The sequence below is a fragment of the Pantoea rodasii genome (genome assembly GCF_002095465.1).
Lineage (GTDB): Bacteria > Pseudomonadota > Gammaproteobacteria > Enterobacterales > Enterobacteriaceae > Pantoea > Pantoea rodasii.
This window is the reverse complement of the sequence record NZ_MLFP01000012.1, coordinates 1-115,343: the sequence shown is the minus strand read 5'-3', so window position 1 is coordinate 115,343 and position 115,343 is coordinate 1. Positions and strand designations below refer to the sequence as shown.

Below are 115,343 nucleotides of genomic sequence, written 5' to 3'. Positions count from 1 at the left end.
TGGCCTCGCAATACGGTAAAGCGGTGCAGTTCCTGCAGGCGAAAAGCTTCGACAACGCGAAAAAGATCATCGCCCCTATGTTGGCAAAACAGCCGGATAACGTCTGGTTTCTCGACATCATGACGGATATCGACATCGGCCTGAATCAATCGCAGCTGGCCATCAGCATGTTGACCAATGCCAAAGGCAGCAGCACCAGCCCGGTGTTGCAGCTCAACCTCGCTAACGCCTATGTGGAAGCGAAGCAGCCTGCCAATGCCAGTCGTATTCTTAACCGCTACACCTTTGCCCATCCCGATGATGTCAACGCCTGGGATTTACTGGCGCAAGCTTCGGCGGCACAGGGATTGCGTGATGAGGAGTTGTCGGCGCGAGCCGAAGGATTAGCGCTAAACGGCCAGCTCGATCAGGCGATCACCACATTAAGCAGCGCCAGCGCACAGGTGCCGCTCGGTAGCCTGAAACAGGCACGTTACGATGCGCGCATCGACCAGTTCCGCGAACTGCAAAAGCGGTTCCGTCAGTATCAGAAAGGATAAAAATAATGGTGAGCATTTATCACAACCCGCGTTGCAGCAAGAGCCGCGAAACCCTGGCGCTGTTGCAGGAGAAAGGCATTGAGCCTGATGTGGTGCTGTATCTCGAAACACCGCCTGACGTGCAACTGCTGAAAACCCTGTTGAAAAAACTCGGCATGAGCAGTGCGCGCGATTTAATGCGTCGTAAAGAGGATCTGTATAAAGAGTTGAAGCTGGCAGATGATCAGCTCAGTGAAGCGCAGCTGTTACAGGCGATGGCGGAACATCCCAAACTGATCGAGCGTCCTATCGTGATTAACGGCGACCGCGCGCGTATTGGCCGTCCGCCAGAAGCGGTGCTGGAGATTGTTTAAAGCCCCAGCGCTTCTTTAACAAAAGGAATGGTGAGTTTGCGTTGTGCGCTGATAGAGGCGCGATCGAGTCGATCAAGGGTGTCAAACAGCGTACGCATTTCGCGGTCGAGGCGTTTCAGCAGGAAGCGCCCGACATCTTCCGGTAACTCGAAACCACGCAATCCAGCACGCAGCTGCATCGCCTGCAGCTTATCTTCATCAGACAACGGCTGTAAGCGATAAATCTGCCCCCAGTCGAGGCGGGAAGCCAGATCCGGCAGTGCAAGGTTGAGCTGACGCGGTGGACGATCGCCGGTGATCAGCAAACGCGTTTTGCCGATTTCCAGAATGCGGTTGTAGAGATCAAAGATCGCCATCTCCCACTCGGCATCTCCGGCAATGCATTCGATATTATCGATGCACACCAGCGCCAGATTCTCCATACCATCCAACACTTCCGGCACGAACCAGGTGCGCTTATCCAGCGGGACATAGCCTACGGCTTCGCCACGCGCTGACATCTCCGCGCAGGCCGCGTGCAATAAGTGGCTGCGGCCGCCGCCTTCGCGTGACCAGAAATAGAGATAGCTGCCGTGCTGCTGCGAAAGTGCGCCTTGCAGCGCCGCCAGCAAAGACGGGTTTTCCCCCGGCCAGAAACTGGCAAAGGTTTCATCATCGGGTAAATAGAGTGGCAGTGAGAGCTGTGCCGGCGTGTTCAGAAGTACCTCAACGGATGAGCAGGCAGAAAACGGCGCAAGTTTATCACGATCTTTGTCAGAGATGAACCGGGCTTCCCTGCCCGGCAAAACGCCTTAACTTTCGCGCTTTTCTTCGGCATCCAAAACCACTTCTTCTGGACGTAACAAATTGATTACGCGGAAAATCAGTGCCAGCGCCACGCCCACGATAGTCGCCAGCGCCATGCCTTTCAGTTCTGCGGCGCCGATGTGCACTTTGGCGCCGCTCACGCCGATGATCAGGATCACCGACGTCAGGATCAGGTTCTGCGCTTTGTTGTAATCCACTTTGGATTCAATCAGTACGCGAATACCGGACGCACCGATCACTCCGTACAGCAGCAGCGACACGCCGCCCATTACCGGCACCGGCACTGCCTGAATCGCGGCGGCCAGTTTACCCACGCACGAGAGCAGAATCGCGAAGATTGCCGCTCCGCCGATGACCCAAGTGCTGTACACGCGGGTGATCGCCATCACGCCGATGTTCTCGCCGTAGGTGGTGTTCGGCGTTGAGCCGAAGAAGCCCGAGATCATGGTGGACAAGCCGTTGGCAAACATTGAGCGATGCAGACCCGGATCGCGAATCAGATCTTTCTTCACGATATTCGCCGTCACCACCAGGTGACCAACGTGTTCTGCAATCACCACCAGCGCCGCAGGCAGAATGGTCAGCATGGCTACCCATTCGAAACGCGGCTTGTAGAAGGTTGGCAGTGCGAACCACGGTGCATCAGCAACGGATTGCCAGTTGACGATGCCCATAAAGGATGAGAGCGCATAACCCGCCAGCACGCCGATCAGAATCGGGATAATAGCGAGGAAACCACGGAACAGCACAGAACCGAACACCGTGACCGCCAGCGTGACCATCGAAATGATGATGGTTTGAGTGTCAGCCGAGGTGCCCTCTGCAGGCAGCAGACCGGCCATATTCGCCGCCACGCCAGCTAACTCAAGGCCAATCACCGCGACAATCGCGCCCATCGCCGCCGGTGGGAACATCACATCCAGCCAGCCGGTGCCGGCTTTTTTGACGATCAGCGCCACCACGCAGAACAGGAAGCCGCACAGGATAAAGCCGCCCAGCGCCACTTCATAACCCAGCGGCAACAACAGCAGCACCGGTGAAATAAAGGCGAAGCTCGAACCCAAATACGCCGGGATTTTACCTTTACAGATAAACAGATACAGCAGCGTACCGACGCCGTTGAACAGCAGAACGGTGGCCGGGTTGATGTGGAACAGGATCGGCACCAGCACCGTGGCGCCAAACATGGCGAACAGGTGTTGCAGGCTGAGTGGAATGGTTTGCAGCAGCGGTGGACGTTCGTCTACCCCGATCGCGCGTCTTGTCATTATCTCTCTATCCCCATTAGTCGTTATGAATGCTGTTTGTTCAGGCCGCGCCATCAAGGAGCAGCGCAATTCATTACGCAATATTCCAACACGCTAAGTGCCATGTCGGGAAAAAGAGCGCGATAAATCGCGCCGCTACCAAAGGTGCTGGTGTTTATGCGGCACTGAACTAAAGGGCATTACTTGAGTTGTGTGTTTTTGACCAAAAAAAGCCGACTCTCTGGCCGGCTGGATGCTTTATTTATTTCGTTCCGAAAATCTTGTCGCCTGCATCACCCAAGCCTGGAATGATATAGCCTTTCTCGTTCAATCCCTGATCGATTGACGCGGTGTACAGCTCCACATCCGGATGCGCTTTCTCCAGCGCCGCAATACCTTCTGGTGCCGCGACCAGCACCAGCACCTTAATGCTGTTGCAGCCGGCTTTCTTCAGCAGATCAATGGTGGCGATCATCGAACCACCGGTTGCCAGCATCGGATCCACCACCAGCGCCAGACGCTCTTCAATGTTGGACACCAGCTTCTGGAAATACGGCACTGGCTCCAGCGTCTCTTCGTCACGGTAGATACCTACCACGCTGATACGCGCGCTTGGCACGTGCTCCAGCACACCTTCCATCATGCCAAGGCCCGCACGCAGAATCGGCACTACGGTGATTTTTTTGCCTTTGATTTGATCGACGTCAACCGGGCCGTTCCAGCCTTCAATAGTGACGCGCTCAGTGGCCAGATCGGCGGTGGCTTCATAAGTCAGCAGGCTGCCGACTTCCGAGGCCAGCTCGCGGAAGCGTTTGGTGCTGATATCATGCTCACGCATCAGGCCCAGTTTATGTTTGACCAGCGGGTGTTTGACTTCCACGATCTTCATGATTGTTCTCCCGGAATTGAGTTGAGCTAAAAAAAATCGCCGGATTATACCGCCTTTTTGCCGCCGCGCCACTTGTCATTGGTCAATGGCTTAGCGAGATCCGCGTGATCATAATCATTGGCGAAAAATCAGCGCTGTGCAAAGCGGCGTGAGATGGGACTCGCAAACGTTTGCCTGCACTGGTAGAATTAGCGCGCTTAATTTTTGCCACCAACCGCAATTCGCGTGGGGATTCCGCAGTGACCGACAAAACCTCTCTCAGCTACAAAGACGCCGGTGTTGATATCGATGCTGGTAACGATCTGGTTGACCGTATTAAAGGCGTAGTAAAGAAAACTCGCCGCCCGGAAGTGATGGGTGGATTGGGTGGCTTTGGCGCGCTCTGTGCGCTGCCGCAGAAATACCGCGAGCCTGTGCTGGTCTCCGGAACCGATGGCGTCGGCACCAAGCTGCGTCTGGCGATGGATCTCAAACGTCATGACAGCATCGGTATCGATCTGGTTGCGATGTGTGTGAATGACCTGATTGTGCAAGGCGCTGAGCCGCTGTTCTTCCTCGACTACTACGCCACCGGCAAACTGGATGTGGATACCGCTTCAGCGGTGATCACCGGTATCGCCGAAGGTTGTCTGCAGTCTGGTTGTGCGCTGGTCGGCGGTGAAACCGCTGAGATGCCAGGCATGTACCACGGCGAAGACTACGACGTGGCGGGTTTCTGCGTGGGCGTGGTGGAAAAATCAGAAATCATTGACGGTACGAAAGTGCAGGACGGCGACGTGCTGATCGCACTGGGTTCAAGCGGCCCGCATTCGAACGGTTATTCTCTGGTGCGTAAGATTCTGGAAGTCAGCCAGACCAACCCAGAAACCAAACAGCTGGATGGCAAGCCACTGGCCGATCACCTGCTGGCACCGACCCGCATTTACGTGAAAAACATCCTGAGCCTGATCGAACAGGTGGATGTACACGCGATTTCTCACCTGACCGGTGGTGGCTTTTGGGAAAACATCCCACGCGTGCTGCCAGACAACACTCAGGCGGTGATTGATGAGAAGAGCTGGCAGTGGCCGTCCGTGTTCACCTGGCTGCAGCAGGCCGGTAACGTTAGCCGTCATGAAATGTACCGTACCTTTAACTGCGGCGTGGGCATGATCATCGCGCTGAGCCCGGACGATGCCGATAAAGCGGTACAGCTGATGACCGACGCCGGCGAGCAGGCGTGGAAAATCGGTGTGATTAACGCCTCTGACTCAGAAGAGCGAGTGGTCATTAATCCATGAAAAAACTGGTTGTGCTGATCTCCGGCAACGGAAGCAATCTTCAGTCCATCCTTGACGCCTGCGCAAGCGGGCGTGTCAACGGCAGCGTCGCTGCCGTTTTCAGTAATAAAGCCTCGGCGTTGGGTCTGACGCGCGCGCAGGAAGCCAGCGTGCCGGGCCATGCGCTCACCGCCAGTGACTTTGCCGACCGCGATGCCTTTGATCGCCAGCTGATGCAGGAAATCGATGCCTACGCACCGGATTTAGTGGTGCTGGCCGGTTACATGCGCATTCTTAGCCAGGCGTTTGTCGCGCATTATCACGACCGGTTGGTGAATATCCATCCGTCGCTGTTGCCGAAATATCCCGGACTGCACACCCATCGCCAGGCATTAGAAAATGGCGACGAGGAACACGGCACGTCGGTGCACTTTGTCACTGACGAACTGGATGGCGGCCCGGTGATTTTGCAGGCGCGCGTGCCGGTGTTTGCCGAAGATGATGAAGCCGAGATCGCTTCACGTGTTCAGCATCAGGAACATGCGATTTATCCGCTGGTGATCGGCTGGTTTGTCGATGGGCGCTTAGCGATGCGTGAAGGAAAAGCCTGGCTGGATGGGCAACCGTTGCCGCCGCAAGGTTACGCGCACGAATAACCAAAAGCAGGCACACACCGTAACGGCGCGATTTATCGCGCTGTTTTTTTATCTGCACGACATTACGCGCAATGAATTGCGCCGCTACAGATTGCAGAATGGATTATCCAAATCTGCCCGTAATGTAATCTTCGGTTTTGCGCGCTTTGGGCGAGGTGAAGATGCGATCGGTTTCATCAAACTCCACCAGTTGCCCGTTATGCATAAACGCCGTGTAATCTGACACGCGCGCCGCCTGCTGCATATTGTGCGTCACCAGCACCAGCGTGAAATGCTGCTTTAACGTGGTCATCAACTCTTCGATCACCAGGGTTGAGATCGGGTCGAGCGCCGACGTCGGCTCATCCAGCAGTAACACTTCCGGCTCAATAGCAATCGCGCGCGCAATCACCAAACGCTGCTGCTGCCCGCTGGAGAGCGTCAACGCATTCTGCGCCAGCTGATCTTTCACTTCACTCCACAGCGCCGCCGCACGCAGCGCACGTTCGCAGGCTTCATTTAATACTCGGCGATCGCGCACCCCTTGCAGACGCAGACCGTACACCACATTTTCATAGATCGATTTAGGGAACGGATTGGGGCGCTGGAAAACCATGCCAATACGACGACGCAAAGCCGGCAGATCCTGATTCGCCTGCATCACCGCATGCTGATCCAACAGAATCTCGCCTTCAATACGACAGCGATCTATCACATCATTCATGCGATTGAAGCAACGCAGCAGCGTCGATTTGCCGCAGCCGGAAGGGCCAATCAGCGCGGTTATGCGCTTTTTTGGGATCTGTAAATCAATGTTGTTCAGCGCCTGGCGCTCGCCATACCACAGCGAAAGCTGGTTGACGGTTAACGCAATATCGTAATCGGGCGTCATCTAAAAACCTTTCTAGTGCGTCATAATGCGGTAACGCTCGCGCAGCCGATGGCGCAGCGTCATCGCCAGCAGATTGAGCGACAGGATGATCGCCACCAGCAGCAATGCGGTAGCGTAAACCAGCGGTCGGTCAGCATCGATGTTCGGGCTCTGAAACGCCAAATCGTAAATCTGAAAACCGAGGTGCATAAATTTGCGGTCGAGGTGCAGATACGGGAACACCGCATCCACCGGCAGCTCCGGTGCCATCTTCACCACGCCCACCAGCATCAGTGGCGCGGTTTCGCCCGCCGCACGCGCCACGGCCAGAATCAGGCCGGTTAACATAGCGGGAACCGCCAGCGGCAGCACCACGCGCCACAGCGTTTCCGCCTGCGTAGCGCCGAGCGCCAATGAGCCCTGACGGAGATTATCTGGAATACGCGATAGCCCCTCTTCGGTGGCGACAATCACCACCGGCAAAGTCAGCAGCGCCAGCGTTAATGCCGCCCACAGCAAACCGGGCGTGCCAAAGGTAGGATTGGGCAGTGAGCGTGAGAAAAACAGCTGATCAATCGTGCCGCCAATCAACCAGACAAAAAAGCCTAAACCAAACACACCATACACAATCGACGGCACACCGGCGAGATTCACCACCGCAATGCGCACCAACCGGGTAAGCGCATTACGTCCGGCGTATTCATGCAGCCACACCGCCGCGACGACGCCCAGCGGCATCACGATAATCGACATCAGCAACACCATCAGCACGGTGCCAAAAATCGCCGGGAACGCCCCGCTCTCGCCGCCGCCCGATGTCGGTGAATCACTGACAAACTGCCAAATTTGATTGAAGAAGTGCTGCACTTTCTGACCAAACGACATCGCATTCGGATACCAGGTATCCACCACCTGTGCCAGCGGAATGATGTGATCCTGGCCTTGTACATCACGCAGTATCAGCGTGTCGCGCTGGCTTTCGTGTTGAAGATGCGTTAGCTGTTGCGCTAACGCGCTAAAACGCCGCTGTAGCGCCACGCTGTTGGCATCGAATTCCGATTGGTCCTGCAAGGTGAACGTACCGCGCTGTCGCTGTTCATCAACTTGTTGCTGCAGATTTTCCAGCTGGGCATTCAGTCGCGCCATTTGTACACGACGAATATGGCTCGCCTGACGTAACTGCTCGTGGACCTGCACCAGCCGTTGATGCAGCAGTGCATCACGATCGCGTGCGGTCAGCACCTCATTATCTTCTCGCAGCTCAACCAGCCAGCCGTAAGCATTGCCGCCGCTGCGCCGCTGCAAAACAATCGCATCCGCCGGACGACGGGTTTTCGCCGCGCCCTGGCTATACAGCACGCGGAAATCCGGGGCGGCAAAATCACGATTGCCGGTTTTTACCACATAGCGCCACTGCTCGCCCTGCGGCTGTTGGTGCAACGTTTCGCCCAATACCATGACCGCTGCGCCTTCTGGCGGCTGGAACAGATATTGGTCGACCGGCTGTGGCCAGAAAGCACGCATGCCCTGCCAGCCCAGCAGGCCAATCAACAAGGTAAACGCCAGCAGGCACACGGCGACCGCACCGGCGGTGAGCCAGCGCCAGCGATCGTTTTGACGCATCGCTTTCATCCCTGTCCCTCATGCTGGCTGTAGCGCTGGCGCAAGCGCTGACGAATCAGCTCCGCTACGGTGTTGATCACCAGTGTGAATATCAGTAACAACAATGCGCTGAGGAACAGAATGCGGTAATGGGCACTGCCCGCTGCGGCTTCTGGCATTTCGATGGCGATGTTGGCAGAGAGCGCGCGCAATCCGGCAAACAGGCCACCTTCACTGACTGGCGTGTTGCCAGTAGCCATCAGCACGATCATGGTTTCGCCCACCGCTCGGCCAAAGCCGATCATCAGGGCGGCAAAAATACCTGCCGATGCGCCAGGCATTACCACGCGCGTCAGGGTTTGCCACGGCGTGGCACCCAGCGCCAGTGAACCTTGTCCCAGCGCGCCCGGCACGCTGAATAACGCATCTTCCGATAGCGTGAATATCAGGGGCACCAGCGCAAACCCCATCGCCAGCGCAGCCACTAATAAGTTGCGTTGTTCGTAATGTGCCAGCCGCTCACCGATATCCGGCCACAATTGCGTCGCAGCCACAGCGTTAAGAGCGTGACAGCCAGTAATACCGGCAACAGCAAAATCACTTCAAAACCCGGACGTCGCCAGCGATTGGGCAGATACGGGCTGAGCACGCCGCACAATAGTAAAGTCACCGCCAGCACCAGGGGCAATAGCAGCACGCCGACCAGCGCGGTACTCACGTGCGGTGCCAGCCAGACGCCGGCAATTAAACCAATCACCACGCTGGGCAGCGCACCCATCATTTCAATGCCCGGCTTCACCCAGCGGCGTAATCCCGGTGACATAAACCAGGCGGTGTACATCGCTGCCGCCAGCGCCAGCGGCGTGGCAAACAGCAGCGCCAGCGAGGCGGCTTTTAGCGTGCCCATCACCATCGGTATCAGGCTGAATTTGGCCTGATAGCTGTCACCGGCAGCGGTGGATTGCCATACCCAATCCGCCTGCGGATAGTTCTCGTACCAGATTTTTTGCCACAGGTTGCGCCAGGTGAAATCCGGCCATGGGTTATCCAGCGCAAACTGCTGCCACTGCCCTGCGCGCTCCACAATCAGCGCATCGCCGCGCGGCGCCAATGCCAGCGCCTGAATACCCGGCGCCAGCTGACGGGTCAAAATCGGTCCCTGCTGTTTGCTGGCAAACAGTTTGATTTCACCGGCAGCGTTATAGGTTGCGAACACACGGCGTTGCGATTCAGGCACAACATTCATCGCGTCCTGACTGCTGTTGAAGGTATGAATTTCTTGCAGGCGCGGCCCTTTATCACCGGCAATCGAAAACCACTGATGCACGCCCTGCGCGTCCTGAATCAGCAGCGTACGACCACCCGTCAGGATATGCAGGCTTTGTGGCCGCTGATTCAGGGTTTGGGTTTCACGCAGCTGTGCGCCCTCGGGGGTAATCTGCCACACGCGCAATAGACGCCCTTCACTGGCGTACAGTAACGTACCATCGGGAGATAACAGCAGAAGGTCGGCTTGCTGCTGAGGCAGCAGAATCTGGTTAACGTTTTGCTGGTTCTCCAGCGTCATCACGCTAATGCCCGCAGGGGTTTGCGCGGCGATACGCCATTGGTGATCGCCAAGGGAAGTTAACGCCATGTTTGTGACGTCGCCTTGCGCCAGATGCAGCGGACGATCGCCAAACGGGAAAAACCATTCGCCTTGATTGTCGTGGATCAACGGTTGCATCAGCATCAATCCACCCTGCATATTAAGCAACACGCTGCTACTGTTGCTGCTTTTCACCGCCGCATCAGGATGTCCCGATAGCGGCAACGCCTGAGCGGCGGGCTGTCCGTCGAGCGGAATAAAGCGCGCTTCATTACGGCTGATGCGCCAGCCAAGCTGCCCTTCGCTGCCCATCGCCAGCACCGGGGCTTTATCCCAAAGTTGTATATTGGTGGTGGCTTGCATGCCCGGCGCGCTGAAAAGGGGTAATACCACCCAGATCAGCCAGAAGAATAGCAGCAGCATCAGCAGTAAAATGCCCACGCCGCAACCCGTCACCACGCGACGAACAAACTGATCGACAGCACGGCGACGACGGTCGCTGAAATGGACAGGGATACGATTTATGCTCATGCAGGCCAGGTTACAGGTGAAAACACGTCGCTATGTTGCCCGTAGCTGATTGATAAGACAACCTTTGACGTTGGACAAGCTTGCCATACTCTCGCCATAATGGTGATGGACACTGAGCGGAGGCGCATTTTTGCGATTTTCCCGCCGGACAATCCGTCCAGCAACAGCATCACGGAGTCAGAATGGGTCAGGAAAAGCTGTATATAGAAAAAGAAATAAGCTGGTTAAGCTTCAATGAACGTGTATTACAGGAAGCCGCGGACAAGACTAACCCGCTGATTGAGCGTATGCGCTTCCTGGGGATTTACTCCAACAATCTCGAAGAGTTCTACAAAGTGCGCTTCGCCGATCTGAAACGTCGCATTCTGATCGGTGAGGAACAGGGCACGCCAACGACACTTCGTCATATATTGAAAAAAATTCAGCTGCGGGTACAGAAATCGGATCAGGAATTCGATGCCCTGTACAACGATCTGCTGCTGGAGATGGCACGTAATCAGATCTTCCTGATTAACGAACGCCAGCTGTCGCCGAATCAGCAAGAGTGGCTGCGCTATTACTTCAAACATCAATTACGCCAGCACGTCACGCCGATTCTGATTAACCACGACACCGATCTGATTGAGTTCCTCAAAGACGATTACACCTATCTGGCGGTTGAGATTATCCGCGGCGACGATATTCGTTATGCGCTGCTGGAAATCCCGTCGGATAAGGTGCCGCGCTTCGTCAATTTACCGGCCGAATCGCCGCGTCGTCGCAAACCCATGATTCTGCTGGATAACATCCTGCGCTATTGCCTGGATGAAATCTTCAAAGGCTTCTTCGATTATGACGCGCTGAATGCCTATTCGATGAAGATGACGCGCGATGCCGAATATGACCTCGTCACTGAGATGGAATCGAGCCTGCTGGAACTGATGTCCTCCAGCCTGAAACAGCGTCTTAACGCAGAACCTGTGCGCTTCGTTTATCAGCGTGATATGCCGGACGCGATGGTGGAAATGCTGCGCCATAAGCTGGCGATTTCGAACGACGATTCGATTGTGCCGGGCGGCCGCTACCACAACTTTAAAGACTTTATTGGCTTCCCGAACGTCGGCAAAGCCAATCTGGAAAACCGTCCATTGCCGCAAATTCGCCATATCGGCTTTGACGGCTTCCGCAACGGTTTTGATGCCATCCGTAATCGCGATGTGCTGCTTTATTATCCGTACCACACCTTCGAGCACGTGCTGGAGCTGCTGCGTCAGGCGTCGTTTGACCCGAGTGTGTTGGCGATTAAGATCAACATTTATCGCGTAGCTAAGAACTCACGCATCATGGATGCGATGATTCACGCTGCTTACAACGGTAAAAAAGTCACCGTGGTGGTTGAGCTGCAGGCGCGTTTCGATGAAGAAGCCAACATTCGCTGGGCAAAACGTCTGACGGAAGCCGGTGTGCACGTAATTTTCTCTGCGCCGGGTCTGAAAATTCACGCCAAGCTGTTCCTGATTTCACGTCGTGAAAACGGTGAGATCGTGCGTTATGCGCATATTGGCACCGGTAACTTCAACGAAAAAACCGCCCGCATTTATACTGACTATTCATTGCTGACCGCCGATGCGCGCATCACCAATGAAGTGCGCCGCGTGTTCAACTTCATTGAGAACCCGTATCGCCCGGTAACATTCGAACACTTATTGGTATCGCCGCAGAACTCACGCGACATGCTGTATAAGTTGATCGATGCCGAGATTGCCCAGGCTCAGCAGAAAAAGCCGGCTGGCATTACGCTGAAAATCAATAACCTGGTGGATAACGGTTTGGTTGATCGTTTGTATGCGGCATCATCCGCTGGCGTGAAGATCAATCTGTTGGTGCGCGGCATGTGTTCTTTGATTCCTGATTTACCGGGCATCAGTGAAAATATTCGCATTACCAGCATCGTTGACCGTTATCTTGAGCACGACCGCGTCTATATTTTTGAGAACGGCGGCGAGAAAAAAGTCTATCTCTCTTCCGCAGACTGGATGACGCGTAATATCGATCACCGTATTGAGGTGGCCGTTGCGATCCTTGATCCCCGCGTGAAGCAGCGCATTCTGGATATCATTGCCATTCTGTTGAGTGATACCGTGAAAGCGCGCATCGTGGACAAAGAACTGAGTAACCGTTATGTTCCGCGCGGCAATCGCAAGAAGGTGCGCTCGCAGCTGGCGATTTACGATTACATCAAGAAACTGGAACAACCCGAATAACGCCTATGCCAATTTCCCATAAAAGTACGCCGAAACCGCAGGAATTTGCTGCCATCGATTTGGGCTCAAACAGTTTCCACATGGTGATTGCCCGTGTGGTCGATGGTGCCATGCAAGTGCTGGGGCGCTTAAAGCAGCGTGTGCATCTGGCCGACGGGTTGGATGCTCAGAACCGCTTAAGCGATGAGGCGATGGAGCGCGGCTTGAACTGCCTCGCACTGTTCGCGGAACGTTTGCAGGGGTTCAGCCCGGCAAACGTCACTATTGTTGGCACGCACACATTGCGTATTGCCACCAATGCGGAAGAGTTCCTGCAGCGCGCAGCTGAAGTGATCCCGTATCCGATTGAGGTGATTTCCGGCAACGAAGAAGCGCGTCTGATCTTTATGGGCGTGGAGCATACGCAGCCGGAAAAAGGCCGCAAGCTGGTCATCGATATCGGTGGTGGTTCAACTGAGCTGGTGATTGGTGAAGATTTTGAACCGCAGTTGGTCGAAAGCCGCCGCATGGGTTGTGTCAGCTTCGCCAATCTCTATTTCCCGAAAGGGGAAATCACACCGGAAAACTTCCGTCGTGCGCGATTGTCTGCCGCACAGAAGTTAGAAACCATGGCGTGGCAGTATCGTCTGCACGGCTGGCAGTATGCGCTGGGCGCGTCCGGTTCGATCAAAGCGGCCTGCGAAGTGTTGCTGGCAATGGGCGAGAAAGAGAAGCTGATCACCCCGGAAACGCTGGAAATGCTGGTGTCCGAAGTGTTGAAGCACAAGTCTTTCAACGCGCTAAGCCTGCCGGGTTTGTCGGAAGAACGTAAAGCGGTGTTTGTGCCGGGCCTGTCGATTCTGTGTGGTGCGTTTGATGCGTTGGCAATCCGTGAGCTGCGCCTGTCCGACGGCGCGTTGCGTGAAGGCGTGCTGTACGAGATGGAGGGCCGTTTCCGCCATCAGGACATTCGCAGCCGCACCGCTCAAAGTCTGGCCAACCATTACGTGATTGATAGCGATCAGGCGCGTCGCGTGCTGGAAACCACCGAGCAGCTTTATTTGCAGTGGCTGGATCAAAATCCCAAGCAGGCGAATCCTCAGCTTTCAGCACTGTTGAAGTGGGCTGCGCTCTTGCATGAAGTCGGGTTGACCATCAACCACAGCGGCATGCAACGTCATTCGGCTTACATTCTGCAGAACTCAAACATGCCCGGGTTTAACCAGGATCAACAGATGCTGCTGGCGACGCTGGTACGCTACCATCGTAAAGCGGTGAAGCAGGATGAGATGCCACGTTTCACCTTGTTCAAAAAGAAACAGTTCCTGCCGATGGTGTTCCTGCTACGTTTGGGCACGTTGTTAAATAATCAACGTCAGGCCACCACCAAACCGGATTCACTCAAGCTCAAAGCGGATGACAGCAACTGGACGCTGACCTTCCCGCGCGGCTTCCTGAGCCAGAACACGCTGGTGCAGTTGGATCTGGAGCGCGAGCAGGCCTATTGGAACGATGTCACCGGCTGGAAACTGACGCTGGAAGAGGAGTAACGCGGGCTGCTGGCCCGCTGTATCGCTATGACAATACGACCCGACAATTATTTTGCGGATAAGTATGGCATGACGCCCACCCACTCCGAGGTGCTGGCTGCACTGCCAAAACTGACAGTGGGTAAGGCTCTGGATCTCGGCAGTGGTCAGGGTCGTAACAGCCTGTTCCTCAATCAACATGGCTTTGACGTTACCGCCTGGGATAGCAATCCGGTCAGCCTTGAGCGCCTGAATAGCATTATCCATGAAGAGCATCTGACGAACATCCGCACCGAACTGTGCGATCTCAATCAGGTGCGATTCAACGGTGGCTATCAGTTCGTGTTTTCAACTGTGGTGATGATGTTCCTGCAACCGGAAACCATCCCGCAGTTGATTGCCGACATGCAGGCGAGCACGGTGAAGTATGGCTATAACCTGATTGTGGCAGCGATGAATACGGATGATTATCCGAATACGCAAAACTTCCCGTTTGCCTTTAAATCCGGTGAGTTGAGCGAATACTACCGCAATTGGCACATCGTGAAATACAACGAAGATATCGGTGAACTGCATCGTCGGGATGAAAACGGCGATCGCATTAAATACCGTTTCGCCACGCTGCTGGCGCAAAAAGCCAGTTATTGAAGTTATGGCCGCTTCAGGCGGCCTTAACGCTCTCTGCTCATTTTTCACACAGCGATTGACCTGAAGTTGCAACTGTGACTAAATATTGCCACCGCCCAGCCGGGCATTTACAGGAACCACCCCGCGTGAACAGCGCCATCCCTGCACGAAGACGTCCCAAAACCGGTACCATGACTCGCATTATTTTGCTGATCAGTTTCTTTATTTTGGTTGGCCGTCTGATTTTTATCATTCCCGGTGCTATTGAGCATCATCAGCAGAAAAAAGCCGCGCCTGAGCCGGTTACCACACTGAGCACCAGCGATTCGCGCTAAGGAACTTGCGGGTCATCGTTGCTTGTCGCTTCACATTGCCCGTTTGTGACAATGCTGCTAAATACGCCCTGATTACCCGCAACGCGCTACACTTTGACCTGACTTTACAGACACAAGGGACGCGTTATGTCTGCTCCGTATGCACAACAATTAACTGAAATCCGCCAGCGCATCTTGCATCTGCTCCTCAGCGAAGACGATCTCGTTGATGTGCTGCTGGATAAATCGATTGATCTCAATGCCGCAGAACTGCGGGAGATCACCGACTGGCGCCACCAGCTGGAAGAAGAGCTGCAGCTACTGCATGCTGCTGACTTAGCGGATATCCTCGAAGCACTACCCGAACAAGAGCGTCTGGCTTTATGGCGCCTTGTGCCCCCTGAGCAGCGCGGTCGCGTGCTGGTCGAAGCTTCCGAAACCGTCTGGGCCAGCCTGACGGAAGGTATGACTGATCGCGAGATTCTGCACGCTATTGAGCCGCTGGACATCGACGATCAGGTATATCTGGCGCGCTATCTGCCGCGCGATTTAACCGGACGTTTACTCACCACGCTGGAACCTAACCTGCGCGCACGCCTGCTGGAAGTGATCGAGTTGGATCGCGACCGCGTGGGGCAGGTGATGGATTTCAATATCCTTACCGTCCGCTCTGACGTGACCCTCGCCACCGTACAGCGCTTTCTGCGCAAGCGCAAAAGCATGCCGGGTGGCACCGATAAAATCTTCATCACCGACGAGCAGAATCAGTTGCTGGGTGAGTTAACACTGACCGATATCTTGCTCAACAAGCCAAAAACGCTGGTTTCAGAAGTCATGAATTCGCGCCCGACCACCTTCCAGCTCGATGACAAAGCCGAAGAAGCGGCCAGTGCGTTCGAACGTTATAACTTGATCTCCGCCGCCGTTATTGATGCTAAAGGCAAGTTGATTGGGCGTATCACCGTGGAAGACGTGATCGATCTGGTGAACGAAGAGAACGAGAGCAATATCCGTAAGATGGGTGGTATCAGCCAGGGCGAAGATGTGTTCGCGCCGGTACGCAAAGCGGTGGGTAAACGCTGGGCGTGGCTGGCGGTCAACCTGTGTACGGCATTTATCGCCTCACGCGTGATTGGCTTGTTTGAAGCCACCATTTCCCAGTTGGTGGCGCTGGCGGCACTGATGCCGATTGTGGCCGGGATTGGCGGTAATACCGGCAATCAGACCATCACCATGATTGTGCGTGCGCTGGCGCTGCATCAAGTGGAACCGGGTAACTTTTCCTTCCTGGTAGTACGTGAACTCGGCGTTGCGCTGATTAACGGCCTGTTCTGGGGTGGAATTATGGGGGCCGTCACCTGGTTGATGTACGACAACCTGCAACTCGGTGGCGTAATGATGCTAGCCATGGTGCTTAATCTGCTGCTGGCGGCGCTAATGGGTGTGCTGATTCCGTTGATCATGACCAAGATGAAACGCGATCCGGCCGTGGGCTCCAGCGTGCTGATCACTGCCATCACCGACACTGGCGGTTTCTTTATTTTCCTCGGTTTGGCGACGGTGTTTTTACTGCACCACTGAGTTCAAAGACAGTGCGCGTAACGTTGCAGCGCCTGCTGCAAGTTGAGTTGCAACGTTGCGCGCGCCAGTTCACTGATGCCTGGTGTCACGCGGGCAGAGCCTCTTAGATTTAACCACTCCACCACATCGACAAGATGCCACAGCGCGGTTTTACCATCATGAACCGGACGTGGGAACTGCGGACTGTGGGCAAGCATCAGCTTGCGCATATTCTGGCGCGACACGCCGATCAACTCGGCGATGTCCGTAAGGCCGACCAGATCCGGGGACGCTTCAATCAGTTCAGCATCGGGTAAAGCCTGAATGACTTCGGCTAAAGCATCGCGAATCGCTTGCTGTGCACTCTCCGCTTCCCGGCAGTACATCAGACTCAATTTACCTGCCACGCCGGTGCCCACCAGCGCATCAGTAGAGCCTGCAGCACCGAGTCGCTCCAGAACCCCATCGTCTGAAACAGCTTCACTCAACTGAAAACGTAACGTGAATTCAAATTCCATTTTTGATCCTTAGAAAATTTCGATTTCTTTATGAGGATGCCGCTTCATTTCTGACATTGCATGCCACCTTATACTTTGAATTTTAGGTTGTCAATTGACAACCTTCACCAATTTTCAGATGCTATGTCAGCAGTATTCAAAGTGAGAAAAAACAAGAAATGCCTTGGTATCCCATACTTATATTGTTGTTGGAAAACAGCGCACAAATTCGAGCGCGCCTGAGTTCAAGCGCATATACACTTAGCGCTATCACTTACCTGAGGGAGAAACAGCATGTTTAAAGTTGATGATTTTGTGCAGTCGAAGACCGGTGGCCCAAAGATGCAGGTCACACGGGTTGAAGGTGAGTTGCTATGGTGTGCACGCGTTGATGACGCCATTAAGCGTGAGATCGAAGTCAGGGCGGATAGCGTGAATTTGTATCACGAAGAAGGTGATTTCGGCGTGTGTTGATGCTCTTCGGTTGCGCGATAAATCGCGCCGTTACAAATCGTGCGATTTGGATCAGACAATCTCAAAACGCATCAAGCCGTAGCGGCGCAATTTATTGCGCTACAGGCACAATCACGGATTGTCCTTCTGCAAATTGTCTCGTCCAATCCCGCCAATAAAGGGTAAGCGCAACTTGAGTGGCGTGAAATCGAGCCCAAGATTCAGCCCAAGCACATTCACTTCCAGACCTTCTTCTGCGCCAACCGTCACGCCCAGCACACCTAAAATTGACACCTGCACACCGCGCCCCGACGGCGGTAATCCAATTGGATGAAGCAGTGAGCGATAATCTTTGCCTAAAGCATTGGCAGGCAAATCCAGCTTCAACGCAGGCACTTCACGTCCAATGTGCGCCATGAAGGTATTACTATTGGGCCCCGGCCACGCGTGATAGGTCGTTGGCCACGGATAGGATTTTATCGCCGCTTCAATCTGTGGAATCATCGCTTCAGCTTCCTTGCCACGATGCTCCACCAGCAAACGCGGTTTTGCGCCGTACCAGTATCCATCGGGCAGATTGGAGTTGCGTCGCACTTTGACACCGCTGCCCCAGCTGATCACTTCATAACGGTTGTACTTCGTCTCTCCCGCGCGTTTGAAAATGATCCATGGATGCACGGCGACGGCGCCCTTCCAGCCGTAGGTGGGTGCGGCATAGACCTGTACGATGGCCAGATTGGCATATTGATGCGGATCCGGCGCTATCCCGGCCGAATCTCGTCGCGCCGTCGCCCATCCACCGCGCTCACTGGTTAACTCACCGGTGCGCGTGGCCTGCGCCAGACTGGCCGCCAGTGAGAGCAGCACAATACAGAGGAAAGAGAGTAGAAAGGCTTTCAGTGGCAGCATCGACGGCATCCTGATGAGTAACAATTCACCTGCCATCATGCATTGATAGTGGTGAGTTTGTATTCACTAACTATGCGATAGGACAAATTGCACTGAAAATGTATGTCGGTTGGCAATAAAAGAATGGCGTATATCTCGCAGATGCACACACTTCTCTAACCCTTGCGTTGCATCAATGTCGCTTATAAAAGACAATTTTTGCTGGATTGAATGCTTGCGAGGACGCAATGCAACACACCGAGGTAACAGCATGACTATCATCACTCAATCTGCACCAAAGAAAAAGCAGTCAGTCACGACGATGCGATGGTAGCAGAGCTGCGAGAAAACCCTGATTACACTGAAATCTACCTGCAAACGGCATTGGAAGATATCTACGAAGAAGGTGGGATAGCTGCCTTTCTGATCGCCCTTCGCCGGGTAGTTGAAGCCCGGGGTGGCATTAGCGAAATCTCTCGCAAATCGGGGTTGTCGCGCCAGCAGTTGTACAAAACGCTCTCAGAAAAAGGAAATCCAACGCTCACTACCCTAACAGAGATTACTCGTGCGGCGGGCGTTAGGCTTATCCCTCACCTCTAAATAAAAAGCCCGCATTTAAGCGGGCTTGATAGGCAATTCAATCAGCGGAAATCACTCCCACTCAATCGTGGCCGGTGGCTTACCTGAGATATCGTAAACCACGCGTGAAATGCCGTTCACTTCGTTGATGATGCGGTTGGAGACGCGGCCGAGGAAATCGTACGGCAGGTGCGCCCAATGCGCGGTCATGAAGTCGATGGTCTCAACCGCACGCAGTGAAACAACCCAATCGTATTTACGACCGTCGCCCATTACGCCGACAGAGCGCACTGGCAGGAACACGGTGAAGGCCTGGCTGACTTTGTTGTACAGGTCAGCTTTATGCAGTTCTTCGATGAAGATTGCATCGGCACGACGCAGCAGGTCGCAATACTCTTTCTTCACTTCGCCCAGCACACGCACGCCCAAACCTGGACCTGGGAACGGGTGACGATACAGCATGTCGTATGGCAGGCCGAGTTCCAGGCCGATCTTACGCACTTCGTCTTTGAACAGCTCTTTCAGCGGCTCAACCAGACCCATCTTCATCTCTTTCGGCAAACCGCCCACATTGTGGTGCGATTTGATCACGTGCGCTTTGCCGGTGGCAGAAGCCGCAGACTCAATCACGTCAGGATAGATGGTGCCTTGCGCCAGCCACTTCACGTCTTCCAGACGCAATGCTTCCTGGTCAAACACTTCGACGAACACGCGGCCAATGATCTTACGCTTGGCTTCTGGATCGTTCTCGCCGGCCAGCGCATCGAGGAAACGGTCTTCAGCGGCCACGTGAACGATGTTGAGACCGAAGTGGTCGCCAAACATGTCCATCACCTGCTCTGCTTCGTTAAGACGCAGCAGGCCGTTATCCACGAACACACAGGTCAGGCGGTCACCGATGGCGCGGTGCAGCAGCATCGCGGTAACAGAAGAATCCACGCCACCTGACAGGCCGAGGATCACTTTGTCTTCACCCACTTGCTCACGCAGACGCTCAACGGCATCTTCGATGATCTTAGCTGGGGTCCAAAGCGCTTCACAGCCACAGATGTCGCGAATAAAACGCTCCAGCATGCGCAGGCCCTGGCGGGTATGCGTCACTTCCGGGTGGAACTGTACGCCGTAGAATTTCTTCTCTTCGTTCGCCATGATGGCAAACGGACAGGTTTCGGTGCTGGCAACGGTTTCAAAGCCAGCCGGGATAGCGGTGACTTTATCGCCGTGGCTCATCCACACGTCTAGCAACGGTTTGCCGGCGGCGCTGATGGCATCTTCGATGTCACGGACCAGCGCGCTCTGCGTCAGCACTTCAACCTGCGCATAACCAAATTCACGCTCGTTAGAGCCTTCAACTTTACCGCCCAGCTGCATCGCCATGGTCTGCATGCCGTAGCACACGCCCAACACCGGCACGCCAGCGTTAAACACGTATTCCGGTGCACGCGGGCTGTTATGCTCAGTGGTGCTCTCCGGGCCACCTGACAAAATGATGCCATTTGGGTTGAAACCACGAATCTGCTCTTCGGTGACATCCCACGCCCAGAGCTCGCAGTAGACGCCCAGCTCACGCACGCGACGTGCGACCAGCTGCGTATACTGAGAACCAAAATCGAGGATCAAAATGCGATGTTTATGAATATTTTCAGTCGTCATTGAGGCGTTTCCATTGGGATGGACTTAATAATAAAAGCGCCCGGCAGGTGCCGGGCGTTGAATCTTACGGGATTATGAACCCATACGGTAGTTAGGTGACTCTTTGGTGATGGTCACGTCGTGCACGTGGCTTTCATTGATGCCTGCGCCACTGATGCGCACGAACTCTGCTTTAGTGCGCAGATCGTCGATAGTTGGGCAACCGGTCAGGCCCATGCAAGAGCGCAGACCGCCCATTTGCTGGTGCACGATCTCTTTCAGACGGCCTTTGTACGCTACGCGACCTTCGATACCTTCTGGTACCAATTTGTCAGCGGCGTTATCGGTCTGGAAGTAACGGTCAGATGAGCCTTTAGACATCGCGCCCAGTGAACCCATACCGCGGTAAGATTTGAACGAACGGCCCTGATACAGCTCGATTTCGCCCGGAGATTCTTCAGTACCCGCCAGCATTGAACCCACCATCACAGCGGCTGCGCCTGCGGCGATGGCTTTCGCGATGTCGCCAGAGAAACGAATACCGCCATCGGCCACAACCGGGATACCGGTGCCTTCCAGCGCTTCAACTGCATCTGAAACAGCGGTGATCTGTGGAACACCAACGCCGGTCACGATACGGGTAGTACAGATTGAACCCGGACCGATACCGACTTTCACGGCGCTCACGCCCGCTTCGGCCAGTGCCAATGCACCCGCACCGGTCGCCACGTTGCCACCGATGATGTCCAGATTTGGATATTTAGCACGGGTCTCACGGATACGTTGCAGAACGCCTTCAGAGTGACCGTGTGACGAGTCAATCAGCAGCACATCAACACCAGCAGCCACCAGCGCATCAACACGCTCTTCGTTGCCCGCACCTGCGCCCACTGCAGCACCGACACGCAGACGGCCTTCAGCGTCTTTACAGGCGTTTGGTTTACGCTCTGCTTTCTGGAAATCTTTAACGGTAATCATGCCCAGCAAGTGGAAGCTATCGTCAACAACCAGCGCTTTCTCAACACGTTTTTCGTGCATTTTCTGCAGTACGATGTCGCGTGCTTCACCCTCTTTCACGGTGACCAGACGCTCTTTTGGCGTCATCACTGCGGAAACTGGCAGGCTCAGGTCAGTCACAAAACGCACGTCACGACCGGTAATGATACCGACCAGTTCGTTGTCGGTGTTCACAACCGGATAACCCGCAAAGCCGTTGCGCTCGGTCAGCTCTTTCACTGCCGCCAGTGCGGTGGTAGGCAGTACAGTTTGCGGATCGGTCACTACGCCACTTTCGTGTTTTTTCACTTTGCGAACTTCATCCGCCTGGCGCTCAATCGACATGTTTTTGTGGATAAAGCCCAGACCGCCTTCCTGTGCCAATGCAATTGCCAGACCGGCTTCGGTCACGGTGTCCATTGCAGCAGACAGCATAGGGATGTTCAGACGGATGTTTTTCGTCAGTTGGGTGCTGAGATCAGCGGTGTTTGGTAGCACAGTGGAGTGAGCTGGAACGAGCAGAACGTCGTCGAAAGTGAGGGCTTCTTTAGTGATTCTTAGCATTGCAATATCTCCACCTGGGGGCGATTAAAACAGATAAAATATTGCCGCGGCATTATACAGGCCGAAATCGATTGCCTCCAGTGTTTTTTAGGAAAAAGTCTTGATCCTCCGAGTGAGCAATGTAGTATCGGTTGATTAACCCTCTGATTTAAAATTTGATCTACATCACATGTCGCTACCGCCAACCGCCAATATTTTTACTGTCAGCCGCCTGAATACCACGGTGCGCCAACTGCTGGAAAATGAGATGGGCCTGGTGTGGCTCAGTGCTGAAATTTCGAATTTCACTCAGCCCTCTTCCGGCCACTGGTACTTCACGCTTAAAGATGATGGCGCTCAGGTTCGCTGTGCGATGTTCCGCAACAGTAACCGTCGCGTGACCTTCCGCCCACAGCATGGCCAGCAAGTTTTAGTGCGCGCCAGCATTACGCTGTATGAACCGCGCGGCGACTACCAGCTGATTATCGAAAGCATGCATCCGGCCGGTGAAGGCCTTTTGCAGCAACAGTTCGAACAGCTTAAAGCGCGACTGGCTGCCGAAGGATTATTCGATCAGCAGTTCAAACAGCCGCTGCCCGATCCGGCGCGTCAGGTGGGCGTGATTACCTCCGCGACTGGCGCCGCGCTGCATGATGTGCTGCGCGTGCTGCATCGTCGCGATCCTTCGTTGCCGGTGATTATCTATCCCACGCCAGTGCAAGGTGTCGATGCACCCGCAGCTATCGTGCGTGCCATTGAACTGGCGAACCAGCGTGATGAGTGTGACGTGCTGATTGTTGGCCGTGGCGGCGGCTCGCTGGAAGATTTATGGAGCTTCAACGACGAGCGTGTGGCACGCGCCATATTTGCCAGTCGCCTGCCAATCGTCAGCGCCGTCGGACACGAAACTGACGTCACAATTGCCGATTTTGTTGCCGATCTGCGCGCCCCTACCCCTTCTGCAGCGGCAGAACAGGTGAGCCGCAATCAGGTTGAGCTGCTGCGCCGTTTGCAGTCACAGCAGCAGCGTATGGAAATGGCGATGGATTTCTATCTGGCGGAGCAGCAGCGTCGTTTTACGCGTATTCAGCATCGCTTGCAGCAGCAGCATCCGCAGTTGCGTCTGGCGCGTCAGCAAACCACGCTGTTCCAGTTGCAGCGTCGCCTCGGTGAAGCGATGGATCAACGCCTGCGCGTGGCCAATCGCCAGCAGGATCGGGTGTTACAGCGCCTGAATAATCATCAGCCGCAGGGGCGCATTCTGCGTGCGCAGCAACAGATGCAGCAGTGGCAGTATCGATTGCAGCAGGGCATGGAGAAGCAGCTCAATCACAATCGTCAGCGCTTTGGCAATCTGGCTGCGCAACTTGAAGGCGTGAGTCCGCTCGCTACACTGGCTCGCGGGTTTAGCGTGACAACCGATACCCAAGGCCAGCTGGTGAAGAAAACTCAGCAGCTCCATAAAGGCGATCTACTGCGCACCCGTTTGGATGATGGCTGGGTGGAAAGCCAGGTGACCGCACTTGAGCCGCAGAAATCACGCAGCCGCAAAGCACGCTCCTAGCTGAAAAACTATACTTCTGGCATGTTCACTCACGGCCAGGAGTTCCTATGACCTACAGCGTTATTCCTCCGTATATTCTTCGCAACATCATTGACCACTGCTCGGGTGCGCCGCAAGAATCCGCTCGCCGCACCCTCACCCATGTTCAGCAACTGATGGCTGAACATAATCACCGGGCAACCAACACCGCCACCGCTCAGCCCGGCACCGTGTTACGTGCCATCTATGATGCCGAAAATACGCAAAATCTGCCTGGCACCTTAATTCGCGATGAAGGCCAGCCGGGCAATAGCGATATTGCGGCTGAAGAGGCCTGGAATTATCTCGGCATCACCTATGACTTCTACTGGCAGATCTTTAAGCGCAACTCACTCGATAACAAAGGCCTGAAACTCGATGGCACAGTGCATTACGGCAAGGAGTATCAGAACGCTTTCTGGAACGGTCAGCAGATGGTGTTTGGTGACGGCGATGGCGAGATCTTTAATCGCTTTACCATCGCCATTGATGTGGTCGCGCATGAACTTACCCACGGCGTGACCGAGAACGAAGCGGGACTGGTTTACTTTCAGCAATCCGGGGCGCTGAACGAATCGATGTCAGACGTATTTGGTTCGCTGGTGAAGCAGTTCCACTTACAGCAAAGCGCCGATCAGGCCGACTGGCTGATTGGTGAAGGGTTGTTAGCCGCAGGCATCAAAGGCCGTGGATTGCGATCCATGTCAGCACCGGGCACCGCTTATGACGATCCTATGCTCGGCAAAGATCCGCAGCCTGCAGATATGGATCATTATATCGACACGCGCGATGACAATGGCGGCGTGCATCTCAACTCCGGCATTCCTAATCGGGCATTTTATCTGGCGGCTAAGGCTTTGGGCGGCTTTGCCTGGGAGCTGGCAGGACAAGCCTGGTACGATACCCTCTGCGATAAAACCTTGCCGCAGGATGCGGATTTCAGCACCTTCGCTGGCTTCACGGTGCAGCACGCCGGTAAACGATTTAATCGCTCGGTGGCGGAAGCCATTCAGTCCGCCTGGCAGCAGGTAGGCGTAACGTGAATATTCAGCTGACCGATGACGCCATTATCGAACTGGCGCGTGAAGGGGGCATCGCTTTTATCCCCAGGCTGCGTGGCGAGCGCCGATTTGCGCTGGCACAACTGCCGGAACCGCAAAAGCAGCGGGTATGCAGCGTGCTGCAACAGGCGTTACCGCTCGGCGAGCCGGAAGACCAGGCTGCCACCATCGGACGTGGCGATCAGCGCTATTTTCGCATTCAGATTACCTACGCCACGCATCAGGAAGCGGGATCGATAGTGATTTTGATTCCTGAACAGGTCGCCCCAGCCGAGTTGCAGGCGCTGTGGCGAGACGGCCAGTAAAATTATCGGAGATCTCCCAAAGCAACCTCTAACTTACTGACTATAATCATTAATGTGGCTAGCTAGTTCCACGTCGAAGAAAACACCCTTAGATGAGGTCTCTGCTATGACACTAAAGAAGCAAAGAGGTGGTGCCGGGAACTTTGCAGAGGACCCGGAGCGAGCCAGGGAAGCCGGCAGTGCTGGCGGCAAAGTCAGTGGGGGCAATTTCAGAAACGATCCTGAAAGAGCCAGGGAAGCTGGAAGAAAGGGAGGACAAAAAAGCCGTCGCCCCTCTAAGCCGCAGTGAATAAGGTACCTTAAGGAATGAAGTGCGCCACGGATGGTTAATAAAAAAAAGGCCGACATCATGATGTCGGCCTTTCTTCTTACTGGGTCTTACTTGCTGTCAGGCAGCGCGTAAGCAATCACATAATCACCACGGTCTGGTGACTGACGTGCACCACCTGCAGAGATCAGGATGTACTGTTTGCCGGTTTTCGGCGAAACATAGCTGATTGGACCGCCCTGGCTGCCGACTGGCAGACGTGCTTTCCATACTTCTTTACCGGTTGAACTATCGAAGGCGCGCAGATAGTAATCCTGCGTACCCGCGATGAACACCAGGCCACCCTGAGTCGCTAAAGTACCACCCAGCGTTGGCATACCGATTGGCATCTGTGCGCGCATCTTGATACCGAATGGACCGGTATCCTGCACGGTGCCAACTGGAACCTGCCAAACGATCTGACGGGTTTTCATGTCGATAGCTGAAAGCGTACCAAACGGTGGTGCCTGGCAAGGAATACCCAGCGGTGACATGAAGCGGTTTTGTTCACTGCGTAAGGCGTGCCTTTCAGTGGAACGGCGCCCATGCCGGTGTTGATCGCTTCACCGCCGTTGCTGGCAGAAGATTTCGTGGTGTCCTGAGGAACCATCTGCACCCACAGACCCAGACGCATGTCGTTAACAAACATGTACTGGTTGTTCGGGTCAAACGAGATGCTGCCCCAGTTCATGCCACCCAGTGAACCTGGGAAGCTGAGTGACTTGTCGGTGTCCGGTACGGTGAACAGTCCATCGTAACGCATGCCTTTAAAGGCGATACGGCACACCAGCTGGTCAAACGGCGTAGCGCCCCACATGTCAGACTCAGTCATTTTCTGGTTGCCAATATTTGGCATTTCCACTGAGTGCGGCTGCGTTTGGGTGTACTGCTCTCTTGGAATATGACCCTGCGGCATTGGCTGCTCTTCAACTTTCGTCAAAGGCTTGCCGGTCAGGCGATCCAGCACCCAAATCATGCCGGTTTTCGCACCGATAACCACTGCAGGCTTGGTGGTGCCATCCTTCATTGGGAAGTCAACCAGGCTTGGCTGCATTGGCAGGTCAAAGTCCCACAGATCGTTATGCACGGTCTGATAAACCCACTTCTGCTTACCGGTAGTCGCATCCAGAGCAAGGATGGAAGCGCCATAGGTGTGATCCAGTTTGGTACGTTCTGCACCATACAGGTCAACAGATGAGCTACCCATCGGCAGGAACACGGTGTTCATCGCCGGATCGTAAGACATCGGAGCCCATGAGTTCGGGGTACTACGGGTGTAGTCTTTGCCCGGCATCAGAACCGCGTTTGGATCATCATTGCCTGGGTCAAACGCCCAACGCATCTGACCGGTGATGACGTCAAAGCCGCGCAGCACGCCGCCAGGCATATCGGTCTGGACGTTATCCGCCACACGACCGCCAACCACCACGGTGGTGCCTGCCAGTTGTGGTGCTGAAGTCAGCTGATACTGTGGATCTGGCGCCGCGCCAAGCCCTTTTTTCAGGTCTACTACACCGTGATCGCCGAAGTCTTCACAGAACTCACCGTTGTCAGCGTTGATGGCAATCAGACGCGCATCAATGGTGTTCATCAGAATACGACGCTGACAAGTGTCACCTGCCGCCAGTGCTGGCGCAGGAACCGGCGTTGAGCCCGGCTGGCTTGGCTGCTGTACTGGTTTGGTCGCATCAAAATACGCCAGACCACGGCAGCGGTTCCACACTTCTGCCTGCGCATTGATTTCGCGCTTCCAGATTTGCTTGCCGGTATCGGCTGCAACCGCAATCACGTTGTTGTGCGGGGTGCAGAGGTACAGCGTGTTGCCAACCTGCAGTGGCGTTTGCTGATCTTCCGCGCCGTTACCGGTTGGGCTGATTGGGGTATCGCCCGTGTGGAAGGTCCAGGCAACCTGCAGGTCTTTCACGTTGTCACGGGTGATCTGGTCGATCGCCGCGAAACGGTCACCTTCAGGGGTGCGGCCGTAGCTGCTCCAGTCCTGCTGTGGTTTAGATTTGTCCACCGGAATCAGCGGCAACTGTTTACCGTCAAAAGCAACGGTTGGGTGCGGCTGGAACATCTGCACGAAGGTGACCACCATGCCAACCGCGATAACCGCTGAAAGCACATAGGAAACTTTAGCCAGAGAGCTTTTGCCTTCACGCTTACGCAGCGCGGGCCAGGTAAGGAACGCCACCAGCATCAGGCCTGCAGGTACCATCAGGCGCGAAACCAACTGCCAGAAATGGAAGCCCGCATCGAACAGTGCCCAAATCAGGGTTCCGACGAAAACCAGAATAAACAGGGTTACGGCAGATGACTTACGGCGGAAAAACTGAATCGCCGACAGCAACATCACAATACCGGAAATGAGGAAGTACCAGCTGCCGCCCAGGGAAACCAGCTTGCCGCCGCCGATGGCGAAGAACAAGCCGATAGCCAGCAGGACCAGCCCGAACAATACAGACCAGATACTCAGCCCTTTGCCGGGACGAGTGGAATTTTCTGCCATAACACAATCTCTCCTGAAAAAATAACGCGCTGGTGCCAGCTGACCTTAGGCAGCCGGTGACAATGCTCCTGCCAACGAAGGGGACAGGAACCAATCCGTTACGCTTTATTTTATATCTATTGGTACGGGTGCAATGCCCGTAATTCGGCGCTTGTGAGCGAGGGCACATCACAGTTGAGAGTGATTCTCGCTTCAAGGCGGCAGGATTGTACCACCTGGTACATTAGAAAGTGAACATCCATAACGAAGGAGTTACTGCCCAATAGCATTTTTGCTACAAATTCATTCATAAGTTATTAATAAATATGACGCTGAATCAAATTGTAATTATTGATGTTAAGACGATATTACGGGGATGCTTCGGGCTGGAGCCGTGCTCTGCGGGGATACTTCAGGCAGGAGACGCGTATGCAGGACAAAAAATAAGGGCCCGTCTGGGCCCTCATGATGTTAACGCTTGTTTTTCTTAAGGTGCGACATCAGTCGCTGACGCTTACGCTGCTGAGTCGGTGTCAGCAGGTTGCGTTTGCCCGCGAACGGGTTGTCGCCTTCTTTGAACTGAATACGGATAGGCGTACCCATCACATTCAATGAACGGCGGAAGTAGTTCATCAGGTAACGCTTGTACGAATCTGGCAGATCCTTCACCTGGTTACCGTGAATCACCACGATCGGCGGGTTATAACCACCGGCGTGCGCATATTTCAGCTTCACGCGACGGCCACGCACCAGCGGTGGCTGATGGTCATCGGCCGCCATGGTCATGACGCGCGTCAGCATCGCCGTGCCAACACGTTTGGTTGAGCAGTCGTATGCTTCAGTCACCGATTCGAACAGGTTACCAACGCCGCTACCGTGCAGAGCAGAGATGAAGTGGATGCGTGCGAAGTCGATAAAGCCCAGACGGAAGTCCAGCATCTCTTTAACTTCATCACGGGCTTCCTGCGTCATGCCATCCCACTTGTTGACCACGATCACCAGTGAGCGACCGCTGTTCAGGATAAAGCCGAGCAGCGACAGATCCTGGTCGGAGATGCCTTCACGCGCATCAATCACCAGCATCACGACGTTGGCATCTTCAATCGCTTGCAGCGTTTTGATTACCGAGAATTTCTCGACGGTTTCGGTGATTTTTCCGCGCTTACGCACACCTGCGGTATCAATCAGCACGTACTCGCGCTCGTCACGTTCCATCGGAATGTAGATGCTGTCGCGCGTGGTGCCCGGCATGTCGTAAACCACAACACGATCTTCGCCAAGAATACGGTTGGTCAGCGTTGACTTACCGACGTTAGGACGGCCAACAATAGCCAGCTTGATCGGCAGCGTGGTTGGGTCGAAATCTTCTTCTTCCTCTTCCGCCAGCGCCTTCTCGCCCTCTTCTTCTTCTAACGCGGCCCAGTAAGCGGCGTTTTCTTCTTCTTCCGTCAACTCCCTCTCTGGCTCAGCAACATCCATCCACGGCAGCAATGCCGCTTCAAGCAGGTTGTTGACACCACGACCATGCGAAGCAGCAATCGGATGAATTTCACCTAAACCCAGCGCGTAAAAATCCAGCACCGCGGCATCAGGATCTAAACCGTCGGTTTTATTGGCAACCACAAAGGTGGCTTTTTCACGCGAACGCAGGTGATTGGCGATCTGCTGATCGGCCGGCATCACACCCGCTCGTGCATCCACCATAAACAGCACCACATCGGCTTCTTCAATCGCTAACAGCGACTGTTCTGCCATGCGGTTTTCAACGCCTTCCTCGGTGCCATCAATACCGCCGGTATCGATAACAATGAATTCGCGCCCTTCCACTTCGGCGCGACCATATTTGCGATCGCGAGTCAGTCCAGGAAAATCCGCAACCAGCGCATCACGTGTGCGCGTTAAGCGGTTAAATAGCGTAGATTTTCCCACATTGGGACGCCCAACCAGCGCGACCACAGGTACCATAACACTTGCCTCAGTTTTGAAAATAAATCGCCCGAATGGCGTGATTATAACGACATTTGCCAGAAGGCGTCAGGCTGAAGGCGCTAAGAATACCATGCCTGACTAAAACGAAACGGCCCCTGACGAATCAGGAGCCGTATTAGCGAGCGGGAAGCCGGTTCCCGCAGAGCCCAATCTTAACGCGTGATGGCGTAAACTTCGCCGCCTTTCGCCTGGATCAGCAGTTTGTCACCGGCAACCACCGGATCCGTCTGGAAGCCATCGCTATCCAGTTTCTGCTGCGCAACAAAGCGTCCATCCTGGGTGTTAATCCAGTGCACATAGCCTTCGCTATCACCCACCACCAGATAACCGTTAAACAGCGCAGGTGAAGTCAGGTTACGGTGCAGCAAATCGCTCTGACGCCAGATGGCCACGCCACCGTCAGCATTCAGTGCAATCACGCGGTCGTCCTGGTCTACCAGGTAAATGCGACCCGCATCAACCACCATATCTTTCACGCCGCCGATTTCGCGTTTCCACAGAATCTGGCCTGAACGCAGTTCCAGCGCCGTCAGGTTGCCGTTGTAAGCCAGCGCATAGATCACGCCGTTAACCACAACTGGCGTGGTATCCACATCGCTCAGACGATCGATTTCCGTGGCGCCGCTTGGCTGCGAGATACGCTGCTGCCAAATCAACTGCCCCTGGTTCATGATCACCGCGCTCACACGACCATTGTCGCCGCCGACAATCGCGCCACCAAAGGCCACGGTCGGCGCAGATTCACCGCGCAATGACAGCGCAGGCATATCGAGGTTAACGCTCCATTTGATCGCGCCAGTGCTCTGATCCAGCCCCTGCAACATACCGTTGCTGGTGTGCACCAGAACTAGGCCATCACTCACAACCGGACGTGACAAAGCTTCACCGGCGACTTTAGTCTGCCAGGCGATGCTGCCATCATTGTTGTTCAGCGCAAATACCTGGCCGCGTTCGCTGCCGATATAAATGCGATCGCTGGTGGCGGTAACACCGCCAGAGAGCAGTGCCGAGATGTTTTTCGAGAAGAAGCCGGTTTTCTCAGAAAGATTAACTTTCCATTTCTCTTTACCGTTGCTGGCATCCAATGCTTTTACCACACCAAAACGGTCGGCAGCATAGACGGTGCCATCCTGCCAGGCAGGATGCAGATTGGAATAGAAATCGCCAACGCCGTCACCCACAGAGGTGCTCCAGGCAGTCTGTGGCGTAAACTGGTTTTCCACTTTCGGCAGCGGAGCCATTTTTACTACATCTTCTTCGCCGCTGAACAGCGAGCAACCGCTGAGCAGAGTGACTGAAATCAGCCCTGGCAGCAGGTATTTACGTAATTCCATGTGCGCTCTCTTGACTGGCTTAACTTAAGTTATTCATCTTCATTTGCAGCATTTGCTTCAGCGCAGGAGAGGCCTGCGATTCAGCGCCTTTGCTCCAGGCATCACGTGCGCCCTGCTTGTCGCCTTTGCTCAGCAGTGCTTCGCCACGAATGTCCGCAATAATGGCTGTCCAGCCATCACCCTTAACATTGTTAAGAGTCGAAAGTGCGGCATCGGCCTGGTTTTGCTGCAGTTGAATGCGCGCCAGACGCAGGTTGATTACCGCCTGCAGGTTGGCATCTTTGGTATCTTTCAGCCCGCTCTGAAGCAGCGTAATGGCTTTGTCTAACTGATTCGCTTCAACGTACTGCTTCGCCAGATCCAGCGAGGCCAGCGCGCCGTAGGTATTGTTGTTTTCATTAGCAAAGGCAGCAACCGCTTCCAGCGTCTGCGGCTTATCAGCCTGCATCGCGGTGGTCAGTTGTTGATACTGCGCCGACGCGGCTTTATCCGCACCATCCTGATGGCTTGACCAGTAACGCCAGCCACCCAGCGCAGCGATGCCGATGATCACCCCTACAGCCAGCGCTTTGCCATTGTTGGCAAAGAACTGGCGCAGTGCGTCAACTTGTTCGTTTTCGTTGCTGTAAACTTCCACGCAATCCCTCTCCTTTAAATGGCTGTTGCAGTGCTGCGCTTACTGCAGCAGCGTGCGCAATGTCGCAGCGGCTTCGCTTTGCGCAATCGTCTGTTGATCGCCCGTGCTCAGGTTTTTAATCACCACCTGGCCAGCTTTCATTTCGTCTTCGCCCAGCACCAGCGCAATGCGTGCGCCCCACTTGTCTGCACGGCCAAACTGCTTCTTGAAGTTACCACCACCGAAGTTAGTCATCAGCTTCAGCGCCGGGTCAGCATCACGCAGTTTTTCCGCTAATTGCATCGCAGCGGACTGAACGCCCTGCCCCGAAGCGATAACATAGACATCAACAATGCGCGTCGGTTCAAATTCTGGATTAACCGCTTGCACCAGCAACACTAAACGCTCGAGACCCATCGCAAAACCGACGGCTGGCGTCGCGCGTCCCCCTAACTGTTCAACCAAACCATCATAGCGACCACCGGCACACACGGTGCCTTGCGAGCCGAGGCTGTTGGTCACCCATTCAAACACGGTGCGGTTGTAATAATCGAGGCCACGAACCAAACGTTGATTTACGCTGTAGGCGATTCCTGCGTCGTCTAACAGGCTGCACAGCCCGTTAAAGTGCGCACGCGAATCTTCATCAAGATATTCGTTCAGCGTGGGGGCATCGTTCAGCAATAGTTGAATATCGGGATTTTTGCTGTCCAGCACACGCAGCGGGTTGCTGTACATGCGGCGTTTGCAATCCTCATCCAGCTTGTCTTTGTGCTGCTCAAGGAAGGCCACCAGCGCGTCGCGGTAGTTAGCGCGAGCTTCCAGTGATCCAATAGAGTTGAGTTCAAGATTAACGTGTTCAGCAATACCTAGCGCTTTCCACCAGCGTGCCGTCATCATGATCAGCTCAGCATCAATATCTGGCCCTTGCAGACCAAATACTTCCGCACCAATCTGATGGAACTGGCGATAACGGCCTTTCTGTGGACGCTCATAGCGGAACATCGGGCCGATGTACCACAGACGCTGTTCCTGATTGTACAGCAGACCATGCTCAATACCGGCGCGTACGCAGCCTGCCGTCCCTTCCGGGCGCAGGGTCAGGCTTTCACCGTTGCGGTCGTCAAAGGTATACATCTCTTTTTCAACCACATCGGTGACTTCACCGATAGCGCGCTTAAACAGCGGTGTCTGCTCTACAATCGGCAAACGGATTTCGCTAAAGCCGTAGCTTGCCAGCACCTGCTTCAGGGTGCCTTCAATACGCTGCCAAATCGCGGTATCCGCCGGCAGGTAATCGTTCATCCCACGGATCGCTTGAATATTCTTCGCCACGTTAGAATCTCTTAATACAAAAAAACCTGTCCGGCATCATACCTTATGAGGATGAAACCGCACAGGTTCAATCACAAACTGGCACGCGCCGGGCGCGCACCTTCCCTTATTTTTCCAGTTGCTGCACGTTAATGCGGCGACTTTCATCCAGCATGCTGGCCTTGGCACGAATACGCGCTTCAAGCTGATCAATCATGTCATCGTTGTCGAGGCGGTCGCGTTGACGCACGCCATCCTCGTAGAAGCCACTCTTGCGGCTACCGCCGGTGACACCCAGTGTCGACACGGTGGCTTCACCGGGGCCATTCACCACACAGCCGATAATGGAGATATCCATTGGCGTGATGATGTCTTCGAGGCGTTCTTCCAGCGCATTCACCGTGCCGATCACGTCAAACTCCTGACGTGAACAGGTCGGGCAGGCAATGAAGTTGATGCCACGTGCGCGGATGCGCAGCGATTTCAGGATGTCATAACCGACTTTAACTTCTTCAATCGGATCGGCTGCCAGTGAGATTCGCAACGTATCGCCAATCCCTTCGGCCAGCAACAACCCAAGACCAATGGCGGATTTCACAGAACCCGCTCGCAAGCCGCCGGCTTCGGTGATGCCGAGGTGCAGGGGTTGATCGATAGCCTTCGCCAGTAAGCGATAAGATTCGACGGCAAGGAACACGTCAGACGCTTTCACACTCACTTTAAACTGATCGAAGTTGAGACGATCGAGGTGATCAACATGGCGCATAGCGGATTCGAGCAGCGCCTGCGGCGTCGGCTCTCCGTATTTTTCCTGCAGATCTTTTTCCAATGAACCGGCGTTAACACCGATACGGATGGGAATATTATAATGGCGGGCACAATCCACCACCTGGCGGATACGCTCATTGTTGCCGATGTTGCCGGGGTTGATGCGCAGGCAATCCACGCCATACTCGGCGACTTTCAGTGCAATACGGTAGTCAAAATGAATGTCCGCCACCAGCGGCACATTGACCTGTTGCTTAATCAGTTTGAACGCTTCAGCCGCATCCATCGTTGGAACGGAAACGCGCACGATATCGACACCGACGCGCTCAAGCTGGCGAATCTGGTTGACCGTGGCATCGACATCCGTGGTACGGGTGTTGGTCATTGACTGAACGGCAATGGGTGCACCATCACCAACCGGCACCTTGCCGACGTAAATCCGTGTTGATTTGCGACGGATAATGGGTGCTTCGTTATGCATATTCTCTCTCCACAATTACCCGGAAAGCGCGCTGCGCGTTATTGCGCACCCAGCGTCATACGGGCAACCTGGTTATTACGGATAAAACGACTTAAATCAACGGGCTGATTCTGATATTGCACGTCAACCGCACTCGGTGCGCCAATTTTCAGACGATACGGAGGCGTTCCAGACAGGCTGAGCTTACCGCCACTACGTTGCAATCCGCTGAACAGCTTCTTGCCGGTGGCATCGGTCACTTCCAGCCAGCAGTCAGCTTTGAAATTCATCACCACAGTATTAGGATCGCCTGCAGGCTGATTCACCGCTGCGTTTGCAGTGGGCATCTGGCCTGCAGGAATGCTGTTAGCCGGTGCCGGAGACGTGGCCGCTGGCGGCGCATTGTCTATCGGCGCCTGGCTTGGCGACACCACGGCGTTATCACTGCTTGACGCAGGCGCAGTGGTGTTGGCCGCAGCAGTATTGCTGTTGCTGCCAGCATTCGGCGCGGCAACCGCGCCCGCGCCGTTATCCACCGGCGTACCGGCGGCATTGGTATCACTGTCAGTGGCACTGTCAGTACTGTTTTCACCGAGCGGAATCGACTGACTGTTATCGCTGCTGCTGCCATTTTGGTCAGCCATCGATACCAGATCGGCCTGGGAGGCTTTATGGTTTTGCCACCACCACGCGCCGGTCAGACCGATGACGACAAAAATCACCAACCAGGTGAAGATCATCAGCCAGCCATCACGCTTTTTACGGCGCTTACCTAACGAGAAGCTCTGCATCGGCTCGATTTTTGCCGCGCGCACCGGGGCCTGTTTTGCCAGCATCGGCAACAGGTCATCTTCCGGTACATGCACCAGACGAGCATAAGAACGAATGTAACCGCGCAGGAACGTCGAAGCTAAATCAGCCGGTGATTTGTCCTCTTCAATATCTCGCACGGTAGAAAGTTTCAGGCACAGGCGTTCAGCAACATTTTGCTGAGTCAGACCCTTTTGCTCACGGGCCAGACGCAGGCGTTCACCTGTGGAATGTACTGCAGAATTCTCTTGAGTGGCTTCAGTATTCATTAGCTAAATAACGCTGGTACTGTATCGATTGTGGAAAACTTCGCGCCAACCGGTCGCCATAACGTGTAACGTCAGCAGCGTTTCCCTGTTGCGCGGCGAAACGTATTTGTAACCACTGGCTCTCTGCCGTTGCGGGCAAACGCTGATGGTACACTTCTAATAGCAGCGGGACCGCCATGCGATCCTGCTGTTTAAGCCGCCTTTCCACTTCCGTAAGCAGTTGATCACCCTGCCCCGGTGCGGCAATCAGCGCGTTGGTTAAAAACTCGCGCGCTGTGGCACTCTCTCCAGCCTGCAGGTAACAATAGCCCGAAAACAGAAATGCATCCTGACGGGCATCGATTTCCTGTGCAATCATCGCCAGCTTAAACTGTTGATGCGCTTCGTCATACTGCCTTAAACCGCAGAGAAACGCACCGTAATTGTTAGCGACATAGCCATTCGCTGGCGCTAACTGCTGGGCGCGCTGGTAGTGCCAATGTGTCTGTGCGCTATTCTGCTGCGCCTGTGCCAGCCGCGCAAGCGCCAGCGGCACACGATAATCCTGCGGTGCCACGCGCTCAGCGCGGAATAAATTGCGCTGAGCAGCGCCATACTCCTTCACCGCCAGATAGTGTAATCCCAGTTGTAACCTGATGTCCGCCGCGTTTTGCGGCGGCGGAGGGTTGACACAACCGGTTACAACAAAGCCAGTGAACAGTATCGCGGGTAATCCTTTACGCATTTCACTCTCTCCCTCAAACGTCGAGAGAAGAGCCTGCCACGCCTCACACCTGGTGAACATCACCAGGCACGGGGTTTCAGATCGCCTTCACAGAGATGGTGTCACCGGCCATTTTTTTACGCAAAGTACGCTTGGTACGGTCGATAACATCGCCCGCCAACTGACCACAAGCGGCATCGATATCATCCCCACGGGTTTTACGCACGATGGTGGTGAAGCCGTAATCCATCAATACTTTAGAGAAGCGATCGATGCGGCTGTTCGAGCTGCGGCCATACGGCGCACCCGGGAACGGGTTCCACGGGATCAGGTTGATTTTGCAAGGCGTGTCTTTCAGCAATGCCGCCAGTTCATGGGCATTGTCGGTGCTGTCATTGATGTGATCCAACATCACGTACTCAATGGTCACACGACCCTGATTGGCGTTTGATTTACCGATATAACGCTTCACCGCGGCGAGGAAGGTTTCGATATTGTACTTTTTGTTGATCGGCACAATTTCGTCACGGATGGCATCGTTTGGCGCGTGCAGAGAAATCGCCAGCGCGACGTCGATCATATCGCCTAACTTATCCAGTGCCGGTACCACACCCGAGGTTGACAGCGTCACGCGGCGTTTGGACAAACCGAAACCGAAGTCATCCAGCATGATGTCCATCGCCGGCACCACGTTGTTGAGGTTGAGCAGCGGCTCACCCATGCCCATCATTACCACGTTGGTGATCGGGCGCTGGCCGGTGACTTTGGCCGCACCGATGATTTTCGCGGCGCGCCATACCTGGCCAATAATTTCGGAAACGCGCAGGTTGCGGTTAAAGCCCTGCTGCGCGGTCGAACAGAATTTGCACTCCAGCGCACAGCCTACCTGCGAGGAGACACACAGCGTCGCACGGTCGCCTTCCGGGATATACACGGTTTCGACCAGCTGATCGCCGACGCGAATCGCCCATTTAATGGTGCCATCGCTGGAACGCATCTCCTCCGCCACTTCCGGCGCACGAATCTCAGCGCGTTCCATTAATTTGCCGCGCAGCACTTTGTTGATGTCGGTCATCTGCTCGAAATCATCGCTGCAGTAGTGGTACATCCACTTCATGACCTGATCGGCACGGAACGGCTTCTCGCCCATTTCGAGAAAGAATTCACGCATCTGCTGACGGTTAAGATCCAGCAGGTTAATTTTTTCTTTTTTTGGGGAAACAACCACGGGGGAAGCGGACGACAGCGTCACAATCTGTTCGGACATAATGTTCTCTGGCCTCGTTGTTACACGTTACGGCTCTGGTTAAGAATAGGAAAAAACAGCGCCCTCGCTGAGACGGGCTCAACAAGGGCGCATTATTGTACTACATCTGCTGCATGATGCCAGGGGAACGACTTTACAGGTGTTGAAAAGGCGTAAAGACGTTTATCCGCATCAGCAGCAACGCACTTAGCGAGTGCGTGGGCAGACTTCGTTCTCAGCGAAGAAGTAAGCGATTTCGCGTGCAGCAGATTCAGCTGAGTCAGAACCGTGGGTCGCGTTCTCAGTGAAGCTGTCAGCGTAGTCAGCACGCAGAGTGCCGGCCAGTGCGTTGTCTGGGTTAGTTGCACCCATCAGATCGCGGTGACGCTGAACGGCATTTTCGCCTTCCAGTACTGAAACAACCACTGGACCAGAAGTCATGAACTCAACCAGACCATCGAAGAATGGACGACCGTTGTGCTCAGCGTAGAAGCCTTCAGCCTGCTCTTTGGTCAGGTGCAGCATTTTCGCGCCAACGATTTTGAAGCCTGCGCTTTCAAAACGGTTGTAGATAGCACCAATCACGTTCTTAGCGACGGCATTTGGTTTAACGATTGAGAAAGTACGTTCGATTGCCATGATGACCTCTAGTTAGCATCCTGAAGAAACCGGGAGATCCCGGTAAGAAAACGCGCCGATTATAGGGACATCGTCGGGCGTTGCCTATTGCCGATTGGTGGAATTATGGAAAATAATTGATTTTTGTCGGGGCAAACACCCGTGAAATCTGCCATATGCATCGAATCAGCCACGAATAAATGAGACTGATGCCAATTGGCCGGCTTCATCCATCACCACCAGTTGATACTGGCCCGGCTCAGTTAATACCAGCGCGGCACTGTTTTTTGCCACATCCTGTTCAACCGGTTGCCCGTTAAGGAACCACCAGCGCTGCTCTCCTTTGCCGCCTTGCGCCGCAACAGGCAGCACCAACACGACCTTGCCCGGCAGAGGCTGAACGCGCTGCCCATTGATAACCCCGGTGATCAGCAACGGCGGCGCGCTGCCTTGATTCAGTGGCGGGCAGCGAGGATCCACCGGCGGCAAACGTTGTGCACGGCGCTCGGCCTTTGGCAGCCACGGTTCGAGCGGCAGTGGCCACAGCAAACGTTCATGACTCTGTGCATCCGGACAATCAGCTGCCACACGTAAGCCCTGGCTATTGAGCCAGTAACGCTGTTGCAGGCCATTGACACTCTCTTGACCGGGCGCCAATAACGTGGGGGGAACGGTGTGATTCAGCACCCAGCTCAGTCGACGCTGACGGCAATTATCATCGCCCATTGGCAACGGTTGGCCGCCGGGCCAGCAAATGCTCATGGCGCTGACGGAGGCTGGACGGGGATCGCGCGGCGCACCGTGCACCGACATCTGCCCCGCCAGCAGGTTATTGACCTGATTCATCACGGGCACCGCTGAAGCAAAACCAAACTGCCCCGCGACCGGCGTCGCATCCGGACGGCCGACCCACACGCCGATTAAGTAACGCGGCGTGATACCGATGGTCCAGGCATCGCGATAGCCGTAACTGGTGCCGGTTTTCCAGGCCAGCGGTGCAATATCTGGCACCGCGCCTGATGGCAGCGCTTCCCCCGCCAGAATCCGCCGTACAATCCAGGCCGCACCCGGGGAAAGCAGCGGCCTCTCGAGCAATGGCTGATTGGGCAACCAGCGCAACTGTGCCGCATTTCCCTGGCGAGCAAAGGCGCTGTAAGCGGCAACGATGTCATCCAGCCTGGCACCGGTACCGCCCAGCACCAGCGACAGATTGGGTTCCGCGCCCACCGGGAAGCGCAGATTCAAACCCACGTTACGTAGCCGTGCCGCCGCCGTTTTGGGTCCTAAGGCATCCAGTAACTGCACCGCCGGTAAATTCAGTGAGCGTGCCAGCGCCTCACTGGCACTGACCGGGCCATGAAAACCTGAATCGAAATTACCGGGTCGATAGTCACCAAAGCGGCGAGGCACATCCTGCAGCAACGACTCAGCGTGGATCAGCCCCTCATCCAGAGCCATCCCGTAAATAAAGGGTTTCAGCACCGATCCTGGCGATCGCACGCTGGCGATCATATCCACATGTCCAAAGCGGCTATCGTCATTAAAAGACACCGATCCAACGTAGCCACGCACTTTCATATTGCTGTGATCGACCACCAGCAGCGCGAGTGAAGTGCGCGGCGGGAGCTGAGTTTTCAACGTCGAGGCCAGATTCTCCAGCTCGCGCTGCAGCGACACATCAATCGTCGAGATAATTTTGTTATCGGGAGAGAGCGACAGCAGGCGACGCGCCAGAAGCGGTGCCATTTGCGGCACCTGGCGCGGCGGCAACCACACCGCCTCCTGTTTGATATCCGCCACATCCTGCGCAGACCACACCTGATATTCTGCCAGTCGATCCAGCACTTTATTACGTGCCGCTTCCGCGCGTTGCGGCCAGCGATCCGGACGCAGACGGCTTGGTGCCTGCGGTAACACCGCCAGCAATGCCGCCTCCCCTTTGGTGAGCTGTGATGGCGGCTTACCCAACCACATCCAGCTTGCCGCCCCGACGCCTTCGACAGTGCCACCAAAAGGGGCACGATTAAGATACAGCGTGAGAATCTCACGTTTGGATAGATGCCATTCCAGCTGCAGCGCGCGCCACACCTGCACCACTTTCCCCAGCAGGGTGCGCGGCTGCGGATCGATCAGCCGTGCTACCTGCATGGTCAGCGTGCTACCGCCTGAAACGATGCCATGGTGCAGCAGGTTTTGCCCGCTGGCCCGCACCATCGCCATCGGATTGATGCCGGGATGGTGCCAGAACCAGCGATCTTCGTAGGTTAACAACGCCTGAATATAGTCGGGCGAAACATCCTCCAGCGTTACCGGATAACGCCAGATACCTTGTTTATCAGCGAACCGCCACAGCGGCGTGCCATCTTCGGCTACCACCACGCGCGCGGGCTGCACTTCCCGCAACGGCAGCGGATCGAGCCGATCCAGTGACCACAATCCGGTGAACAGCAGCAGTAAAAAAAGCGGTAGCCAGCGCCACCGCTTTAATGCGTTGCGTATTTTCATTACCGCTTAGCGCACATTCAGTTTTTCTGGCGTTTTACCGATCGCGCGCCACTCCGGCACATACATCGATTCCACCTGCGGAGGCGGCAAACGATAGCTGCCCGGCGTCACAGCACGTGCCAGATACAGCAGCGTGCCCGGCGTATATCCATCCAGCGCCAGCGCGGCAACAAAGCGGTCGTCACGGAACTCAATGTGTTTGATGTTGGCCTGTTGCATATCCATCATGCTCTCTTTCAACGCATCAGCACTGTCGCCGAGACTGGCGCTGCTGTCACTGAGGTTCTGGTTTTCCAGTTCCAGTCCCGCCGGCAGCAGATCCACCACCAGCGCATCGCTGACGCGCTCACTCGCCGAGACTTTCAGCCGGACCACCAGCAGTTCACCACTTTTAAGGTTAGTGAGATCGGCGGGCTTACCGTCCAGCGTGAAATACTCACGCGTAATATTCAACACGTTGCTGATGGGGGCCGGTGCCGTGCGTGGATAACCCACCACATTGAGCGTGCCGTAAAGCGGCGACGCATTATCGCTCTTCACCGACAAACCCTGGCGCAGTTGGTCTTCGCTAATGCCCATATTCAGTGTCTGCTCGCTACTCAGCGGTTCACTTTTTCCCTGTAACGAGGCTTGCCAACGCTCACCTTTGTGCTGCTGCAAAGTCCTCGCGGCGAGGAACAAGGCATTATTTTCCTGCGTGGAGAACCAGCGCTGGCCATGTACCGCTTTTGCCAGGTCAATTAATAACGGTCCCTGCATATCGGGCAGCAGCTGATTTTCGGTTATCAACGCGAGGATCAGCGCACGGTCACGCACCGGGCTGCCGTAATCACCCAGCCAGCTGTTGGGCTTGCGATCCAGACCGATGCCTTGCGCCAGTGCTAACTGCGCACGCTGTTGGTCGCCCATCAGTTTTAGCGCCACGCCGAGCTGCACCAGCGCCAGACCAGACCTCGCCTGCTCGCGCTTATCGTACAAGGCACGCAACGCACCGAGCGGCGCCTGCTGCTGACGTGCCAGTACCATGCCAGCGTAGGCTTGCACACTGAAACGCAGTCCATCGGCATCACTGCTCCAGCTGGTTTCGATCTGTGCCGGGTCTTGCAGGTAGCGCAGCAAACGTTCATCGGCACGAGCGATCACGCCTTCAGGTACGCTGTAACCCGCCTCGCTGGCGCGCAGCAGGAAGTCGGTGACGTAAGCCGTCAGCCAGAACTCTTCCTGACTCTCTTTGCTCCACAAGCCAAAGCTGCCGTTGCCGCGCTGCATACCCGCCAGGCGCGCAATACCGGTGGTAATTGATGCACGTCGCGCCTCGTCGGTGCTGGTTTTGATGCCCAGCGCATCGAGTTGCGCTTTGTTGGTAAACACCGATGGCCAAATTCCGCTGGCAGTCTGTTCCAGGCAGCCATAAGGATAGGCATAAAGCTGGCTGATAAAACTGGCGATATTCAGCGGCGGGCGGTTACTGAGTGACAGCTGCCCGGCCAGGGTATCTTTTTGCAGGCCGCTAAACGCGCTCGCGACCACCTGCCAACTCTGGCCGGTTTGCATCACGTTATCGAAACTCAGGGTTTGCGCCGGATAGGCCGGACGTACACCAATGGTCCATTGACGTTCGCTGGGCGCCAGGGTTTCACCCGGCAAGCTCATACCCGAAACCTTGACCTGCACCGCGCCTTCACCGAAGGCCCCCTGCGCTTGCACCGGGATCTGCAAAGTGGTGCGCGCGCCTTGCGCCAGCTGCACGCTAGGCGGCACGTTGCCAGCCAGCGCAATCAATCCACTGGCGGTGACATCCACTTTTAACGTCTGCGGCCGATCGGTCAGGTTGGTGAGATCCAGCGCCAGCGTCGACTGGTCTCCGCTGGCCATAAAGCGCGGCGTTGCCAGTTCGCTGATGAGCGGCGCGGCCACCACCATTTTACGATCTGCCGAACCGAAGCTGTCTGCGCTCCACACCTGCGCCATCAGACGTAACTCGCCATTGAAGGCCGGAATCGGTAACGCGATCGTGCCTTCGCCATTGGCATCCAGCGTCACCGGCTGCAGCTGTTGCGCGACGATCTGCACATCCGATACCGGTTTTTTACCCCCGCGAGACAGCGCATCGGCATCTTCGCCATCGCCACCGAAACGCAGGGCTGCCAGCTTGCCACCGCCGTCAATCAACTGACCATAGACATCGTATTGATCGGCGTTGTAGCGCTTGCGACCAAAGAATGCATCCCATGGATTGGGCGTTTTATAATCGGTGATGTTCAATACACCGCTGTCCACGGCAGACAATAAGACCTGGACCTGTTTAGGCAATTCGCCACCTTCACGGCTGGCTTTGACCTTCACATTCACGGTCTGCTCAGGACGGATTTTATCGGGCGCATCAATTGCCAGGTTGAGGCGACGTGCTTCAGTGGCCATCGGCAGATGCAGCAGGCCCACCGCCCGTTTTGGTGTGGTGCCGCTGGCTTTATCGCCATCACGTACCACAATCGCGCTGAGATAGAGGTCGTGACGCTTCCAGCTCTCATTGATCGGCACATCGATGGTCGCGCCACCTACTGGCACTTCCAGCGGCTGCCACCACAATGTGCCACTGCTGGATTCCACCATCAGATAGCCCTTACCCGCCGCCGGTGATTCCACCTGCACATGCGCGGTATCGCCCGGCTGATAGGCGCTTTTATCGATTTTTAATTTGACCTGATCTGGGCGAAGCGCGCCGGTGCCGCTGGTGTTGTCTTGCCACCAGTAGCCTGCATTAAAGCGCACGCTGCTGACAATGTTCTCGCCCGCATGCACTTCCAGACGATAGGTGCCCCACTCCACCGGGAAACTGATTTTCTGGCTACCGCCTGCGGCAATAGTGATGCGCTGTTCTTCCTCCTGCAGGTCCTTTTGGTCATAACGTGACTGCCAGCCTTCGCTGTCTGAGAAGCTCCAGAAGTAGTCACGGCGTTCGTGGATCAGGCGCACATCCAGATCTTGCGCGGCCAGTTTCTCCCCTTTCGGGTTGGCATACACCACATCGAATTCCGCCAGTCCGTTTTCAGGCACGGTCGGTTCATCGCGATAACGATCGGTGCGATAGTCGTAAACCGATTCACTGTTAAACAGCGGACGGATACCCGGCAGTGCGGGGGCGGGCCAGATTGATTGGGTGGCACGACGCGTGACCGGGCGGCCACCGGTTTCCAGCAGGCTGGCTTGCAGAATGAGGTTGAGCGGCGAATGGCTTTCTGCCCAGCTGCTTTCCACCGCCAACTGCAGTTTGCCGCTCTCATCCAGCTTTTCATCGACGTCATCGAGACTGCGTTTTAACTCTTCAGTGATATCGCCAAATTGATAGCCGGGCAGCGCAGACACGGCTTCACGCGCTGGTCGCAGGAACAGCTGACCCTGCAGTTCATTGCCCGCTGCCGGTGCGCCATACAGATAGCGGCCTTCAACATCGAAGGTCACCGTGGCATCCGGTGCCAGCGGCTGTTCGCTGTTGCTCAGTGCCAGCGCCATACGCTCAGGCAGAAAATCTTCGACGTGGAACGGCCAGCTGCGTGGCTGGTTATCACCGCTATTAATGCGCAGCGTCCACTCACCGGTCATGGCTGACGCCGGTAAAGCGAATCGCTGTTGATAGATACCGTTTTCCGGCTGCCACACGAACGTTTGTGTAACTTCGCCATTCGGCTGCACCACATCGGCTTTCACCGGTTGCGGCGGCAGCGGCTTGCCATCGGCATCACGCAGTAACGCATTAATGATGACGGTTTCACCGGGGCGATAAAGATCGCGCGGACCAAACAGGAAGAACTGTTTATCGTAACCTTGTGGGCCATCAATCGGGAATTCGGCCAGATCCAGTGCCGGGCGATTAAGATCGATCAGCGAAGTTTGTCCTTTCTGCGTCGCCAGCAGCAATTTGCCTTTGGCATTGGCGGGCAAGCGCAGATGACCATTGCTGTCACTGGTGCCACTCGCCAGCTGTTGGCCTTTCTCGTCCAGCAGTTGCACGTTGACGTCATCCAGCGGCGCGCCACTTGCCAAACTTTGCGTAAACAGTTCCAGCTGCTCCGGGAAGCTGTGCAGCGATAAACCAATGTCACTGAGCGTGAACAGGGTCGCTGGTTGGGTGTAGTTATAGGTGCCGGCTTGCTTCATCACGGCCAGATAGACGCCGGGCTGTTTTAGCGCATCGACATCGCCGAGCGGTAACTGCATCTTTTCACGCGTGTTGCGTGCCGGATTGAGATCAAATCGCCCGCTGTACACCAGGTCCGCATTTTTCAGCAGATCGCGTGACTCCCAATAGGAGAGGTTATTTCCGTAATTCCACTGGGCGAGGAAGCTTGCCAGCGTGGCACTTTTCACGCGGAAGAAATCGACATCAATGTTGTTCACATTGAGTGCCAATACCGGTAATCCCTGGGTCAAACGTAATGGCAGCAACGATCCACGGCTGGCGAAACCGACCATCGGCTGGATGTCTCGCGTGGTGAGCGTTTGGCTAAAAGGGCTGGATAAAGTGCTGCCATCAGCGGCCTTGAGGCCGGCATCGACGGTCACCGTCAATTTGCGCGACGGTTCAGGATGGCGAAAACGCAGCGCCTTGCCACTCTGCGCCAGCTCCCAGCCGCCATCGACTTTACCGCTTTTCTCATCGCTGAGATGAACCAGCGCAGTGAGGTCCTGTTTGCTATCAATGGCGGTGTTGAAAGTCAGCACCAGTGCCGCTGCGCCGTCCAGTTGCAGCTCGGAGAGATCAATCACTGAGATCGTTTTCGCTGCGCTTTGCATTACAGGCGTATCCGCTGCCTGAACCGGCAGCAATGCGCTACCGAAAAGTGTCCCGCCGATCAGCACGCTGAGCAGCAGTCGATTAACACGTCTTGCCATGGTAAGTCCCTCACCAGCCCCAAAAGGTTAAAAGTATTGTGCTGCGCAATTTCACATCAACCTACTCACTTTAGCAACGATACCCTTGAGATAGCGCTCACATTCCCGGACACTGGGTCTTTCCGTTTTCTGATGATTGAGAAGAGGTTGTTGCGATGACAGCTCCCCTGTTTGTGTCCGCCGATTGGTTAAAAGAGCATTACACCGAGGAAACGTTGCAGGTATTAGATGCGCGCATGTTGCCGCCAGGTCAGGAAGCGGTACGCGATCTTCAGGCGGAATATCTGGCAGCGCATTTGCCGGATGCGCCGTTCTTCAACATCGAAGCGTTGTCCGACCACACCAGTGCCTACCCGCATATGATGCCGCGCCCGGAAACTTTTGCAGTGGCGATGCGCGAACTGGGTGTTAATCAGGACAAGCATCTGGTGGTGTATGACGAAGGTAACTTGTTCTCCGCACCGCGTGCCTGGTGGATGCTGCGCGCCTTTGGCTGCGTGAACGTGTCGATTCTGGCGGGCGGTTTGCAGGGCTGGAAAGCGGCAGGATTGGAGGTGGCATCGGGCCCGGTGAACCTGCCGGAAGGCGAATTCGAAGCCAATTACGACAGCGGATGGGTGAAACGCCTGACCGATGTGTTGCTGATTAGCCATGAAGGCGGCGCGCAAATTGTCGATGCCCGTGCGGCGAATCGCTTTAATGCCGAAGTGGATGAACCACGTCCTGGCCTGCTGCGCGGGCACATCCCTAACAGCCTGAATATGCCGTGGAACAATCTGGTGGCAAACGGCGAACTGAAACCGGCGGCTGAACTGCGCGATCTGTTTGAGAAAGCCGGCATTAAGCTGGATCAGCCGATTGTCGCCAGCTGTGGTTCGGGTGTGACGGCGGTGGTGGTGATTTTGGCGCTGACGTCGCTCGGTGTGCGTGACGTGACCCTGTATGACGGCTCATGGGGCGAATGGGGTAGCCGCGATGATTTACCGATTGAGAAATGAAGTTTAGCGAGCAGCGCAAACTTCTGAGCCTGGCAATAATAGAGAGTGACTGTCTGAGCAAACGTTTGACCCTGGCATGATGATTTGATGACTGCGCAATAAATTGCGCCGCTACCAGATCGGATCTGTAGCGGCGCGATTTATCGCGCGTATCTCAAACCGCGCAATGGCTGACAGATGCGCAATACATTGCACCGCTGCAACAGACGTTTTAAATAATCCGCTGACTGCCTTTGAAGTCGCGCAGGAAACTGCCCCAACGGCGCTCGTAAAACGGCGTGATATGCGCGGTAAAGAAATGGCTCACCCCTCTCTCTTCACTCACTACTTCGCAGATATCAATTGGTGTATCTTCTGCCAGCGTATCGGTTGCGACGCTGCCTGCCGCCTGAATAATCTCTTCAATATCGCTATCGGCTTCAATGCCGATCAGCAAGTTCGGCTCTTCCGTAGCGCTCTCACGAATGCTTGCGATGTAAGCACGGCGCACCTGCTTATACTTGGCAAACAACTGCGTCAAGGAATCAATCATTTGCGCCGGTGGTTCAGCCACTTCCGACAGCAGCAGCGCGTGTCCGCCTTCCAGCACCGTTTGCTGGCTCAGGGCGCTGCCCTCTTCACTCATTAGGTGCGCAATTTCACCCGGCGAAAACTCTTTGCCTGCGGGTAATTTTGGATTGAGGAACAGACTTTCGCCCAGGGTCATTTCAAACAATGTGCGCGTCGGCAGTCGCAGGTAAGGCTGCTCCCCTTTAATCGCTTCGCTCATGGCTTGTTCTGAGGTAAAGAACGGGATCACACTGCCGCCGCCCTCTTTCTCCCAGTGTTGCAACTCCACTGGCGATGTTGCATCAAACTGCTCGGCTGGGCTTTCACCCGGCACCCAAATATCAGACTCCAGCAGCAGTTGAAAAAATTCAGGGCGATGTGCAGGCTCAGTGGCGGCCAGCTTCAGCACCTCTTCAAGACGATTACTCATTTATCCAGTTCCAAAAAAACGGCAAACATAGGCATGATGTTTGTCACTTAAGCGCTGCTCGGTCGCCCTAAATGGCGACCTCACGGAAGCATGCATCTGAATGGCGACCCTGCACAATGCTAACGAAAGGTGCACCTAAATAGCGACCTGACGTAGGGTGCGCATTCATGCGCACCGCGTTTATTTCAGCAACAGGTTGGCGACGGTACGCACACCCAGGCCGGTTGCACCCGCGGACCACTGATCGACCGCGCTTTTGCGATAGGTCGCAGAACAGTCAATGTGAAGCCAGCCCTGCTGATACTTGCTGACGAAGTAAGAGAGGAAAGCGGCTGCGCTGCTGGCACCGGCGGCATGTGCCGGGCTGGCAATGTTGTTCAAATCAGCAAAGTTCGATGGCAGATGGCTGCGGTGGAACTCCGCCAGCGGCAGACGCCAGAAGGCTTCGTTTTCACCGGTTGCGCTACCGAGCAGGGATTCTGCCAGCACGTTGTCAAAGGTGAACAGCGCATGGTAATCGTTGCCCAAAGCGGTTTTCGCGGCGCCGGTCAGGGTTGCGGCATCGATCAGCAGTTCAGGATTTTGCTCGCTGGCATCGATCAAGCCATCGGCCAGCACCAGACGCCCTTCGGCATCGGTGTTCATCACTTCAACCGTTTTGCCGTTGCGATAACGGATAATGTCGCCAAGACGGAACGCGTTGCCGCTGACCATGTTGTCCGCGCAGCATAAGTACAGCTTCACGCGTTTGTTCAGGCCGCGTGCAATTGCCAGCGCCAGTGCACCGGTGAGTGTTGCGGCACCGCCCATATCGGACTTCATCGAGTCCATAAAGCCGCTTTGCTTCAGGCTATAACCGCCGGTATCAAAGGTGATGCCTTTGCCGACCAGACAAGCGTAAACCGGCGCATTTTCATCGCCGGTTGGGTTGAAATCGAGCGCCAACAGCACCGGCGCACGGGTTGAACCGCGGCCCACGGTGTGAATACCGGCATAACCCTGCTCGCGCAGGTCATCGCCTTTGGTGATGCGATAATTCACTGCGTCACCGCCCACTTCGCGGATCAGATCGATCGCGCCGTGCGCCAGTTGTTCCGGGCTCAGATCTTCCGCTGGCAAATTGATGGTGTCACGCACCCAGTCAACGATCTTCAGTCGGCGATCAAATTCAAGCTGATCATTTTCACTCAGTGCCGGCCACTCAACCTGGCGTTTGCCTTTCGGGCTGCGATAGCCTTGCCAGAATGCCCAGCACTTTTCCAGATCCCACTCTTCACCACTCAGTGCAACATGGCGGATGCCCTGACCGTCCAGCTTGCGCCCGGCGCGCTGGATGCTCATCAGCGCGTCTGCGCCAGTCAGGTGAACGGTCATGCCATTTTCAGTGCTGCTCAGCAGTGCTTTTTCACCCCAGCGCGCATCGGCGGCCTGGGAGCTGAGCGTAATTGTCATCGGTTGTGTTGTCATCGCGTGGCTCCGTTTGCGTTAGGTGTCACCTTGCGCCAGAACCGGCGCAAGGGAGTGCATGAATTAGCGGGACGTGGCGGGCGTTAATGCCCGTAAACGGCTCACCGCTTTGTTGACCAGCTCAATGGCGTAGTCAATTTCCTCTTCGGTGGTAAAACGCCCCAGCGAGAAGCGCAGCGAGCTGTGTGCCAGCTCCTGCTCAACGCCCATGGCGCGCAACACGTAAGAGGGTTCGAGACTGGCCGAAGTACAGGCCGAACCGGATGACAGTGCCAAATCTTTCAGCGCCATAATCAGCGATTCGCCATCAACCTGAGCAAAACTAAGATTCAAGATATTCGGCGCGCCCTGCTCCAGCGAACCGTTAATGTTCACATTATCTAAGCGGCTGATGCCGTGCCACAGGCGTGCGCGCAGGGCGGCCAGGCGCGCCATTTCACTGCTCATTTCTTCATGTGCAATGCGATAAGCTTCGCCCATCCCAACAATCTGGTGCACCGGTAAAGTGCCAGAGCGCATGCCACGTTCGTGACCGCCACCGTGCATTTGCGCGTCGATTTGTAATTTTGGCTTACGGCGCACCCATAGCGCGCCGATGCCTTTCGGACCATAGATTTTATGCGCTGAAACCGACATCAGATCCACGGGCAGTGTGGCGACATCGATCGGTAATTTACCGACGCTTTGAGTGGCATCAACATGGAAAAGAATGTCACGTGCGCGGCACAACGCACCAAACGCCGCAATATCCTGCACGACGCCGGTTTCGTTGTTCACATGCATCAGGGAAACCAGCACGGTATCGTCGCGAAGCGCCGCTTCCAGCATCGCAGGGGTGATAATGCCATCACTGCCGGGTTGCAGATAGGTGACGTCAAAACCTTCGCGCTCCAGTTGCTGGCAACTATCCAGCACCGCTTTATGCTCAGTTTGACTGGTAATGACATGCTTACCGCGCGACTGATGGAACTGGGCCGCACCTTTAATGGCGAGGTTGTCAGCTTCAGTGGCACCGGAAGTAAAAACGATTTCACGCGGATCGGCGTTGACCAGCTCAGCAATCTGATTGCGAGCGACATCAACGGCTTCTTCAGCCTGCCAGCCAAAACGGTGAGAACGGGAAGCGGGGTTACCGAAGGTGCCATCCAAAGTCAGGAACTGCATCATTTTGGTGGCAACACGCGGATCGGCAGGCGTTGTCGCTGCGTAATCCAGGTAGATCGGTAATTTCATTGCGCTAAAACTCCGTATAAAAAATCATACGTCTTTATAGCACGATTCAGCCCCGGCTGTGTGAACAGCAAGGCTGAAGGAGAGCGGATTAAGCACGCAGATTAACGTTGATGGTTTCCTGCATACGATGCTGCTGGAAGCGGCGGGTATCGGTCATATTCTGACGGTCAGCCACATCCAGGATCTCCTGGTTGTTCACCAGTTCTGCCAACGTGATGTTGTTCAGGAACTCGCTGATACGCTCACTCAGGTCACGCCACAATACGTGGGTCAGGCAACGCTCGCCGCCCTGGCACCCTTCTTTACCCTGGCACTTAGTCGCGTCAACGGATTCGTCAACGGCAGTGATCACGGCGCCAACCGCAATCGCACCAGAATCTTTGCCTAACAGATAACCACCACCCGGACCACGAACGCTGGCCACTAAACCGTGCTTACGCAGACGTGAGAATAACTGCTCCAGATAGGAGAGCGAAATGCCCTGACGCTCAGAAATGTCAGCTAGCGGCACTGGGCCCTCGTTTGAGTGCAGTGCAACGTCCAGCATAGCGGTTACGGCATAACGTCCTTTGGATGTCAGTCTCATAGCATACAACCTCGTAAGCGTCCGTCCGGGTATCGGCGGGCTATCTGATGAATTGAGGCCAGTCTGCCATTCCTGAGTAAATCGGTCAACTATTTAACCAAGTAATTTACTCAACTATTTAACCAACTGTTTTACTCAACTATTACCCTTATCACCTTTAGGCTTTTGGAACGATGCCAGCATGCCACGCAGAATGTTCAATTCATCACGTTCCGGACGCGCGCGGGTGTAAAGGCGACGCAGTTTACTCATCACCTGGCTTGGCGTCCCTTCACGGATAAAGCCGCTGTTAAGCATCATCTGTTCGATATGCTGATAAAAGCGCTCCAGATCGTCCACCAGCGGATACGGCGATGCTTCTTCCTGCGGTTGTGGATCGGCTTTTCTTGCGCCGCCAGCCACGCCATACGCACTTCGTAAGCGATGATCTGCACTGCCATCGCCAGATTCAGCGAGCTGTATTCTGGATTGGCTTGAATCGCCACGTGATAATGGCACTTCTGCAACTCTTCGTTAGTCAGGCCAACGCGCTCGCGACCAAACACCAGCGCAACCGGCGCCTGCTGGCCCTCTTCGACACTTTTGACGCCACATTCACGTGCATCGAGCATTGGCCAAGGCAGCGAACGTGAACGCGCGCTGGTCCCCACAACCAGGCTGCAGCCCGCAATCGCTTCATCCAGCGTGTCGACAATTTTTGCCTCGCCAATCACATCACTGGCACCCGCGGCGAGTGAGATGGCCTGAGAGTCAGGTTTGACCAGCGGGTTAACCAGATACAGATTAGTTAATCCCATGGTTTTCATGGCGCGAGCGACAGAGCCCATATTGCCGGTGTGCGAAGTTTCTACCAGTACGATTCGGATATTTTGCAGCATAATTAGTGGACGGTGAGAAATTGATGGCGCGTAGCCTAGCATAAAAGTAGGACATTTGCTGAACACCCTGATATACTCCGCGCCGTTTTGACCCGTTCTTTAACATCCAGCGAGAGATACCGATGCATCCGATGCTCAACATCGCCGTGCGCGCAGCGCGCAAGGCCGGAAATTTAATTGCCAAGAATTATGAAACCCCGGACGCTGTCGAAGCTAGCCAGAAAGGCAGCAACGACTTCGTTACTAATGTTGACCGTGACGCAGAACGTCTGATTATCGAAGTGATTCGCAAATCATATCCGCAGCACTCCATCATCACCGAAGAAAGCGGTGAACTGGCGGGTGATGATCAGGACATTCAATGGGTAATCGATCCGCTGGATGGCACCACCAACTTCATCAAACGTTTACCCCACTTCTCTGTCTCTATCGCCGTGCGCATCAAAGGCCGCACTGAAGTGGCTGTGGTTTACGATCCAATGCGCAATGAACTGTTCACCGCAGTACGCGGCCAGGGCGCACAGCTTAACGGTTACCGTCTGCGTGGCAGCACGGCTCGCGATCTGGATGGCACCATCCTCGCAACCGGCTTCCCGTTCAAGCTGAAACAACACGCTACCCCTTACATCAACATCGTCGGCAAACTGTTTACTCAGTGTGCAGACTTCCGTCGCACCGGTTCTGCTGCGCTGGATCTGGCTTACGTGGCTGCTGGCCGTGTGGATGGTTACTTTGAGATCGGCCTGAAGCATGGGATTTTGCTGCGGGCGAACTGCTGGTTCGTGAAGCGGGCGGCCTGGTGACTGACTTCACCGGCAACCATGGTTATATGCTGTCGGGTAATCTCGTTGCAGGTAACCCACGCGTTGTGAAAGCCATGCTGGCTTCTATGCGTGAAGAATTGAGCGAAGCGCTGAAGCGCTAAGCAGGAAAAAGGCGGATAGGATATTCCGCCTTTTTTTCACCGTTAAAACGGACGTAAACCGCTACTCATCATCGGCTGTGCACTTTGCCACAGTAACCATAACCATCCGGCCAGCACCAGCAGAATCCCACCAGCCAATCCTAATGCCGGCATAATGATTTTTGCCGAGCGCGATTCACCGTTGGCCGCACCTAACCTTTCCGCTAATCGTCGCGACCGCTGAACGACCAAGCCCATAGCGGAGACCGTGACCGCCGTGCCGATGGCCATTGCCACCGCCGAAGCCACGCCCCACATATATACGCCAATCACCTTGGAAAACAGCAGCATCATGATGGCACCAGAACACGGGCGCATGCCCATAGAGAACACCACCAGCGCCTGCGTTTTGCCGCTCACCGCGCGATCCATCTGTTCAGCGCTCGGCAGATGCGCATGACCGCATCCGCAATGTTCGTCATGCTGGTGATGCGGGCGAATGGCGTAAATCTGTATCTTCGCTGGGGTGGGACGTAATAGCGGAAGTAATGCACGCAGCGCACGCCAGCCGACCCAGATGCCCAATGCCATCACCAGCAGATAACTGCCCTTCTCCAGCCAGTAACTACCGAGATGCATTTGCCGCGATGAGGTTTGCAACACCACCAGCATCACTGTCACCAAACCAATCGCCACACCGCCTTGCAACAGTGCGGCCAGTAACGTCAGTTTCATGCTGGTTTTCAGCTTCGCGGGATGCGTCGCCAGGAAGGTGCTGATCACCACTTTGCCGTGCCCTGGACCGAGCGCGTGCAGCACGCCATACGCCAGGCTAAAGAGCATTAAAGTCACGCCCGCCTGCTGCGGCTGTTCAGCCACTTGCTGCAGCAGTTGAGTCATTTCACGATTCAGGACTTTCTGCCACAAAACGCTTTGCAGCAATATTTGCGACCAGTGTTGCCACAGGGCAAACCCTGCCACCAACATGATGGCCGCCAGTAACCACAGTGGCCATAAGCGACGCGATCGCAGGGACAGAGTCATTAATGACATGTCAGGGTCACCATCTGCGCGAACTGCTGGCCGAGATCCATGTCCTCTGGCGGCGCATCCGCTTTATCCAGCGACAGCGCATATTGTTTCAGCGAGTCGTCAGGTTTAGGCGTGTGTAAATCGATCTGGCAGTGGGCTTTGACGCTGTCGTCCATGGTTAAGGCCTGTGGGTTATCGTAATACATATCAACGAAGTAGCTTGGGTCGAAAGTCTGAATACGGTACTGCTTCGCACTCAGCGACTGGGGTTCGCCAAACGGCACGATAAATTCCAATACCGCTTTGTTGCCCTTGCGCGACAGGTTGTACTCTTTGGGCAGATTCAGGAACTTCACGCGCGTTTTGTCCTGCCACACTTCAGAAAAGTAATGCTGACCCAGAACGTTGGCCATCACCTGTGCCGCCAGCTTTTTCCATACCACATCACCGGGTTTTGCTTTGCCGGCATCGTAAAGCAGGTCGGCCGAGGTAATTTCATCCATGGTCCACACCATCTTCATGCCTGTCAGATGATCGCTTTCACTAACAAACTCGGTTTTCATATCGATAAAGCTGTGCGGATGTGACCAGGCCGCGGCGCTGAACAACAGCGTAAAAGGAATGAGCGTCATTTTCATGTGTTATAAAGTAACAATTCTCGAGTGAAGATTATACTGGTCCAGAAAAACTGTGACCCGCCTAAAAGCTCTGAGCAAAAGTCACGACAAAGTGCAGGGTTACCGCGTGGAGTTAGCTATTCTTAGCTCAAAAATGACCTGCGGATAATACGATTGATGAGTTCTGCACCTTCATCTGCACCACTCTTCAGCCGCGCCCAGCGTCGTTGCCATCTGCTATTGCTGCTGTATCTGCCTGCTCCCGCATTAACGCTTGAAAAACTCTGCCAGCTGAACGGTGTAGAGCCTGTCGTTTCCCGACAGGATATCGCGGATGTCGGTGATGAGATACAGCGCTACCATCAACTGGAGCTACACCAGATGGTAGATGGCAGCTTACGCATTCATGGCACGGAACTGGATAGACGGCTCTGCCTGCTTCATTGGTTGCGACGCGCGCTGCGCTTGTCGCAGGATTTCGTCTGCGAACATTTTGCCCCGGTGCTGCGTCAGCGTCTGAAAGTGCTCAATATTGAGAAAGCGCTGTGGGATGAGACCAATCTGCAGGCGCTGATACAGCACTGCAGTCTGCGCCTGGCGCGCAACTTCAGCCCGCGCGATCGGCTGTTCCTGCAAATTTTCATGAAGTATTCGCTGTGCCAACGACAAAATGCCATGTTCAGCCCCGCTCAACGCGTATGGCTGGCTGAAAAAGTCGAACGTGGCGCAGCGGATGATGTGATTCATCACTGGCAAAAACGCTGTCATTTAGTACCTGATGCCAGTGAGACCGACTTCTGGACGCTGTTGTTCAGCCTGATTCATGCGCCTGACGGCAATCTTATTAGCGATAGCCAGGCGCAGAAATTAATGGCGGCGGTGGAAGCGCTGATTGCCCGCTTTGAGCAACTGGCGCAGACCCGCATCAAAAATCAGCAGGAACTGAAGCTACAGCTGTTTACGCATCTGGCGCAGGCACTGGATCGCAGCCATTTTGCCATTGGCATCGATAACAGCGTAGCGCTGGATGTGGCACGGCTTTATCCCAGACTGCTGCGCACCACCGAGCGGGCCCTGCATCACTTCAGCAGTGATTTTGGTACGCAGTTTAGTGCCGAAGAAGTGAGTTTGGTCGCCGTGTTGTTCGGTGCCTGGCTGATGCAGGAGAGTGCGCTACAGGAAAAGCAGGTGCTGTTATTGACCGGTGCGGATGCGGCGATGGAGCAGTTGCTGGAACAGCAGATCCGCGAGATGACGCTGCTGCCGATCAATATCACCTATCAGGATATGCTGCATTTTCAACGTGAAGGCGCACCGCGTGACGTAGCGCTGGTGATCACGCCTTACGCCACGTCTTTACCGCTGTTTTCACCGCCGCTGATCCATGCTGAGCTGCCGCTGAGTTATCACCAGCAGCAGCGTATTCGCCAACTTTTGGAAGCCTAAGCGGCGCGCGGACGAAGAAACAGGGCCGGAAGCGCCACCAATGCCATTACCCAGAACAGATGACCTTGTAGATGGGTAAACAGTACGCCGCAGATCATCGTCATGATGGCAATACCGCCCCCCATCGCCAGCGCCGAGTAGAGCGATTGCAGGCGGATCACTTCAGCGCCCTTACGCGCGGCAATAAAGCGCATCGCCGCCAAATGGCACACAGTGAAGCTGCCGCAGTGCAGGATTTGCGCGGCGATCAACAGCGGGAGCGCGGTGCTGGAACCGAGCATCACCCAGCGCACCAAGGCACAAACGCAGGAGAGCAGCAGCAAATCGCGTGCAGTCCAGCGCCGGAATAATCGATGACTCAGAGCAAAACCACGATCTCTGCCACCACACCCAGTGACCACAAATAACCAATGACCGTGGCGGAATAGCCTGCCTCTTGCCACCAGATAGCACTGAAGCTGTAGTAAGCCGCGTGCGCACCCTGCATTAACGTTACGCACAACATAAACCGCCAGACGGCGTTTTCACGCAGCAGATCGCGCCACGCTGACCACCCGCCACTGGCACCCTGCCGTGCATCGCCTTGTGGTCGGGTTTTCGGCGGCAGCATCATACCTGACAACATCGCCAGTACGCCGGCGCTAAGTAATACCAGAATCGCCTGCGATGACCAGGCGCTGACCAGCATCCCGGTCAACGCAGAACTGATGACAAATGCCAGCGAGCCCCACAAACGCACCGGGCCATAGGCCAAACCAATTTGCTGTGTCCAGGTGGCGGCCAGCGCATCACTGAGCGGCACCAGCGGCGAGAAGAACAGATTAAAGCCCACCATCACCAGTAGCAGCCATAACCACTGGCCTCCAAACCAGAAGCCGATAGCAAACAGGCAGGTCATCAACGCCAGTAAGCGCAGAGCCAGGATAAGCTGGGATGGGTTTCTGACCTGTGAGGCAATCAATAAACTGCCGACAAAACGCGCCACCATGCCGCAGCCCAGCAGCAAGCCGATTTGTTCTGCATCCAGACCGATGCCTTTGAGCCAGACGCTCCAAAAAGGTAAGTAAATGCCGTAACAGAAGAAGTAGGTGAAGTAGCTGAGTCCCAGCCATCTGGCCGATCCGATGGTCATTTTGCCTCCCGCAGACATGTCGACTGCGCCCGCAGCCCGTTGGGCCGCTACTTTGTCAGAGGCTTGAGCAAAAGTGAAATGAAAGGTCGTGGTAAATTATTTGAATGCGACAGGCTTCGCATCTGAGGTGCGGGAAATCGCGTGCATAAAAAAGGGACGGCTTACGCCATCCCTTCAGACTTAATCAGACTTGAACTCAATCAGGCATACACAGGCAGACGAGTACAAATATCGAGGACTTTCTGCTTGGTGCGTTCAATGGTCGCTTCGTCGTTGATGTTGTCCAGCACGTCAGCAATCCAGCCAGCCAGTTCACGCACGTCAGCTTCTTTAAAGCCACGACGCGTCACTGCTGGGGTACCGATACGCACACCAGAGGTCACAAATGGGCTCTTCGGATCGTTTGGTACGCTGTTTTTGTTCACAGTGATGTTGGCACGGCCCAACGCGGCATCCGCTTCTTTACCGGTCAGGTTTTTGCTCACCAGGTCAATCAGGAACAGGTGGTTATAAGTTCCACCGGAAACGATGTTGTAGCCACGCTCCAGCAGCACTTCAACCATCGCCTTCGCGTTCTTAGCCACTTGCTGCTGGTAAGTCTTGAACTCTGGCTCCATCGCTTCTTTAAACGCTACCGCTTTACCTGCGATCACGTGCATCAGCGGGCCACCCTGACCACCCGGGAACACCGCGGAGTTCAGTTTTTGTACAGGTCTTCGTCACCGTTCTTCGCCAGAATCAGACCACCACGAGGACCCGCCAGGGTTTTGTGGGTGGTTGAAGTCACGATGTGAGCATGTGGCACCGGGTTCGGGTAGACGTCTGCTGCGATCAGACCGGCAACGTGCGCCATGTCAACGAACAGATAAGCGCCAACGCTATCCGCGATTTCACGCATTTTAGCCCAGTCACAGATGCCAGAATAAGCAGAGAAACCACCGACTATCATTTTTGGCTTATGCGTTTTTGCCAGCTCAGCCAATTCGTCGTAGTTGATTTTGCCCGTTTCATCGATGCCGTAAGGGATAACGTTATACAGTTTGCCTGACAGGTTAACCGGAGAACCGTGGGTCAAGTGACCACCGTGTGCCAGGTTCATCCCAAGGATGGTGTCGCCCGGCTGCAGCAGCGCAGTGTACACCGCGAAGTTAGCCTGGGAACCTGAGTGCGGCTGCACGTTGGCAAAGTCTGCGCCGAACAACGCTTTCGCGCGGTCAATCGCCAGCTGCTCAACGATATCAACGTATTCACATCCGCCGTAGTAGCGTTTGCCCGGATACCCTTCAGCATATTTGTTGGTGAGCTGTGAACCTTGCGCCTGCATTACGCGTGGGCTGGTGTAGTTTTCAGAAGCAATCAGTTCAATGTGCTCTTCCTGACGCACCTTTTCTTGCTCCATAGCCTGCCACAACTCGGCATCATAATCGGCAATGTTCATATCACGCTTTAACATCCGGCATCTCCTGACTAGCTAACTTTTTTAACGGCAGTTTAGGCCCCGGCAAGGGGCGAAGGCCAACAGTGTAAACGGTTTTGTCAGGTGACGGTAGCGTCAATACCCTCTTTTTACGCAAACGATTGGCATGGCGCTGGAACGGGTTTTTTACGGTTTTATGCCCGCCTGGAAATCAGGATATTTGCTCAACCGGAAGTGGAAAATTTTTCAGGTTTGTGGCCCAGCTTCCACCTTTCTTGCTTTGTCCGTAAACAAAACAGGGGATTTACAGGCAGGATGAACGATCATAAGATGCATTTAAAATACATATTTAAAGTCATCATAAGGAATTCACCATGCTTGATGCACAGACTATCGCTACCGTTAAATCCTCCTTACCCGCTATTGCTCAGCTTGGCCCGCAACTCACTGGCCATTTCTATCAGCGTTTGTTAACGCAACATCCGGAGCTGAAAAACGTTTTCAATATGAATAATCAGCGCAGCGGCAATCAGCGAGAAGCGCTGTTCAATGCCGTTGTGGCGTATGGCAGCAATTTGGAGAATCTGGCGGTGTTGTTACCGGCGGTTGAAAAGATTGCGCAGAAGCACACCAGCCTGAATATTCAGCCGGCGCAATATGCGGTGGTGGGCGAAACGCTGCTGGCGACCATCGAAGAGCTACTGAATCCCGGCGATGAGGTCTTGCAGGCGTGGGGCAAAGCGTACGGCGTGCTAGCCGATGTATTTATCCAGCGTGAAGAGGCGATTTATTGCGCTTCAGAGGAGAAAGTCGGCGGCTGGCGTGGCGCGCGTGACTTCCGTATCCGCGCCATTAACCACGAAAGCTCAGTGATCAAAAGCTTTGAGCTGGTGCCCAACGATGGCCAGCCCGTCGCGGAATTTCTGCCCGGACAATATCTGGCGGTCAGTCTGCGGCCTGAAGGTAACGAGAACATCCAGCATCGCCAATATTCGCTGACCCACTTACCCAACGGTCAATCCTATCGCATTGCGGTGAAGTGCGAGGAACACGGCAGCGTTTCCGGCTGGCTGCATGCTCATGCCAGGGTCGGCGATATTGTGCAATGTGCGGCTCCGGCGGGTGATTTCGCTCTGCAGACTGAAGCGACAGCGCCGATCACACTGATTTCTGCCGGAGTTGGGCAAACGCCGATGCTGGCGATGTTAGCCACCTTGGCCGAACAGCAACATGCGGGAGCCGTCAATTGGCTGCATGCGGCGGAATGCGGTTCACAGCATGCCTTTGCAGACGAAGTGAAAGCAGTCGGTGCGCGCCTGCCTGATTTCTCCAGCCATATCTGGTATCGCCAGCCGGAGGAGAATGACGCAGGTCGCTATGATGCGCAGGGCTTGATGGATCTGGCCAGCGTCTCCAGCCAGCTGGGCCAGAACGATCGCCAATTCTGGCTGTGCGGCCCACTGCCGTTTATGCAGTTCGTTGCACGTCAGCTGCTTGATGCCGGTGTCAGTGCCGACCGTATTCACTACGAAGTCTTTGGCCCACACAAAGTGCTATAAACACAAAAGCCTGCGCAATGCAGGCTTTTATCGGGCTGACGAGGGGGCTTAGATCGCCTCTTCGTCTTCTTCTCCGGTACGAATACGCACAACGCGCGCCACATCGAAAACGAAGATTTTGCCGTCGCCGATTTTACCGGTCTGCGCAGTTTCATGATGGTTTCTACGCAGGTATCCACAATATCATCACCCACTACCATTTCGATTTTCACTTTTGGCAGAAAATCGACCATGTACTCTGCGCCACGATACAGCTCAGTGTGGCCTTTCTGACGACCAAAGCCCTTCACTTCACTGACCGTCATCCCGGTGATGCCGACTTCAGCTAACGCTTCGCGTACATCATCGAGTTTGAATGGTTTAATAATTGCATCGATCTTTTTCATGACAGATCCTTTTTTCACTCCCTCCATGATGGACGGATACCGTTAGTATATGTGTTCCTGACGCTGCCGCAGCAAGCTACTCTTTAAATTCACTGGCGTCCAGCTCATGGCGTGATAGCAGCTTATAGAATTCAGTACGGTTACGTCCAGCCAGACGCGCGGCGTTGGTGACATTTCCCTTGGTCATTTGCAGCAGCTTGCGCAGATAGTTCAGCTCAAACTGATTACGCGCCTCCACAAACGTCGGCAGTGCGGTATTTTCGCCCGCCAGCGCCTGTTCAACCAGCGCATCGCTAATCACCGGGGAAGTGCTGAGCGCCACACACTGCTCAATCACGTTGACCAACTGACGCACGTTGCCAGGCCAGCTGGCGCCCACCAAGCGCTTCATGGCGTCGATCGAGAAGCTGCGCACAAACGGCTTATGCCGTTCAGCCGACTGGCGCAAAAGATGGTTAGCCAGCAGCGGGATGTCTTCCGCACGTTCATGCAGTGCCGGGATTTTCAGGTTCACCACGTTGAGACGATAGTAGAGATCTTCGCGGAAACTCTTCTTCTCCATCGCTTTGGGCAGATCGCGATGGGTGGCGGAGATAATACGCACATTAATATCCACATCCCGGTTACTACCGAGCGGACGTACTTTGCGCTCCTGCAGCACACGTAATAGCTTGACCTGAAGCGCCTGCGGCATATCACCAATTTCATCAAGAAACAGCGTGCCGCCCTCCGCTGCCTGGAACAGTCCTTCACGGGCACTGACCGCCCCGGTGAAAGCGCCTTTGGCATGACCAAAGAGTTCCGACTCCAGCAGTTGCTCCGGAAGCGCCCCACAGTTAATGGCGATAAACGGTTTGGTTGCACGTGGGCTGGCGGCATGAATCGCCTGGGCCAGCACCTCTTTACCGGTGCCGCTTTGGCCGTTAATCAACACGCTGACGTCTGATTGCGCCACCATATGCGATTGATCCAGCAATCGCAGCATCAGTGGATTGCGTGTCACCACCGCTTCTCGCCAGGTGTCATCACTCACCGGCGCACGCTGCGCCAGGGCTTCATCAATCGCTTTGTACAACGCATCACGATCCACCGGCTTGGTGAGAAAGCTAAAAACACCCTGCTGCGTGGCGGCAACCGCTTCGGGAATGGAACCGTGCGCGGTGAGAATGATCACCGGCAATCCGGCATGACGCTTTTGGATCTCACCAAATAACGCCAGCCCGTCCATTTCATCCATGCGCAGATCGCTGATCACCAGATCAACTTTCTCTTTCTGCAATTGCCTCAGCGCGTCTGGACCACTTTCCGCCGTGGTGACCTGGAATCCTTCGCTGCTTAAGCGCATGCCGAGCAGTTTCAGCAGGCCAGGATCGTCATCCACCAGCAATAAACGTGCGGACTGTTTCATGGTTACTGATCCTCACTTTGTGCATCACTGGCACCGTGTGACGCATCGCTGCTGTCCACCGGTTTACGCGATGACAGCTGGCGTTCGATGTCGGTTAAGCGCTCGAGCTTGCGCTGGGTATCTTCAAGAGACTGGCGCAATTTGGTCTGCTGCTGGCGCAGACTGTCCATCTCAGCGTCATTGCTCTGCTGGAGTGCCGCATAGCGGCTTCGTTCGCCGCTTAATGCCAGCAGCGCCGTCTGGTTACTGCGCCACAGCATTAACAACGGGCGCACGGTGGCCGGATAGGACGCACTGTAACCCTCGAGTGTCTCCACAAACTGGCGGCGTTCAAATGGCGTAACATTGCCATTCGACAACAGAATGCCTTGTTTGAAGGCGCGCGCCCAACCTTGTACCGGCCAGCGACGGGCCTCTGCCCGAGCTTCCGCCGGCGATAAACGCTCGCCGCAATCGATAGCCCGCTGCCAGTAAAGTGGATTATTCATCGCTGCAGGCGTTTCAATTTTCCACACATTCTGACAGTCGGTTGCCAGATAATCCGGCAGCCGCACGTCTGGTTCGGAAAGCGGAGTGCCATCGTGTAACGTACTGCTCGTTGACGGCGTCTGACAGGCGCTGAGCCCGAACGCCATTAACGCGCAGCTAAAAAGTTTAATCAGGGAGAGTTTCATTAATCAGGCATTCCCGGCACTGGTCGTCAAAATGATTCGAAAACAGACATCCGCATCCTTGCGCGTTACCAATTGCAAATCGCCCTGCATCCTGCGCAGACAATCTTTGGCGATGCTTAAACCCAGTCCGCTGCCTTTAACCGGCCCTTTGCGCTGTTGGCTGCCCTGATAAAAGGGCTCAAAGATCATCGCCTGCTCTTCAGCCGGAATCGGTGTGCCGGTGTTAGCCACCTCAATCCACACCTGGTTGCCTTTCTGCTGGCTCTGCAGCCAGATGTTACCGGATTCGCTGCCGTAGTTCACGGCGTTCGAATAGAGGTTGTCGATGACCCTTTGCAGCAGTGTCGCCTCGGCCAGGCAATGCACCACCTGCAAATCGATATGCGTTGTCATCTGACGCGCACTGGCTGGCAGTGAATGGACTTTCACCACCGAATCAATGATGTCACGCAACGCCACCGGCTCCAGCGCCAGTGGGCCATCCGCCAGCTTACGGTTGTAATCCAGCAGCTGTTCAATTAACCGCTGCAAATGGCGGCTGCTGGTATCGAGGATCGCCACCACCTCTTGCTGCTCTGCATTCAACGGCCCGGCCACCTGATCGGCCAATAACTCGGTGCCTTCGCGCAAGCTGGCAAGCGGAGTTTTCAGTTCGTGCGAGAGATGGCGCAGAAACTCATGACGCTGCGCTTCCAGCCAGCTTAGCCGCTCGCTGAGCCACACGATGCGCTGACCCAGCGAGCGAATTTCACGCGGCCCACGAAAACTCACGCTATCACCGAGCGCTTTGCCCTGTCCAAGGCGGTTAATCATGCGCTCTACGCGTTTTACCGGACCGATAATCATGCCGGTAAACAGCAACACTAACGCCAGACTGATCAGGAACAGAATCAGCGCCTGCCAGCCAAAAAACTGGCCGCGATCGGCAATTTCACGTTGCAGCTGCAGACCGCGCGAAAACACCACTTCTCGCGTCGCCTGCACCATCTGCGCGTTGGCATCAGAAAAATGTTCGAGTGCGGTAGCGGCTTTGGTGACGGGATTACCGTTGTCGCACTGCACGCTGGCGAGCTGCGGCAAGGTATCCTGCAGCGCTTTAAATGATGGGAGGTCCGGTAAACTGGCGGCGTGGCTGGTGAGCATTTGGCCATAACGCGTCCACTGTGTCTGATACAACTTTTGCAGTGAAGCATCACCCAACACGCAATATTGACGATAACTGCGTTCAAGCTCGATCGCGGTGCGCGCCATGGCTTCGCTGCGGCGCACATCGGTAAAGGTATTGCGGTTCGTATCCGCCGCCTGATCGCTCAGTGCGGAAAGGCTTTCCCAGGCTTGCCAGGCCAGCACCAGTAGCGGCAGTAGCACCAGCAAGAATGCCATTAATACCAATTGCCGCAGGGATCGGGGAAACAGACGCCATCTCTTCACTACCGCACTTCCTTAAATGTGAGCTGCTGGCATGCTAACGAAGTATCAAATAGGAAGAAAGTACAGAAAGGAAAACGGCAGCCCTTTTGGGCTGCCGTGAGAGCGACGCCGCGGCATCGCTTGCAAAATAGGTGGAGCCTAACTCAACGTTGCGTCCGATGCTTGATAACGTTGCAAAGCAAGCGATTATCGGTTGGGTGGACGGCAGGCTCCGTTTGGTGCGTCATTCGAATTTTATGAGCTCAACCGCAGTGCGGGGCAATCATAGACAGGTGAATGAGCAACGTTGTAAGTATAGCAACAATCGTGCCAGAAATGAAATAGCATGAATAATCAGAGTAATGCGAGGCGTGACGCAGTTTTTTATGAAAAAGCGGACCGGCTGGTCTGATGAAAGTGTCGCTAATTAGCAACGCGTTACTCAGCGAAAATTACAGGCTTTTATAATCAATGAGTTAAATGTCACCATTTGGAGACACTTAGAATGCGCTTTTGTCGCCGATCTCCGACACGGCATGGGTGAGACGCCGGTAACAGCAGATTCCAGGATGAACCGTCCAAAAAAAGGTCGCCCTGCGGCGACCTCTCATGCTGTTGGATAAACTTAACCCAGCTGCTTACGTGCGTTGCGGAAGATACGCATCCATGGGCTATCCTCGCCCCACTCTGCCGGATGCCACGAGTTGCTCACGGTGCGGAACACGCGTTCTGGGTGCGGCATCATGATCGTTACGCGGCCACTTTCGTTGGTGACTGCAGTGATACCGTTCGGTGAACCGTTCGGGTTCGCCGGGTAGCTCTCAGTGACTTTACCGAAGTTATCCACGAAGCGCAGTGCCACCAGGCCTTTGCTTTCCAGCTGAGCCAGGTGCGTGCCATCACGCACTTCCACAAAACCTTCACCGTGCGAAACAGCGATTGGCATGTGAGAACCGGCCATGCCGTCCAGCAACAGTGACGGGCTGGCAGCCACTTCAACGAGGCTGAAACGCGCTTCAAAGCGCTCAGACTGGTTACGGACGAAGCGCGGCCAAAGTTCGCTACCTGGAATCAACTCACGCAGGTTCGACATCATCTGGCAACCGTTACACACGCCCAGCGCCAGCGTCTGTGGACGGTGGAAGAAGTTTTCGAACTCGTCACGCACGCGGCCGTTGAACAGAATCGACTTCGCCCAACCTTCACCAGCGCCAAGAACGTCACCGTAAGAGAAGCCACCGCACGCTACCAGCGCCTGGAACTCTTCCAGACCACGGCGGCCTGCCAGCAGATCACTCATGTGCACGTCAACCGCGGTGAAGCCAGCACGATGGAAGGCAGCGGCCATCTCAACGTGGGAGTTCACGCCCTGCTCGCGCAGTACGGCAACACGTGGACGCGCGCCAGTGGCGATCATTGGGGCGGCAACGTCTTCTTCCGGCTTGAAAGTCAGATGCACATTCAGGCCAGGATCGTTGTCGTTTTTCTTCGCTTCGTGTTCCTGATCGGCACAAGCTGGGTTATCGCGCAGACGCTGCATCTGCCAGGTGGTTTCTGCCCACCAGGTACGCAGTGTGTTACGGCTTTCGCTGTACACCACGCTGTCGCCAGAACGAATCACAAAGCGATCGCCTGACAACGCCTGACCAATCACGTGAACGTTGCTGCTCAGGCCATGGTCGGCAAACACTTTCTCAACGGCTGCACGATCTGCCGCGTTAATCTGGATCACTGCACCCAGCTCTTCGGTGAACAGTGCAGCCAGCGCATCGTTGCCCAGTGCCGCGATATCCGCTTCGATACCGCAATGGCCGGTGAAGGCCATTTCTGCCAGCGTCACCAGCAATCCGCCATCGGAACGGTCATGGTAAGCCAGCAGTTTCTGCTCGGCCACCAGCGCCTGAATGGCGTTGAAGAAGCCCGCCAGTTGAGATGCATCACGCACGTCGGCTGGCTTATCGCCTAACTGACGATAAACCTGTGACAGCGCAGTTGCGCCCAGCGTGTTCGCGCCATTACCCAGATCCACCAGCAACAGCAGGTTATCCTGGTCGGCCTGCAGCTGCGGGGTCACGGTGCGACGCACATCTTCTACGCGTGCAAACGCGGTGATCACCAGCGAAAGCGGTGAGGTCATCTCACGTTCTTCGGTGCCCTGCTGCCAGCGAGTTTTCATCGACATCGAGTCTTTGCCGACCGGGATAGTAATTCCCAGCGCCGGGCACAGCTCTTCGCCAACCGCTTTGACTGCCGCATACAAACCAGCATCTTCGCCTGGGTGACCGGCTGCGGCCATCCAGTTTGCTGAGAGCTTCACGCGCTGCAGGGAACCAATCGAGGTGGCGGCCAGGTTGGTCAGCGCTTCACCGACGGCCAGACGGCCCGATGCAGCGAAGTCCAGCAAGGCCACGGGCGCGCGTTCACCCAGTGAGAAAGCTTCGCCGTGATAGCTGTCCAGGCTGGCAGTGGTCACGGCACAGTTGGCCACCGGGATCTGCCATGGGCCGACCATTTGGTCACGCGCCACCATGCCGGTGACCGAACGGTCACCGATGGTAATCAGGAAGGTTTTCTCTGCCACGGTTGGCAGATGCAGTACGCGATTAACGGCATCTGCCACGGTAATCCCGTCACGCACCAGCGCATCGCCTTTAGCTTGCTGAGTGGCAACATCACGCGTCATCTTCGGCGTTTTGCCCAACAGCACGTCCAGCGGCATATCGATAGGATTGTTATCGAAGTGACTATCCGCCAGGTTCAGATGCAGCTCTTCGGTGGCTTCACCGATCACCGCATAAGGTGCGCGCTCACGCTTGCACAGCTCGTCAAACAGCGCCAGCTGAGCCGGTGCCACTGCTAACACATAGCGTTCCTGAGATTCGTTACACCACACTTCCAGCGGGCTCATGCCTGGCTCATCGTTGAGGATGTCGCGCAGGTTGAAGTTACCGCCACGGCCGCCATCGCTCACCAGTTCTGGCATCGCGTTAGACAGACCGCCTGCACCTACATCATGGATGAACAGAATCGGGTTGGCTTCGCCCAGCTGCCAGCAACGGTCGATCACTTCCTGGCAACGGCGTTCCATTTCTGGGTTGTCACGCTGCACCGATGCGAAATCAAGGTCAGCATCAGACTGGCCAGACGCCATCGAAGAGGCTGCACCGCCGCCCAAACCGATGTTCATGGCGGGTCCGCCGAGTACGATCAGTTTCGCACCCACGACGATCTCACCTTTCTGCACATGGTCACCACGGATGTTACCAATACCGCCCGCCAGCATGATCGGCTTATGGTAACCACGCAGTTCTGAGCCATTATGGCTGTTGACGCGCTCTTCATAAGTACGGAAGTAACCGTTCAATGCTGGACGACCAAACTCGTTGTTGAACGCCGCGCCGCCCAGTGGGCCTTCGGTCATGATATCCAGCGCGGTAACGATGCGATCCGGCTTACCGAAATCCTCTTCCCACGGCTGTTCAAAACCAGGAATACGCAGGTTAGAAACTGAGAAGCCTACCAGACCGGCTTTTGGCTTCGCGCCACGTCCGGTCGCGCCTTCATCACGGATTTCACCGCCGGAACCGGTCGCAGCACCTGGCCATGGCGAAATCGCGGTCGGGTGGTTGTGGGTTTCCACTTTCATCAGGATATGCGCATCTTCCTGATGGAAGGCATATTCGCCCTTCTGCGCATCAGCGTAGAAGCGGCCAACCTCAGAACCTTCCATTACCGCAGCGTTGTCTTTATAAGCAGACAGCACGTGCTCTGGATTATGTTCGAAGGTGTTTTTAATCATTTTAAACAGCGATTTCGGCTGTTTTTCACCGTCGATGATCCAATCGGCGTTGAAGATTTTATGACGACAGTGCTCCGAGTTTGCCTGAGCAAACATATACAGCTCGATGTCGTTTGGATTGCGACCCAGCTTGGTAAACGCATCCAGCAGATAGTCGATTTCGTCATCGGCCAGCGCCAGACCCAACGTGGTGTTGGCCTGTTCCAGCGCAATGCGGCCGGCACCCAGCACATCCACGCTTTTCAGCGGCTGTGGCTCATGGTGCGCGAACAGTTGCTGCGCATCATTGAGGTCACCGAACACGGTTTCCATCATGCGGTCATGCAGCAGGCTAGCCAGCTGTTGCCACTGCGCTTCAGTCAGCTGCGGGGCCTGCACATAGAAGGCCATACCGCGTTCGAGGCGGATAACCTGCGGCAAATCGCAGTTGTGGGCAATATCAGTGGCTTTTGATGACCACGGAGAAATGGTGCCGGGACGCGGCGTCACCAGCAACAGACGCCCTTGTGGCGCGTGCTCGGCGAGAGAAGGACCGTATTTCAGCAAACGTTGCAGGCGGGCGTGCTCATCCGCACTCAGTGGTGCACTGACATCGGCAAAATGGACGTACTCGGCGTAAATATCACTCACTGGCAGGTGAGCGTCCTGAAAGCGGGTCAGCAGTTTGTTTACACGAAATGCCGACAGAGCGGGCGAACCACGCAGAATTTCCATCATCAAAGATCTCTCGTCTTTGAAGCGCCGGGCGACGCTTCATTGGGCGCAACAGGGAAAACGGGCGGTATTATAGAGAAACAGCACGGGTTACGAAACCGTTTGCGCATAAAATCTGGCACTCAGCATTTGGATGAATTTTGCACAATTCTTGCTATATAAGTTGCCCTGCTCCGCTTTGTTGCGCAAAATGCCCCTCGCTCTGGGAGTAAAAACAACACAAATACTGCCTTAAAAAGACAGAGGCCTGTGAGCCATTAAGAGACAACTATTTGAAACGCCTGAAAATAAACTATCTGTTGATCGGTCTGATCACAGTGCTGCTTGCGCTGGCACTGTGGCCTTCCATCCCCTGGTACGGGGGCGGAAAAGACGCGTTATCACAGATTAAATCACGTGGAGTGCTGCGCATCAGTACCGTCAACTCCCCGCTGACTTACTACACCATCAACAATGCACCAGCCGGTATGGATTACGAGCTGGCGAAACGCTTCGCCGATTATCTTGGCGTCAAACTCGAGGTAACGGTACGCCCGAATCTCGGTGATTTGTTTGACGATCTTGATGATGGTAAAGCCGATTTGCTGGCAGCAGGACTGATCTACAACGGTGAACGCCTCGCCCACTATCAAAGTGGACCAAGCTATTACTCGGTGTCGCAACAGCTGGTGTATCGCATCGATAAGCCTCGGCCGAAAAGCCTCGGCGATCTCAAAGGCCGCCTGATTGTGCAGTCCGGTTCGGCATATCTGTCAACTTTACGTTCCGCTAAAGCTGACAGCTATCCCGATCTCGATTGGGCGATTTCTACCGATCAGGGGCAGAAAGCGCTGCTGGAAGCCGTCGCCGATGGCAAACTCGATTACACGGTCGGCGATTCCGTCACCATCGGCCTGTTACAGCGTATTCATCCGCAGCTGGCTGTGGCGTTCGACATCACCGATGAAGAGCCGGTTACCTGGTATCTGCCGCGTAATGACGATGACAGCCTGAATGCGGCGATGCTCGACTTCTATAGCCAAATGGGTGAAGAAGGCGCGATGGCGCGGCTGGAAGAAAAATATCTCGGCCACGTTGGCACCTTTGATTACGTCGACACCCGCACTTTCCTGCGCGCGATTGATAACACGCTGCCGGATATCAAACCGCTGTTTGAGAAATACGCGGCGAGCATGGACTGGCGCCTGCTGGCAGCGATTTCTTATCAGGAGTCGCACTGGAATCCGCAAGCTACGTCGCCCACCGGCGTGCGTGGCATGATGATGTTGACGCGTAACACTGCGGACAGCCTCGACGTCAACGATCGCCTTGATCCTGAGCAGAGCATCCGGGGTGGCAGTGAATACCTGAAGCGGATGATGGAGAAGGTGCCAGAGACGATTCCAGAAGATGAACGCATCTGGTTCGCGCTCGCCGCCTATAACATGGGCTACGCGCATATGCTGGATGTGCGTAAGCTGACCTCAAAACAGGGCGGCAACCCGGACAGCTGGGCGGATGTGAAGTTACGCCTGCCGATGCTAAGCCAAAAACGTTACTACGCGCAGACCACTTATGGCTACGCGCGTGGTCATGAGGCTTACAACTACGTCGAGAATATCCGTAAGTATCAGATCAGTCTGGTGGGTTACCTGCAAGAGCAGGATAAGCGATTGGCGCAGCAGTCAGCGCTGGAAGCGGAGTTGGGCGCCGGTTACCCGGCGGTCGAACCGAAGATTGCGATGAACTAACCCTCGCGCTGCGCCTGACGCAGCGCTTTCTTTTGCTCGCGGCGCATGCGGAAGAAATCACTCAGCATCCCGGCGCACTCTTCTGCCAGCACACCGCAATCAATCTGGATCTGATGATTCATGCCCGGATGACCAATCACATCCATGAGTGAACCCGCTGCGCCTGTTTTCTCATCTTTTGCGCCATACACCAGGCGAGTAATACGGCTGTGCACCATTGCGCCGGCACACATCACGCAGGGCTCCAGCGTCACATATAAGGTGGTGTCGAGCAGGCGATAGTTTTCGAGGATTTTACCGCCCTGCCGCAGCGCCATGATTTCGGCATGGGCGGTGGGATCGCACTGGCCAATCGGTCGATTCCAGCCTTCGCCGATCACTTTGTCGCCCTGCACCAATACCGCGCCCACCGGCACTTCGCCCTGTTCCCACGCGCGACGCGCCAGCTCCAGCGCATGGCGCATCCAATATTCATCAGTTTGTGGGTTCACCGGGCAACTCCTGCGGATTGAAAAGGCGGCGCATTATAGACGGAATCGCCGCGTGATTCACTCCAGCTGTTGCAGCTCACCGCGCGGTGTCACCCGCCAGCGATGCTGGCAGAAGAACAACAGCGGGTTATCCTGTTTGCTGTCGCTGTAACCGCTGTAAAGTTGCAACGGCGTGCCAATCTTCTCTTCGAGCTGCGCCACCTTTTCATGGCCGAGACAGCGCATCGCCAGCACTCGTCCGCCATGACCTGGCTGCATCTGGCTGGCAATCAGTTGTACGCGCGGCAGGAACGCTGAATCGAAATACACCTGTTCCACCAGCGATTGCGGTGAACCGGTGATCAGCCACACGTCAGCATCATCACTGCTGAGATAATCGGTCAGTCGCTGTTGCACCACCGGAAAGGCGGTAACACGCTGACGGAACCAGATTGCGAACTCCGCTTCGCGTTGACGCAAACGCGACTCACTGTGGCCAAAGGTAATGGCCCACAGCAGCAGGCTCATCGGCCAGCGTGCGGCGCGTCCTTTAAACAGCATCCCCAAACCAATCACTGGCAACAGCGGCACCACCAACAGGACGTTGATCGGCTGACGTCGCAGCAGATAACGCATAAAAGTGCCAAACATGTCCTGCTGATGCAGCGTGCCATCAAGATCGAAAACACCACGCGGCGTTGCGTACCCTTAGTCAAACTCCACTCCTTATCTTTCCTTTCTACGGCTTGCTCTACAGTGTAGCCAGCTTCGTCGCCGGGGGCGAAAGCGGTCATTTTTAATTCCAATCGCCACAATGCCAGCTGAATAGTTTATTCTTTGTGTCGGCGTGCTGTCATCTAAACCTGACGGTGCGAAAAGAGACTAAGCTCAAGCGGGATTAGATGGATTAAGGATCGAACATGAGTTCATTGCTGCGAATTCGCCAGCTCTACCCTCGACTGGCGCTAAATGAGCGTCGGCTGGCGGATTTTTGCTGTCGCAGCCGGATCGGGCACGGCATCTGAGTTCACAAAACTGGCTGAGGAATCGGGCGTCAGCCAGTCGAGCGTGGTGAAGTTTGCCCAGAAATTGGGCTATAAGGGATTTCCTGCGCTGAAACTGGCACTTAGCGAATCACTGGCGGATCGCGACGCCATCACTGTTCACAACCATATTCTCAGCGACGACCCGCTGAAAGTGGTCGGCGAGAAGTTGCTGACCGAGAAAATTTCCGCCATCCGCGCCACGCTGGATATCAACAGCGAAGAGAAACTGCTGCAGACGCTGCAATTGCTTAAAAATGCCAATCGGATTCTGCTGGTCGGGATCGGTGCGTCGGGTTTGGTGGCAAAAGACTTCTCATGGAAGCTGATGAAGATTGGCATTAACGCCGTGGCCGAGCAGGATATGCATGCTCTGCTGGCCAGCGTGCAAGCGATGGCGCCGGGCGATGTGCTGCTGGCCATCTCTTATACCGGCGAGCGCCGCGAAATCAATCTGGCAGCGCAGGAAGCCGCGCAGCTTGGCGTCGATGTACTGTCGTTTACTGGATTTACGCCTAACTCACTGCAGCAATGCTCAACGATATGCTTGTACACCGTTGCAGAGGAGCAGAGTACGCGCAGTGCGGCCATCTCTTCGACCAGCGCACAACTGGCGTTGACTGATCTGCTGTTTATGGCACTGGTGCAACACGATCCAGAACGCGCATCGAGCCACATTCGTCATAGCGAAGAATTGGTGAGAAAGCTGGTCTAAGCGCGCAAAAAAGGCCGTTATCCGGCCTTTTTATTGAGCTGCGTAGGATCGTGACGACAAGCCTGGCGGCTGGCGTGTTGCAGGTTATGCAGACACTCATCGCATAAAGAGGCATCGTCCGAGAGCCAACGAGCCAGCCACCCTCGCGCAACTCCGCAATGAATACATTGCTGCTTTATAAACATTTCTTTCAACGAGTTAATTTTTTTCATAATGCTTACGACAAGCGTATTTGCGGATAATTTCCGCACAAAATGATAACTCGGAATATTCCTAATTCCTACCTCAGCGATGATGAATTTTGCTTCAGTATGCTGAATCAATCCTTTGTTTGATCCAGCGCAACTAACCCTGCGCATCCCGACGTGGGTTTTATGCTATGGTGCGCGCCTTCATTACCACGCTAGCGGCAATCATGGCTTTACTTATTACGGCGAAATGCATCAATTGCGATATGTGCGAACCTGAGTGCCCGAACCAGGCCATCCGTTTAGGTGAGGCGATCTATGAGATTGATGTCGACCGCTGCACCGAGTGCGTGGGTCATTATGATGTGCCGACCTGCCAGAGCGTCTGCCCGATTGATAACACCATAATCTCTGACCCACAGCACCCGGAAACCCGTGAAGCGCTGTGGGAGAAGTTCGTGGTGCTGCATCCTTAATCTTCGATGATCACCGTGGCGCAGGCATAGTGACGCTCATCGGCCAGCGTGACATGCACATGTTTTACGCCCAGCTGGCTGGCAATCACTTTTGCCTGTTCGAAGAAGCGTAAGCCCGGTTTGCCGAGCGCATCGTTGTACACTTCGAATTGATTGAACGCCAGGCCACCGCGAATGCCGGTGCCGAAGGCTTTGGCCGCCGCTTCTTTCACCGCAAAACGTTTGGCAAGAAAGCGCACCGGTTGCTGGTGCGCCTGATATTGCTGCCACTCGGCTTCGCTCAATACGCGTCGAGCCAGACGATCGCCAGAGCGTTCAATCACGCCAGCAATACGTTCGATTTCAACGATGTCACTGCCGAGTCCGAGAATCGCCATTAACGACGCGCTTCCCGCATCAGCTGCTTCATCTCTGACACCGCATCCGCCAAACCACTGAACAGCGCGCGGCCAATAATGGCGTGACCAATGTTCAGTTCATGCATTTCTGGCAATGCCGCAATGGGTTGCACATTGTGGTACGTCAGACCGTGGCCGGCGTTAACCTTTAAGCCCAGGCTGGCCGCGAAGGTGGCCGCTTTGCGAATACGCGACAATTCGGCTTCACGCTCCAGCCCTTCCGGTGCTTCCGCATAGGCGCCAGTGTGGATCTCAATGTAGGGCGCGCCGCTGGCAACGGCCGCTTCAATCTGGCGGTGATCGGCATCAATAAACAGTGACACTAAAATGCCCGCGTCATTTAACAGCGCAACGGCAGCGTTGATTTTGTCCTGCTGACCCGCCACATCCAACCCACCTTCAGTGGTCACTTCCTGACGCTTTTCCGGCACCAGACACACAAAATGCGGCTTGATGTCGCAGGCAATGTCGATCATCTCATCGGTCACCGCCATCTCCAGATTCATACGCGTCTGGATGGTGTCGCGCAGAATACGCACATCGCGATCGGTGATATGGCGACGATCTTCGCGCAGGTGCACAGTGATGCCATCCGCGCCCGCCTGTTCTGAAACAAACGCCGCCTGGACTGGATCGGGATAATTCGTGCCACGTGCGTTACGTACGGTGGCGATGTGGTCAATGTTGACCCCTAACAGCAACTCAGCCATGACAATCCTTAAATAGGTTCAGTGTTTTTGCAGTGTACCGTGCTGAGAATATCAGGCGGTACGACCAGCGCTAGTCGTTTGCCACATCGGGCTTCTTTTTTGGCACAAACTGGCGAAACAGTTCCTGACTCTTCAGCGGTTTGCCGCCCAGATAAGGCTTAAGCGCCATGCGCGTGAAGCGTTTAGCCGCACGCAGGCTGTCGGCATCGGGAAACTCGCGTTCCCACAGTGCACGCAACTGGCGACCGGTAAAACTGCGTTGATTGACCACCAGACTGGCGATAAAGCCCTTCTCTTCACGGTAGCTGTAAGTCATGCCGTCATCGATCTCTTCGCCACTGCCTGCGCAGTGCAGAAAATCTACGCCGTAACCCAAATGGCCCAGCAGCGCCAGTTCAAAACGACGCAGCGCCGGTTCAGGCGTGCCGCTGCCTGCGGCCAGCATCTGGATGCAATTCAGATAATCAAAGAAGAGATCGGAGAAAGGAATTTCCTGCTCAAGCACGCGAGACAGCAGTTCGTTAACGTACAGCCCGCAGTAGAGCGTGATGCCACCGAGCGGGAGTGCCAGCGACACCGCTTCGGCACTGCGCAGCGTTTTCACTTCGCCACGTCCCCCCCAGCGCACCAGCAGCGGTGTGAAGGGTTGTAGTGCGCCTTTAAGATGCGAACGGCGCGAGCGCGCGCCTTTGGCCAGGACGCGGACGCGCCCTTCGCTTTCGCTGAACAGATCGAGGAGGAGGCTGGTTTCGCTGTAAGGGCGACTATGCAGCACAAAGGCGCGTTGCCAGCCTTCCATCAATTATTCGTCTGTGTAACCCAGGCTGCGCAGCGCACGTTCATCGTCCGCCCAACCCGATTTCACTTTAACCCACAGTTCAAGATGCACTTTGGCTTCAAACATCTCTTCCATGTCTCTGCGCGCTTCGATTCCGATGGTTTTAATCTTGGCGCCTTTGTTGCCAATCACCATCTTCTTCTGCCCTTCGCGCTCGACCAGGATCAGGCCGTTAATGTCATAACCACCGCGATCGTTAGAGACGAACTGTTCGATTTCCACGGTCACAGAGTACGGCAGTTCCGCACCGAGGAAGCGCATCAGTTTTTCACGAATGATCTCAGACGCCATAAAGCGCTGGGAACGATCGGTGATGTAATCTTCCGGGAAGTGGTGGTCAGATTTTGGCAGGCATTTACGCGCGATAGCAGCAATGGCATCGACGTTCTTACCGTTTTCTGCAGAGATCGGCACGATCTCAAGGAAGTTCATCTGCTGGCTCAGGAACTGCAGGTGCGGCAGCAGAATGCTTTTATCCTGGATGTTGTCGACTTTGTTGATCGCCAACACCACTGGCACAGTGCCGTCACGCAGCTTGTTCAGCACCATTTCGTCGTCTGGCGTCCAGCGCGTGCCTTCCACGACAAAATCACCAGCTCTACATCACCAATTGAGCTGCTGGCAGCACGGTTCATCAGGCGGTTAATCGCCCGTTTTTCTTCCATGTGCAGCCCTGGGGTATCCACGTAGATCGCCTGATAAGCGCCTTCGGTGTGAATGCCCATGATGCGGTGACGCGTGGTTTGCGGTTTACGCGAGGTGATCGACACTTTCTGCCCCAATAATTGGTTCAGTAAGGTGGATTTGCCGACGTTTGGTCGGCCGACAATCGCGATAAAGCCGCTGTGTGTTTCGATTTCGCTCATTCGAGTCCTGACTTGGGCAGCGTCGCTGTCGACGCTGCGATATGACTATTTATTTATTCGAGACCAAGCTTGATTAACGCCTGTTCGGCGGCGGCTTGCTCTGCTTTACGGCGGCTGGAACCTACGCCCACCACCGGATCTGCCATGCCACTCACCTGACAGTGAATGGTGAATTCCTGATCGTGCGCTTCGCCATGGACCTGCACCACCAGATAGGATGGCAGCGGCAGATGACGTCCTTGCAGATACTCCTGCAGTCGCGTTTTCGGATCTTTTTGTTTATCGCCAGGGCTGATCTCATCGAGGCGATTTTGGTACCAATCGAGAATCAGCTTCTCAACCGTTTGAATATTGCTGTCGAGGAAGATACCGCCAATCAGCGCTTCTACCGTATCGGCGAGAATCGATTCACGACGGAAACCGCCGCTCTTCAGCTCGCCCGGTCCCAGACGTAAACATTCGCCGAGTTCAAACTCCCGCGCCATCTCTGCCAGGGTGTTGCCCCGCACCAACGTGGCGCGCATGCGGCTCATGTCACCTTCATCCACACGCGGGAAGCGGTGATAAAGCGCATTGGCAATCACATAGCTGAGAATGGAATCGCCAAGAAATTCAAGACGTTCATTGTGTTTACTGCTGGCACTGCGGTGAGTCAATGCTTGCTGCAGTAGTTCCGGATGAGTAAAAGTGTAGCCCAGTTTGCGCTGCAGCTTGTTAATAAGGATGGGGTTCATGCGATTCCAGTTATTCTGTGCGTCTGTAACTCTGCATACGAAACAGGGCTGAACTTCCAACACGTTCTGTTTAGTGTGCAGTGGCCCCCCGAGAGAAGCCAACCGTGTTGCCCACCGCAGTGGGCACTGTTATTAGTGGATTCCGCCGATGCGACTCAAGCGCACGCCCGTTGGCCACTGTCCTTCTTGTTTATCAAAGCTCATCCAGATAGCCACCGCTTTACCGACAAGATTCTTCTCAGGCACAAAGCCCCAGTAGCGGCTGTCGGCGCTGTTATCGCGGTTATCACCCATCATGAAATATTGGCCTTCCGGCACAATCCATGTGGATTGGGGCTGACCCGGCTGCTGATAATACATGCTTGCCTGGCTTTGCGCTTCGTTTACCAGAAGAATATCGTGCGTAACGGTACCCAGGGTCTCTTTACGAGCGCCGAGACGCAGACCGCCCTTCATGGTTTCACCCTGCGGAGCCTGGAAGAAGCCGTTACCGGTTTCATTGCCGTCAAATCCACTGAAGGTCTGAATAAAGCTGCTTGGCTCAATATTGGTGTAGGTGACGGGCAACGCAGTGTCGCATTTGCCGGTACCGCAGCCTGGATTGATGGTCAGCGTTTTACTGTACGGATCAAACACCACTTTATCGCCCGGTAATCCGATGACGCGTTTAATGTAATCAACGCTCGGATCCTTAGGATATTTAAACACCGCCACATCACCGCGCTGCGGATGACCGGTTGGGATCAACGTGGTTTGGGTGATCGGATCTTTGATGCCGTACGCAAACTTCTCCACCAGGATGAAATCACCAATCAGCAGCGTTGGCATCATTGAGCCTGATGGAATCTGGAATGGCTCAAAAATAAACGAGCGTACAATCAGTACCACCGCCAGCACCGGGAAAACCGATGCGGCCGTTTCTACCCAACCTGGCTGAGCCGCCACTTTGGCCAGCGTTTTGCCGTCCAATGCGTTACCCGCCTGCGCTTGTGCAGCTGCCTGCTTAGCACGACGCGCCGGAGCCCATTTGAAGCGATCGATACACCAGATAACACCGGTTATCAGGGTGGCGATCACCAGAATCAGGGCAAACATGTTAGCCATTAAAGTTCCTTATTTGCTGTCTTTACCGACATGCAGAATGGCGAGGAAGGCTTCCTGCGGCAGCTCAACGTTGCCGACCTGCTTCATTCGCTTCTTACCGTCTTTCTGCTTCTGCAACAGTTTTTTCTTACGGCTAACGTCGCCGCCATAGCATTTTGCAATGACGTTTTTACGCAGCTGCTTGACCGTTGAGCGAGCGATAATGTGGTTGCCGATTGCCGCCTGAATCGCGATATCGAACTGCTGACGCGGGATCAGTTCTTTCATCTTCTCCACGAGGTCGCGGCCACGATACTGCGAGTTTTCACGGTGGGTAATCAGCGCCAGCGCATCAACACGTTCTGAGTTAATCATCACGTCGACACGCACCATGTCAGAGGTTTGGAAACGTTTGAAGTTATAATCCAGCGATGCATAGCCGCGAGACGTCGATTTTAAACGGTCGAAGAAGTCGAGCACCACTTCTGCCATCGGAATTTCATAAGTCAGCGCAACCTGCTTGCCGTGGTAAACCATGTTGGTCTGCACACCGCGTTTTTCGATACACAGGGTAATCACGTTACCGAGGTACTCTTGCGGCAACAGCATGTGACACTCGGCGATCGGCTCGCGCAGCTCTTCAATGTTGTTGAGTGGCGGCAGCTTAGAAGGGCTGTCTACATACACCGTTTCGCCATTGGTTGTGACCACTTCATAGACTACTGTCGGCGCGGTGGTGATCAGTTCGAGATCGTATTCACGCTCCAGACGCTCCTGAATGATCTCCATGTGCAGCAGACCCAGGAAGCCAATGCGGAAGCCGAAGCCCAGCGCGGTTGAGCTTTCTGGTTCATAGAACAGTGACGCATCGTTGAGGCTCAATTTGCCCAGCGCATCACGGAACGCTTCATAATCATCAGAGCTGATTGGGAACAAACCGGCGTAAACCTGTGGCTTCACTTTCTTAAAGCCGGGCAGTACTTTGTCAGCCGGGTTGCGCTGCAGCGTCAGGGTGTCACCTACTGGCGCGCCCATGATGTCTTTAATCGCACAGACCAGCCAGCCTACTTCACCGCAATTCAGTTCAGTACGATCGAGCTGTTTCGGCGTGAAGATGCCCAGGCGGTCAGCGTTGTAGGTCTGACCGGTGCTCATGACTTTAACTTTGTCGCCTTTGCGCAGCGTGCCGTTTTTAATACGGATCAGCGACACCACGCCAAGGTAGTTATCGAACCATGAGTCGATGATCAATGCTTGCAGCGGACCTTCTGGATCCCCGACTGGCGGCGGAATATCACGCACCAGACGCTCCAGTACTTCAGGAACGCCGACGCCGGTTTTGGCGGAGCAGCGTACCGCGTCGGTTGCATCGATACCCACGATGTCTTCAATTTCTTCCGCCACGCGCTCTGGATCGGCCGCAGGCAGGTCGATTTTGTTCAGTACCGGTACCACTTCCAGATCCATTTCCATCGCGGTGTAGCAGTTCGCCAGCGTCTGAGCTTCAACGCCCTGGCCTGCATCGACCACCAGTAATGCTCCTTCACATGCCGCCAGTGAGCGGGAAACTTCGTACGAGAAGTCAACGTGGCCGGGAGTATCGATAAAATTGAGCTGGTAAGTTTCACCGTCTAGCGCTTTGTAATCGAGCGTCACGCTCTGCGCTTTAATTGTAATGCCGCGCTCGCGCTCCAGATCCATGGAGTCCAGAACCTGCGCCGCCATCTCACGATCGCTAAGGCCACCACAAATCTGAATCAAACGGTCAGAGAGCGTTGATTTACCGTGGTCAATGTGTGCGATGACAGAGAAATTTCGTATGTGCTTCATTTATATGAATATCTTCACGTAAAAAATCAGTGGAAAACTTGAGCACAGACACATTCAGGAAAGCATGCTTCCCCTGGAACCCTGTCAGCCTCATTAATGACGACGCATATTACACTGTTAACGCCGCGCGTTAAAGAATGGAACTGTGGGGAATCGCAACTGATTTCAGCGGTTAAGCCAAAATGAAAAGGCCGCGCAAGACGCGGCCCCGACAGGGATCAAACTTCGTTTTCCACACGCAAGGCGTCGGGCGGTAATGCCACGCTGAGAATGACCGGCTGGAAGGCCTCACGTTGGCCAAATAAGCCGGAAACCCCTTTAGCCACAATAAAACCACCGATACCGCCTAACAGCGCACCGCAAGCGGCAGCCAGGTCGCTGTGGAACAACATTTGAAACGTTCCCGACAATAAAAATAGGCCAAACAGCGGCGTCATGTAAACCAGCAGCGCCGAACCTAACAGGCTGCTTTCACGGATACCCAATTCAATGCGCTGACCGGGCTGTAAAGGCTCCGGGCTGGCAATGGTCATCACATGGGCGTTCTTAGGGCCCAGTTGATTGAGTGCGTGGCTGCCGCAGCCTTTACGGGCTGAACAACTGTTACAGGAAGTTTTCGCTTCCGAGTGCAGCGTGGCAATACCTTCTTTCCACGCCACCACGGTGGCCCATTCTTTCATCATTTTTGTGCACCTGAATCTATGCTGTCCGCGATACGTTTGGCCGTAGCAGGCGGTAATTCCCCCACCACGGTGATTTCACGATTATCGCGCACTTCTGTCTGCACCGTACGACGTCCAGTGCGCAATGACTGCGGCACACTGCTTTTATCGGCAGGCGTGATATTGATGGCGAAACTAAACAGGCCATCGCTATACAGACGAGATTCCACAGTTTTGTTCATGGCCGGCATGTCGCGGCGGCTTTGCGAAATCAGCGTCATCCCCGCGGGTAGCCAGCCTGGCTGCCAACTGAGCTGCACTTTATCACCCGCTGGCAGTGACAAGGTCGGCGGCAGATTGGCTTTTTCCAGCCCCTGCATCAGGTTACGCACGCCTTCATCCACCGCAAAGCTGATCACACGAAACTGCTCTAGCGTTTCACCATCACGATCGAGCAAATCAATACGCAGCGGCAGTTTGGTATCCACATCCAGCCACACGACATAGCTGTAACGAGTACCGTCGCGTGACACGATGCGTACCACTTCGCACATTTGATCGGCCATGCGCGAGCGCCCGACTGGAATAAAATCGTAGGCATCGCCAAGACGGGAAAAATCAGCAAACATCAATCCAGGCAACGCATCAATAATGTGATTGCCCGGCAGTGAGAAGGGATCAAGCCCCGGCTCAAAATAGCTGATGTCATTGCCGCGCTGAATCACTTCACGGCGCGGCCCGTCCATCTGCAACAGCTGGGCGAAAATGCGATTATCGATGACTGCGTGACGATAGCGTAGTGATTCAATGCCCAGACGCGAGACATTGATGTAGGCGAATTCGTAGTTGAGGTTCTGGCTTGCCTGCTCCATCTGCTGCAACAACGCCCCGGAAGCAGATGTCTGCGCCGGGGCGGTGGAGGACCAAAGCAGGCTGCCTGCCAGCAGGCTAACGGCACACCAAAGTTGCTTCATTACTGCTGTTGAGTTCCTAACGACTGATTTCCTGGGACGTTAGCTTGCGCCTGCTGTGGGTCGTTCTTTTCATCGAACTGAACCTGATCGGCATGCAGACGGCGTTGTAATTCGTAATCCTGCAACATGGCATTCACACGACGACGCTGCTCCTGCACCTGCTGATTCGAACTGTTGGTATCGAATGCATCAGACGGCACACCAAGGCTGACAGGAGAAGCTTTACCCATCATCGGCAGCGTGTTGAACGCAGGGGAATCAGAGGTTTCTGTCGCACTACCGCCCGGTTGCGTATTGTAGTGCTGAACACCCACAATCACCGCCAGCGATACACAGGCAGCCACACCGATCTGCGCCAGTTGTGCAGTCCAGGTGCCACCACGACGCCAGAACGGCATTTTCTCCCAGCGTGATGGCTCAGGCTGCGCTTCAGGAATCAGCGGAGTCACTTTGCGCAATGGCTCATTTTCAATGGCCGCTGCAACGCGTGCGGAGATATCAAAATGCAGCACTTCACCGACATCACCTCGTAAGGTGTCGCGGATTAGATGGTAGCTCTCCCAGCTTTTTTGAAGATCTGCATCCTTCGACAACGACCCCAACAGCTCATTATCGAGAGTTTCACCATCCATTAAAGCGGAAAGTTTTTCTTTCTGCATGCTTTGGTACCCTTCCAGTAGCCGTTATCACTGACGTTGGATAAGCGGTTGAACTTTATTATCAATGGCCTCTCGGGCGCGGAAGATACGAGAACGAACGGTACCTACCGGGCAGTCCATGATGGCGGCAATCTCTTCGTAACTTAAGCCATCCAATTCCCTAAGGGTAATGGCCATACGCAGATCTTCGGGAAGCGCCTCAATGGTCCGAAAAACAATTTGTTTCAGTTCCTCTGACAACATTAAGTTCTCAGGGTTCGAAATTTCTTTTAATGCACCCGCACTTTCGAAATTTTCGGCATCAATCGCATCGACATCGCTGGATGGCGGACGACGCCCCTGAGCCACTAAATAGTTTTTAGCTGTATTCACCGCAATGCGGTACAGCCATGTGTAAAAGGCGCTATCGCCACGGAAGGATTCCAATGCGCGATACGCTTTGATAAAGGATTCCTGAACCACATCAGGCACATCGCCTGAAGGGACATAGCGTGAAACCAGGCTCGCCACTTTATGCTGGTATCGAATAACCAGTAAATTAAATGACTTTTGATCTCCCTTCTGAACCCGCTCAACGAGAACCTGATCCGTTAACTGCTCGCTCATCCGAGGTAATGTCTCCCCAAATCTCTTTTAATGCGTAAGTGAACTGCCAGCACATCTCATTGTTGTGAGCAAGCATGCGCTTAGAGTCATATGTTGGCCTGAAGTTCACTACGACCAGATAATTTCCGTATCGGAACCACGACATCATTGTTGTTGATTGTCTTTCAGTGTAGCGACTTGCTACGCCGTTGGTGTCTTTTGCGGCACCGATAATCGCTGGCAGAGTACCCTATGACGCCCTAATTTTCACCTTTATTACCTGAATTTTCAGAGAGTTTGGTATAAAAAACACAATGTGCTCATTTTAAGACATAACTCACTGAAATCGCGTTAATATCTCGCTTATCTGGATAATTTTCCGGCGTAAACTGTTCAAAATACTTCACAGGACAGGCTTCCAGGCTTATGCTCAGGAGACCTTTTGTTTAGTAAATTAAACACCATGACGTCGATTCCTGATTATCAGTGTGATGTGTTAATTGTGGGCAGCGGTGCTGCGGGCCTCTCTTTGGCGCTGCGTCTGGCGCCCTATTACCAGGTAACGGTGTTGAGTAAAGCACAGGTTAACGAAGGTTCGACGCTGTATGCCCAGGGCGGAATCGCCGCGGTGTTTGATGAAACAGACAGCATTGAATCTCACGTTGAAGACACCTTAATTGCCGGTGCCGGCTTGTGTGAACGCGAAACCGTGAGCTTCATCGCCAGTAATGCGCGCCATTGCGTGCAGTGGTTGATCGATAATGGCGTGGCTTTTGACAAAGAATCACAGGACAACGGCGAAGCGCGTTACCATTTGACGCGTGAAGGCGGGCATAGCCATCGTCGAATTCTGCACAGCGCCGATGCCACGGGACGCGCCGTAGAAACCACGCTGGTGAGCCAGGCGCTGAGCCATCCCAACATCCGCATTATTGAACGCACCAATGCGGTGGATTTAATCATGTCAGATAAACTGGGCCTGCCGGGGAAACGTCGTGTGGTGGGCGCATGGATCTGGAACCGTAACCGCGAACAGGTGGAAACCTGCCGCGCGCGCGCCGTGGTGCTGGCCACTGGCGGCGCTGCGAAGGTCTATCAATACACCACTAACCCGGATGTGGCCTCCGGTGACGGTATTGCCATGGCGTGGCGTGCTGGTTGTCGCGTAGCCAATCTGGAATTCAACCAGTTCCACCCCACCTGCTTATTCCATCCACAGGCACAGAACTTCTTACTGACAGAAGCCCTGCGCGGTGAAGGTGCCTGGCTGCTGCGCCCGGATGGTACGCGCTTTATGCCCGATTTCGACGAGCGCGCCGAATTAGCGCCTCGCGATATCGTGGCTCGCGCCATCGATCATGAAATGAAACGTCTCGGTGTCGATTGCATGTATCTGGATATCAGCCACCAGCCAGAAAGCTTTGTGCGTGCGCACTTCCCGATGATCTACGAAAAATTGCTGACCTTTGGCCTGGACCTGACCAAACAGCCGATTCCAATCGTCCCCGCCGCGCACTATACCTGCGGTGGCGTGATGGTTGATCAGCAAGGCCGCACTGATGTCGATGGGCTGTATGCGATTGGCGAAGTCAGTTACACCGGCCTGCACGGCGCCAATCGTATGGCATCGAATTCTTTGCTGGAGTGTCTGGTGTATGGCTGGTCAGCGGCTGAAGACATGATTCGCCGCTTGCCGGATGTAGCCGCCGTCGATCAGCTTCCGGCCTGGGATGAAAGCCGCGTGGATGACGCCGATGAGCGCGTAGTGATTCAGCATAACTGGCATGAATTACGGTTGTTCATGTGGGATTACATGGGGATTGTGCGCACCACTAAACGGCTGGAGCGCGCACTGCGCCGCATAAATCTGCTGCAGCAGGAGATCGATGAGTATTACGCGCATTTCCGTCTCTCCAACAACCTGCTGGAGTTACGCAACCTGGTGCAAGTGGCGGAGCTGATGGTGCGCTGTGCGCTGGAGCGCAAAGAGAGCCGCGGGTTGCACTATACGCCTGATTACCCCGATCAACTCCCTGACGCCTTACCAACGCAATTGCAGCCTGACAATTACCGGAACAGATAGAAATCGCTGACCAGACTCAGCCAGTCAGCTGAGTAACTTTTGTCTTCATCGCGAATCGCGAGTCGCTCTAACAGGGTTTCGCCAGCCGTGGGTGAAAAACCTAATACCAGCCGATTCGGCGGGCGTTGGGCATAGGCCGCCACATCGTAGCGATAACGTAAGTGCCAGCCTTCAGCCAGCGCCAGAGGAATCAAGCTTTCGCCCGCATCCTCTGGCAGCACCACACAAAAAATCCCCTCTTCTTCGATCAGTTGTGCCGCGCAACGCAACAGTGTGGGATGGTCAAGCGAGGTGGTGCTGCGCGCGTTATCGCGCTCGGTGCTGCCTGAGGCGGTACCCGGCGCAAAAAGGGCGGATTACTCACGATCAGCGAATAACGTTTTTCACATTGATCGCTCCAGCTAACGATATCCTGATGATGAATAGTGATACGATCGGCCCAGGGAGATGCCTGCGCATTTTCCTGCGCCTGACTGGCTGCACTGGCCTCCAACTCAACGGCATCCAGTAAAACCTGATGAGAAGTGCGCTGTGCCAGCATCAGCGCAATCAATCCGCTGCCGCAGCCAATATCGAGGATTCGACGTGCGCCCGCCACCGGCGCCCAGGCGCCAAGTAATACGCCATCGGTGCCGACTTTCATGGCACAGCGGTCATGCGCCACGAAAAATTGCTTAAAGGTGAAACCATCTTTTCTTAACATCGCCCGCGTTTGCGGAGGGTCTTGAGACATTCTTCACTACCATTGAATTGTTTACTCCAGGGAGTGTAACGTGGTCGGGATGGGAATTCACCTTCACCTGCTGTACACAAACAGATGAAGATTATGTCTGATCTGTCTATAATCAGCGCCCCAAACTGAGGTAGACCATGACCGTAACCACATTCTCCGAACTCGAACTTGACGAAAGCCTGCTGCAAGCGCTGCAGGAAAAAGGCTTCACGCGCCCCACTGCCATTCAGGCTGAGACCATTCCTGCCGCGCTGGAAGGCCGTGACGTTCTGGGTTCGGCGCCAACCGGAACGGGGAAAACCGCTGCTTTTCTGCTGCCCGCTTTACAGCATCTGCTCGACTTCCCGCGCAAAAATCGGGCCCGCCACGTATTCTGATCTTAACGCCAACCCGCGAACTGGCGATGCAGGTTGCCGATCATGCCCGTGAGTTGGCAAAACACACGCACCTGGATATCGCCACCATCACTGGTGGCGTGGCGTACATGAACCACGCCGAAGTGTTCAGCGAAAACCAGGACATCGTGGTGGCCACTACCGGTCGCCTGCTGCAATACATCAAAGAAGAAAACTTTGACTGCCGCGCAGTTGAAACGCTGATTCTGGATGAAGCAGACCGTATGGTCGATATGGGCTTCGCGCAGGACATCGAAACCATCGCTGCGGAAACTCGCTGGCGTAAACAAACATTGCTGTTCTCCGCCACGCTCGAAGGCGAAAACATCAAAGATTTTGCCGAGCGCCTGCTTAACGATCCGGTTTCAATTGAAGCCGATCCCAGCAAGAGCGAACGCAAAAAGATCCAACAATGGTTCTACCGCGCTGACAACCTTGAGCACAAGACCAAGCTGCTGGTGCATTTGTTGAAGCAACCTGACGCCAAGCGTGTGATTGTGTTTGTGCGTAAGCGTGAACGTCTGCATGAACTGGTGACGTGGTTGCATGTAGCCGGTATCCGCACCAGCTATCTTGAAGGTGAAATGGTGCAGGTTAACCGCAACGAAGCGATTAAGCGCATCAACGAAAACCGCGTTAACGTAATGATTGCGACTGATGTGGCGGCACGTGGCATCGACATTGATGATGTCACCCATGTGATTAACTATGACCTGCCGCTTACTGCCGATATCTACTTGCACCGCATCGGCCGTACCGCACGCGCAGGCCGTAAGGGCACGGCGATCTCGCTGGTTGAAGCACATGACCATGTGCTGCTGGGTAAAATCACCCGTTATATCAACGAGCCAATCAAAGCGCGTATGATTGATGAGTTGCGTCCAGAATCGCGTGCGCCGAGTGCTAAAGTCACGGGTAAACCGTCGAAAAAGGCCCTTGCGAAGCGTCAAGAGCGCAAAGAGAAAGAAGCTGAAAAACCACGCGTCAAACAGCGTCATCGCGACACTAAAAATGTCGGTAAGCGCCGTAAGGCAAGCGGCAGCAGCACGCCAGAGAGCAGTGCAGAATAAATCATCACGCCGTCAATAAAACGCCTCTTTTGAGGCGTTTTTTTTAACTTTAGCCTGTCAAAATAGCGCTTCGGTTAAAGGTTTGATGGCAAGGGCCCATGCCGCTATCCCTTTCAGAATTGATAGCAACAAAAAAGCCGCGCCGATGGGCATCGACGCGGCCTGTATTGCTGTGTGACTTTTCGTCAGCCGATCAATTACAGACTTTCAGTGAAAGTACGCGTAATCACATCACGCTGCTGTTCAGGCGTCAGTGCATTGAAGCGCACCGCATAACCTGAAACACGAATGGTCAGCTGAGGATATTTTTCCGGATGCTGAACCGCATCTTCTAAGGTTTCGCGACGCAGCACGTTGACGTTAAGGTGCTGACCACCCTCAATACGCACCTCAGGTTTCTGCTCCAGTGGGATTTCGCGGTAAGCAATATCGCCCAGATCGCTGATGGCAACGATCTGATCTTCCGTGAAATCGCCTTTTGCACACAGGCAACGGGCTTCTGCTTTCTCATCATCCAGCAACCAGAATGAGTTCAGCAGGTGTGGGTTATTCGCCTGAGTAATTTGAATACCGGTAATCATAGTGACCTCCAGGGCTTTAATGCGCGATGTCTCATCACGCGGTGTATCCATTGATCTGACACATTGATATATCACCGTGGGTTTGCTGTCGTTTTGACCTGCATCAATTTTGCTGACCAGCAAAATGCTAAGTAGGGCTAACAAATTGATTTACAACCATTACGCATAAAAACTTTTTCTGCATTTTTTTCAAATTATTTTTACCCTTCTGCTGTCGCGTGCGACACGTTAAGCTAGGCGCAAAAATTTGCAGGGAGTTAAAGATGGCTGAGAAGCTGACCTGGCACGACGTGCTGGCTGAAGAGAAAGAAAAACCTTACTTCATCGAGACCTTAAAGGCGGTCGCCAATGAACGTGCTGCAGGTATCACCGTGTATCCGCCGCAGAAAGACGTGTTCAACGCCTTCCGTCTGACTGAACTGGGCGATATTAAGGTGGTGATTCTGGGTCAGGATCCTTATCACGGCCCTAATCAGGCTCACGGCCTGGCGTTCTCCGTGCTTCCCGGCGTGGCCATCCCTCCTTCACTGCTGAATATGTACAAGGAATTAGAGAAGGATATCGCGGGCTTTACACGTCCACAGCACGGCTTTCTCGAAAGCTGGGCCACACAAGGTGTGATGCTGTTAAACACGGTGTTGACGGTCGAAGCCAGCAAAGCGCATTCCCACGCGCGATTCGGCTGGGAAACGTTTACTGACAATGTGATCAGCACCATCAATCAACATCGTGAAGGCGTGATTTTCCTGCTCTGGGGATCACATGCCCAGAAGAAAGGCAGCATTATCGATACGCAACGTCACCATGTATTAAAAGCGCCGCACCCTTCTCCGCTTTCGGCACACCGGGGATTTTTCGGCAGCAAACACTTTTCACAGGCAAATGCGCTGTTGAGCCAGTCTGGCCAGGCACCCATCGATTGGATGCCAGTCCTGCCTTAAAAATGACAACGGCCGCAATCAGCGGCCGTTGTGGTATTCAGCAGAGTGATTAGCCTTTGGCTTTGGTCACTGCCACCATCGCAGGACGCAGCAGGCGCCCATTGAGGGTGTAACCGCGCTGCATGACCATCAGAACGTGATTCGGCGCCATGTCTTCTGATTCAATCATCGACATCGCCTGATGCACATCCGGATTGAACGGCACATTGGTTTCACCCACCACTTCAACACCGTACTTACGCACTGCACCCAGCAGGGATTTCAGTGTCAGTTCGATGCCTTCAATCATTGAGGCCAACTCAGCGTTGCCTTTGTCAGTCACTTCCAGCGCGCGCTCGAGGCTATCGATCACTGGCAGCAACTCGTTGGCAAATTTTTCTAGCGCAAATTTGTGCGCCTTTTCTACATCCATTTCGGCACGGCGACGAATGTTCTCAATCTCCGCCTGAGCGCGCAGCTGTGCTTCACGCACGCCACCTTGCGACTGGGCTAATTCCGCTTCCAGTTGCGCGATACGCTCATCACGCGGATCCACCTCAGTTGCCGTCTCGGCGTCCACGTGCTGCTGATCCTGTTGAATTTCGTCTGAGACTTGCTCGTTAGGGGTGTTCTGTTCTTTACTACTCATGAATTTCTCCGCGTTTTGCACATTCATCTCGCTGGTTGGCTTATTATGGGGATCAGTTTGACGGTTTCAAGTGAACCCATCACATTGCCTGGCCGTTTTGGCTTATGAGGAACCCCTGCTAAATGAACAAACACTTTAACTGCATTGGGATTGTCGGTCATCCGCGCCATCCTACTGCGTTAACCACCCATGAAATGCTCTGGCGCTGGCTGACAGCAAAAGGCTATGAGGTGATCGTCGAGCAGCAAATTGCGCGCGAACTGAAGTTGAAAGACGTGGAAACCGGCAGCCTGGCGGAGATTGGTCAACGCGCCGATTTAGCCGTCGTGGTGGGCGGTGACGGCAATATGTTGGGCGCTGCGCGCGTGCTGGCGCGTTATGACATCAAAGTGATTGGTATTAACCGCGGTAACCTTGGTTTTCTTACCGATCTCGACCCGGATAATGCACAGCAACAGCTGGATGATGTCCTGCAGGGCGAATACTTTGTGGAAAGCCGCTTCTTGCTGGAAGCGCAAGTGTGCAAAGAGGCGTGCTCACCGCGTATTGGCAGTGCCATCAATGAAGTGGTGCTGCATCCCGGAAAAGTGGCGCATATGATTGAATTCGAGGTGTATATCGATGAAGTCTTTGCCTTTTCGCAGCGCTCGGATGGACTGATTATTTCCACGCCAACCGGTTCCACGGCTTATTCACTTTCTGCAGGCGGCCCGATTCTTACGCCATCGCTGGATGCGATAGCGCTGGTGCCTATGTTCCCGCACACGCTTTCCGCGCGCCCGCTGGTGATCAACAGCAACAGTACCATTCGTCTGCGGTTTTCCTCCCTGCGTAGCGATTTGGAGATCAGCTGCGACAGCCAAATCGCGTTGCCGATTCAGGAAGGTGAAGATGTGCTGATTCGCCGAAGCGCGCATCACCTCAACCTGATACATCCAAAAAATTATAATTATTTTAATACTTTAAGCTCAAAACTCGGCTGGTCAAAAAATTGTTCTGAAAATCACCACGCGCCACTTTACTGTATAAAAAACCAGTTTATACTGTATGAAAAACCATATCTGTTTTTACATACAGGTGATTTCATGCTGGCACAACTGACCATCAGTAACTTTGCTATCGTTCGTGAACTGGAGATCGACTTTCATCGTGGTATGACGGCGATCACGGGGGAAACCGGGGCAGGCAAATCCATCGCGATTGATGCGCTGGGTCTGTGCCTCGGCGGCCGCGCTGAAGCAGATATGGTGCGTCAGGGTGCCAGTCGTGCGGACATCTGCGCGCGCTTTCAGCTCAAAGCCTCACCGTCGGCGCAGCGCTGGCTGACGGAAAATCAGCTTGATGAAGGTAATGAATGCCTGCTGCGCCGCGTGATCAGTGCCGATGGCCGTTCACGCGGCTTTATCAACGGCACGTCAGTACCGCTGTCACAGCTTCGTGAGCTTGGCCAGTTGCTGATTCAAATCCACGGCCAGCATGCGCATCAACTTCTGTTGAAGTCGGATCATCAAAAACACCTGCTGGATGCTTACGCTGCGCATGATGATCTGCTTGCTGATATGCGCCAGCATTATCAGCGCTGGCATCAAAGCTGCCGTGCACTGGCGCAGCATCAACAGCTGTCACAGGAACGCGAAGCGCGGCGTGAACTGCTGCAATATCAGCTGAAAGAACTTAACGAATTTGCCCCACAGCCGGGCGAATTTGAGCAGATTGATGAAGAGTACAAGCGTCTTGCTAACAGCGGCCAACTGCTCTCAACCAGTCAGCAAGCCCTGCAAATTCTCGCCGATAGCGATGACACCAACCTGCAAAGTCTGCTGTATAGCGCCCGGAATATGCTGGGTGAGTTAGTGACGCTGGATGACAAAGTCAGCGGTGTATTCAATCTGCTGGAAGAAGCCGCCATTCAACTGAGCGAAGCCAGCGATGAATTGCGTCATTACTGCGAACGTTTGGATCTTGATCCCAATCGCCTGCATGAACTGGAACAGCGCCTGTCACGTCAGATAACGCTCGCGCGTAAGCACCACGTTGCGCCCGAGATATTGCCGGTGCTGTATCAGCAATTGCTGGATGAAGCAGAGCAGTTGTCGCAGCAAGAGAGCGATCAGGAAACGCTACAAAGCGAAGTCGGTGCACATCATCAGGCGGCATTGGCCTGCGCGGAAAAACTGCATCAACTGCGTGAACATGCCGCTCAGGAGCTGAGCCAACTGATCACCCAAAGCATGCGTACCCTTTCGATGCCGCACGGTCAGTTTGCCATTGAGCTGGAGTTCAAAGCCGACCAACTGACAACAGATGGCGCCACCCGCATCGATTTCCGGGTGACCACTAACCCAGGACAGCCGTTGCAACCCTTAGGCAAAGTGGCCTCGGGCGGTGAACTGTCGCGTATTGCGTTAGCGATTCAGGTAATCACCGCGCAAAAAATGGAAACACCGGCGATGATCTTCGATGAAGTCGATGTCGGTATCAGCGGCCCAACGGCTGCGGTGGTGGGTAAGATGCTGCGTCAGCTTGGTGAATCTACGCAGGTGATGTGTGTTACGCACTTGCCACAAGTGGCGGGCTGCGGACATCAGCACTTCTACGTCAGCAAAGAGACCGATGGCGAGATGACTGAAACTCATATGCAACCGCTAGATAAACGTGCTCGTCTGCAAGAATTAGCGCGTCTGCTGGGTGGCAGCGAGGTCACTCGTAACACGCTGGCCAATGCAAAAGAACTTTTAGCAGCCTGATTCCGCACTTTTTTCTGGCCTGGTGGTCATATGCTTGCTCTGTAGAGGTTTCCAATAGGTCAAAGGTTTATTATCATCGGCAGTCATATCGCCATAATAAAGCCTGCCGTATGCAGAGTTCAGAATTTGATGGCAACAAAACAGCCTGACAAAAGGCGTTTGGCCCCAGAAAAGGAATGTATAGATGCGCTGTAAAATGCTGACTGCCGCGGCAGTGGTAATGTTGATGATGACCGCCGGATGCTCCACCCTTGAGCGCGTGGTGTACCGTCCGGATATCAATCAGGGTAATTACCTGGTCGCCAACGATGTTTCAAAGATTCACACCGGCATGACGCAGCAGCAGGTTGCCTACACGCTCGGCACACCGATGATGCACGATCCGTTTGGCAGCAATGTCTGGTATTACGTGTTCCGCCAGGAACCAGGTCACGAAGGTGTGAAGCAACAAACCCTGACGCTGACCTTTGATAGCAACGGTACGCTGACTAATATTGATAACAAGCCGAAACTCACTGGCAAAGAAGGCTAAGTAAGCGGCAACAAAAAAGGCGCCTAAGCGCCTTTTTTGTCTTTGCGATTTCGCTATTTATTGGTCGCCGAACGCTCCGCACGCTGACGGCGCAAATCTTTAGGATCCGCAATCAAAGGACGATAAATCTCCACGCGATCGCCATCCTGAACTGCATCCCCCAGCTTTACCGGCCGGCTAAAAATGCCCACCTTGTTACTGGCCAAATCAATCTCTTTGCGCAGCGTTAATAAGCCCGAAGCTTTGATAGCCTGCTCAACGGTCGCCCCTTCTTCCAGCGTGACCGCGCGCAGATATTGTTTGTCTGGCAGCGCATAAACTACCTCAACGTTGATATCAGGCACGGTAAACCTCTTTCGCACGCTGACTGAACGCTTGCACCATGCTGTTGGCCAACTCTTTAAAAATGCGACCGAAAGCCATTTCCACCAACATATTGGTGAATTCGAAGTCGAGGCTTAGTTCAACTTTACAGGCATCATCCCCCAATGAGGTGAAGTGCCATCCACCGGTCAGCTTTCGGAATGGACCATCAACCAGCTGCATTAAAATGCTCTGATTGCTGATCAAGGTATTGCGCGTTGTAAAGGTTTTACTGATGCCCGCTTTCGAGACATCTACCGCAGCCGTCATTTGATTTCCGCTGTTATCCAACACGCGACTGCCCGTGCAGCCAGGGAGAAATTGAGGATAAGCGTCCACATCATTCACGAGCTGGTACATCTGCTCAGCGCTATAGGGGACCAACGCCGAACGGCTAATCTGGGCCATAATGGTTCCTGTTCATCACAAAACCGTTGAATAATACCATTTTCGGACACCAAACAAAATTCACGGGTTTGCCAGCTGTGCTAAAATAGAGTGTTTTTTACCGCCCCCAGGACAGGGGGATGCGCCCACAGACTGAGTGATGTAGACTACGCCGCACTATGACAAAGAAAAAAGCTCACAAACCCGGTTCAGCCACCATTGCCCTCAATAAACGCGCTCGCCACGAATACTTCATTGAGGAAGAATTCGAAGCGGGAATGTCGCTACAGGGATGGGAAGTTAAATCACTCCGCGCAGGTAAAGCCAACATCAGCGACAGCTATATCATGCTGCGTGACGGTGAAGCCTATCTGTTCGGCTCAACCTTCCAACCGCTGGCCGTCGCCTCTTCGCACGTGGTGTGCGATCCTACTCGCAGCCGTAAGTTGTTGCTAAAACAGCGTGAACTCGATTCGCTTTACGGCCGTGTTAACCGTGAAGGTTTCACGGTGGTTGCACTGTCGATGTACTGGAAAAACGCCTGGGCCAAGCTGAAAATCGGCGTGGCGCGCGGTAAGAAAGAACACGACAAGCGTAACGATGTGAAAGATCGCGAATGGCAAATGGATAAAGCACGTATTATGAAGAATTCAAAGCGTTAAGCACTGGATTCATCCGTCATTATTCTGTAGTATTAGAAGTTCTTGGGGCTGATTCTGGACTCGACGGGATTGTGAAGCCTTAGGTGCATGTCGAGGGGCGGTTTGCCTCGTAAAAAGCCGCAAAAAAATAGTCGCAAACGACGAAAACTACGCTTTAGCAGCTTAATAACCTGCCAAGAGCCTTCTCTCCCTAGCTTCCGCTCTTAAGACGGGGATCAAGAGAAGTCAAACCCAAAAGAGATCGTGTGGATGCCTTGCCTGGGGTTGAAGCACTAAATCTAATCAGGCTAGTTTGTCAGTGGCGTGTCTGTCCGCAGCTGGCCGGCGAATGTAAAGACTGACTAAACATGTAGTACCGACGGTGTAATAATTTCGGACGCGGGTTCAACTCCCGCCAGCTCCACCAAAATCCTTCGAAGATGATTCCAGAGTCATCCGTAGAAGTCCTGAAAGCCCGCTCGGCATAAGCCCTGCGGGCTTTTTTGTGTCTGTAACCTTACGAGACGATCCGCCTGAATCCGGCGATAATTGGTATACGAATTGGTATACGCTAGAATGTATGCCAATTCCGTATACCAATTCATGCAGGAAATGTAGACATGGCAAGGACCACACGCCCTTTAACCAATACAGAAGTGCTGCGCGCTAAAGCAGTTGATAAAGACATTACCCTGCATGATGGCGAAGGGCTTTTTTTAGTCATAAAAACCAGTGGCAAAAAACTTTGGCGCTTTCGCTATCAACGTCCTGCCACTAAGCAAAGGACGATGATTGGTCTTGGAGCCTTCCCCGCCCTTTCACTTGCTAATGCTCGCAACTTGAGAGCAGATTATCTTGCACTATTAGCCAATGGAATCGATCCGCAGGTTCAAGCGGAGGTTACAGAGGAACAGCAAAAATCGCGCTGGATAGCATTTTCTCAACAGTGACTGCTAACTGGTTTCAGCTTAAAAGCAAAAGCGTCACACCTGACTATGCAAAAGATATTTGGCGCTCGTTGGAAAAGGACGTGTTTCCAGCGGTTGGTGAAATCCCTATTCAACAAATCAAAGCTAGAACGTTAGTTGAGGCACTTGAACCGATCAAAGCACGAGGAGCACTTGAGACCGTTCGCCGCTTAGTACAGCGTATAAACGAAATAATGATTTACGCAGTCAACACCGGTTTGATTGACGCAAATCCAGCATCAGGCGTTGGAATGGCTTTTGAAAAACCAAAAAAACAAAACATGCCGACGTTAAGACCTGAAGAACTGCCAAGTTTAATGAGATCTTTGATTATGTCGAACTTGTCATTAACAACTCGGTGCTTGATAGAATGGCAACTCTTGACTCTTGTCCGGCCTTCAGAGGCTTCCGGAACAAAGTGGTCAGAGATAGACACAGATAAAAAGCTTTGGACGATCCCAGCAGAACGGATGAAGGCAAAGAGAGAGCACATTATTCCTTTATCGTCTCAAGCTTTGGAGATTCTTGAAGTGATGAATTCTATAAGTGCGCATCGCGAACACGTATTCCCAAGTAGAAATGATCCAAAACAATCCATGAATAGCCAGACCGCTAATGCTGCTTTAAAACGAATAGGATATGGCGGAAAACTTGTTGCACATGGGCTGCGTTCGATTGCCAGTACAGCCTTAAATGAAGCTGGTTTCAATCCTGATGTTATTGAAGCAGCTCTTGCACATAGTGATAAAAATGAAGTTCGAAGAGCATATAATCGTTCAACTTATCTTGATCAACGCATAGGATTGATGAAGTGGTGGGGGGAGTTTACGGTTAACACTGACAAAGCTATTCGCATAGCCTAATAATTTCGCATAAGAGTGAGAAGGAGTCTTGAATGCCAAATAATTACCCTCAATATGTTGAAGATGTCAGTGATGACATAAAGACATGCCTTGAAGGAATGGGATGCCAACCTATACTTTTTGTAGGTTCAGGATTAACAAAACGTTATCTTTCAGGGCCAAATTGGGAAGAGTTACTCCAACAGCTATCTGCTGAGTGCCCGAATATAGATAAAAGATTCGCTTACTACAAACAAAAATATCCTGAGTTAATTGATATTGGAAGCGTTTTTTCTGATTCGTATAATGAATGGGCTTGGGGAGCTGGAGAGAAAGAGTTTCCTCCTGAATTATTTGAAGCAGGGAACGATCCTAGCATTTATTTCAAACATAAGGTCTCAGCCCTCTTTGACTCGTTACTTAAAGAAAGGCCTATTTCCGATAGTGACGAGATTGAACTCTTGAGACAAATACATCCACACTCAATTATCACAACAAACTACGATAAGCTACTAGAATCCATATACACCGATTTCACACCTATTATTGGCCAAAAAATCCTTTATGCTAACCACGGTAGCGTGGGTGAAATACTCAAAATTCATGGTTGCTGTTCCGATCCAGAAAGTATAATTATCAACCGCAACGACTATGATGACTTCATAAAAAAGAAAAAGTATCTTAGCGCAAAGCTTCTTACATTCTTTGCCGAGCACCCTCTTCTATTTATCGGTTACAGCGCTGAAGATGTAAACATTAAAAACATACTCTCTGATATTGATGAGTTACTATCTGAAAATGGCGATGTGATACCAAACATTTATATATTAGAGTGGGTTGAAAAACAAAGCGAAAATGAATATCCACGCAGAGAAAGACTAATCCAAGTTTCTGCTAACAAAAGCATAAGAATAAAAAGCATTGTTGCTAATGATTTCTCTTGGGTATTTTCGGCTTTTGGTGCTAACAGAGCCCTTGATAATATAAATCCAAAACTCTTACGTGCATTGTTAGCACGCACTTATGACCTCGTTAGAACTGACATCCCTAGAAATCCTGTTCAAGTTGATTACCGTGTACTTTCTAACATCAGTGAGTCTGAAGGTGAGCTTGCTAAACTTTACGGAATTGCGACATCTTCAGATGGAATGGCATTTAATGCGAGCTATCCTTTCACGCTCACAACTCTCGGCCAAGCTCTCGGCTACAAGGGATGGCACGACGCTAATAAGCTTCTTGAAACAGTAAAAAAAATAACTGGAATAGACATTAAAACCTTTGATAACAAATATCATTACGCAATAATGAATGGCGAGGAAATACAATCTCACAGATATTCAAATTATCTCAGAGAGTTGCTTGAAAAAGTGAGAGATGGAGATGAATTCGAATTGGGTATAAAAACACCATAATAGCCACTTGCCATCATATGGCTGCCAAACTGGCGGCCATATTTTTTATTATTGATTATGTTCCTAGTATTCATTTTCGCAAAGTACCATTACCCAGTTGCGCGCGCTCGTCCCCCCGCCACGCCTGCCCGCTTTATGTAGCAGTTTTCATGCGGCTGCATGAGTCCCTTCAGGCCGCGCCACTGCTGGCCTGAATTGCATAAACTCAGCTGCATTTATTCATGCGTTTTCATGCAGCATAGGCATGCACTCAAGCGCTTCAGGCTGGCCAGAGAAAAGGGATGTAAAAAACCGGCACGATGACCGGTTAAGTGTGGCTGATAAAACTCAGCCGGGGGCGTTCTGGCGGTTCGAAAGTCTGCTGGCTGATCCATAACGGTTAAGCGTCTGCCGTTGAGGCGGTGATTCTTTCCCAGGGACGTCTTCAGCTGCCTTCTGCGGTTTCATGATAATGGTGTCCAGGCTCTCCAGCGTTGTGAACGTGCAGGAGCAGTCGATATTACGACACTGATACCACGTCTTTTTTAACGTACCTGTCTGATATTCGCTGGTACGCGTGTGTGCGGTCATGCTGCATTCAGGGCATTTCATTGCCATCACGTTTTATCCTTCTGTTTAGCGCCAGTCCCCGTCCAGGCTGGAGTGAACGGTTTATAAAGCCGTTATCGTTAGCTTTCTTTGTAAGGGGAGAGCCAATGGCGGCTCCGGTGAATGCATTGTGCCGTTGCTGGCACAGGCGAGCTATTGGATGACGTTGTGTGGTGGCCCAGACAAAATGACCTTCATCTGGCTGGCCGGATTGGGGCTGACTTCTGACTCAGCTTTTAAATTTATATATATCCTTCACCATTCTTCACCTTAATAAAAAAGAGAGTAAATACAGTATATTAAAGGGTGAACAATTAATATTTATCCCTTCACCCGGTGTTCACCATGCTTCACCTGGCTTTTTATGCATATAAACTTTATCGAGTGTTTATTTCGATTGGTTTAACCATAATTAATCATTGAAAACGATTTGCATAATTCATCTCAGCACTATTGGTCTATATTGCCCTATATTGACCTGTGCAAAAAAACAGGCGGCTAATTTTTGCGCGCTTGTGCCAGCCGCAGCACCCCTTCGCCTTGTTGCTTTGGCAGTAAATATGCTGAAAATAAAGAGCTACCCGACTCCGGACGTATCTGTCCGTATCACCACGGACTCAATAAGAGGTAGCTCATGCACACCGTATTATCCGCAAACTCCTCCGCTCCTGCGGCCCCGGCTTTACCGTCAAACCCGGCGCTGAACGACCGCTTCCTGCGACTGCCGGAAGTCATGCACGTCTGCGGCCTGTCACGCTCCACCATTTATGACCTTATCAGCCGCGGCACCTTTCCTGCGCAGGTGTCGCTTGGCGGCAAGAACGTGGCCTGGCTCGCCAGCGAAATCAGCATCTGGATGAGCGATCGCATTGCAGCACGCGGTCAGGAGCGTAACGCATGAGGTTTTTGAACCGTGCCGGTAAATCACGCCAACCCTCTGCCGCGCACGCAATGCCGCTGGTGCATATGGCTGGCGCCGGGATGGATAGGCCGCTACAGCCGCAGTGTTTCGGTGCAACAAAGCAATCCTTCAGCCTGCTAAGCACAGGCATCCCGTCCTCCGGTATCCGGACTGTTTCCCGTGGTGACATTTCTCCCGCCAGCTGCTGAGGTTGCCTGATGTCATTTTTAACTGCCGCCTCCGGCTTGCGCACCGGGGCCATTCCCTGGTACAGTAAATCCGCTGTCGCAAAATCGGCAGCCGGGCGTGGAAACCCGTGTAAAACTATGGCGACACCAGACGCGCCATGCGTCTTTTTTTGTGTCTGTGCCTGATGCACCCATTTTTCGGGCAACGGTTCTGTATCCGTTGCGCCGTCTGCGTAATGGTGGCTCAGGCGGGGCAGCCTTCGGGCTGGCCGGTTCCCATAGTTACCGGTATTTCCACCCCCGTCTGGGCTACCACCCTTGAGCGTGGAAACTCTGGTGGTAGCTGTAAAAAGCTAACTATGGAGTTTGCCCTTATGGCTACGGTCCTTAATTCCCCTTACCCTCAGTTTGTATTCGTCTTTGCCGCCGTCCGTCGCTGCGAGCGCCAGCAGCATATTCATATGCTCCGCACCGTTGCCGCCGACGAGCGCGCCGCCCGACTATCGCTTTCCCGTGACTACGTCCTGTCCTTTGCCGCCCGCCTGCCGGTCCGGGAGATGCGCGCATGACTCACGCCACGATTTCTCACGCCGACCTGGTACGCCTTGAGCACCTGCGTAATGTCGGGCGCTTCGTCAGCGACATGACCGCCTTTCAGGAGTGTCACGAACTGCCGCAGCCCGCTCAGCGCGCGCAGCTGGCTTCGCTGGTCTTTCTCATCACCGAGCAGCTGGATGACGTGGTGACGCGCTGCCAGAACAACTGGATGAACGCGGAGGCTGAATCATGAAAGACCGCACCCTTTCGCCTGAACTGCGCGCCGCGCTTTCACGCCGCGCCGTCGCCTGCGCCTGGCTGGCAATCTGCCGTGAACAGCAGCGCTACCCTGGCCTGACGCTGGCGCGCCTGGAGCTCGTTATCGAAGCCGAGCTGGAGGGCTTTTACCTGCGCCAGCACGGACGCCTGCGCGGTCAGGAAATTGCCTGCGCGCTGCTGGATGACCTGCTGGCTGTTGGGCCGCTGAAGTCGGCCCCCGCGCCTGAGCTTTCTCGGCCAGGTGATGATGGATGAACTCTGCGGGCGCATGACAGACGCGCCGGTGCTGCACTGAGGGAGAACAGAACGATGAAAATGACCGTAACAGAGGCGGCCACCGCGGCGCGGGGCCACTGGCCCCGCATTCTGCCCGCGCTGGGCGTGAAGGTAATTAAAACCGCCACATGCCGTGCCCGGTCTGTCAGGGAACGGACCGCTTTCGCTTCGACGATAAGGACGGGCGCGGCACGTGGATTTGTAATCAGTGCGGAGCCGGTGACGGCATGGACCTGGTGAAAAAGGCGCTCAGCATTACTTTCAGAGAGGCCGCCGCGCGCGTAAACGACCTGACCGGCAACCTGCCGCCGGTAGCGGCCGGCAACAGTACCGCAGCCGGTCCCGAAACGGACGAGGCATCCCGCGCCGCAGCGGCTGCACTGGCAAAGCAGCTGGTCAGTACGGCAAAGGACGCGGCGGGCAACGCCTACCTGTCCCGCAAAGGCCTGCCTGAACAGGCGTGCCTTACGCTTTCGAAGGCGCATAAGGTGGCGTTAACGTCCTACCGCACCGGCGATGTGGTTGTACCCCTGCACGACATGAGCGGCCAGCTGGTTAACGTGCAGCTTATCAATGCCAGCGGAGAGAAGCGCACGCTCAAAGGCGGCCAGGTGAAAGGCGCCTGCCACGTTCTCAGCAGCGCTAAGCCGGCAAAGCGCCTCTGGCTTGCCGAGGGCTACGCGACCGGCCTGACGGTGCATAACCTGACCGGTGATGAGGTGTGGGTTGCGCTCTCATCGGGCAACCTCCTTTCTCTGGCTGGCCTTGCCCGTGAAAAGCACGCCACGCTGCCGCTGATGATTGCCGCCGACCGCGACCTTAACGGCAACGGTCAGGATAAGGCGAAGAAGGCCGCTGATGTCAGTAACGCCGTCGTCGCGCTGCCGCCCGTGTTCGGCGACTGGAACGACGCCTTTGTGCAGCTCGGCGACGTATCGACGAAGCAGGCGCTTGCTGAGGCCGCCGCACCCGCCGCCGCCAGCCCGTTTGACGTGATGAGTGAGGCGGAGTTTTCGGCGATGAGCGCCAGCGAAAAGGCGGAGCGCGTTGCTGAGCATTACCGCAACGCGCTGGCGGTGGATACCAGCGGCGAAATACTGTCACGCTACAGGGCAGGCGCGTGGAAGGTCATTTCGGGGAAGCAGTTTGAGCGCGACGTCGCGAAACTGTTCCAGCGGCTGCGCGCGCCGTTTTCGGCGGGCAAGATTTCAGGCGTGGTGGATACGCTGAAGCTGATGCTGCCGCAGCAGTCCGACCCGGCGCGCCGCCTGATAGGCTTTCGCAACGGCGTGCTGGACACGCGCACCGGCAGCTTCAGCCCGCACAGCAAACGCTTCTGGCTGCGCACGGTCAGCGAGGTGGACTTTACCCCGCCGGTTAAGGGCGAGACGCTGGCACCCCACGCGCCGCACTTCTGGCAGTGGCTGGACCGCGCCGCCGGACGCGACGCGGCAAAGCGCGATATTATTCTCGCGGCGCTGTTTATGGTGCTGGCGAACCGCTACGACTGGCAGCTGTTTCTGGAGGTCACGGGTCCTGGCGGCAGCGGCAAAAGCATCATGGCCGAAATCGCCACGATGCTGGCCGGAACGGACAACACCACCTCCGCGACCATCGAGACGCTGGAGTCAGCGCGCGAGCGCGCGGCGGTAATTGGCTTTTCGCTGATAATTTTGCCCGACCAGGAGAAGTGGAGCGGCGACGGCGCGGGCATCAAGGCGATTACTGGCGGCGATGCGGTATCCGTGGACCCGAAATACCGCGATGCTACTCAACGCACATTCCGGCGGTGATTCTGGCGGTAAACAATAATCCGATGCGCTTCACCGACCGCAGCGGCGGGGTGTCGCGCCGCCGGGTCATCCTGCACTTTCCGGAAATTATCCCGGCAAACGAGCGCGACCCGCAGCTGAAGGAAAAAATCAGCGGCGAGCTGGCCGTTATCGTGCGCCAGCTGATGCAGCAGTTCAGCCAGCCGCAGGACGCAAGGGCGTTGCTTCAGTCGCAGCAGAACTCTGATGAGGCGATGCGCATCAAGCGCGACGCGGATCCGATGGTGGACTTCTGCGGCTACCTGTTCACCACGCCGGAACCTACTTCGCTTTACATGGGGAACGCCAGCATCAGGCCATTACAGCCGAGGCGCTATCTCTACCATGCCTATCTGGCTTACATGGAGGCGAACGGTTACAGGAATCCACTCAGCATGAAGATGTTCAGTCTGTCGCTGGAGAGCATTATGCGCGAGTACGGGCATCATTATCTGAAGCGGCGCACGAAGCTGGGGATGCAGACCAATCTCGATCTGACTGAGGAAAGCAGCAGCGACTGGCTACCCAAGTGTGATGCCACCTGAAATTCATAATATTTAGAACCGGCGAAAGCCGGTTTTTCTGCACAAAAAGTGGCCGCAAAATCTATTTGGCCGCCTGTAAAATCTGTTCACCACTTTTTATAAGAGTGCTTTCGTAACCGAATCCTACAAATGAGACTTTAGGCAGCTATGAGCGATCTGCGGAAATTGCTAACAGCGTTCTGTGTGAATCAACGGGGGAGCAGGTTAATAACAAAAGTTCGCTTCTGGTGCGGACACATACTTGCCTCAGGGGAAGAGCAAAAGGTCGAAGGTCAGCAGATTGCCGCCTGCGGTGTGTTATTTAAGATCTAGCTCAGCAATCACTCGTGCAACAGCTGCAATATCGCCTGCCGATAGTGGCAACAGAGTACGAGGCAGACAGTCCGCATCGGTGAGTCCAAGCAAGCCTGTGGCAGCTGCAATAACGCGGATACTTCCACCATGTTGACGGAACAACGCCCATAAAGGATTAAGCTCAGTCGTTAAGGCAGTAACACGTTCATTATCGCTAGCTGCTGCAGCCTGTGTAATGTATTACGCTGTTTCCGGGAACAAGCCTCCGCATACCGAATACCAAACTTCGCAACCGGCATTTAAGCCCAGCCCGGCACAAGCGTCACCGCTAATGCCAATTGTAACGCCTGGGCGAAGATGTTGTCGTAGTGTATTAACTCGTTTAGGAGCAGCAACATGGTTATCAGGTACTCCAGGAATCTTAACCGAGCGAATTCCTTTCAGTGATGACAATTGCCTTTACAATTTCATCTGTAAAGGTGAAATGTGTAGTGCCTGGGTTGTCATAAACACACATCGGACATTAAATGCATCTCTCAGAAACCACCTTAAGCTCCCCGGCACACCAAGTCGTCAGCCCGACTGCGCTAACCGGCAGGCCGGTAAGCTCCACCAAGCCAAAAGCGGCATTTCGGGCTTGGCGGTATAGGAATGAAAGTCCTGCGGAAATTTCATGATCAATGCCTAATTCTTTAAGGGCGCTCCGCCGCTTTTAACCAGTCACTGACGCCTTCGACACCCATGGAAAGTAGCACGTCTTGCAATGTGACAACTCGTTGCAGCATTGAGCCACAATCAGACTCCTCACTCTCTTCTGCTTCTGCGAATAAACGCGTCATCAATTGAGTGAGATTGCCATTATGATCAAACATGTATTGCCCCTTGCTGGAGGAGTAGGTTAAATAAATCTCCGCAACAGACAGGGCATACACCGCATCGTGTTGTGAAATCGCATTTAACCACTCATTAAAACTAAAGAGGTGATGGCGGTTTCTATCATCAGGGGTTTCGTTCTCAAAAACTGCAAAGCAGCGAACAACTAATTCAATCGGTATGAAAACTACACCTTTCTTACTATTGAATAATTTTCCCAACTGGCGTGCAACTTCTATGGCATGAATCCCGACCTGATTCAAACCCGCGTCAAGTCCTCTCAGGCATTTTTGCCGATGCTGATGAAAATTATCCATATTCGCCCAGACGTTAGCTGCACCTTGCCAGGCTTCTCTGGAATTCAGTTCATTCAGATCGGTAATGAATACATCGAAGCTGATATATCCAGTCATTACACACAGTGCCGAAATGCGTCCCCAGGTTACATGATCTTCATCATTTCCCTCTCGATAAAGCCGAAGGAGTAAAGGTTTTACGACGTCAAAATGGCTATGGTAGGCATAATAAAGGCATCTTTCGGCAATATTCCACAGCCTGTGGCTGTCTTTCATGGCGTTATGGAATAAATCCCACCCTAAATGAAAGGATTTGCTCTGAACAAAGGGCAAACGTCGTAACATCAACGCACGAATAGAGGGATGCTCCGTGAGAGCAAAACGATGCAATGCAGGAACCAGTAAATCGGGAAGCTTTTGGTCTTCCTCAAGAAAATTATCAGTCAGGATCATTAGCGCTTCAGCCACATTCCCCTTAACCATATTAATACCTGAATTGATCAAATCCCGGAGGTCATTTTCGAAGGGATCATACCGGTCAAATCCAGAGAAACTCACAGCCAGAAAAATCAGCCGTTCTGCAGTGTTTAAGTCCTGTATTACATGGGCACAGGCTTCAAGAGCTTTAGCTGAGGTACGAGTGTTGCGCCACTGCGCGGGGTGTCTCTCCAGTTCTTCTATGACCTGAGTTGCAAGAACAGTTGCATCAGGTTCTTCCAGTGGCGTCCATGTCTCGTTAGTTCTCAAATTGCCATAGCGTTGGGCCAGGTACGTTGTGACACCGTTCATGATGTTTTCACGAAATGTCGGCGGTATGTCTTGCCAGAAATCAGACAGAAGGCTTACAAATCGTGAAGGCTGCCGGGAGGACGCTGATTGCAATTGGTTGCCGACTGCGCTCTCTCCTCCAATATGAAAATCATCCCAATCCCGTTGCGTATGGCCATCATAATGATGCAGGACGTGCAGTACTCCTTTGTTACTGAGACTCAGGAAAACCTCATACGAAAATGGTGGTGCAATCCAGCCACCTCTTGAATAAATATAAGGCTGGCGGATCAATGTCCCATGGGTTCTTTCATAGTTATCGAGTAACGTCTGCAATTCGTCGTTACGAAGATGACACGGTACAGGCACGATAAATTCTGCGAGTCCCTTTAATTCCCAAGGATCAGACTCACCTAAAGCACCTCTGCTCCGGAGGGTCATAATGCTCGTCATCACGGCATCCTGCACTTCTGCAGCGAGCAGATGGAACGCAGAACGTATTAATTCCCCTATCTCATAAGGGATTTCAAACTTCAGCATGTCACGGTCACATAGAATGCGGCCTATCAAATCAATATTGGTCTTAGAAGAAGCCGTGCAGGCAAGTATGCCGAAATAGAGCAATGAACCCTCAGAGTTAAAACACAGTCGTTCACGGTTTTTCTGCCACCAACCTGAATGGACAGTAGCATGATGGGATATAGCCGCTTCAATAGCATCAAAGAGAATGAATGACGCGTCAATATGGCCTAAATCCCGTTTGCTATGCGTAGCGTCATAGGAAGTTTCGCCCAGAAACCCGTGTCGATAACCTGAGCGAGGATTATCACGGTTTGTTGCCCTAATCCGGCTCCAGTTCTCAACTGATCCTATGGCTAAATCAAGCAGCTCGCAGGAATGCACCATGCGTTGACGAAAAAAATTGTCGTTTCGATGTCCAAACTCGTGAGACTGGCAACGCAACTTATTATTGAACCGATAATCTTGTACATCTTCATCGCTGACGTCATCTGTTACAAAACGCCAGAGCAAAGCGTCTTCTGCGACACCTGCCTCCACACACCCCGCAATCACTCTGCCCAGAGCAAAGTGCTCCGACTGCGGTAATGTGAACAACCTTTTGAGTAATGGGGTGACGATGCCCATATTTTCTAACTGAATGCGGGACAGATGCAGAGATAGGTGGTCCGCAATTTTATTGCCATCAAACCAATCCAGCTCCAGCACATCCAGCCAGAACGACACCACACCGGGAGTGTCTTCATTGCACCAATGAGCGATCCGATGAACATGGATCTCTAACCCGTCTGTGTCATGGTTAATTTTAATGAAGGGCACCAGGAATTTTATCCAAAACCGATGCCATTCGATCGAACCACCTCTGGCATATATTGCCTGAAATACATCGCGGTAGTTTTCGCGTAAATCGCGTATAAATGACCAGTCTTCATCCTGTGGGTCATACTCAGCAAATGATTCTGCCACCAGACGTCTGATATGAAATGCTGCCTTCCCCACCAATACGGTTCTAAGTTGCTTCCTGAATTCACGTCGATCTCCCTGAGCCAACTGAGAAATAAAACTTCGAATGCTCGGGCGTACAAATGGAACGGGCGGTAAATCGTTGATAAATGCATTCAATGTGACGCCATTACGTATCGCATGGCTGATAACAAGCACATCCAGCAGGGTCTGGTGACCAAACGTCAGCTTGCCATCCTGAGTTTCCTGCAAGACGTTGAGGCTACACAGTTTCCGCCGAATATTATGAGCAGCATTAAAACGCTGATGAGGTATTACAAGGCTTCTGCTTTGCAGCATTTCCGAAGCAATGGCCTCAACCGCGCGGACAGCACCGTCTCCTAACTCACTATCGGCAAGCACAACTGCATCAAGATAACGTTGCGCCAGTGCCTGACTGGTTACAGCATTGAAACTGCCTCCCCGCATGGCTAACTCGACAAATAAGGCTAACTCCCGGGGATTGCTTATCAGTTCGCGGGTGACACCATCTATATCTTTCGATGTTACAGAAAGCTTAGCGAGCAAGGGAGCGACCTCCGTGTCCCATTCCAATCGCGGACATTGAAATTCACAATCCCAATGCCGCTCAGCAATGCGCCTGTCGTAATGTCTGTCAAAGTCGCGACATGCAGTAACAACAGTGAGATTAGGAATTAAAAGCAGCCGGTCAACCTGCGCAAGAAAATACTGCAGTACACGATGTTCCCGGGCGATAGACAACACATCTAAAGAATCAATAATAATTACGACGTGAGTGTTTTCTGCAAGTCTCGCCGCTTCCTCAACCCATTGCAGCGATAATCCCTGAGCCTGGCGCTCTTCCGGGGTGGTCACATCGGCGAATTCGCGTGACTGAATAAAAAGAGGTTGAATGCCAGAATCCGTTATTGCTCTCTCTTCTAAGATCTCTTGCAATTCAAGCATCACACAGGTTTTACCTGAGCCAGGAAGGCCTGTCAGCAGAATGGCCCTTTTTCTCGCATCTACAGCGATAAGCAGTTTATCAATGACTGGGTTAACAATTCGCTGTCCGGCAATATGTCTGCGCCATGCCCGACCAATCGAAGACGTACCTGAAAACGAGCGACGTATTGCTGCGAGTTCCATTGGCGGAACCAGGAATGAACCGGCCTGTTGGACAATCGTCCGCAGGTCATTTTTGGTTAAGCGGTGTTGCGCAGAGGTAGACGGGCCGAAATCCTCCATGCGCGCTCCAAGTTTATCCAGGCTCACCCAGAGTGCATTAAACGCAGCATCCGGATTGCTCACGATGAACTGTAAACGCTCCCGCAACTGCTGCTCCATTTGGTCAAGATCGCTAGTGGTAATGAAATTGGTTCTGGACAGAAATTCAAATGTTGAAAGTTCAGGCGCAATTTTTACCAGCTGGTTTGATAAGGTTTCATTAACGCGGTGCTGTGCAATGCCCAAACTCTGTTCATAACGTTTAGCATCTGACTGAGAGGTGCGGTGCTCTTTGAGTTTGGCGAGCTCACCAAAATTGCTGCGCGAATAAAAACGGACATTCGCTTGTGGATTGCTGGACAGCAGCAGGAAGGCTTTATCCAGTTCGGCACCAAGATCAGTTAGTGTCCAAGCTTTGAAATCGGGGTGATTTTTTTTGCACTGACAGGCGATGAGGTGGTCATCCGTTTTGCCAACGACGACATCATCAACCGAGTAGTTTATCGAGTCGACCTCAATCCATAGGAAATCTGGATTGGATAACACCATTAATGCCCACTCAAAGGCCACTAAAGTCTGGTATCCATCACCAAGATTTGAACGTATCCCAGCAACACTCATAAATTAGTCCCTGTCAGAGGGCATGGTTAACTTTTATCAATATGCCACATCGACCTGCATTTTGAATGGGTCAGGCCCCTGATGTAACCATGCCTGAACGCGAATTATGCTTACATTAACAACCATTAATGGTTTGTCATATTTTTGGCGATTTTCAAACAAAGCATTTATGTTCTGCTCACTCCAAATCATATGGGTTAAAACCCATTTAAATACATACCTGACCTGCTCCCCGTTGTTCAACACAGGCTGTTGTTAGCGGCTTCCGCTTTTGGCACTTAGCTGCCTTAGGCGATGTTCAATGTCAGCTGCGAGCTGTGAGTTTAACCGGTGCATTGCAACCCTACAGGCAGCGGTCACTTTTACTCAACGATAGCCCGATGTGTGGGTTAGGCATTAACTGAAGAATAGGTTCACAGAGGAGATCATCTTCCGCAGACGTACCGTCAGCACATGAATCGTGCCTGAAAATCGGCGCATTCATGTTGTTACCGTAATCCTGAGCTACAACCATCCGTTATTAAAGCCTACTTTTAACGGCGAAGATCGCTGTCTCTAACGGACATGCTCTGTGTCTCAGCTGTTCTCTTATTGTTGCTGTAGTTCTTTACCGCAGAGGTTTTGCGAATGAACCTGCAGGTCTCACTCCCGTGAAATGCCCCCAGTCAAATAGTAATCATGAGTAAATATATGTGTAGCCAAGTCTGAACTGCCTAAATAGCCTACCAGATTAAATACGCATTCTTCAGCCAAGGCGCTTGGCGAATACCGTGAAGAATTCATGTGTCCCTGATCAATGTAGCCTCCATAGATAAATGCCTCGATGACGAATTCTGAACAAAAAAAAGTGCGTCCTGCACGTTTTTTTACCGGAATTGATGAGGGGGGCTTAGTCCAGTAACGCGGGTTTCGAAGCTCTCTTAGCTCAAGCAAAGGAGCTTTGAATGCACCCCATGTGCTGTATGGGGTCATTATTTCAGCGTGTTGTTTACAAAACCCGATTACCTTATTGCTAAGATCAGGCACGCCGTTGATTTTGGTGCCGGGGCATCTGCAAACAGCTATATATGGGTATCGGGTGACAAAGTTTTCCAGTGTCTCTTCAACAACCCCTTGCTGCACTGCCTCTGTTACTTTTCCGGCACCGGTATAAATCGCAACGTGTACATAGTCCCCGGAGGACCCATGGGAGATTATCCTGTGAACTAATCCCTTTTCACTAAAGGCACAGAAAAGCACATCAGCGGGTTCGAGCTCGGCGGCTGTTAGAAAACGTGGCTGAGAGAGGTCCATCAGAATTCCAGCATAGCGCTTATCTGTTATGACCTTTGCGTAATGAAGGGGTCTAAAGATTGAGTCAAACCGGGAAAGAATGCGCGTCCTGCTACGTCTCATCGACGTTAGTTTATTGAACCATCTGATCATATGACTGCACCTGTAGATGTGGAAAACGACTTCTATCCGGATACACATCGGCCTGTTTATCAATTTTAAAATGCATCTGTTCCATGAGTAAATCCACGAATAACCCAAAATGCAGGGAAGTATTCAATACCTGGGCGGTTGATTTTCCTGAATCATCAGGACGAATGAAGTCGCCAGAAACTGCCCTCCGGACGTTCGCCCCGGTGACTTTAGCTGCTGTACAGTAACCATGTGCTCATATGATGGTGCCTGCATCCTGGTGTCGTAGATAAACCATAATGCCCAGTAATAACCTGTGGGGCTCTCCGTAAAAGCAATTGAGAATTGTGAGTGCCTGAGTTTCAATGGCGTGGATTTTATAAAGCAAGTGTGTTGCCCGAAAAACGTGTGAAATGACATAACACTTCTGTTTGCGATTTCACATTTGGCAGCAATAAAAAATAATGGGACTCAGTCATGGCAAATAAGACAAGAGATGATTTCAGCGCCAGAACTATCAGAACCCTACAGGAGCGGGCCGGTTGCCGGTGCTCAATGCCTGGTTGCGGAGTTTTGACAATTGGCCCAAGTGAAGAGTCACCAGAAAAATCAATTAACCTCGGCGTCGCTTCTCACATTTGTGCAGCAGCGCCTGATGGACCACGTTACGACCCTAGTATGACTGCCGCAGAGAGATCGCATATCTTCAACGGTATCTGGTTATGTGTCTTTCACAGCGTGTTAATAGACAGGGACAAGCACAGTTTCCCTGTTAGTGCCCTGCACGCCATGAAAAAAGCCCATGAGGAAGCTATTAAGCTTGAACACAGGTCAGGAAACGGATTTCTTCAGCATGCTGATTTCATTGCTGTAGGTCCCGGCATTGTCGGGCTCGGTGAACTGGTGGGTACCACCGGTAACAACTGGTCTGTCAGGATTGACCACTTCGTTGTCGGAGAATTATCAAAACTTATTATTCTGATAGAAAGTTTTGAAAAGCAGAAGCATGAAGACCGTTACATTATCATTAATGCGCTCGGTGATGGTCGGCAACTCGCTACTGCACCCTCATGGAAAAAAAATGGCACGTCAATTGAGCTGACATTCGCTGTAGAAAACCGATATCCACGTAAAAATGCACATCATCTGGGTTCGACCCTGGCGACAAACAGTCTTAATGATATCTTCGTGGAAAACGGTGATTTGGCCGTTGTGAGCGGAATTAGCGCCCTTCCTCAGAAAATCAGAACGGTACTGTCTTTTATTCGGGGAGAGTCTCCCTTTTACCCGAGTGCGGGTACGCGTTTGAAAGAGTATTTTGACGAATTTGAAAACTCACCTTGGCTAATGCGCTGGCTAAAACTTGAGGTCATAAGGCAGTCATGCATTCCTTATCATGACAGGGTGTTGAAAAATACATCAACACCGCTTGAATGTGTCAATAAGGTGTATGACGTGAGACCGGGAACTCATAATTCCGAAAACTGGCGCGAGTTTTACTTTGAATTAGACGTTGAAGGGATCGGTCTCTGGAAAGAAACACTCTCAATATTTGTACCACAGGGTGATATGGCTCCAAAACCTAAGGGCTGGGGAAACCTGTGTATTGAATGAGCAAGGTGTGGTGGCATTAACATTATCCGAATGGTATTGGTGAGTAACTAATAAAAACCGCGTTCATCTTAGACTGCAATTCGTCATCGTTTTAAAACCACGGGTGTCTGTTGAGCTAAAATGCTCTGGCAGGATGAAAGATGCATGTACAACTGCAAATGCTCAATCTTCAACCGGCATGTTACTGCTATGATTTGTCGCGGACATACCCGCCACAATCTGTATTAATCAACGGGGAGTAGGTCAATACAGTCTGCAATGGTGTCTGGCCGAGGGTGGGGAACGTGGCGCGGATGGACTATCTGAATCGGTACGAGCGCGGGAAGTGGCGCCATTTTTGCTTTTCGCCTGCGGGCTTTGGCCACGCGCCCCTCAATTTTCCAGAGCCGTATCCATTTAAAGAGGAGATTGCCGTTGACGTTGTGCTCACGCGCGAGGGTGGCAATGCTGCCGTTTTCCTCAGGGTTTTAAGCGCCATGCGAACCAGCCGAAACTTAAATTCGGGCGTGTAACGCTGACGTGATAAAGATTTTAAGTTAGTCATCAGGTGTCCACCTAATTTGAATAAGTGGACGCTTAAATTACAGGAATCGATCCTTCCTCCAGCATCGTCATAAATTCATGTGTGTCACGTGAAAACTGAGCGGCTAATAACGCCGTAAGGACCCGTCTTCATTAATAAGACGCTCTCCCCTTGCTGCTTCGACAGATCGCACAAACCAGAACCAGCTGTCCTGATGCTGACAGGGAGCAGCATCAATCAGATTAAGCACCTCCACTCGGGAGTACCCTCTGAGCATGCTTGCAACATAACGAAACTGCTCAAGCCTGAGAGGGATGTTAAACAGGCGAGTAATACACCTCTCATGCACGACCTGATGGGCAGGTGTGGTTTTGGATGATAATCGAAATAACAAACCATTCTGATCGATATAATCAGAATCCATGCATCGTTGTAACGCTTCCACCGGAAATTCATCAAGCCGTTCAGCGAATACCTGCGGAATAAGTGCAGCAAGTACAGGTGATGCAAGCATCCGCTCCAACAGCGTGTCATGGTAAGGCATTAGCCCATTCATGGCATTTAAGACTGAGATCGTTCGATCCTCATGTTCAGAATGTCGCAACACAAAGTCCGCCGCTATGTCTGGCGCAATGTCAGGGGCAAAAGGCAGCAACTCTCTAATCGTTTCAAAATCTTCTGCATTCAGCATCCTGTGACGCAGGATCCATTCTCTGAAAGGATAACCTTCACAGTCCTCTGTTTTGACATAAAGTTCAAAGTTCGTTTTCTTATGCCAGTCCTCATAAAGCCTCAATACCTGCCGCAAGTGGAATACCGGAAGCGCATCAGGCTGATGAGCAATAAACTTTACGATGTGAACCATGCCCTGAGGGAAGACTCGCGTAATCGCGTTCAGAATATCTTGCATTGCTTTTGGCTGCATCGGACTGCCCAACCGCCGCCAGAGTTCGTCAATGAGTGTGACGGGAGCCTCAGGAAGCCAGCGCATACAGGCCAGTGATGGAATGTCGTGAAGTCCCGCAAAAGACGGCGGCAGCTCAGCCAGCATTTCAGGCAATACCTCCACTCCGTGACGTGCAATTAATACTCTCCACCCTGCCTTCTCATGACCCGCAGCAATCCATTGTCGCGCCGTTTCATCATCGATGTCCGGGGAAAGAGCATCAGCAAGCTGGTGATGATGGGTATCAATCCCTGCGAGTGCCACTCGTTGAAAGCGGCCAATCCAGGGAGAGCCTTTTTCGACAATGGCATAGCCGAGGACTTCCAGCGCCTCCGGTGACAGAGAAGCGAAGTTTGTCAGCAGTATCTGAAACACCCTGTCATCGCCACAACCCGTAAGAACGCGATTTAGTTCAAACCACGCACTGGAGTTTTTTTTGATGACAGAATCGATTAACCGCCCGTATTCTCTGGCGATATGCTCTGCAAGGCTTTTATTGCTGCGCCGTTTTGCGGTCGCACGAAGCCACCAAGCTTTTGATGCAAATACGGTGTCAAGATGGGGGCTGACCCACGCGGGTATATTGGCACAACACCCAAGCGCAACCGCTGCCGCCCTTGCCCACGATATCCGCCCGTCAGCCGCTGCCTGCTTGAGCCATGAGCTCCACTCCGGCCCACCTCGCTCGGCGATCACATTGAGTACAAACTCAGTATCAGGCGAACCCAGCCAGTCAGCCAGTGTTGCCCGTTGTATGTAAAGTTTATCCGGACAGATAGCATCATCCCACTCATGCGGATAACACTTCGCAAGGCTGAGTGATGAGAGCACCTCAAAAGCCTGCCGAAAAAATTCTGCGCGCCCCCCCTTGAGGGCAGCCAATGCCGCTCGATTTCGCACCGCTAGGCGATGATCAGCCAGACCCAGTCTTAAACTATCTACCAGCGCAGGCGCAGGACGCTCCACCCTTCGGCTGGCATCAAGCATAGCTGAAAGCACAATATCTTCTGTGACCATTGCACTAACATCCCTCTCCCTCGCAGCCCCACCTGACTGAATAGCAAGCGAGAAACTCTCTCGAGTGCGAAGAGGGTTTATGGTAAGACAAGCCACATCGTCACATAAATAGCCATGACCGGCGAGCCAGCTCCAGTAAAGATCATGGACGGGTAAAGTCAGACCGGCGCGTTCCTGAAGTGTACCCAGACTTTTAAGGATCCTGACAGGATTTTCAAGACCGGCCTTCGCAGCACGATGCTGAAGTGCCTGGGTAAGGCGACCAAAGGAGCGCGTGCCTGCAAGCGACAACTCTGCGACCGCGCAAGCAAGTACATCCGTAAACCTCTCGGGCAGGTCTCGCATGAGGTATTCGTGAAACTGACGCAGCAGATCGCCGGTTGTTGTCGACCGCGCATCGGAAAGAATGTGTATGGCCAACAAAAGAGGGAGCCGTAAAAGGTCAAGCACCGCATCTGAAGGCAATGCTTCGCCAGGCGTAGAAGTTGCAACGGCGCGTTTTATGTGTTCTGGAATGGGTAAATCCAGCCCCCAGAGCTTAAATGCGCCGTCACCCACATCAGCAAATTTGGCGGTAGCAAGCACACGAGTGTTGCGCCAAGCCCGCAGTGCCCGTGCTTTCTCACTCGCCTGTGAAGCGCTCGCAAATTCAGACCAGCTATCAACAAAAACACAAATTCGCGGGTCATTGAACAGTCCCGGCAAATCGATTCCCGGAATAGTGTCGGTGATCATTGCTTCCATCTCACCCCAGCTTGCCACTAGTCCAGCAGGAAGGAAGAGAGGCACGATCGTACTGGACGCAAGAAGACTCTTTGCCGCATGCCAGAGCGCGAGCGTTTTCCCCGAACCTGGCTGGCCTACAATAAGGTGTTTTTTATCTGTATGTTCGGTCAGTTTTGCTATTGTTGTGCTGAGAGGTGCGCCATCAGCCACCATCTCAGTCAGTCTTGGCTCTACAGCGAAAACTCGCATCAGTGCCTCTCGAGCTTCACTCTTTGCTTTCGGAAATAACAAATCCACTGAGGGAGGCATACCGGCCTCAATTAATGACTCAGCCAGCACCCTGAGGTCATCACCCGATAATGACTTTTTCGTTTTGCTGGGTTGACTTAGGAAACTGACCGCAATGCTAGAAGGCACTGCGATGGACGTAGCTCGCTCCAAGCATGACTTGAGATTATCGCGATTCAATCGGCGAGGTCCACGACCAAGGGCACATGCAATGACATCACAGAACACGGCATCGTATGCGCGATGTGCCATATCTGCAGTCGACTGTAACTCATCGCGCATATCTATCAGTGCCTGGCGGTTACTTACTTCCAGCTCGCGCCAGTCTGGGGCTCCACAGGCAAAAATCACCGAACGCACAAGCTCATCTCTGAATTGTTCATCAGAGCTGTCACGGACAAAGATCTTCAACGGCTCAGAAAACGTCCGCTTAAGCAGAGCAGCCCGAAGTTCACTGGCGCCCCCCCCCTTGGCGACTTCTCCCCAGGCGACCAGGCCAGCGGTACCAGAAGGCAATGCATCTTTGCGCTCCTTTCCTGCAGAGGATGTAGTGAGAAATACTAGCCTGACGACTCGCCCTGGATTGTTAACGCGAAGCCTGAAAAGCGATTCAATAGCAGCCAGTACATCCGGTGAGTTCAACGTCACAGCACCCGATTCACGCGTATCTTTTGCCTGTGTCGCACTCAGAATGTCATCAAGTGTGCCTGAGTTACGAAGGATTTCAGTGAAGTCTTCGGCAACTTCCAGATAAAGCTCATCTCGAGGACCCAACGACAGCCAGGCTGCGGCTGACGCGTGAATTTGATAAATGTATCCGCGCAGTGAGGCCGTTGCCTGCCTGGCAATATCCTCGGGAGGAACCCGCCAGGGTTGTAAGGGATCACCGAAGTTGTAAACAGAATCTGATGACATAGCAAAACTCTTCTGTAAAGCAGCGACATTTATGAACGAAATATGCCAAGAATATCAATGGATATTAGCCTATGTAGCGCATTCTTCGCACCCCTATTAAAGGAAGAATAATTTCGGTTTTACTCTCAGATTTAACAGTAGAGTTAAGCGGTGATTTGCAGAAGAGTTGTTGCGCTTAATGGCGATGCCCACACTAATATGAACACGGCTAGTTTATCGCTGGACACAAACGTCTGTGCTCTCTCTTTGACTACATTTTCAGCCCATTTTTGGTGGTGCATTATCTTGATGAACATGTTAACTGTCCCGGTCGTGGTTGGGCAATTCGTTATGCCGTTCGTCAGAATTTTATGGTTAACCCTGACAAGATAACCACGAGTGTTTGTCGAATTCTTCTATCGCATATGGTCCAAAGAATTGAGAGTAAGGCCGTATACGAAACCATTCTGGCCAATCCTGGCGTATGCAGTTCGATTGAGCATGACGGGCTAGTTACCAACCGTGAGATATGCTGGAACCATCCGTATCTGAAGTTGAAAATGAAACATTAATCAATGTGGTAGGCCATCCATTCGACATTTTTTACAAAGATGTGGTAGCGCACAAAAGCTGGGAATCAGATTTGATGCGCCGGAAGCTGCAATCGCACATGTTACAGGGACTGGAAAGCCGTGCTTTTTACGATTATGTTGCCAGCCATAAGGGGGGATGCGCACTGGAGCACGATGGTTTTGTTACATATGCAGAGGTCACTGACTGGTCCCATCCATACCTTTTGATTGAGAAAAAGCATTAAGGAGAGCCACTAGACGGGACATTTGGCACTGTCATGATGTTCATAGCCAGCAGCTAATTCATGTCTGCTTCGAGCG

At 53.7% G+C, this 115,343-nt stretch carries 80 protein-coding genes, 1 other RNA gene and 18 pseudogenes (1 of these 99 running past the window's edge); 40 read left to right on the top strand and 59 right to left on the bottom strand.

Annotation, left to right across the window (positions count from 1 at the left end):
• Together bepA and arsC are read left to right on the top strand one after the other, a co-directional pair.
• Positions 1 to 539, top strand: the 3' portion of a protein-coding gene (gene bepA, locus HA45_RS15900; RefSeq protein ID WP_100701253.1) for a beta-barrel assembly-enhancing protease. Its footprint begins 925 nt before the window's first position; the window shows 539 of its 1,464 coding nt (coding positions 926-1,464); its start codon lies beyond the left edge, outside the window; its stop codon occupies positions 537 to 539.
• A 5-nt stretch (positions 540 to 544) separates the two neighbouring features.
• Positions 545 to 892 carry an arsenate reductase (glutaredoxin) gene (gene arsC / locus HA45_RS15895; protein WP_100701254.1) on the top strand — a complete coding sequence of 116 codons (348 nt, stop codon included), beginning with the start codon at positions 545 to 547 and terminating at the stop codon, positions 890 to 892.
• Here arsC and hda read toward each other — a convergent pair.
• The 3 genes from hda to upp all read right to left on the bottom strand — a co-directional run bounded on the left by hda (position 889) and on the right by upp (position 3,835).
• A complete protein-coding gene (hda, locus tag HA45_RS15890; RefSeq protein WP_034825971.1) occupies positions 889 to 1,590 on the bottom strand; it encodes a DnaA inactivator Hda in 702 nt (233 codons plus the stop codon). The two genes, arsC and hda, sit on opposite strands and share 4 nt — an antisense overlap.
• 93 nt (positions 1,591 to 1,683) lie before the next feature.
• Complete coding sequence (uraA, locus tag HA45_RS15885) at positions 1,684 to 2,967, bottom strand: uracil permease (RefSeq protein WP_100701255.1); 1,284 nt, start codon at positions 2,965 to 2,967, stop codon at positions 1,684 to 1,686.
• Positions 2,968 to 3,208: 241 nt separating this feature from the next.
• A complete protein-coding gene (gene upp, locus HA45_RS15880) occupies positions 3,209 to 3,835 on the bottom strand; it encodes a uracil phosphoribosyltransferase (RefSeq protein WP_100701256.1) in 627 nt (208 codons plus the stop codon).
• Positions 3,836 to 4,074: 239 nt separating this feature from the next.
• Between upp and purM the strand changes: the two genes are divergently transcribed.
• Both purM and purN read left to right on the top strand, forming a co-directional pair.
• A complete protein-coding gene (gene purM / locus HA45_RS15875) occupies positions 4,075 to 5,115 on the top strand; it encodes a phosphoribosylformylglycinamidine cyclo-ligase (RefSeq protein ID WP_100701375.1) in 1,041 nt (346 codons plus the stop codon).
• Complete coding sequence (purN, locus tag HA45_RS15870) at positions 5,112 to 5,750, top strand: phosphoribosylglycinamide formyltransferase (protein ID WP_100701257.1); 639 nt, start codon at positions 5,112 to 5,114, stop codon at positions 5,748 to 5,750. Before purM ends, purN begins: the two co-directional genes overlap by 4 nt.
• Positions 5,751 to 5,853: 103 nt before the next feature.
• On the opposite strand, the gene pstB is transcribed toward purN, so the two are convergent.
• The 3 genes and pseudogenes from pstB to HA45_RS15855 form a co-directional block, all read right to left on the bottom strand.
• The gene (gene pstB / locus HA45_RS15865; protein ID WP_100701258.1) at positions 5,854 to 6,621 is read right to left on the bottom strand and encodes a phosphate ABC transporter ATP-binding protein PstB; all 768 of its coding nucleotides are present in this window, start codon (positions 6,619 to 6,621) and stop codon (positions 5,854 to 5,856) included.
• A gap of 12 nt (positions 6,622 to 6,633) precedes the next feature.
• Positions 6,634 to 8,232 carry a phosphate ABC transporter permease PstA gene (gene pstA, locus HA45_RS15860; RefSeq protein WP_100701259.1) on the bottom strand — a complete coding sequence of 533 codons (1,599 nt, stop codon included), beginning with the start codon at positions 8,230 to 8,232 and terminating at the stop codon, positions 6,634 to 6,636.
• A pseudogene (locus HA45_RS15855) lies at positions 8,229 to 10,321 on the bottom strand (ABC transporter permease subunit). The gene pstA and the pseudogene HA45_RS15855 overlap by 4 nt, the downstream one beginning before the upstream one ends.
• A gap of 182 nt (positions 10,322 to 10,503) precedes the next feature.
• Between HA45_RS15855 and ppk1 the strand changes: the two are divergent.
• The 5 genes from ppk1 (at position 10,504) to mgtE (ending at position 16,594) form a co-directional block, all read left to right on the top strand.
• A complete protein-coding gene (gene ppk1 / locus HA45_RS15850; protein ID WP_100701261.1) occupies positions 10,504 to 12,564 on the top strand; it encodes a polyphosphate kinase 1 in 2,061 nt (686 codons plus the stop codon).
• A gap of 5 nt (positions 12,565 to 12,569) precedes the next feature.
• Complete coding sequence (gene ppx / locus HA45_RS15845; RefSeq protein WP_100701262.1) at positions 12,570 to 14,093, top strand: exopolyphosphatase; 1,524 nt, start codon at positions 12,570 to 12,572, stop codon at positions 14,091 to 14,093.
• Between the two features lie 27 nt (positions 14,094 to 14,120).
• Positions 14,121 to 14,720 (top strand): tellurite resistance methyltransferase TehB, encoded by a 600-nt coding sequence (tehB, locus tag HA45_RS15840; protein WP_100701263.1) that lies wholly within the window; start codon positions 14,121 to 14,123, stop codon positions 14,718 to 14,720.
• Between the two features lie 125 nt (positions 14,721 to 14,845).
• Positions 14,846 to 15,034, top strand: a complete 189-nt coding sequence (locus tag HA45_RS15835) for a YfgG family protein (protein ID WP_034825717.1) — start codon at positions 14,846 to 14,848, stop codon at positions 15,032 to 15,034.
• Positions 15,035 to 15,160: 126 nt separating this feature from the next.
• A complete protein-coding gene (gene mgtE / locus HA45_RS15830; RefSeq protein WP_100701264.1) occupies positions 15,161 to 16,594 on the top strand; it encodes a magnesium transporter in 1,434 nt (477 codons plus the stop codon).
• 2 nt (positions 16,595 to 16,596) lie between these two features.
• Here mgtE and HA45_RS15825 read toward each other — a convergent pair whose 3' ends face one another.
• Positions 16,597 to 17,091 (bottom strand): helix-turn-helix transcriptional regulator, encoded by a 495-nt coding sequence (locus HA45_RS15825; protein WP_100701265.1) that lies wholly within the window; start codon positions 17,089 to 17,091, stop codon positions 16,597 to 16,599.
• Positions 17,092 to 17,364: 273 nt separating this feature from the next.
• Between HA45_RS15825 and HA45_RS15820 the strand changes: the two genes are divergently transcribed.
• Positions 17,365 to 17,544 (top strand): GDFGVC terminal motif YodC-like protein, encoded by a 180-nt coding sequence (locus HA45_RS15820; RefSeq protein WP_058959125.1) that lies wholly within the window; start codon positions 17,365 to 17,367, stop codon positions 17,542 to 17,544.
• Positions 17,545 to 17,655: 111 nt separating this feature from the next.
• Here HA45_RS15820 and HA45_RS15815 read toward each other — a convergent pair whose 3' ends face one another.
• Positions 17,656 to 18,432: a DUF3750 domain-containing protein gene (locus tag HA45_RS15815; RefSeq protein WP_100701266.1), complete on the bottom strand. Its 777-nt coding sequence runs from the start codon at positions 18,430 to 18,432 to the stop codon at positions 17,656 to 17,658.
• Positions 18,433 to 18,738: 306 nt separating this feature from the next.
• Between HA45_RS15815 and HA45_RS15810 the strand changes: the two genes are divergently transcribed.
• The gene (locus HA45_RS15810) at positions 18,739 to 19,011 is read left to right on the top strand and encodes an addiction module antidote protein (protein ID WP_128598973.1); all 273 of its coding nucleotides are present in this window, start codon (positions 18,739 to 18,741) and stop codon (positions 19,009 to 19,011) included.
• Positions 19,012 to 19,062: 51 nt separating this feature from the next.
• Here the strand turns inward: HA45_RS15810 and guaA are convergent, their stop codons facing one another.
• Together guaA and guaB are read right to left on the bottom strand one after the other, a co-directional pair.
• Positions 19,063 to 20,643: a glutamine-hydrolyzing GMP synthase gene (gene guaA / locus HA45_RS15805; protein WP_100701268.1), complete on the bottom strand. Its 1,581-nt coding sequence runs from the start codon at positions 20,641 to 20,643 to the stop codon at positions 19,063 to 19,065.
• 72 nt (positions 20,644 to 20,715) lie between these two features.
• Positions 20,716 to 22,182 (bottom strand): IMP dehydrogenase, encoded by a 1,467-nt coding sequence (gene guaB, locus HA45_RS15800; RefSeq protein WP_100701269.1) that lies wholly within the window; start codon positions 22,180 to 22,182, stop codon positions 20,716 to 20,718.
• Positions 22,183 to 22,351: 169 nt separating this feature from the next.
• On the opposite strand from guaB, the gene xseA reads away from it, so the two are divergent.
• The 4 genes from xseA (at position 22,352) to HA45_RS15780 (ending at position 25,398) form a co-directional block, all read left to right on the top strand.
• A complete protein-coding gene (xseA, locus tag HA45_RS15795) occupies positions 22,352 to 23,725 on the top strand; it encodes an exodeoxyribonuclease VII large subunit (RefSeq protein ID WP_100701270.1) in 1,374 nt (457 codons plus the stop codon).
• A gap of 47 nt (positions 23,726 to 23,772) precedes the next feature.
• Entirely contained in the window at positions 23,773 to 24,786 is a 1,014-nt protein-coding gene (locus tag HA45_RS15790; protein WP_100701271.1) for a M4 family metallopeptidase, read from the top strand.
• The gene (locus tag HA45_RS15785; protein WP_100701272.1) at positions 24,783 to 25,109 is read left to right on the top strand and encodes a protealysin inhibitor emfourin; all 327 of its coding nucleotides are present in this window, start codon (positions 24,783 to 24,785) and stop codon (positions 25,107 to 25,109) included. Before HA45_RS15790 ends, HA45_RS15785 begins: the two co-directional genes overlap by 4 nt.
• Positions 25,110 to 25,215: 106 nt before the next feature.
• Positions 25,216 to 25,398 (top strand): con-10 family general stress protein, encoded by a 183-nt coding sequence (locus HA45_RS15780; protein WP_100701273.1) that lies wholly within the window; start codon positions 25,216 to 25,218, stop codon positions 25,396 to 25,398.
• Positions 25,399 to 25,487: 89 nt separating this feature from the next.
• On the opposite strand, the pseudogene HA45_RS15775 reads toward HA45_RS15780, so the two are convergent.
• From HA45_RS15775 to HA45_RS15720, 12 genes and pseudogenes are all read right to left on the bottom strand, one after another.
• Positions 25,488 to 27,925: pseudogene (locus tag HA45_RS15775) on the bottom strand (glucose/quinate/shikimate family membrane-bound PQQ-dependent dehydrogenase).
• A gap of 450 nt (positions 27,926 to 28,375) precedes the next feature.
• A complete protein-coding gene (gene der, locus HA45_RS15770; RefSeq protein WP_100701275.1) occupies positions 28,376 to 29,869 on the bottom strand; it encodes a ribosome biogenesis GTPase Der in 1,494 nt (497 codons plus the stop codon).
• A 176-nt stretch (positions 29,870 to 30,045) separates the two neighbouring features.
• Positions 30,046 to 31,227 carry an outer membrane protein assembly factor BamB gene (gene bamB, locus HA45_RS15765; protein WP_100701276.1) on the bottom strand — a complete coding sequence of 394 codons (1,182 nt, stop codon included), beginning with the start codon at positions 31,225 to 31,227 and terminating at the stop codon, positions 30,046 to 30,048.
• A 19-nt stretch (positions 31,228 to 31,246) separates the two neighbouring features.
• On the bottom strand, positions 31,247 to 31,864 hold the full coding sequence (locus tag HA45_RS15760; RefSeq protein WP_100701277.1) for a YfgM family protein: 618 nt from the start codon (positions 31,862 to 31,864) through the stop codon (positions 31,247 to 31,249).
• A 39-nt stretch (positions 31,865 to 31,903) separates the two neighbouring features.
• Positions 31,904 to 33,178: a histidine--tRNA ligase gene (gene hisS / locus HA45_RS15755; protein WP_100701278.1), complete on the bottom strand. Its 1,275-nt coding sequence runs from the start codon at positions 33,176 to 33,178 to the stop codon at positions 31,904 to 31,906.
• Between the two features lie 106 nt (positions 33,179 to 33,284).
• Positions 33,285 to 34,406, bottom strand: a complete 1,122-nt coding sequence (gene ispG, locus HA45_RS15750; RefSeq protein WP_100701279.1) for a flavodoxin-dependent (E)-4-hydroxy-3-methylbut-2-enyl-diphosphate synthase — start codon at positions 34,404 to 34,406, stop codon at positions 33,285 to 33,287.
• 38 nt (positions 34,407 to 34,444) lie between these two features.
• Positions 34,445 to 35,464: a cytoskeleton protein RodZ gene (rodZ, locus tag HA45_RS15745; protein ID WP_100701280.1), complete on the bottom strand. Its 1,020-nt coding sequence runs from the start codon at positions 35,462 to 35,464 to the stop codon at positions 34,445 to 34,447.
• Entirely contained in the window at positions 35,454 to 36,188 is a 735-nt protein-coding gene (gene pilW / locus HA45_RS15740; protein WP_100701281.1) for a type IV pilus biogenesis/stability protein PilW, read from the bottom strand. Before pilW ends, rodZ begins: the two co-directional genes overlap by 11 nt.
• Before the next feature lie 76 nt (positions 36,189 to 36,264).
• Positions 36,265 to 37,434, bottom strand: coding sequence for a dual-specificity RNA methyltransferase RlmN (gene rlmN, locus HA45_RS15735; RefSeq protein ID WP_100701282.1), 1,170 nt, complete (start codon positions 37,432 to 37,434; stop codon positions 36,265 to 36,267).
• 186 nt (positions 37,435 to 37,620) lie between these two features.
• Positions 37,621 to 38,052, bottom strand: coding sequence for a nucleoside-diphosphate kinase (gene ndk / locus HA45_RS15730; RefSeq protein ID WP_084936146.1), 432 nt, complete (start codon positions 38,050 to 38,052; stop codon positions 37,621 to 37,623).
• Positions 38,053 to 38,217: 165 nt separating this feature from the next.
• Positions 38,218 to 40,536, bottom strand: a complete 2,319-nt coding sequence (gene pbpC / locus HA45_RS15725; RefSeq protein WP_100701283.1) for a peptidoglycan glycosyltransferase PbpC — start codon at positions 40,534 to 40,536, stop codon at positions 38,218 to 38,220.
• Between the two features lie 6 nt (positions 40,537 to 40,542).
• Complete coding sequence (locus tag HA45_RS15720; protein ID WP_100701284.1) at positions 40,543 to 45,429, bottom strand: alpha-2-macroglobulin family protein; 4,887 nt, start codon at positions 45,427 to 45,429, stop codon at positions 40,543 to 40,545.
• 155 nt (positions 45,430 to 45,584) lie between these two features.
• On the opposite strand from HA45_RS15720, the gene sseA reads away from it, so the two are divergent.
• Complete coding sequence (gene sseA / locus HA45_RS15715) at positions 45,585 to 46,427, top strand: 3-mercaptopyruvate sulfurtransferase (protein ID WP_100701285.1); 843 nt, start codon at positions 45,585 to 45,587, stop codon at positions 46,425 to 46,427.
• Between the two features lie 211 nt (positions 46,428 to 46,638).
• On the opposite strand, the gene sseB is transcribed toward sseA, so the two are convergent.
• The 5 genes and pseudogenes from sseB to trmJ form a co-directional block, all read right to left on the bottom strand.
• Complete coding sequence (sseB, locus tag HA45_RS15710; RefSeq protein ID WP_100701286.1) at positions 46,639 to 47,406, bottom strand: enhanced serine sensitivity protein SseB; 768 nt, start codon at positions 47,404 to 47,406, stop codon at positions 46,639 to 46,641.
• Positions 47,407 to 47,586: 180 nt separating this feature from the next.
• Positions 47,587 to 48,873 carry an aminopeptidase PepB gene (pepB, locus tag HA45_RS15705; protein WP_100701287.1) on the bottom strand — a complete coding sequence of 429 codons (1,287 nt, stop codon included), beginning with the start codon at positions 48,871 to 48,873 and terminating at the stop codon, positions 47,587 to 47,589.
• 63 nt (positions 48,874 to 48,936) lie between these two features.
• Positions 48,937 to 50,106 carry an IscS subfamily cysteine desulfurase gene (locus HA45_RS15700; protein ID WP_100701288.1) on the bottom strand — a complete coding sequence of 390 codons (1,170 nt, stop codon included), beginning with the start codon at positions 50,104 to 50,106 and terminating at the stop codon, positions 48,937 to 48,939.
• 88 nt (positions 50,107 to 50,194) lie between these two features.
• Positions 50,195 to 50,692 (bottom strand): Fe-S cluster assembly transcriptional regulator IscR, encoded by a 498-nt coding sequence (gene iscR / locus HA45_RS15695; protein ID WP_100701289.1) that lies wholly within the window; start codon positions 50,690 to 50,692, stop codon positions 50,195 to 50,197.
• 135 nt (positions 50,693 to 50,827) lie between these two features.
• Positions 50,828 to 51,570, bottom strand: a pseudogene (gene trmJ / locus HA45_RS15690) (tRNA (cytosine(32)/uridine(32)-2'-O)-methyltransferase TrmJ).
• A 122-nt stretch (positions 51,571 to 51,692) separates the two neighbouring features.
• On the opposite strand from trmJ, the pseudogene suhB reads away from it, so the two are divergent.
• Positions 51,693 to 52,495: pseudogene (gene suhB, locus HA45_RS15685) on the top strand (inositol-1-monophosphatase).
• 42 nt (positions 52,496 to 52,537) lie between these two features.
• Here the strand turns inward: suhB and HA45_RS15680 are convergent.
• Together HA45_RS15680 and HA45_RS15675 are read right to left on the bottom strand one after the other, a co-directional pair.
• Positions 52,538 to 53,527: a nickel/cobalt transporter gene (locus HA45_RS15680; protein WP_100701292.1), complete on the bottom strand. Its 990-nt coding sequence runs from the start codon at positions 53,525 to 53,527 to the stop codon at positions 52,538 to 52,540.
• On the bottom strand, positions 53,518 to 54,144 hold the full coding sequence (locus HA45_RS15675) for a DUF1007 family protein (protein WP_100701293.1): 627 nt from the start codon (positions 54,142 to 54,144) through the stop codon (positions 53,518 to 53,520). Before HA45_RS15675 ends, HA45_RS15680 begins: the two co-directional genes overlap by 10 nt.
• Before the next feature lie 156 nt (positions 54,145 to 54,300).
• Here HA45_RS15675 and csiE point away from each other — a divergent pair, with 156 nt between their 5' ends.
• Entirely contained in the window at positions 54,301 to 55,569 is a 1,269-nt protein-coding gene (csiE, locus tag HA45_RS15670; protein WP_100701294.1) for a stationary phase inducible protein CsiE, read from the top strand.
• On the opposite strand, the pseudogene HA45_RS15665 reads toward csiE, so the two are convergent.
• Positions 55,566 to 56,701 (bottom strand): annotated as a pseudogene (locus tag HA45_RS15665) (3-phenylpropionate MFS transporter). The gene csiE and the pseudogene HA45_RS15665 sit on opposite strands and share 4 nt — an antisense overlap.
• Positions 56,702 to 56,901: 200 nt before the next feature.
• Positions 56,902 to 58,154, bottom strand: a pseudogene (glyA, locus tag HA45_RS15660) (serine hydroxymethyltransferase).
• Between the two features lie 130 nt (positions 58,155 to 58,284).
• On the opposite strand from glyA, the gene HA45_RS27655 reads away from it, so the two are divergent.
• Together HA45_RS27655 and hmpA are read left to right on the top strand one after the other, a co-directional pair.
• Positions 58,285 to 58,437 (top strand): hypothetical protein, encoded by a 153-nt coding sequence (locus HA45_RS27655; RefSeq protein ID WP_211280910.1) that lies wholly within the window; start codon positions 58,285 to 58,287, stop codon positions 58,435 to 58,437.
• Positions 58,438 to 58,492: 55 nt separating this feature from the next.
• Entirely contained in the window at positions 58,493 to 59,677 is a 1,185-nt protein-coding gene (gene hmpA / locus HA45_RS15655) for an NO-inducible flavohemoprotein (RefSeq protein WP_100701297.1), read from the top strand.
• 48 nt (positions 59,678 to 59,725) lie between these two features.
• On the opposite strand, the pseudogene glnB reads toward hmpA, so the two are convergent.
• The 5 genes and pseudogenes from glnB to purL form a co-directional block, all read right to left on the bottom strand.
• Positions 59,726 to 60,063: pseudogene (gene glnB, locus HA45_RS15650) on the bottom strand (nitrogen regulatory protein P-II).
• A 76-nt stretch (positions 60,064 to 60,139) separates the two neighbouring features.
• Positions 60,140 to 61,471: a two-component system response regulator GlrR gene (gene glrR / locus HA45_RS15645; protein ID WP_100701298.1), complete on the bottom strand. Its 1,332-nt coding sequence runs from the start codon at positions 61,469 to 61,471 to the stop codon at positions 60,140 to 60,142.
• 2 nt (positions 61,472 to 61,473) lie between these two features.
• On the bottom strand, positions 61,474 to 62,145 hold the full coding sequence (qseG, locus tag HA45_RS15640) for a two-component system QseEF-associated lipoprotein QseG (RefSeq protein ID WP_100701299.1): 672 nt from the start codon (positions 62,143 to 62,145) through the stop codon (positions 61,474 to 61,476).
• A 3-nt stretch (positions 62,146 to 62,148) separates the two neighbouring features.
• On the bottom strand, positions 62,149 to 63,576 hold the full coding sequence (locus HA45_RS15635; protein ID WP_100701300.1) for a sensor histidine kinase: 1,428 nt from the start codon (positions 63,574 to 63,576) through the stop codon (positions 62,149 to 62,151).
• Between the two features lie 604 nt (positions 63,577 to 64,180).
• The gene (gene purL, locus HA45_RS15630) at positions 64,181 to 68,071 is read right to left on the bottom strand and encodes a phosphoribosylformylglycinamidine synthase (RefSeq protein ID WP_100701301.1); all 3,891 of its coding nucleotides are present in this window, start codon (positions 68,069 to 68,071) and stop codon (positions 64,181 to 64,183) included.
• 269 nt (positions 68,072 to 68,340) lie between these two features.
• On the opposite strand from purL, the gene mltF reads away from it, so the two are divergent.
• Complete coding sequence (gene mltF, locus HA45_RS15625; RefSeq protein WP_100701302.1) at positions 68,341 to 69,798, top strand: membrane-bound lytic murein transglycosylase MltF; 1,458 nt, start codon at positions 68,341 to 68,343, stop codon at positions 69,796 to 69,798.
• Here the strand turns inward: mltF and tadA are convergent.
• Together tadA and yfhb are read right to left on the bottom strand one after the other, a co-directional pair.
• Positions 69,795 to 70,289, bottom strand: a complete 495-nt coding sequence (gene tadA / locus HA45_RS15620) for a tRNA adenosine(34) deaminase TadA (RefSeq protein ID WP_097118618.1) — start codon at positions 70,287 to 70,289, stop codon at positions 69,795 to 69,797. The two genes, mltF and tadA, sit on opposite strands and share 4 nt — an antisense overlap.
• Before the next feature lie 57 nt (positions 70,290 to 70,346).
• A pseudogene (gene yfhb / locus HA45_RS15615) lies at positions 70,347 to 70,984 on the bottom strand (phosphatidylglycerophosphatase C).
• A 204-nt stretch (positions 70,985 to 71,188) separates the two neighbouring features.
• On the opposite strand from yfhb, the pseudogene HA45_RS15610 reads away from it, so the two are divergent.
• Together HA45_RS15610 and HA45_RS15605 are read left to right on the top strand one after the other, a co-directional pair.
• Positions 71,189 to 72,026: pseudogene (locus tag HA45_RS15610) on the top strand (MurR/RpiR family transcriptional regulator).
• A 415-nt stretch (positions 72,027 to 72,441) separates the two neighbouring features.
• A complete protein-coding gene (locus HA45_RS15605; protein WP_100701376.1) occupies positions 72,442 to 72,690 on the top strand; it encodes a YfhL family 4Fe-4S dicluster ferredoxin in 249 nt (82 codons plus the stop codon).
• On the opposite strand, the gene acpS is transcribed toward HA45_RS15605, so the two are convergent.
• The 11 genes and pseudogenes from acpS to rpoE all read right to left on the bottom strand — a co-directional run bounded on the left by acpS (position 72,687) and on the right by rpoE (position 82,050).
• Complete coding sequence (gene acpS / locus HA45_RS15600; RefSeq protein ID WP_034825626.1) at positions 72,687 to 73,067, bottom strand: holo-ACP synthase; 381 nt, start codon at positions 73,065 to 73,067, stop codon at positions 72,687 to 72,689. The two genes, HA45_RS15605 and acpS, sit on opposite strands and share 4 nt — an antisense overlap.
• Positions 73,067 to 73,798, bottom strand: coding sequence for a pyridoxine 5'-phosphate synthase (gene pdxJ / locus HA45_RS15595; RefSeq protein WP_100701306.1), 732 nt, complete (start codon positions 73,796 to 73,798; stop codon positions 73,067 to 73,069). Before pdxJ ends, acpS begins: the two co-directional genes overlap by 1 nt.
• Before the next feature lie 70 nt (positions 73,799 to 73,868).
• The gene (gene recO / locus HA45_RS15590; RefSeq protein ID WP_100701307.1) at positions 73,869 to 74,597 is read right to left on the bottom strand and encodes a DNA repair protein RecO; all 729 of its coding nucleotides are present in this window, start codon (positions 74,595 to 74,597) and stop codon (positions 73,869 to 73,871) included.
• A 3-nt stretch (positions 74,598 to 74,600) separates the two neighbouring features.
• Positions 74,601 to 75,502: pseudogene (era, locus tag HA45_RS15585) on the bottom strand (GTPase Era).
• 53 nt (positions 75,503 to 75,555) lie between these two features.
• Positions 75,556 to 76,236 carry a ribonuclease III gene (gene rnc, locus HA45_RS15580; protein WP_100701309.1) on the bottom strand — a complete coding sequence of 227 codons (681 nt, stop codon included), beginning with the start codon at positions 76,234 to 76,236 and terminating at the stop codon, positions 75,556 to 75,558.
• Between the two features lie 132 nt (positions 76,237 to 76,368).
• Positions 76,369 to 77,340: a signal peptidase I gene (gene lepB / locus HA45_RS15575; RefSeq protein WP_100701310.1), complete on the bottom strand. Its 972-nt coding sequence runs from the start codon at positions 77,338 to 77,340 to the stop codon at positions 76,369 to 76,371.
• A gap of 9 nt (positions 77,341 to 77,349) precedes the next feature.
• Positions 77,350 to 79,149: a translation elongation factor 4 gene (lepA, locus tag HA45_RS15570; RefSeq protein WP_100701311.1), complete on the bottom strand. Its 1,800-nt coding sequence runs from the start codon at positions 79,147 to 79,149 to the stop codon at positions 77,350 to 77,352.
• A gap of 218 nt (positions 79,150 to 79,367) precedes the next feature.
• Positions 79,368 to 79,832 (bottom strand): SoxR-reducing system protein RseC, encoded by a 465-nt coding sequence (rseC, locus tag HA45_RS15565; protein ID WP_100701312.1) that lies wholly within the window; start codon positions 79,830 to 79,832, stop codon positions 79,368 to 79,370.
• Entirely contained in the window at positions 79,829 to 80,785 is a 957-nt protein-coding gene (gene rseB, locus HA45_RS15560) for a sigma-E factor regulatory protein RseB (RefSeq protein ID WP_100701313.1), read from the bottom strand. The genes rseC and rseB overlap by 4 nt, the downstream gene beginning before the upstream one ends.
• The gene (gene rseA, locus HA45_RS15555) at positions 80,785 to 81,444 is read right to left on the bottom strand and encodes an anti-sigma-E factor RseA (RefSeq protein WP_100701314.1); all 660 of its coding nucleotides are present in this window, start codon (positions 81,442 to 81,444) and stop codon (positions 80,785 to 80,787) included. The genes rseB and rseA overlap by 1 nt, the downstream gene beginning before the upstream one ends.
• A gap of 27 nt (positions 81,445 to 81,471) precedes the next feature.
• Positions 81,472 to 82,050 carry an RNA polymerase sigma factor RpoE gene (rpoE, locus tag HA45_RS15550; RefSeq protein WP_038645348.1) on the bottom strand — a complete coding sequence of 193 codons (579 nt, stop codon included), beginning with the start codon at positions 82,048 to 82,050 and terminating at the stop codon, positions 81,472 to 81,474.
• A gap of 442 nt (positions 82,051 to 82,492) precedes the next feature.
• On the opposite strand from rpoE, the gene nadB reads away from it, so the two are divergent.
• Complete coding sequence (gene nadB, locus HA45_RS15545; protein ID WP_100701315.1) at positions 82,493 to 84,112, top strand: L-aspartate oxidase; 1,620 nt, start codon at positions 82,493 to 82,495, stop codon at positions 84,110 to 84,112.
• On the opposite strand, the pseudogene trmN reads toward nadB, so the two are convergent.
• Positions 84,097 to 84,845 (bottom strand): annotated as a pseudogene (gene trmN / locus HA45_RS15540) (tRNA(1)(Val) (adenine(37)-N(6))-methyltransferase TrmN). The gene nadB and the pseudogene trmN overlap by 16 nt on opposite strands.
• A 137-nt stretch (positions 84,846 to 84,982) precedes the next feature.
• On the opposite strand from trmN, the pseudogene srmB reads away from it, so the two are divergent.
• A pseudogene (srmB, locus tag HA45_RS15535) lies at positions 84,983 to 86,310 on the top strand (ATP-dependent RNA helicase SrmB).
• Between the two features lie 197 nt (positions 86,311 to 86,507).
• Here the strand turns inward: srmB and grcA are convergent.
• The gene (grcA, locus tag HA45_RS15530) at positions 86,508 to 86,891 is read right to left on the bottom strand and encodes an autonomous glycyl radical cofactor GrcA (RefSeq protein WP_100701377.1); all 384 of its coding nucleotides are present in this window, start codon (positions 86,889 to 86,891) and stop codon (positions 86,508 to 86,510) included.
• A gap of 263 nt (positions 86,892 to 87,154) precedes the next feature.
• Here grcA and ung point away from each other — a divergent pair, with 263 nt between their 5' ends.
• Positions 87,155 to 87,832 carry a uracil-DNA glycosylase gene (gene ung, locus HA45_RS15525; RefSeq protein ID WP_100701318.1) on the top strand — a complete coding sequence of 226 codons (678 nt, stop codon included), beginning with the start codon at positions 87,155 to 87,157 and terminating at the stop codon, positions 87,830 to 87,832.
• Between the two features lie 49 nt (positions 87,833 to 87,881).
• Here ung and grpE read toward each other — a convergent pair whose 3' ends face one another.
• Complete coding sequence (gene grpE, locus HA45_RS15520; protein WP_100701319.1) at positions 87,882 to 88,460, bottom strand: nucleotide exchange factor GrpE; 579 nt, start codon at positions 88,458 to 88,460, stop codon at positions 87,882 to 87,884.
• A gap of 122 nt (positions 88,461 to 88,582) precedes the next feature.
• On the opposite strand from grpE, the pseudogene nadK reads away from it, so the two are divergent.
• The 3 genes and pseudogenes from nadK to bamE all read left to right on the top strand — a co-directional run.
• Positions 88,583 to 89,449, top strand: a pseudogene (gene nadK / locus HA45_RS28260) (NAD(+) kinase); the annotation flags it as partial.
• A 96-nt stretch (positions 89,450 to 89,545) separates the two neighbouring features.
• Positions 89,546 to 91,207, top strand: coding sequence for a DNA repair protein RecN (gene recN / locus HA45_RS28255; protein WP_100701321.1), 1,662 nt, complete (start codon positions 89,546 to 89,548; stop codon positions 91,205 to 91,207).
• Between the two features lie 184 nt (positions 91,208 to 91,391).
• A complete protein-coding gene (gene bamE, locus HA45_RS15510) occupies positions 91,392 to 91,739 on the top strand; it encodes an outer membrane protein assembly factor BamE (protein ID WP_100701322.1) in 348 nt (115 codons plus the stop codon).
• 53 nt (positions 91,740 to 91,792) lie between these two features.
• Here bamE and HA45_RS15505 read toward each other — a convergent pair whose 3' ends face one another.
• Complete coding sequence (locus HA45_RS15505; protein WP_100701323.1) at positions 91,793 to 92,083, bottom strand: RnfH family protein; 291 nt, start codon at positions 92,081 to 92,083, stop codon at positions 91,793 to 91,795.
• Complete coding sequence (locus tag HA45_RS15500; RefSeq protein WP_034825580.1) at positions 92,076 to 92,510, bottom strand: type II toxin-antitoxin system RatA family toxin; 435 nt, start codon at positions 92,508 to 92,510, stop codon at positions 92,076 to 92,078. The genes HA45_RS15505 and HA45_RS15500 overlap by 8 nt, the downstream gene beginning before the upstream one ends.
• A gap of 158 nt (positions 92,511 to 92,668) precedes the next feature.
• Between HA45_RS15500 and smpB the strand changes: the two genes are divergently transcribed.
• From smpB to HA45_RS15480, 4 genes and pseudogenes are all read left to right on the top strand, one after another.
• The gene (gene smpB, locus HA45_RS15495) at positions 92,669 to 93,151 is read left to right on the top strand and encodes an SsrA-binding protein SmpB (protein ID WP_100701324.1); all 483 of its coding nucleotides are present in this window, start codon (positions 92,669 to 92,671) and stop codon (positions 93,149 to 93,151) included.
• Between the two features lie 44 nt (positions 93,152 to 93,195).
• Positions 93,196 to 93,557, top strand: a transfer-messenger RNA (tmRNA) gene (gene ssrA, locus HA45_RS15490).
• A 193-nt stretch (positions 93,558 to 93,750) separates the two neighbouring features.
• Positions 93,751 to 94,961, top strand: a pseudogene (locus tag HA45_RS15485) (integrase domain-containing protein).
• 32 nt (positions 94,962 to 94,993) lie between these two features.
• Positions 94,994 to 96,352 (top strand): SIR2 family protein, encoded by a 1,359-nt coding sequence (locus HA45_RS15480; RefSeq protein ID WP_100701326.1) that lies wholly within the window; start codon positions 94,994 to 94,996, stop codon positions 96,350 to 96,352.
• 327 nt (positions 96,353 to 96,679) lie between these two features.
• Here the strand turns inward: HA45_RS15480 and HA45_RS15475 are convergent, their stop codons facing one another.
• Positions 96,680 to 96,949 carry an ogr/Delta-like zinc finger family protein gene (locus tag HA45_RS15475; protein WP_100701327.1) on the bottom strand — a complete coding sequence of 90 codons (270 nt, stop codon included), beginning with the start codon at positions 96,947 to 96,949 and terminating at the stop codon, positions 96,680 to 96,682.
• Between the two features lie 625 nt (positions 96,950 to 97,574).
• Here HA45_RS15475 and HA45_RS15470 point away from each other — a divergent pair.
• The 5 genes and pseudogenes from HA45_RS15470 (at position 97,575) to HA45_RS15445 (ending at position 101,477) form a co-directional block, all read left to right on the top strand.
• Positions 97,575 to 97,841: a helix-turn-helix transcriptional regulator gene (locus HA45_RS15470; protein WP_100701328.1), complete on the top strand. Its 267-nt coding sequence runs from the start codon at positions 97,575 to 97,577 to the stop codon at positions 97,839 to 97,841.
• 218 nt (positions 97,842 to 98,059) lie between these two features.
• Positions 98,060 to 98,598, top strand: a pseudogene (locus HA45_RS28250) (host cell division inhibitor Icd-like protein).
• Positions 98,595 to 98,819, top strand: coding sequence for a hypothetical protein (locus HA45_RS15455; RefSeq protein ID WP_100701331.1), 225 nt, complete (start codon positions 98,595 to 98,597; stop codon positions 98,817 to 98,819). The pseudogene HA45_RS28250 and the gene HA45_RS15455 overlap by 4 nt, the downstream one beginning before the upstream one ends.
• Positions 98,816 to 99,140, top strand: a pseudogene (locus HA45_RS15450) (DUF5375 family protein). The gene HA45_RS15455 and the pseudogene HA45_RS15450 overlap by 4 nt, the downstream one beginning before the upstream one ends.
• A 14-nt stretch (positions 99,141 to 99,154) precedes the next feature.
• Positions 99,155 to 101,477: pseudogene (locus HA45_RS15445) on the top strand (phage/plasmid primase, P4 family).
• A 297-nt stretch (positions 101,478 to 101,774) separates the two neighbouring features.
• Here the strand turns inward: HA45_RS15445 and HA45_RS28245 are convergent.
• The 3 genes and pseudogenes from HA45_RS28245 to HA45_RS15430 all read right to left on the bottom strand — a co-directional run.
• Positions 101,775 to 102,291, bottom strand: a pseudogene (locus HA45_RS28245) (dihydrodipicolinate synthase family protein); the annotation flags it as partial.
• A gap of 172 nt (positions 102,292 to 102,463) precedes the next feature.
• Positions 102,464 to 107,038, bottom strand: a complete 4,575-nt coding sequence (locus HA45_RS15435; RefSeq protein ID WP_100701334.1) for an AAA family ATPase — start codon at positions 107,036 to 107,038, stop codon at positions 102,464 to 102,466.
• 642 nt (positions 107,039 to 107,680) lie between these two features.
• Positions 107,681 to 108,331 carry a C40 family peptidase gene (locus HA45_RS15430; protein ID WP_100701335.1) on the bottom strand — a complete coding sequence of 217 codons (651 nt, stop codon included), beginning with the start codon at positions 108,329 to 108,331 and terminating at the stop codon, positions 107,681 to 107,683.
• Between the two features lie 588 nt (positions 108,332 to 108,919).
• On the opposite strand from HA45_RS15430, the gene HA45_RS15425 reads away from it, so the two are divergent.
• Entirely contained in the window at positions 108,920 to 110,056 is a 1,137-nt protein-coding gene (locus HA45_RS15425; protein WP_128598968.1) for a GPW/gp25 family protein, read from the top strand.
• Positions 110,057 to 110,703: 647 nt separating this feature from the next.
• On the opposite strand, the gene HA45_RS15415 is transcribed toward HA45_RS15425, so the two are convergent.
• Positions 110,704 to 114,471, bottom strand: coding sequence for a hypothetical protein (locus HA45_RS15415; RefSeq protein ID WP_100701338.1), 3,768 nt, complete (start codon positions 114,469 to 114,471; stop codon positions 110,704 to 110,706).
• 508 nt (positions 114,472 to 114,979) lie between these two features.
• On the opposite strand from HA45_RS15415, the gene HA45_RS15405 reads away from it, so the two are divergent.
• On the top strand, positions 114,980 to 115,267 hold the full coding sequence (locus HA45_RS15405) for a hypothetical protein (protein ID WP_128598967.1): 288 nt from the start codon (positions 114,980 to 114,982) through the stop codon (positions 115,265 to 115,267).
• The last annotated feature ends 76 nt before the right edge of the window (positions 115,268 to 115,343 follow it).

Excerpts from the sequence above, each read along its gene's own strand:
- ispG (WP_100701279.1), bottom strand. The coding sequence starts at position 34,406 with ATGCATAACGAAGCACCCATTATCCGTCGCAAATCAACACGGATTTAC.
- ndk (WP_084936146.1), bottom strand. The coding sequence starts at position 38,052 with ATGGCAATCGAACGTACTTTCTCAATCGTTAAACCAAATGCCGTCGCT.
- pepB (WP_100701287.1), bottom strand. The coding sequence starts at position 48,873 with ATGACAACACAACCGATGACAATTACGCTCAGCTCCCAGGCCGCCGAT.
- iscR (WP_100701289.1), bottom strand. The coding sequence starts at position 50,692 with ATGAGACTGACATCCAAAGGACGTTATGCCGTAACCGCTATGCTGGAC.
- der (WP_100701275.1), bottom strand. The coding sequence starts at position 29,869 with ATGGTACCTGTGGTCGCGCTGGTTGGGCGTCCCAATGTGGGAAAATCT.
- HA45_RS15680 (WP_100701292.1), bottom strand. The coding sequence starts at position 53,527 with ATGTCATTAATGACTCTGTCCCTGCGATCGCGTCGCTTATGGCCACTG.
- nadB (WP_100701315.1), top strand. The coding sequence starts at position 82,493 with ATGACGTCGATTCCTGATTATCAGTGTGATGTGTTAATTGTGGGCAGC.
- hmpA (WP_100701297.1), top strand. The coding sequence starts at position 58,493 with ATGCTTGATGCACAGACTATCGCTACCGTTAAATCCTCCTTACCCGCT.
- pilW (WP_100701281.1), bottom strand. The coding sequence starts at position 36,188 with ATGCGTAAAGGATTACCCGCGATACTGTTCACTGGCTTTGTTGTAACC.
- grpE (WP_100701319.1), bottom strand. The coding sequence starts at position 88,460 with ATGAGTAGTAAAGAACAGAACACCCCTAACGAGCAAGTCTCAGACGAA.
- qseG (WP_100701299.1), bottom strand. The coding sequence starts at position 62,145 with ATGAAACTCTCCCTGATTAAACTTTTTAGCTGCGCGTTAATGGCGTTC.
- uraA (WP_100701255.1), bottom strand. The coding sequence starts at position 2,967 with ATGACAAGACGCGCGATCGGGGTAGACGAACGTCCACCGCTGCTGCAA.
- ppx (WP_100701262.1), top strand. The coding sequence starts at position 12,570 with ATGCCAATTTCCCATAAAAGTACGCCGAAACCGCAGGAATTTGCTGCC.
- glrR (WP_100701298.1), bottom strand. The coding sequence starts at position 61,471 with ATGAAACAGTCCGCACGTTTATTGCTGGTGGATGACGATCCTGGCCTG.
- lepB (WP_100701310.1), bottom strand. The coding sequence starts at position 77,340 with ATGGCTAACATGTTTGCCCTGATTCTGGTGATCGCCACCCTGATAACC.
- HA45_RS15790 (WP_100701271.1), top strand. The coding sequence starts at position 23,773 with ATGACCTACAGCGTTATTCCTCCGTATATTCTTCGCAACATCATTGAC.
- ppk1 (WP_100701261.1), top strand. The coding sequence starts at position 10,504 with ATGGGTCAGGAAAAGCTGTATATAGAAAAAGAAATAAGCTGGTTAAGC.
- pdxJ (WP_100701306.1), bottom strand. The coding sequence starts at position 73,798 with ATGGCTGAGTTGCTGTTAGGGGTCAACATTGACCACATCGCCACCGTA.
- xseA (WP_100701270.1), top strand. The coding sequence starts at position 22,352 with ATGTCGCTACCGCCAACCGCCAATATTTTTACTGTCAGCCGCCTGAAT.
- lepA (WP_100701311.1), bottom strand. The coding sequence starts at position 79,149 with ATGAAGCACATACGAAATTTCTCTGTCATCGCACACATTGACCACGGT.
- HA45_RS15780 (WP_100701273.1), top strand. The coding sequence starts at position 25,216 with ATGACACTAAAGAAGCAAAGAGGTGGTGCCGGGAACTTTGCAGAGGAC.
- HA45_RS15675 (WP_100701293.1), bottom strand. The coding sequence starts at position 54,144 with ATGAAAATGACGCTCATTCCTTTTACGCTGTTGTTCAGCGCCGCGGCC.
- pbpC (WP_100701283.1), bottom strand. The coding sequence starts at position 40,536 with ATGAAAATACGCAACGCATTAAAGCGGTGGCGCTGGCTACCGCTTTTT.
- HA45_RS15815 (WP_100701266.1), bottom strand. The coding sequence starts at position 18,432 with ATGCTGCCACTGAAAGCCTTTCTACTCTCTTTCCTCTGTATTGTGCTG.
- HA45_RS15430 (WP_100701335.1), bottom strand. The coding sequence starts at position 108,331 with ATGGACCTCTCTCAGCCACGTTTTCTAACAGCCGCCGAGCTCGAACCC.
- HA45_RS15425 (WP_128598968.1), top strand. The coding sequence starts at position 108,920 with ATGGCAAATAAGACAAGAGATGATTTCAGCGCCAGAACTATCAGAACC.
- acpS (WP_034825626.1), bottom strand. The coding sequence starts at position 73,067 with ATGGCGATTCTCGGACTCGGCAGTGACATCGTTGAAATCGAACGTATT.
- sseB (WP_100701286.1), bottom strand. The coding sequence starts at position 47,406 with ATGAGTAATCGTCTTGAAGAGGTGCTGAAGCTGGCCGCCACTGAGCCT.
- HA45_RS15435 (WP_100701334.1), bottom strand. The coding sequence starts at position 107,038 with ATGAGTGTTGCTGGGATACGTTCAAATCTTGGTGATGGATACCAGACT.
- HA45_RS15470 (WP_100701328.1), top strand. The coding sequence starts at position 97,575 with ATGCACACCGTATTATCCGCAAACTCCTCCGCTCCTGCGGCCCCGGCT.
- guaA (WP_100701268.1), bottom strand. The coding sequence starts at position 20,643 with ATGACGACTGAAAATATTCATAAACATCGCATTTTGATCCTCGATTTT.
- rnc (WP_100701309.1), bottom strand. The coding sequence starts at position 76,236 with ATGAACCCCATCCTTATTAACAAGCTGCAGCGCAAACTGGGCTACACT.
- csiE (WP_100701294.1), top strand. The coding sequence starts at position 54,301 with ATGAGTTCTGCACCTTCATCTGCACCACTCTTCAGCCGCGCCCAGCGT.
- guaB (WP_100701269.1), bottom strand. The coding sequence starts at position 22,182 with ATGCTAAGAATCACTAAAGAAGCCCTCACTTTCGACGACGTTCTGCTC.
- recO (WP_100701307.1), bottom strand. The coding sequence starts at position 74,597 with ATGGAAGGCTGGCAACGCGCCTTTGTGCTGCATAGTCGCCCTTACAGC.
- bamB (WP_100701276.1), bottom strand. The coding sequence starts at position 31,227 with ATGGAATTACGTAAATACCTGCTGCCAGGGCTGATTTCAGTCACTCTG.
- HA45_RS15405 (WP_128598967.1), top strand. The coding sequence starts at position 114,980 with ATGCTGGAACCATCCGTATCTGAAGTTGAAAATGAAACATTAATCAAT.
- ung (WP_100701318.1), top strand. The coding sequence starts at position 87,155 with ATGGCTGAGAAGCTGACCTGGCACGACGTGCTGGCTGAAGAGAAAGAA.
- rseC (WP_100701312.1), bottom strand. The coding sequence starts at position 79,832 with ATGATGAAAGAATGGGCCACCGTGGTGGCGTGGAAAGAAGGTATTGCC.
- recN (WP_100701321.1), top strand. The coding sequence starts at position 89,546 with ATGCTGGCACAACTGACCATCAGTAACTTTGCTATCGTTCGTGAACTG.
- rodZ (WP_100701280.1), bottom strand. The coding sequence starts at position 35,464 with ATGAATACTGAAGCCACTCAAGAGAATTCTGCAGTACATTCCACAGGT.
- rpoE (WP_038645348.1), bottom strand. The coding sequence starts at position 82,050 with ATGAGCGAGCAGTTAACGGATCAGGTTCTCGTTGAGCGGGTTCAGAAG.
- bamE (WP_100701322.1), top strand. The coding sequence starts at position 91,392 with ATGCGCTGTAAAATGCTGACTGCCGCGGCAGTGGTAATGTTGATGATG.
- purL (WP_100701301.1), bottom strand. The coding sequence starts at position 68,071 with ATGATGGAAATTCTGCGTGGTTCGCCCGCTCTGTCGGCATTTCGTGTA.
- pstB (WP_100701258.1), bottom strand. The coding sequence starts at position 6,621 with ATGACGCCCGATTACGATATTGCGTTAACCGTCAACCAGCTTTCGCTG.
- HA45_RS15605 (WP_100701376.1), top strand. The coding sequence starts at position 72,442 with ATGGCTTTACTTATTACGGCGAAATGCATCAATTGCGATATGTGCGAA.
- smpB (WP_100701324.1), top strand. The coding sequence starts at position 92,669 with ATGACAAAGAAAAAAGCTCACAAACCCGGTTCAGCCACCATTGCCCTC.
- tehB (WP_100701263.1), top strand. The coding sequence starts at position 14,121 with ATGACAATACGACCCGACAATTATTTTGCGGATAAGTATGGCATGACG.
- HA45_RS15810 (WP_128598973.1), top strand. The coding sequence starts at position 18,739 with ATGGTAGCAGAGCTGCGAGAAAACCCTGATTACACTGAAATCTACCTG.
- HA45_RS15480 (WP_100701326.1), top strand. The coding sequence starts at position 94,994 with ATGCCAAATAATTACCCTCAATATGTTGAAGATGTCAGTGATGACATA.
- mgtE (WP_100701264.1), top strand. The coding sequence starts at position 15,161 with ATGTCTGCTCCGTATGCACAACAATTAACTGAAATCCGCCAGCGCATC.
- HA45_RS15500 (WP_034825580.1), bottom strand. The coding sequence starts at position 92,510 with ATGGCCCAGATTAGCCGTTCGGCGTTGGTCCCCTATAGCGCTGAGCAG.
- HA45_RS15700 (WP_100701288.1), bottom strand. The coding sequence starts at position 50,106 with ATGAAATTACCGATCTACCTGGATTACGCAGCGACAACGCCTGCCGAT.
- HA45_RS15720 (WP_100701284.1), bottom strand. The coding sequence starts at position 45,429 with ATGGCAAGACGTGTTAATCGACTGCTGCTCAGCGTGCTGATCGGCGGG.
- HA45_RS27655 (WP_211280910.1), top strand. The coding sequence starts at position 58,285 with ATGGCGCTGGAACGGGTTTTTTACGGTTTTATGCCCGCCTGGAAATCA.
- grcA (WP_100701377.1), bottom strand. The coding sequence starts at position 86,891 with ATGATTACCGGTATTCAAATTACTCAGGCGAATAACCCACACCTGCTG.
- HA45_RS15415 (WP_100701338.1), bottom strand. The coding sequence starts at position 114,471 with ATGTCATCAGATTCTGTTTACAACTTCGGTGATCCCTTACAACCCTGG.
- HA45_RS15825 (WP_100701265.1), bottom strand. The coding sequence starts at position 17,091 with ATGGAATTTGAATTCACGTTACGTTTTCAGTTGAGTGAAGCTGTTTCA.
- rseA (WP_100701314.1), bottom strand. The coding sequence starts at position 81,444 with ATGCAGAAAGAAAAACTTTCCGCTTTAATGGATGGTGAAACTCTCGAT.
- HA45_RS15455 (WP_100701331.1), top strand. The coding sequence starts at position 98,595 with ATGACTCACGCCACGATTTCTCACGCCGACCTGGTACGCCTTGAGCAC.
- pstA (WP_100701259.1), bottom strand. The coding sequence starts at position 8,232 with ATGAAAGCGATGCGTCAAAACGATCGCTGGCGCTGGCTCACCGCCGGT.
- rseB (WP_100701313.1), bottom strand. The coding sequence starts at position 80,785 with ATGAAGCAACTTTGGTGTGCCGTTAGCCTGCTGGCAGGCAGCCTGCTT.
- purN (WP_100701257.1), top strand. The coding sequence starts at position 5,112 with ATGAAAAAACTGGTTGTGCTGATCTCCGGCAACGGAAGCAATCTTCAG.
- arsC (WP_100701254.1), top strand. The coding sequence starts at position 545 with ATGGTGAGCATTTATCACAACCCGCGTTGCAGCAAGAGCCGCGAAACC.
- sseA (WP_100701285.1), top strand. The coding sequence starts at position 45,585 with ATGACAGCTCCCCTGTTTGTGTCCGCCGATTGGTTAAAAGAGCATTAC.
- rlmN (WP_100701282.1), bottom strand. The coding sequence starts at position 37,434 with ATGTCCGAACAGATTGTGACGCTGTCGTCCGCTTCCCCCGTGGTTGTT.
- upp (WP_100701256.1), bottom strand. The coding sequence starts at position 3,835 with ATGAAGATCGTGGAAGTCAAACACCCGCTGGTCAAACATAAACTGGGC.
- HA45_RS15820 (WP_058959125.1), top strand. The coding sequence starts at position 17,365 with ATGTTTAAAGTTGATGATTTTGTGCAGTCGAAGACCGGTGGCCCAAAG.
- HA45_RS15475 (WP_100701327.1), bottom strand. The coding sequence starts at position 96,949 with ATGGCAATGAAATGCCCTGAATGCAGCATGACCGCACACACGCGTACC.